Origin of the sequence: Halorubrum salsamenti (assembly GCF_007671685.1) — an archaeon.
GTDB classification, from domain to species: Archaea; Halobacteriota; Halobacteria; order Halobacteriales; family Haloferacaceae; genus Halorubrum; species Halorubrum salsamenti.
Window position 1 is genome coordinate 718,444 of sequence record NZ_VCNL01000002.1, and the last position, 111,477, is coordinate 829,920.

Sequence of the window (111,477 nt, forward strand, 5' to 3'; positions counted from 1 at the left end):
TCGACGAGCTCACCGCGGGCACCGTCGAGAACGCCGACGCCGTGCGCGACCAGCTCGACGGCACGGAGTTCGGCACCTTCGACGTGGTGTTCGCTGCCCTCAACTTCGACTACAGTCCGAAGATCGGACGGGCCGAGCGCATCCTCGACGACCACGGCGACGCGCTCACCGACGACGAGCGCGACCTGCTCGGGGAGCTGAAGGAGTCGCTGTCGCTGTTCGGTCCCGCTCGCGAACACGTCAAGACGCTGTACTTCCAGTGGGCGCTGATCGACCTCTCGCGGCAGATCCTCTACGCCGCGGTGCCCGCGTTGGTCGTTTCGGGCCTCATGCTCGCGGTCGTCGACGCCGGGACGTTCCCGGGACGCACGCTCGGGATCGACCACGTGACGCTCGTCGTCGGGGGCGCGTTCGCGGTCACGCTCCTCCCCTTCTCGCTTTTCGTCTCCTACCTGCTTCGCGTCCTCACCCTCGTGAAGCGGACGCTCGCCATCGGACCGCTGGTGCTGCGTGACTGATCGCAGACGCAACGGTTCCGTTGAAAGCCTCAAGCGGTGATACGGTTCGGCCGGTTCGCTGGAGACGACGCGCGTCTCGCAGCAGGCCTTCTCCCGAGCGGACCCCCTCGGATCGGGTAAGGGGTCCAGACGAAGGCGGGTCCCTTCCTTCCCGTTGACACCGCTGACTGCCGAGTGTTTACAAACCCTCTGAAACAACCTCTGGTAGATGGAGGGGGCCCTGTGGCATCTGCTTGCGAGTTCTCGCGGAGGGCCGACACGAGTCCGTGTTCTCCGAGCACTTGATGAGCGCCCGCGGAATGCGAATGAGCTTGCGACGGAACTGGACATGGATTACACGACAATTCGCCACCATCTCGACGTTCTGATGGACAACAACATCGTCAGACGAACAGACGACGACTACGCCACCACGTATCTGATTACAGATCAGGCCAGAGTCAACTGGGACGTTATCGAGGAGATCTTCGAAACAGTCGATCAGGAGAACCCATGAGTTCGGACGAACTTTGGACAGCGCATTTAGCCGAGTATGACCAACGGAGGAACGATGGCAATCTGGCTTGAGATCACTCGGGGTGTTGCGGTGGTGAACGTCCTCTTACTGCTGGTTCTCAGTTTCATCTGGTTTCGCAACTACCGTCAACACGGTGCCGACCACACGCTTGCGCTCCTCGTATTCGCCGTGTTTCTGCTCGTCGAGAACGGACTGTGGGTCTTCTTCTACCTCGTTCATTCCGGTTTCATCGGTTGGTTCGTTAACGCCGGCACCGACGTTCAGATCGGTATGACGATGCTCTGTGGCCTCGAACTTGGCGCACTCGCTATTTTGACCCGCATCACCGTACGCTAATCGGGACTCTCCGGTGATGTTGGACGAAGTTTGGACTCAGTTCGGAAAATACTCAACAGCAATCACGACTCCAGTTCAGCCATGGGTCTCAAACGACGCACAGTCATCGTCACCGGTGGCATGAGCCTCTGCCTCGCTGGATGCACAGGCGATAACGAGACCACACCGGTCGAAGACGGAGAAACGACGGCTCCCGATGAGACGGACGACCAGGACACAGAGACGGATTCGGACGATCAGGACGCGAACGCGAGTGACTCGACAACGGCGGAATCAGCGGATGCGACCGTACAGGTCCGGTCCCATTCCGAACATGGCGATATCTTGGTCGGTCCCGACGAGATGACTCTCTACATGTTCGATCAAGACACACGGGGCGAAGCCATGAGTAGCTGTTACGACAGTTGTGCTACCAACTGGCCACCGCTCACGGTCGCCGATACACCGGTGGCCGGGGACGGTGTGGCTGCCGACCTGGAAGCCTTCGAACGCGAGACCGGTGAGCGCCAGGTGATGGCTGGCGGGTGGCCACTGTACTACTTTGCCCCGGACGAGGAGCCGGGCGATGCAACGGGCCAGGGAGCCAACGATGTCTGGTGGGTGTTGAACCCCGATGGAACCCCGGTCAAACCGGCTGGTGGCTATTGAGTCCGAGGAGTGACCGCCTCGTTTGAGAGACAGCGACGATAGACCGCCTCGGTCCGGAGGTGACGTATGCGCTCGATGCGGGGGCACTACGTCGGCGGGATCGAGGCGACGCCCGGCCCGAAACACCTCGGACGGTGATCCGCCGGTGGTTCGCGTGACGCGCAGTCCCGGGACACCTCCCGTCCGAACCGGGGGTGAGCGCGACCCAGTCGGAGCGAGCGTCGAACGGCGTGCTGAATACGAGGCCAGAGCGGTGGAGAGCGGATACGTGGGCGGGGAGGTCCCGAGACCGGTCCACCACGCGGAGACGGCGTTCTGATAGCCATAATTTATATCTCGATCGATATTAATCGTGATGTATGGTAACAGTACCCGAGTGGCTTTCGCTCGATGCCGGGGAGGAAGTCGTCTGGACGGGGAAGCCGCGGTTGCGACGAATCGTCTCGAACGTCGCGTCGTTCGCCGTCTGGTCGGTAGCGGCGTTCGTGGTGGCGTTCGTCCTCACATCCGTTCTGAACGTCGAGTTTCCCATCCCGAATCGGGCGGTGTGGGGTGTCGCCGTCCTCTGGACGCTACTCCAAGCCGCCAACCCCGTTCGGGCGTACTTGCGGACGAAAAACACCGACTACCTCCTCACCGACGAGAACGTCTACAAGAAGACCGGCGTCTGGTCGGAGAACGTCACCCGAATCGGCATCGACAACATCCAGAACACGCAGTTGAAGAAGAATCTCTTCGGCAACGTCTTCGACTACGGGACGATCCTCCTCAGCACGGCCGGCGGGAGTGGAGTCGAGATGTCGATCGAGGACTTAGACGACCCCGACGAGCTCCGTACCGAACTCCGGGAGAGGATCGCACAGGCCGGCGATCGAAGTCGAAGTGAACCCGGGAGGGGCCACGGCGGCGTCGATCCCGAAACGATCGAAACCCTCGTCGACGAGGCGACGGCACTGCGCGAAACCGCGGAAACCGTCGAACGTCACCTACAGTAGGCCCATGGCAGCAGCAACTACCGAATCCGACGCCCCCGCATCGACGCCGTCCGACCGCGCGGTGCCCGAGTGGCTCTCGCTCGACGACGACGAGGAAATCCAGTGGATAGGCGAACCCGCTCCGGTCAGTATCGTCGGGACAGCCGTCTGGGGAGTGGTCCTCACGGTCGTCCTCATCGGTTTTCTCATCCTGCTTATGCTCCCGTTCTCGTGGCTCTCGCTGAAGAACACCGACTACGTAGTGACCGACAAGTCCCTGTACGTCAAGAAGGGCGTCCTGGGAACGAACATCGAGAGCGTCGCACTCGATAAGATTCAGAACACAGAGTATAGCCAGTCCTTCTGGGGAAAGCAGTTCGGCTTCGGCAGTATCGACATCAGTACCGCCGGCAGTTCCGGCGCCGAGGTCAGTTTCCGGAACGTCGACAACGCCCGCAGCGTCCGAGAGACGATCACCGGCCTGACCAACGAGTACGCCGCCGAAAACCGACGTTTGAGTCCGCCGGGCGACGAGACGATGGAACCGGCCGTCGACACCGCGACGGCCGAACGGATGGACGAACTGGTAGAAGAGCTCCGTGGCACTCGACGGGCCATGGAACGGATAGAACAGCACGTGAGCGAGGAGGGACCACCGGCCAACGACTCGGCTCCCGCCGAGGAGCGATCGAACTGAGTGTGCTACTCGTTTTCGGCGTGTCGTACGTCTCGAAGCGGACGCCCGCGATCGGACCGCCGGCGCTGCGGGGCTCGGAGCGGAAAGCGGGACGCTCAGAGGTGCGGAAATGTCGCCCGCGACACTAACGACCGGTCTCATCTCCGGCGGCGTGCCGCGTCGACCGGGAAACCCTCGTGGCGGGCGGTCGCCTGCGCGGCGACGGGCGGGTCGCGTCAGCGACCACATGTGACGCGCCTGGGTTCTCCGCGCTGTCATCGCTCCCATCGGGGAGTACTCGGGCGGGGACTGAGGGCGCGCACCCGACGATAGCCCCCGAGCGGTTTTAAAAGGTCCGCTGGGACGCTCAGTCGCTCTGATCCTCGCCGGCGACGACCACGCGCTCGCCGTCGTCGGTCTGCGGCTCCGACACCGACACCGGATCGATCCCGCGGCGGGAGGCGTCGAGCTCGGAGAGGAGGTAGACGAGCCCGGCGAGGAGGACGGCACCGAGCGGGAGCAGCGCGAGCGGCGTCACGCGGGTGACCCCCCACACGACCAACAGGAGGACGACCACGGCGGCGACCGTGACCGCGTAGTAGATCTGGGTGCGGACGTGGTCGATCAGGTCCGCGCCGGTGAACGTCGCCGAGAGGACGGTGGTGTCGGAGATGGGCGAGCTGTGGTCGCCGAAGATGGCGCCCGAGAAGATGACGCCGACCATCGCCGCCACGAGCGTGTGGCCCGCCGCGCCGCCGCCGCTGATCTCCCACGCGATCGGGATCGCGATGGGGGTGACGATCCCCATCGTCCCCCACGAGGTCCCCGTCGAGAAGGCGATGACGCCGGCGACGACGAACACCAGCGCGGGCAGCAGCGCCGGCGAGACGGAGCCCACGGTCGCCGTCGCCACGTAGTCGCCCGTGCCGAGCGCGTCGATCGCCTCGCCGATCCCCCACGCGAGCACGAGGATGGAGGCCGCCGTGAGCATGATCCCGAACCCGTCGATCGTGTACTCGGTCGCGTCGCCGACGCCGAAGACCCCGTACGCCTTCCCGAGGACGAAGCCGCTGGCGACCATCGCGAACGACCCGACCATCAGCGCCACCTCGTAGGAGGCGTTGAGCGCGGCGTCCCACAGCCGCCCGCCGGCCGCCTCGAACTCGGCGGCGAGGAGGTCGCCGCCGAAGCCGGCGGGCGAGAACTCGCCGGACCACAGCGCGGTCGCGACCGTGACCGCGATCAGGACCGCCACGGGGACGAAGAAGTTGACGAGCCGGGGCGTCGACGCCGGCGGCTCGCCCAGCTCGCCGGCCACGTCCTGCATCGGCACGGCCTCGTCGCGAGTCACCTTCCCCGAGGTCCACGACCGGTTCTCGGCCGTCAGCATCTCGCCGTAGTCGCGGCCCGACCCCACGATCAGGAGGACCATCACGATCGCGAGGATCGCGTACATGTTGAACGGGATCGACGAGACGAACACCTCGAAGGTGCCCGGACGGTTCGCCTCGGCGACCCCCGCCGACTCGTATCCGTCCGAAATGAGCGACAGCTGGAACGCGACCCACGAGGAGATCCCCAGCGTCGCCACCGGAGCGGCGGTGGAGTCGACGATGTACGAGAGCTTCTCGCGGGAGATCCGGAGGCGGTCGGAGACGTCTTTCATCGCCGACCCGACGATCGCGGTGTTGGCGTAGTCGTCGAAGAAGAGGACGATCCCGAGCCCCCACGCGACGAGCCCGGCCTTCCGCTGGGAGTCGAGGCGCTCGAGCGCCCAGTCGCGGACCGCGGCGGTGCCGCCGAGGTTCCACACCATGGCGACGCCGGAGCCGAGCAGCAAGGTGAACACGAGGATCGTCGCCTGAAATTCGTCGGAGACGGCCGCGACGATCCACTCGAACGTCTGGACGATCCCGAGCCCGCCCGTGACGATGACGGCCCCCGACCAGATGCCGAGGAACAGCGACAGGACGGCCTTCCGAGTGATCACCGCCAGCACGATCGCGAGCACCGGCGGCGCGATTGACAGCGCTCCGAAGTCGGTCATCGACACGTACTGCCACGGGCAGATATATAAACGTCGCGTGCCGCACCCGCGTCACCGGGGCTCGGTCGCTTCCGCGCGGCGCGGGCGCCGTCACCGACCGGCGTAATCGGCGCGTATCCGAACGCACTTACGTCCCTGTGACCGACCCACGCGCAATGTCAGTACGAGTCGGCATCCTCGGCGCCACCGGCGCCGTGGGACAGCGGTTCATCCAGCTCCTCGACGACCACCCGACCTTCGACCTCGCCGCGGTCACCGCGAGCTCGGAGAGCGCCGGGAAGACCTATCGCGAGGCTGCGAAGTGGCGCGTGAACACCCCGATCCCGGACGACGTCGCCGAGATGGAGGTCGCGGAGACGACGCCTGCGGGGATCGCGGACGACGACGTGGACCTGCTCTTCTCGTCGCTCCCCTCGGGCGTCGCCGCGGAGGTCGAGCCGGCGTTCTTGGAGGAGGGATACGTCGTCTCCTCGAACTCCTCGAACGACCGCATGGCGATGGACGTGCCCCTCACGATCCCCGAGATCAACCCCGGCCACCTCGACCTGATCGAGGTCCAGCGCGACGAGCGCGGCTGGGACGGCGCCCTCGTGAAGAACCCGAACTGCTCGACGATCACGATGGTCCCGACGCTCGCGGCGATCGACCGGTTCGGGTTAGAGAGCGTCCGCGTCTCCACCCTGCAGGCGGTCTCCGGCGCGGGCTACTCCGGCGTCACCTCGATGGAGATCATCGACAACGCCATCCCGCACATCGGCGGCGAGGAGGAGAAGATGGAGACGGAGTCGCGCAAGCTCCTCGGCGAGTTCGACGGCGCGGAGGTCCACCTCCACGGCGCCGACGTGGCCGCCTCCTGTAACCGGATCCCGACGCTCGACGGCCACTTAGAGAACGTCTTCGCCGAGTTCGCCGAGGACCCCTCGCCCGCGGACCTGCGCGAGGCGATGCGCTCGTTCGAGGGAGCCGGCGCGCTCCCCAGCTCGCCCGACCGGCTCATCAAGGTGTTCGGCGAGGACGAGCCGGAGCGCCCCCAGCCCCGCCTCGACCGCACGTACGCGGACGGGATGGGTATCGTCGCCGGCGGCGTACAGGCGACGGACGCCGGCGCGAAGTACAACTGCCTCGCGCACAACACGATCCGCGGCGCGGCGGGCGCCTCGCTGCTCAACGGCGAACTGCTCGTCGAGGAGGGATACGTCTAAACGACGGCGTTGGTTCCAGCGGTCCCGTGCGGTTCCGACCGAACTCTTGAACAGTTTCGGCTCGGTACCCGGATCGCATGGTCGATAAAGAGGCCGTTCGCCGCGGCTACGACGAGTTGGCGGAGGCGTACGCCGCGGACCGGAACGAAGACGGACGCGGCCGCGAGGTCCTCTCGGGGTTTCGCGAGTCGCTCCCGGCGTCGGCGCGAGTCCTCGACGCCGGCTGCGGGCAGGGAACGCCGGTCCTCCGCGACCTGAGCGCGTCGGCGACCGCGGTCGGGACGGACATCTCGCGCACGCAACTGGAGCTGGCCGCGGATCGCGTCCCCGACGCGGACCTCGCGCAGGGGGACATGGCCGCGCTCCCCTTCCGCGACGGCGCCTTCGACGCGGTGACGGCGTACCACTCGCTGATCCACGTCCCGCGCGGGCAACACCAAGTGGTCGTCGACGAGTTCGCCCGCGTCCTCGACGACGGCGGCCGACTGCTCTGCTCCGAGGGACCGGACGAGTGGCGCGGGACGAACCCGGACTGGCTCGACAGCGGCGTCGAGATGCAGTGGCACATCGCGGGTATCGAGGCGACGCGGGATCACCTCCGAAACGCCGGGTTCGCCGTCGAACGGGAGTGGGGAGTCGCTGACTCGCTCGACGACGGCGACGACGCCCGGTGGACGTTCCTCTCGGCGCGGTTGGAGGGGTAGGAGACGGTCCCTACGCGCTCACTTCCCTTCGAACTCGGGCTCGCCGTCGCCGATGTACGCCGTGACGCCCTCGATGAGGTCGTCGGTGTTCATCACGTGGCCGAAGCCCATCGCCTCCACTTCGAGGCCGGCCTCGCCGTCGGTGCGGCCGGCGTGTATCGTGCGTTTCGTGTACTTCTGTGCGATCGGCGGGCCGGCGGCGAGCTGCTCGACTAACTCCCACGCGCGCTCGTCGAGTTCGTCGTCGGGAACCACGTCGTTGAGGAAGCCGTACCCTTCGAGCGTCTCCGCCTCGTAGCGGTCCGCGGTGAAGATGATCTCCTTGGCGCGCCCCTCGCCGACGATCCGGGCGAGTCGCTGGGTGCCGCCCCACCCCGGCATCAGTCCGAGGTCGTGTTCCGGCTGACCGAACTCCGAGCGCTCGGACGCGACCCGGAGGTCCGCCGCGGTAGCGAGTTCCATCCCGCCCCCGAGGCAGTAGCCGTCGATGGCGGCGACCACGGGCTTGTCGGAGTCCTCCAGCTTGCCGAACGTCCGCTGCCCCTGCCGCGAGAGCTCGACCGCGGTGAGCGGTTCGACGCCCCCGGCAGCCATGCTCTGGACGTCGGCGCCCGCGGAGAAGGCGCGGTCGCCCGCACCCGACAGGAGGATGGCCCGTACCTCGTCGTCCGCGTCGAGCCGGTCGATCGCGTCGGGGAGTTCGTCGAGCAGCTCCCCGCTGATCGTGTTCATCCGGTGCGGGCGGTCGATCTCGACGTGCCCCACGCGGTCCTCGACGGTGACGTTGAGGGTGTCGTAGGCGGCGAGCGCGCCGTCGCCGTCCTCGCCGTCGGCCTCTCCGGCACCGCCGTCGTGGAAGCCGCCCGCCTCGGCGGCCTCGCGGAGGTAGTCGGTCGCCTCGTAGCGCGCCTCGCCCGTCTCCTCGTGGAGGTCGTCGAGCACGTCGACGAGCGCGTCGAGCCCCTCGCCGTCGGCGATCTTCGCCGGTCCGTCCGGGAAGCCGGCGCCGAGCATCACCGCGCGGTCGATCGCGGGCGGGTCGGCCACGTCGTTCCCGACGAGCCCGGCGACCTCGTTGGCCATCACGGCGAGCAGTCGCTTGCGGACGTCGGCGTCGATCGCGTCGGACGGGATCTGGGCGCCGCCGTTCTCGTAGTCGTAGAACCCCTTACCGGTCTTCTTCCCGAGCTCGTCTGCGTCGACCTTCTCGACGAGCAGCGGGCAGGGCCGGTACGCCTCGCCGAGCACCTCGTGCATGTACTCCAGCACGTGGTACCCCACGTCGATGCCGACCTGGTCCGCGAGCTCGAACGAGCCCATCGGGAGCCCCACGTCGAACTTCGTCGTGGAGTCGACCGTCTCGATCGTCGCGTCGCCGGACTCGACGATCCACGCCGCCTCGTTTATCAGCGGGACGAGGATCCGGTTGACGATGAACCCGGGGCTGTCCTTCCGGACGCGGACGGGGGTCTTCCCCATCGACTCCGCGAGCCCCTCGATCAGTTCGAGGGTGTCCTCCGAGGTGTGTTTCCCCGAGATGACCTCGACCAGGTCCATCCGCACCGGCGGGTTGAAGAAGTGCATCCCGCAGAAGCGCTCGGGGCGGTCGGTGACCTCGGAGAGTTCCGTGATCGAGAGGCTGGAGGTGTTGGTGACGAAGACGGCCTCGTCGGGCGCGTACTCGACGACCTCGTCGTACACGTCCTTCTTGATCGCCATCTTCTCGGGGACGACCTCGATCACCACGTCGGCGTCGGCGAGGGAGTCCTCGAGGTCCACGAAGGTCTCCACGCGGTCGAGCGCGGCCTCCGCCTCCTCGTCGCCGATCCGGTCCTTCTCGGCGAGCTTGCCGAGCGACCACTCGATCTGGTCGTAGCCGTCCCGTACGAACTCCTCCTCGATGTCCCGCAGCGCCACGTCGTAGCCGGCGAGCGCGGCCACCTCCGCGATGCCGTGCCCCATGTTCCCGGCGCCGAGAACCGTTACGCGCTGGACGTCTTCGAGCTGCATACCGGAACGGTCGGAACCGTCATGGTTCAACGTTTCCATATTCCAAACGGAAAACTCACTGTAAGTTTATCACGTGCGGCTGGCGGGGGAAACCCACTCCCGTCTCCGGAGCCAACCGCCTCTCGATGAACGAGCGAGTCGCGGCGACCCTGCGCGAGGACCCGACGATGGCGCGGCTGATCGACCGACACGGCCCGCTGGCGGTCGAGCCCGCCGGCGACGAGTTCGCGCGCCTCTGTACCTCGATCGTGAACCAGCAGCTCTCGACCGCCTCCGCGGCGGCGATTCACGAGCGCTTCGTGGACACGCTCGGCGGCGATCCGACGCCAGATCGCGTGCTCGCGGCCGACGAGGACGACCTCCGCGAGGCCGGCCTCAGCGGCACGAAAGTCGAGTACCTGCGCGAGGTCGCCGGGGCTTTTCGCGACGGCGACGGCGACCTCACGCGCGAGGGGCTCGCGGACGCGAGCGACGAAGCCGTCGTCGCCGCGCTCACCGAGATCCGCGGCGTCGGCGAGTGGACCGCGCGGATGTACCTCATCTTCGCGTTAGGCCGCGAGGACGTGCTCCCGCTCGGCGACCTCGCGGTGCGGAAGGGGATCGAGCAGGCCTACAACGACGGCGACGAGCTGACCCGCGCGGAGATGCGCGAGATCGGGGAGGCGTGGCGGCCCTACCGGAGCTACGGGACGCGGTACGTCTGGGCCGAGTACGAGTCGTAAGTCGGCCTGCTGCACCGTTGCTGAACGCTACTCGCCGCCCCGCGCCGCGTACGTCTCCAGCGACGTGAGCCGCCCGTCTTCGACTGAAAAAACGTCCACGAACGCGAACACCTCGTCGCCCTCGTCGTCGAGCAGCCGCCCCCGGACGGCGACGCCGGGACCCTCGGGGTACACCGCGTCGACGGCGTGGGCGGTGTCGGTCATCGGGCGCTCGTCGCGCATGAACGCGACGAAGCGGTCGCGGCCCTTAAAAGTGCGATCGGGACGCTTCTGGACGAATTCGGGAGCGAGCAGGTCCGCGAGCCGGTCGTACTCGCCGGCGTCGAGCGCGTCGTAGTACGCCCGGGCGAGCCGGGCGGGGTCGTCCGTTCGGGGCGCCGTCACGACGCGAGCGCCTCGAACTCCCCCGCCGAGGTGCGGGTCCCCTTCGCGATCACGGCGTCGCCGGCGCGGAGCGTGGTATCGATGTCGTGTCCGACGAGCCACCCCTCGTCGGGACGACGGATGGCGATGACGCTCGTCGAGATGTCGGTCGCGGGGATCCCGTCCTCGACTCGGGTGCCGTCGAGGTCGCTTCCCTCGGCGATCACGGTCCGGGTAATGATCTCGTCGGACTCTTGGACCGCCATCTCCACGACCGGGTGAACGCCGATGTCGCGCATGACGCCCTCGGTGATCTCCAGGGCGGCGTCGGAGATCTCCTCGGTCGCGACGCCGAGGTGGATCAGTCCGCGCAGCGAGACGGGGTCCTCTGCCTCGCGGGCGGCCCGGAGCGTCCACGCCTCGAACCGCGACTGGAGCGCGTCGACCTCGATCTCCAGGTTCGACACCTCCTCGGCGAGCGCCTCGTTGTCGAACAGGACGGAGCCGTACGCCAGGTCGACCGCCAGCTCCGAGAGGTCCTTCATCAGCACGATGGAGTCGACCGCGCGCTCCAGGTCGTCGATGGCGGGCTCCGAGGGCTCGCTCGGGTCGAACGGATCGCCGGTCAGCGTCGGATGAACGTCGACGACGCCCGTCTCGGGGCCGCGAAGGAGCGTCACGTCGCCGGCCTCGATTCGGGTCTTCGGGCCGGGGTTGAAGATCCAGTCGTCGTCGCGCCGGATCGCGATGACGCGCACGCCCGTCTTCGACTCCAGGTCGATGTCCTTCAGCGTCCGCCCCGCGTACGCGGAGTCGGACGAGACGGTGGCGCGGACCAGCGTCTCGACGCCCTCGGTGAGCGCGCCGCGCATCGCGTCGGGGAGGCCGATCTCCTCGGTGACGATCTTGGCGATGTCGCCGGCGGCGTCGGAGATCTTGTCGGCCGCGCCGACCACGCCGAGCACCGGCGCGAGCGTCTCGGCCTCGTCCGGGCTCCGCGCCGCGAGCATGAGGCTCATCCGCGCGCGCATCTGGAGCACGTCCATCCGGTGTTCGAGCTCGACGACCTCGTGGGCGATCGTCGGGCTCCCGTGGAGGACCGCGGAGTACGACAGGTCGATCAACAGCTCGGCGGTGTCTTTCATCTCCACGAGCAGGTCCTTCACGCTCGTCGGCTCGTATCGGACCCGCAACGGTCCGTCCCGCCCGTCGAATCGTCCCATGGAAGTACCTCTCCGGCTCCGAGTAAAAGGCTTGTTACGAGTCATCGACCGCACCCACGAACCGTCGTTTCAGGCGGTGTCGCTCGCGACGTAGGCGACTGAACGCTCGTCCGGATCTCCGGTTTCGTCCGCCTCGATCGGCCGGGCGAGGTCGACGAGCGCGAGCCACCGGAGGAGCCGATCGGCGCGCTCGCGCCACGTCGACTCCCAGTTCGGGTCGCGGGCGCGGTCGTGTCGCGGCACCGACTCCCGAGTCGCCGCGAACAGGTCGTCGGACGTGAGCGGGTCCGAAGGCGAGGCCTCCCGCAGGGCGGCGAGCGCCTCGGGAACGAGGAGCACGCCGTCGCGGAGCCCCTCCCGGACGCGCTCCGGGGTCGGCTCCGCGTCGGCTCTCACGAACCCGCGAGGGGTCTCCCGAGCCAGCCCGAGCGCGCGCAGGAACGCCAGCCAGTCGTTCGCGGTCCGGCGGTCGGCGAGCCCCCGACGCTCGCGGAGCCGGGCGCAGCAGTCGTCGGTGCTCCCCGGGACGAGCGGGACCGCCCGCTGGAACGCCCGGAGGTCGTCGATCGAGTCGGGCGGTTCGGGGACCGGTTTGAGCCTCATCGTCGACGGCTCGGGCGGGCCGAGGCGGCGGTCGGCATCAGCGGTAGCCGAACGACTCCGCCAGCAGCTCCTCGTCCGTCTCGCCGACCGTGTAGACGGGGCCGTCGACCACGTCGACGGTGACCTTCGCGGGGGCGAAGACGCGCTCGTCGACCTCGTAGAAGTCCCAGCCGGCGTCCTCGAACACGTCGACGAAGGGCGTCCCGTACTCCTCGCGGGCGGTCGAGACGATCTGGTCGAAGCGGTCGTCGTCGCGCGCGACCTGCAGGTGGACCTCCCCGCCGTAGGCCAAGGCGTCGTTCGTCCGGCCCATCGCCAGGTCCTCGTCGCGGGTGGCCGGGGCCATCGGCGCCGCGCCGGAGGCGTGGAGCACGTCCGTGGGCTCGTAGCCGAGCTCCAGCAGGCGGAAGACGGCGAGCTCGGCGGCGCGGGCCGCGGTCGCGACCGAGCCCGCAGTCGAACCGGTCGCGTACGTCGGCAGGAACACGCCCTCGGCGTCGACCTCGGCGAGGTCGGCGACGTGCTCGGCGACCTCCTCGGTCGGGAGCGTCGTCGACTCGACGGCGAGCGTCGCGAACTCGGAGGAGTCGTAGTAGCCGACGCGCTCGAACTCGGCCTCCTGTCCGACGAGCGCCCGGGCCGGCCCCGAGCCGAGCCCCTCGAAGCCAGAGTCGAAGGCGAGCTCCCAGCCGGCCTTCTGCGAGCAGAGCAGCGCGATGGCGGGGTGGTCGGTCGACAGTTCCACGTACTGGCGCGGCGCGCCCGCGACCTCGCCCATGCGGGTGCGGAGGTTCGCGAGCCCGGCGGTCTGGATCTCGGCGAGCAGCAGTCCCGCCTCGACGCCGCCCGCGGCGTCGACGCCGAAGTCGACGACGGTGGCGCCGTTGTCCAGCTCGTAGCCGACGACGTCGAGCTCGCCGGCGAAGTCGAGCGCCTCGTCGACGAGCTCGATCGCGGTCCGGTTGATGCTTTCCATGCCCGACCGTTCTCGCTCCCGCATTAAGGGGTTTGTCAGTCGTCGGCGTCGGCGCCCTAGGTACCGTCGCCGGCGGCGACCGGCTCGACGTGGAACACGTACCCCTCGTACGCGTCTTCCACGTTCGCCGGGGACTCGTCGGCGGTGTGGTCCGCGCAGAGGAAGGCTGTCGCCTCCACGGCGCCGGCCCCGGTCTCCTCTTGGTACCGCTCGGTGACCGAGAACGCCACGGGTTCGGAACAGCCTCGGCGATGGCACTCCGCCGGCGGATCGGTAGCCGGCTCCGTCTCGTCGCCGCGCTCTCGGGCCTCCGAGATGTCTCGCTGTATCCGTCGGCGCTCCTCGTCGCGCGCCTGTTTGTCTCGCCCCGATTTGGTGTCCGCCATACGTCCCTGTCGCGCCTCAGGGGGATAATGCTACGGTCGATTCCGAGCGATGGATCGTTCGCGACCCTACCAGAAGCCGCCTCCCGAGCCCCCGCCGGACCCGTCTGGTCCCGACGGTCCGCTCGGTCCCCGCGGCCCGCTCGGGCGGGGATCGGGGTCGATCTCCACCAGCTCCGACTCGGCGCGCGGGTCGACCTCGCGTCCCTCCTCGTAGCGCACGAACGAGAGGTAGAAGGGCTCACCGCAGCCGGGATCGCCGCCTCCCGATGGGTCTCCGGTCTCCGACTCCAGTTCCTCCACGTCCGGCCCGCGAACCCCGTCGTGCGGGTCCCAGTCGACGCCGTCGCTCTCGCCGCAGACGAACCTGACGCCGTCGGCGTCGTCGCCCTCGAACGACTCCGTCGGGTCGACGTACGCCCATCCTTCGAGGGGATACGGCGTCACCGACTTGTCCGCGAGGTACCCGTCCCGCTCCAGTTCGACGAGGGTCCCGCAGTGCGGACAGTAGTAGGTGACCGGGTAGCTCATGCGGATCGTACGGTCGTTGTTTATAAAGGACCGTCGGCGGGTGAGGACCTGTTTTCTGACCGCCGGCCACGCCGACGAACTCCTCGGCGGGTGGTACATCTCCCCGGTTCCGGCATTACCGTGTGTGAAATCACCAACCAAAGATACTTAGTCGATCTCGAAGTAGCCGAAACAGTGGAGAGAAACGTATTCACGTATCTGAAAGGAATCGGGTTGGTTCTCGCTCTGTTTTTCGCCCTCTATCCGGCGCTCCTCCTCGTTCAGGTACTAACGAACACGGTTACGGAGTCCACCGGCCAAATAGCGGTTCTCTTGGTCCTGTCCGGTATCGCGTGGGGTTGGATACTTCGTCTCTATCGTGCGTATCGTTCCGTCGGACTGTCGATGAAAGCCTCCGAATAGTCGTCTCGGTACGTACGGTCCGTCAGTGGAAGCCGCGGTCCACGTCGTCCTCGTCGATCAGGTCTTCGAGCTCGGAAGAGAGGAGCTCCTCGGCCTCCTCGAAGGTGCCCGAGAGTTCGTCGAGCTCGTCCGGGCGCCCGTCGAACTCGTAGTCCATCGGGCCGAACGCCGGCGAGTCGATCGCCTCCATCACGTCCTCGAACAGGTGGTCCGGATCCGTGGGCGCCTCCGCGTGGACCTTCAGCGTCTCGCGCAGCCGGGTCGCGACGTCCTCGGCCTGCTCCTCGTCCTCGGGCGGCGACTGCACCGCGAACCGCCCGGCCGACTCCTCGTCCGGGAGCAGGGGGTCGAGTTCGTCGTCGACGCTGCGGGCGATCTTCGCGCCCACGCCGCGGAGGTCTCGGGGGTTCTTCGCGTACGTCTTCAGGTGATAGACGCCGACGCTCGGGTGACCGAAGTAGAGGTCCTCGCCGAGTCCCTCGCGTCTGGAGCCGGCGACCGCACGCCAGCCGTCGGGGTCGGTCGAGTCGCTCGCGACGTCGGCGAGGATGTCGTCCCAGTCTCGCACGCGCATGTCGGCGTATCCTTATAAGTGAGCGCGCTTGAGCGTGTCGGTCTCGGCGGATCGGCTCCGCGTCGATCGCGGCTGGACCGCCCGGTCTAGTCGCTCGCGCGCCGATACCCCATCCGCGCGAGCAGCGCCGTCCCGGCGACGAGGAAGACGACGGAGAAGGGCGTGACGGCGCCGACCGCGACGTCGACGACCCCCCAGAGCACGAGCCCGGCGTACAGCGCGGTCCGGAACCGGTCCGTGTCGAACCCCTCGACGGCGACGCCCCAGACGACCAGCACCGCGATGTAGCCGTTGACGACGACGTCGCCGAGGGCGGCGATCCCCTGCGTCTCCAGTCGGGCGTAGCCGCTGACCGCGGACAGCGCCGCCAGCGAGAGGACGAAGACGACGACCGCGGGGCGTCCGTAGCGGTAGAGGGTCGAGTCGCTCATGTCCGACCGTTCGAGCGTGCGCTTATAAGTTCGAGCGTGCGCTTATAAGTGGCTACGGGCGCGGTTGATCCCCCACCGACAGCGTTTTTCGAGGGCGCCGCCGATGACGGCCGTGAACGTTCGGGGGCCGATCCTCTCCGTCGGGGAGGCGCGGACGGTGTCGACGTCGTACGGCGATCGCGAGCTCCGCGAGCTCCGGATCCGCCCCGACCGCGGCGCGGGCGACGCGGTCGACGTGACGCTGTGGGGGAAGTGGACCGAGACCGCCGAGCACGCCGAGCCGGGCATGGAGCTGCTCGTCACCGACGCCGAGGAGGACGGGTTCGGCGGCGAGACGGGGTACGCCACCACCGGCGACTCGTGGGTCGTACTCGAACCCGACTTCCTCGTCGACGTGACCGGGATCCGCTCGTGGGTGCAGTGCCCGCGGATGTACTATTTAAATAAGCTCTCCGGCATCCCGCTCAACTACCCCGTGGTCAAGGGGACCGTCGTCCACGAGGTGTTCGGCGACCTGCTCCGCGGGATGGAGTTAGAGGAGTCCGTCGCCGACCGCGTCGAGGAGGCCGGGCTCGAACTCGGCCTGCTGGGGTACGAGCCCGAGGAGGTCGCCGACGAGGTGCGCCGCAACGCGGCCGCGATCGAGGGGTGGCTCTCGCAGGGGACCCTGACCGATGAGGACACGTGGCGGTCGGAGTTCACCCTCATCTCCCCGACGTTCGGCCTGAAGGGGCGCGCCGACGCGCTCCGGCGCGGGACCCCCGTCGAGCTGAAGACCGGGAAGAACACCAAGCGGGAGCCGCGCTTCCACGACAAGATCCAGGCGGCCTGCTACGCGCTCATGCTCGACGAGCGCGGCGTCGACCCCGACATCGGAACCCTCCTCTACACGAAGAACACCGCCTTGGACCGCAACGAGGAGTCGGGCGACCTGGCGCCCGCCAAGGAGTTCTCGGTGGGTCGGGGGTTACTGGAGTTCGTCGTCCGCGAGCGCAACGCCCTCGCGGCGATGGAGTGGCGCGCGCTCGACGACCCCGGCGAGCGCCCGACCGTCCCGACGGGGTACGAGGCCGACGCGAAGTGCGAGTACTGCTTCGAACAGGACACCTGCATGGTCGTCTCCGGCCGCCTCGATCAGGAGTCGAAGGCGGGGTCGGTGGGGACGCCGGTCCCCGACGAGGAGCGCGACTACTTCGACCGGTTCTACGTCGCCCTCGAGGAGGAGCGCCGCGAGACCCACGCCGAGTACCGGAAGCTGTGGGAGCAGACCCCCGCGGAGCGCGCTGCCGACGACCGCGCGCTGATCGACCTGGAGCCGGTCTCGCAGACGGAGATCGACGACGCCCGCTGGGAGCTCCGCGCTCGCAAGCCGGACGACGCCGTCTCCAAGCTCCGCGAGGGCGACGTGGCGCTCGCGAGCGACGGCGACCCCGTGAGCGGCCACGGCGAACTCGGTCGCATCACCGCGCTCGACGGCGAGGAGGTCGTCGTCGAGACCGACGAGCCGGTCGAGCTCCGGCGGCTCGACGTGTACCCCTCGGAGATCTCCGTCGACCGCTCGCTCACCGCGCTCCACGACGCGATCTTAAAAGGGAGCGAGGCGCGCAAGGACGTGCTGTTCGGGCGACGCGAGCCCGAGTTTCGTGATTCCTCCGACCGCCCCGCCGACGCCCCCGACGCCTACATCGGCAACAACGCGGCCCAGAACGACGCCGTCGAACTCGCCGTCGACGCCGAGGACTGCGCGCTGATCCACGGGCCGCCGGGCACCGGGAAGACGTACACCATCGCCCGGACGATCCGCGCCTTGGTCGAAGAAGGGAACCGGGTGCTGCTCTCGGCGTTCACCAATCGCGCGGTCGACAACGCCCTCGAAGCGCTCCGCGATCAGGACTTTGAGAACGTGCTCCGCGTCGGGACCGAGACCGGCGTCCGCGGCGACATGCAGGACGTGCGGCTCGTCCAGCGCGGCGACCCCAACGCGAAGGCCGCCGAACTGCGGGACGCGCCGGTCGTCGCCGCCACCACCGCGGCCTGCGGCTCCCGCGTCCTCCGCGAGTGCGAGTTCGACGTGGCCTTGGTCGACGAGGCCTCACAGCTCACGGAGCCGGGCACCCACGCCGCGATCAACCGCGCGGACCGGTTCGTGCTGGTAGGCGACCACGAGCAGCTCCCGCCGGTCGTGCGCGCGGAGAACGACCTCCAGACCTCGCTGTTCCAGCGACTCATCGAGGAGTACCCCGACGCGAGCGTCATGCTCGACCGCCAGTACCGGATGAGCCAGCGCATTCAGGCGTTCGCCTCCGCGGAGTTCTACGACGGCGCGCTCCGCCCGGCGACCCCTGAGGTGGCGGGACAGACCCTCCGCGACCTCGGCGTCGATCCCGCCGACCTCCCCGACGGGCTCGCGGGCGGCGTCGACTTCGTCGATCCGGACGGGAGCCGCGACGGCAACCGGAACGTCCGTGAGGCCGAGCGCGTCGCGGAGGTCGTCGACGCCTACGTCGCGGCCGGCGTCGATCCGGACGACATCGGCGTGATCGCCCCGTTCCGCGCGCAGGTCGCCGAGATCGGCCGGCGGACCGCCGTCACCGTCGACACGGTCGACCGCTTCCAGGGCTCCTCGAAGGAGGTGATCGTCGTCTCGCTGGTCGCGACCGGCGACCTCGACGGGCCGATATTTGAGGACCACCGCCGGATGAACGTCGCGCTCACGCGGGCGAAAAAGCAGCTGACGCTGGTCGGCGACGCCGACGCGCTCGGCTCCGACCCCTTCTACGGGCGGATGCTCGACTGGGCGCGGCGGTGAGGCCCGCGGCGGACGGCGGTGAGGCCCGCGGCGGACGGCGGTGAGGCCCGCGGCGGCTCGCTCGTTCTCGTTCGGGCCTATTCCCCGTCCGCTTCGGGGTCCGCCTCGGTGACGATCCCCGGCTCCTTGCTCGCGATGACGACCATCCGGTCGGTGAGGTCCTCGATCGTGTTCGCGAGCTCGTCCAACAGGATCGCGAGCTCCCGGTAGACGAGCGGCTGGTCGACCGCGTCGTCGGCGAAGGCGGTCGCGATGGCGTCGTTGCGGAGCTCGTCGCACTCGCTTTCGAGGCCGCGGATCGCCTCGATTCCCTCGGTGAGCGTCTCGGTGGTGTCGCTCCGAGCGAGCCCGCGGACGAACCCCTCGACGACGTCCCCGAGAACGGTCACCATCTCGACGATCCGACCGGCCATCTCCCGCATGTCGCGGAAGGAGTCGCCGTCGGCGTCGGGCCGCATCATGACCACCTCCCGGACGATCCGCTCGGTGTGGTTCGCGACCACGTCGAGCTCCTTGTAGAAGTCGAGCAATGCGGACTCGTTGAAGTTGATCCGGGTGTTTAACAGTCCGATGTCGTCCGGGCCGGCGTTGGTGATGGTCCCTGTGATCTCTCGGACCAGCCCGTCGCACTCGCTCTCGATCGCGGCGATTTCGTCGACCGTCTCGCGGTACGGGCCGTCGCTCGCGTACTCGTCGAGGGCACGCGGGAGGAGGGCGACGCAGTCGTCGATCCGATCGAGGTACGCGGCGGTCTGGGACTCGAGCCGTTCGCCGAAGTCGGCGTCGGTGGGCATGTCACGACCCACGAACGTCGGGGCTAAAGAGGTTCCCTCGCGTTTCGTCGATCGTGAGGGTTCCGACCGGCTTCGCCCTACAAGCCGTCGGCCGCGTCGAGCGCCGCCTCGATGTCGGGAACGTCGAACCACTCCCGGTCGGTGTACGCGTTCGTCCCGGCCGCGTACAGCTCGGAGACCGCGTCGACGACCGCCGGGGGGAGCGGCTCGGGGTCGCGCTCGCAGAGCTCGCGCCAGTCGTCGATGTCGCGGCCCTCGACCGCCGCCTTCGCCTCCTTGACGGCCTCGACCCACGCGGGGTCGTTCGCCTTGTACCACTGGCGGACGACCTCCTTCGAGATCCCGCGCCCGCCGTACGAGAAGCGGTTCTCGTCGAAGGTGCCGACCACGTCGGCGACGCGGAGCTCGCCGTCGGCGTACAGGCACTCGATCTTCCCGTCCTCGTGGACGAACCCGGCCGCCTCGGCGCGCTCGGTGACGATCCGATTCACGTCGCGCGCGAGCGATTCGAGGGCGTCGACGTCGGCGACGCCCGCGATCCGGTCGGCCTCGGCGCGGGTCAGATAGCGGTCCTGCTGCTCGTACTTCGTCGAGAACTCCACGACCGGCTCGGGGAGGTCGACCGGCCCGTCGGGCCAGGCGTCGGCGTCGATATCGGGGTCCGCGTCGAGCCCGAAGTCGGCGGGCTCCCGGCGCCGCCGGAGGCTGGACCCCACCGGGACCCGGTTGCGGAAGACGACCTCCAGCGGGACGAGGTAGTTCTCGCCGCCCGCGGCGTGGAAGGCGTCGTAGTCGTAGCCCGCGTCGGGGCCTTTATAAGGGAGATCGGGGACCTGCGTCAGGTCGATCGCCATCTCCGTCGGCGGGGCGGTCGCGTCGGCGAGGGGGACGACCTCCGGCTCTCCCTCCCCGTCCGCGTCGGCGTCTCGGCCGGGGTCCGCGACGCCTCGGTAGTGAGTCGGGACTCCCTCGGCCTCCAGCAGTTCGAAGTTGAACGCGCCCATCGCACAGAGGCTCGCGCCCTTGCGCGGGATCGCGTCCGGCATCTGCCCCCAGTCGAACACCGAGTAGGCGTCCGTGAAGACGAACCGACCGCGGCCGAGCGAGTCGGCGGTGGCGGGCTCGTCGACGCGGAACTCCTTGACGCTCGTCATACCTCACCCGGCGACCGCCTCCCCCATGAATCTTTCACTTACGTGGTCACCTCTCGTCCATGTCTCGGTGAACGATCCATAACCGTGCGGTGTACGCGGCGAACCGCGAACGCCGGTCCCCGGCGAGTCCGCATCGAAAGGACCACGCCGCTCGCGGGCGCACCGCCGGTATGCACGATGCGCGCGAGGTCGTCGTCCTCCGGTACGGTCACCGGCCGGGCCGCGACGACCGCATGACGACGCACGTCGGGCTCACGGCCCGAGCGCTCGGCGCCGACCGGGTGATCTTCCCCGACAACGCCGGGCAGTCGGCCGAGACGGTGCGGGACATCACCGACCGGTTCGGCGGCCCGTTCGCGGTCGAGCTCCGCGACGACCAGAAGGCGATCGTCCGGGACTTCGAGGGGGTCGTCGCGCACCTCACGATGTACGGCGAGCGCGTTCAGGACGTGGAGGAGGACGTTCGCGAGGCGGTCGGACTCGGCGGCTCGGACGCGACCGACGGGGAGTCGACGCCCCGCGATCTCCTCGTCGTGGTCGGCGGCGAGAAGGTGCCGTGGGCGCTGTACGAACGCGCCGACTTCAACGTGGGCGTGACGAACCAGCCGCACTCCGAGGTCGCGGGGCTCGCGGTGTTCCTCGACCGACTGTTCGAGGGCGCGGAACTCGATCGCGAGTGGGAGAACGCCGACCGGCGGGTGATGCCGGAGGCGACCGGCAAGACGGTGATCGACGCCGGCGAGGGGCCCGCGGGCGACGACAATTCCGAGACTGGCGACCGCGGCTGACTCATCCACTCGTCGCAATCACCGCCTCGATCCCCCGCCTCGATCCTCGCTTCGATCACCCGCCTCGATCACCGCTTCGGTTCCCGATCCGGTTCCCGATCGACGACCTCCGGCGTGCCGCTCAGGATACCGCGGAGCTGCGACATCGGCTCGCCGACGGTGATGCCGTGTTCCGTGATCCGAAACTCGCGGATCGTCCGCTCGAAGTCGCTCGTCCGCTTCTTGAGGACGCCGATCGCCTTCCGGAGCTCGCCCTCGACCTCCAGGTGCCGGAGGAAGACGATGTTGTCCGCGAGGTAGCTGATGTTCTCCATCGTCGCCTGGAACTCGCCCGTGACGTTCCGCGTCTCGTCGACGAAGAGCCCCGTCACGCCCTCGTTCTTGAGGTAGCGGCCGAGCGCGTGCATCTGCTGGAGCATCATTCCCTCGTCGCCGCGAAGCGTCAGCCGGTACCCGGAGATCCCGTCGACCATGACGATGTCGGCGTCCCGCTCTTCCACCTCCTCGCGGACCATCCGCGCGAACTCCTGTGGCGACCGCTCTAACGCCTCCACCTCGTTCACTTGCAGGGTCCCTCTCTCCAGCATCTCGTCCACCGGGATGTTGACTGCGCGCGACCGGGTGAGGAACGTCTCCTTGTTCTCCTCGAACAGGTAGATGACGGAGCGTTCCCCTCGGCCCGCGGCCTCCTTCATGAACTGCGTGCTCAGGGTCGTCTTCCCCACCCCGGTCGGCCCGCTCACGACGGTGACGGTCCCGCGTTCGATCCCCCCGTGGAGCAGCTCGTCGAACTCCGGGATCCCCGAGGAGATCTGTTCGAACTCGGCGTCGTCGTCGCGCTGTCCGGGCTGGAGCGCGGGGTACACCTCTATGCCCGAGTCGGTGACCCGGTAGGCGTGATCGCCGCTCTGCGTCGCCGAGCCGCGGAACTTCGGCACGCCGATCGTCTTGCCGTACTCCGCCGCGTCGAGCTGGATCGTCCCGTCCGTGATGAACTCGAGGTCGTCCGTCGGCAGCGACTCGGTGTTCTGGACGGTGAAAAGCACCGTCGTCTCCAGGCCTTTCAGGAAGCGCATGAATCCGACCACCTGCTTCCGGAACTGGTAGTCGTCGGACAACAGGAAGCGGAGCTGGGTCAGGGGATCGACGACGACGCGGTCCGGATCGGCCGCGGTCACGCCCTCGACGATCTGCTCGGTCAGCGATTCCCGCTCGACCTCGGAGGGCTCGAACACCTCGTACGACTCGTCTTCGACGAACACGTCCGCGCTCGGACTCAGGTCGAGGAACTCGATCGCGTCCGTGTCGAAGCCGAGCGCGGCCGCGTTCGCCTTCAGGTCGCGGGCGTCCTCTTCGAGGTTGATGAACAGCGCCGTCTCCCCCTCGTCGACGCCCTGCTGGAGGAAATGGAAGCTCAGGATCGTCTTCCCGCTACCGGCCTGCCCGCGGACCATGTAGCTACGCTTCGGGACGAGTCCCCCCGACAGTATCTCGTCGAGTCCCGCCACGCCGGTCGACATTCGCCCGGGCAGTGGTGTTGACATCTTGTCGGTCCGTTCGGCGACCGATCACATAAATGGACAACTCTTAGTGGCTGTGCGGTCTTCCTCTACGAAATATGGGTACGGGTCCCGGCGAGATCGCCGACGAGTCCGCACCCGACGAGACCGCCGGGTCCGAGACGGCCGACCGGGTCTTGCTGTTCATGCGAGCGGGACGCGACCGCGAGCTGGTGGCGGAGACGCTGAGCGAGCGGTACCGGATCGAGACGGCGACCGACCCGGACGAGCTCGACTCGGGGTTCGACTGCTGCGTGCTCGACGCCCACGCGTTCGGCCGGCTCACTGAGGTGCTCGACCGGCGGCGAGAGCGCGCAGACCCGGTGTTTCTCCCCTTCGTGCTGCTCGTGCAGGATTCCGGGTCGGAGACCACACGGGACCCGTGGGAACACGTCGACGACGTCGTCGAACTCCCGGTGCGGGGGCGACGCTGCGGTCCCGGATCGGCAACCTGATCGAGCGGCGACGCACCTCCCTCCGGCTCGCGGCTCGCGAGCGGCAGCTAGAGACGGCCGTCGAGGAGCTCCGGCAGAAGGAACGGGCGATGGACGAGGCCCCGGTGGGGATCTCACTCTCGGAGCCGGGGACGGAGAACAACCCGCTGACCTACGTCAACGAGGAGTTTCAGCGGCTCACCGGGTACGGTCCAGAGATGCTCGGGAAGGACTGTCGGTTCCTGCAAGGGGAGGACACGGATCCCGAAACGGTGGCGACGATCCGCGAAGCGATCGACGACGAACGGCCGGTATCCACCGACATCCTGAACTACCGCGCGAACGGCCAGAAGTTCTGGAATCGACTCACCGTCGCGCCGATCCGCGACGAGGACGGGACCGTGATACGCTACGTCGGGTTCCAGATGGACATCACGGAGCGGAAGATCCGCGAGCGGCGGCTGGAGGTTATGAGTCGGGTACTCAACCACAACCTCCGGAACAAGATGAACCTCATCGAGGGGTACACGGACCTCTTGCGGCGCGACCTCGACGAGGAACAACGCCGAAAATCGCTCGACGTGATCGCGGAGACGACCGATGACCTAATGGGGATCGCGGAGGCGGTGCGGAAGATCAACCACACGCTCTCGGAGACCGAACCGGACGAGGCCACCGTCGAGCTGCGCGACCGCCTGTCCGAGCTGCTGAGCCGGATGAGCGATCGGTACCCCTCCGCGACGTTCGACCTCTCGCTTCCCGACGACGACCCGCTCAGGATGAGCGTTCTCGGCCTCCAGACGGCGATCGAGGAGGCCGTCGAGAACGCGGTCAAGCACAACCACGCCCCGAACCCGACGGTCTGGATACGGGTCGAGAACGGGGACGAGGAGTGGATCGAGATCGAGATCGAGGACGACGGGCCGGGGATCCCGGAACACGAGACCCACGTGCTCGAACGGGGCGAGACGTCGCTGAAGCACGCGGACCGGCTCGGGATCTGGCTGATGTACTGGGTCGTGAGTAAGGCGGGCGGCGAGTTCTCAGTGGAGTCGTCCGGGACGGGCGGGACGCTCCTCCGGATGGCCGTCCCGGCGCGCCCTTGAGCGACCTCTGATCGCGCACTGCCGCTCGCGCGCCGGAGGTCACGGGGTCCGCTTCGACCGGAGCCGCGCCAGCCGCGTCCGCGCTTCCTGTCGGCTCGTCCCCCGCACCCGGCCCGTCTCGGCGTCCGCCATCGAGACGAGAGAGAGGCGGTCGAGGAGGGGCGGCCAGTCGGCGGCGCCCGCGGCGTCGCTGGCGAACTCGACGGCGCCGCCGAGCCCGTCGCGTTCGGCCGTTCCGACCCGTGCCACCGCCGCGTCTGCGTCCCGGCGCCCGCCGGCGATGTAGAGCCGGTCGCCGACGGCGGCCGGGAGCCACGCCGGGAGGAGCAGGAGCCAGAGCGCGATCCCGGCGGCCGCGTACGCCCACGAGGGGATCCGATTACGGTCCGGCTCGTACCCGTGGATCCGGTTGACGCGGCGGTCGGCTGCCGTCCGCTCGCCGCGGCGCCCGACGAGCAGGGTCGCGAGGAGCGCCACCGTCTCGACCGCCCCGAGCGCCGGGAGCAGCGCGGTCGCGACGAGCGCCTCACGGGTCCGAAGCCGGACGAGCGCGTGCCGGAGCGCCGCGTCGCGGTCGGCCTTCGGCAGCGAGAGCAGCCGGGTGGAGACGACGAGCCGCGAGCCGCGGTGGCCGTCGGCGACGGCGACGTTGGCGGCGTCGGCGCGGACGACCGTTACCTCGGGAGGGTCGACGCCGACCTCGTCCGCGAGGGTCGCGACGCGGTCGGCGACGAAGTCGGCGGGGCGGTCGTCGAGTTCGGCCTCGGGAAGCCGGGCGAGACGGCGGTCGACGACGATCGGACCGAGGAGCGCGGAGCCGCCGAGGCCGACGACGACCGCGGCGAGGAGCCCCCCGACCGCGCCCGGACCGGCGACGTCGAGGCCCGCGGGGCCGAGGATCGCTGCGACGGGGACCAGCGGGACGCCGGCGAGCAGGACGGGGACGGAGAGCAGGGCGAGCGCGCCGACGGCTCGGCGGGCACGCGTTCCGGCCGTCGGGGGGGCGGAGGCGTCCTGATCAGACGCCACCTCTGCCGTGTCGCCGTTCGATGCCATACGACCCTGTCGTGTCACAGGCGAGGTAAAGCTTTGCCGGAGCCCATCTGGAGTGGTATCTCATTGCCCTTCAGGCGGTGATACGGTCAGTACGGGGACGTTCGCGACGCGGACGATTTTCTCGGTGACGCTTCCGAGGAAGTACCGTTCCAGGCCGGTTCGGCCCTGCGTCCCCATCACGATACAGTCGACATCACGTTCTTCCGCGTAGTCCAAGATGGCTCGGGCAGGTGTTCCACTCAGAACCGATGCCTCCACGGACCGCAGATCCGCGTCTTCGGCTCGATCGATGACGTCATCGACGGCCCGTTGGCCCGCCTCCTCTAACGCGGTTAGCACCTCAGTACTACCAAAGTTTCCCGAAAGGGGGGTGAGATCGACGGCGTGGACGACATGCATCGCTGCACCGGTCGCCTCCGCGAACGTTATCCCGTGATCCGCGGCAACGTTCGCCGGGTCGCTCCCGTCCGTCGGCACGAGGACCGTCTCGAAGTCGGGGTCGAGCGGGACGTCCTCGTGGACAGTGAGGACCGGTACCGGCGAGGTGCGGAGCGTCCGCTCGGTTACGCTACCGAGGACGAGGCGGTTCAACCCCGTTCGCCCGTGCGTCCCCATCACGATGAGATCGACGTCGTGGTCTCTCGCGTAGTCGATGATCGTCTGGTGGACCGGGTCAGCGGTTTCTATGACCTGAGTCGCCGTTGAAACTCCGACGTCCGCCGCCCGATCCCTGAGCGTCGCTAGCGTCTTCTCCCGACGGTGGGTAATTTCCTCGGCAACCTCTGATTCGACGTCGGTCGGGGACTCATTGAGTTCGACGACGTTAATCGCGTGGAGCGAGGCGTCGAAGCGTTGTGCAAGGCCGAGCGCTGTTTCAGCTGCTGTTCCCGCAGCGGCGCTCCCGTCTGTCGGAACCAGGATCTTGTCGTACATGCTTCTCTCTTTGAGTTGAGACGTTATCAAGGTAGACCACCGTCTTCACCGGCTCGCGTTCTTCCCGTACTCCCAAGACCGGCATCGGCGCACGTCGAACGACCTCTCGACCGTAGTTCCGATACCGCGTGTCGCGTCGCGCCAAACGGGCGGACCAACTCGACACGTTGGCTCGCCTGCCTCGCCTCCGCGAGGGATCAGCGAACTAACACCACGGGCACCGACGCGCGTTTCGAGACCGTCTCGGCCACGTTCCCGACGAGAAATTGACGCGTCGCGCGGCTCCAATCCGCGCCGTGAGCACCGAGCACAACCGTGTCGTAGTTCTCAGCGCGATCGATGATATTCCGGGCGGGGTGACCGATGTCTACGATCGTGTCGATCTCCCGGTCACGCTCGGTCGCTATCTCGCGGGCACGTTCGAAGACAGGTTCGGCACGTTCGGCGGCGGCCTCCTCGATATCGTCCGCGAGGGCGAGCGCCGCCGCTTCTCCCATCATCGGCGATGGAACGCCGACAACGTGTAACACGGAAACGTCGGCGCCCGGAAAATTGTCGAATGCGTATTCGAGCGCCTGCCCGGCGTGCTCGGAGTCGTCCATCGGAACGAGAATTCTCGAGGCCATATCCCAAAGGGATCGTCCACCCACCTAAGTCTCTTCCTCAGACAACGCCCGGCTGATCCGCCTCCGTGGTCCGTCGTTCTGGCTGGACGGCGCGGTTGGTCCGTATACGAACGAGATCCTCCGCACAATCCTCTCTCCGACGGCAACGAAACGAGCGACAGGGGGCCGCCGCGGCGCCGAAAAGGGGGGATACTTAGCGCGGGCGGACGACCGTACCCGTGGTCAGCGGTGATCGATCCTTCCGGAGCTTTTAACCCGGTTCCTCCACCAGATCCACGTAATGGCTTTTGAGGATCTACTGAACGACCCCGTCATCCAGAAGTACCTCCACGAGCTGGTGGGGCCGACGGGGATGCCGGTCGCGGCCGCGCCGCCCGACGGCGAGGTCACCGACGAGGAGCTTGCGGAGGAGCTCGGACTGGAGCTCAACGACGTCCGACGCGCGCTGTTCATCCTGTACGAGAACGACCTCGCCACCTACCGACGGGTGCGCGACGAGGACTCTGGATGGCTCACGTACCTCTGGACGTTCCACTACGACAACATCCCGGAGAACCTCGAGGAGGAGATGTACCGCCTGCTCGACGCCTTAGAGGACCGCGAGGAGTACGAGCGCACCCACGAGTTCTACCTCTGTGAGGTGTGTTCGATCCGCTTCGAGTTCGGCGAGTCGATGGACTTCGGCTTCGAGTGCCCGGAGTGCGGCTCCCCGCTGGAGTCGATGGACAACGACCGGCTCCGCGAGGCGATGGGGCAGCGCGTCGAGGAGCTCCGTGACGAGCTCAACGCGGATGTGACGGGCTGATGGTCGTCCTCGCAACCAAGTGCTACGTCGAGGGCGACGCCCGCGACCGCGCGCTCGACGGGATGAACTCGCTCGTCGCCAACGACGTCGGCGAGCTCGACGTCGACTGGCACGTCGGCGTCCGCGACGACGACTTCGTGCAGGTCGACGTGAGCGGCGAGGACGCCGAGGTCGCCCGCAACGTCCTCGCGGAGACGTGGGGCGAGATCGTCGCCCACGACGAGGGACTGGCGGCCGGCGAGGAGTACGTCGGCACCCTCGAGTCGTGGGACGACGACGGCTTCGTCCTCGACGCCGGCGTCGACGTGCGGATCCCCGCTGACGAGATCGGTCTCGGCAGGGGTTCGCCCGAGCAGGTCGTCGAGCGGTTCGGGCTGGTTCAGCACCTCTCCGTCCGGTTCGTCTACGGCGGCGACGTCGGCGACCCCGACGCGGAGCCGAGCCGGCTGGCGGACGCGGAGCGCGACCGCCTCTACGACTGGCAGCGCGGTGACGGCCGCCTCAACGTCAACTCGGCGACACGGGGCGAGGTCCGGGCGACCGTGAACCGCGCGGGCCACGCGCAGGACATCGTCACCGTCGAGCGGCTGGGGCTCTTGGAACAGAGCGTCGTCTGTACCGAGGACACCGACCCGCCGGGGCTGTTGGCCGCGATCGGCTCGTACCTCCCGGCGGAGATGCGCTGCGTCGTCTGACCTGTGAACCGACGCTTCGCCCTCGCGGTCGCGGTCGTCGCGGTGCTCGCCGTCAGCGCCGGCTGTCTCACCTACGTCAACGACGGCGGCGAGGTCGCGAACGAGACGCTCGACGCCGAGCCGCCCCACGCGTACGACTTCGCGACCGACCGCGACGCGACGATCAACCTATCGACCGGGACGCAGTACACCGCCGTGTACAACGTCTCCGGCGTCGACGAGGTACGGTTCTATCGACAGACCCCGTACACGGGCGATCAGCCCTTCGAGTTCGAGGCGTTCCGGTACCAGTTCCCCGACGGCGAGGTCGTCAACGGGAGCGAGTTCCGCGCCCGCGGCGGCGAGATCGAGCGCACCCCCGACGAGACGTGGGTCCGGTTCGGCGACGAGATGGAGGGCGGACGGATGGCCATCTCGGCGTCCGGGTCGCCCCGCCGGTTCACCACGCTCACCTACGTCGAGGGGTCGTACGCGGTGACGCTCCCGCCCGGGTTCAGCACCGACGTGCCCATCGTCGGACACGTATCGCCGCGCGGTTACGAGATCGAGACGGTCGACGGCCGCGACCGGATCACGTGGGATTCCGTCACCAGCGGGTCGGTCGTGGTCCAATCGTATCGCGAGACGGACCTACTCGTCTTCGGGGTGATCCTCGTGATCGCCGCGATCGCCGCCGTCATCGGGACGGCCTACTTCCGTCGTCAGCTGGAGGAGCTCCGCGAGCGACGCCGGCAGATGGGGCTCGGCGTGTACGAGGACGACGAGGAGTAACGGTGACTCCCGTCGGGAGTCGCCTCCGGGACTGGAGCCCTTTTTCAGTGCGCGACGCCTTGTGTGTGTATGGACGTCGCAATCGTCACCGTCGGGGACGAGCTCCTCGTCGGTGACACCGAGAACACGAACGCGACGTGGCTCTGCGGCCGGCTCTCCGACCGCGGCGTGACGGTCCGGCGCGTGACGGTCGTCCCGGACGAGGTCGCCGAGATCGCGCGCGTCGTCAACGAGTACCACGCCGAGTACGACGCCGTGATCGTCACCGGCGGGCTCGGACCGACGCACGACGACGTGACGATGGAGGCGGTCGCGGCCGCGTTCGGACGCGACCTCGCCGTCAACGACGAGGCCGCGGCGTGGCTCGCGGAGCGGGGCTACAGCGCGAACGATCTGGCCGCCGAGACGACTCACCTCCCGGTCGGCTGCCGGCCGCTCCCCAACGAGGAGGGGGTCGCGCCCGGCGCCGTCGTCGAGTCGTCGTACGTCCTGCCGGGCGTCCCGGCGGAGATGGAGGCGATGTTCGAGTCGGTCGTCGAGGAGTTCGAGGGGACCCCGACTCACACCGTCGTCGTCGACGTCGACGAGCCGGAAAGCGAGCTGCTGGAGCGGTTCACGGAGCTACGGGAGGCGTTCGACGTGACCGTCGGGTCGTATCCCGGCGAGAGCGTGCGGGTGAAGATCACGGCGGCGACGGCCGACGAGGCGGAACGCGCCGCCGAGTGGGTGCGGGAGCGGTCGGAGCTGGTCGATTCGGAGGCCTAGCGGCTGACCCGGAGACCCGGGCCTAGCGGTACAGGTACGCGAGCCACACTGCGGTGATCACGAGACTTGCGACGAGCACGGCGGTCGCGGTCGCGTCGATCGGAAGCGGCTCGACCGGGGCGGCTTCGAGGATCATGGTTCGCGCTTGTTCTGGGGGCGTCTTAAGTATTGATCTTCCCGCGGCGAGACGGCCCCCCTTAAGGGCTCGCCGCCGAAGGACCGGACATGCACGTCGGATTCGCGGTGAACCCGGTCGCCGGGATGGGCGGTCGCGTCGGGCTCAAAGGCACCGACGGGAAGGTGGCGGAGGCGGTCGCGCGCGGCGCGGAGCCCCGAGCGCCGGACCGCGCGCGGCGGGCGCTGGAGCGACTCGCCGCGATCGCGCCAGAGACGCGCGTCTCGACCGCCGCCGACCCCATGGGCGAGCGGCTGGTCCGCGACGCCGGCTTCGATCCGGGCCGCGTGGTCGACCCGTTCGACGGCGCGGCGCCCGACCCCACGGCGACGACGGCCGAGCACACCGCGCGCGTCGTCGAGGCGTTCGTCGGCGGCGACGACCCGGTGGATCTCGTCCTGTTCGTCGGCGGCGACGGAACGGCGACGGACGTGGCGACGACTTTGGAGGAGACCGGGACCGAGACCCCGATGCTCGGCGTCCCGGCCGGCGTGAAGGTGTACTCGTCCGTGTTCGCCGTCTCGCCCGAGGACGCCGCGGAGGTCGCGGCCGCCTTCTCCCGCACCGAGCGCCGCGAGGTGATGGACATCGACGAGGACGCCTACCGCGAGGGGGAGGTCCACCCGGAGCTTCGCGCGATCGCGCGCGTCCCGGTCGCCGACGACCTCCAGTCGTCGAAACAGACCGCGAGCGGGACCGTCGAGTCGCTGGCGGAGGGGGTCGCAGACGACATCCGCGAGCGCGAGGGGGAAGGGGTCACCTTCGTGCTCGGCCCGGGGTCGACGGTCGGCGCGATCAAGGAGGAACTCGGGTTCGAGCCGTCGCCGATCGGGGTCGACGTGTGGCGCGACGGCGAGGTGGTGCTCCGGGACGGGGCCGAGCGGGAGATCCTCGACGCGCTCGGCGAGGAGAACGTGATCGTCGTCTCGCCGATCGGCGGACAGGGGTTCGTCTTCGGCCGGGGGAACCCGCAGCTGTCGCCGGCGGTGATCCGGCGCTGCGACCTGCGGATCGTCGCCTCGCGGACGAAGCTCGACGACGTGCGGGCGCTCCGGGTCGACACCGACGACCCCGACCTCGACGCGGAGCTCGCCGGGTGGGTACGCGTCCGGGTCGGCAAGTTCGAGACGCGGATGATGAAGATCGCCTGAGGGCCGGAAGAGCGACGAGTGGGACGCTCCGCGGAGACGGCGAAAACCCACCCATGCGACGGCGTTTTAAATACGGGTGCCGTATCGTGCTATATGATGACACAGATCGCCGCACCTCCCGAATCGCACGGGGGAACCGGCGGCGCCGACAGGGGCAACAGGCTTATTCCCGAACCGGGTGCAGTTACGGACAACCCCCGCGAGGAACCATGAACGAAGTCCAACTCGAAGTGGCGAAGGCGTACCCGAACGACTCGGGGCGCGGCATCGCCCGACTCGACCCCGACACGCTGTTGCACCTCAAGCTCTCGCCCGGCGACATCATCGAGATCGAGGGCGCGGAGACCACCGCCGCGAAGGTCTGGCGCGCCGACCGCCAGGACTGGAACACCGACACGGTCCGCGTCGACGGCTTCACCCGCCAGAACGCCGACGTGGGTATCGGCGAGCGCGTGACGATCCGGAAGGCGGAGGCCGAGAAGGCCGACAAGCTCGTCTTGGCCCCGCCGGAGGAGGCGTCGGTCCAGTTCGGCTCCGACGCCGCCGGCATGGTGAAACGTCAGATCCTCAAGCGGCCGGTCGTCGAGCGCGACATCGTCCCCGTGATGTCGTCGACGAACCACCCGTTCATGCGGTCGCCCGGGCAGGCGATCCCGCTGATCGCGGTGGAGACCGAGCCCGACGGCGTCTGTCTGATCACCGAAGACACGGAGGTCGAACTGCGCGAAGAGCCGATCTCCGGCTTCGAGAAGACTGGCGGCGGGATCACCTACGAGGACATCGGCGGGCTCCAGTCGGAGATCCAGCGCGTCCGCGAGATGGTCGAGCTGCCGATGAAACACCCGCAGATCTTCTCGAAGCTCGGGATCGAGCCGCCGCAGGGCGTCCTCCTGCACGGCCCGCCGGGCACGGGGAAGACCCTGCTCGCGAAGGCCGTCGCCAACGAGACCTCGGCGTCGTTCTTCTCGATCGCCGGCCCGGAGATCATCTCGAAGTACTACGGCGAGTCCGAACAGCAGCTCCGGGAGATATTCGAGGACGCGAAAGAGGAGAGCCCGAGCATCATCTTCATCGACGAGCTCGACTCGATCGCGCCGAAACGCGAGGACGTGACCGGCGAGGTCGAGCGCCGCGTCGTCGCCCAGCTGTTGACGATGATGGACGGGCTCGAAACGCGCGGGCAGGTGGTCGTCATCGGGGCGACCAACCGCGTCGACAGCGTGGACCCCGCGCTCCGCCGCCCCGGGCGCTTCGACCGCGAGATCGAGATCGGCGTCCCCGACGAGGTGGGCCGCAAGGAGATCCTCCAGATCCACACCCGCGGGATGCCGCTCTCCGACGACGTGAGCCTCGACCACCTCGCGGACGAGACCCACGGGTTCGTCGGCGCCGACATCGAGAGCCTCACGAAGGAGGCCGCGATGAAGGCGCTCCGGCGCTACCTCCCCGAGATCGACCTCGACGACGAGGAGGTCCCGCCGAGCCTGATCGACCGGATGATCGTCAAGCGCGACGACTTCTCCGGGGCGCTCACGGAGGTGGAGCCCTCCGCGATGCGCGAGGTGCTGGTCGAGCTCCCGAAGATCTCGTGGGACGACGTGGGCGGGCTCTCCAGCGCCAAAGAGCAGGTCCAGGAGTCGGTGGAGTGGCCGCTCACCTCGCCCGAGAAGTTCGACCGGATGGGCGTCGACGCGCCGAAGGGCGTGCTGCTGTACGGCCCGCCCGGCACGGGGAAGACGCTGATGGCGAAGGCGGTCGCCAACGAGACGAACGCGAACTTCATCTCGGTCCGGGGGCCGCAGCTGCTCTCGAAGTGGGTCGGCGAGTCGGAGAAGGCGATCCGGCAGACGTTCCGGAAGGCTCGGCAGGTGAGCCCGACGATCATCTTCTTCGACGAGCTCGACAGCCTCGCGCCCTCGCGCGGACAGGAGATGGGGAACAACGTCTCCGAGCGGGTCGTCAACCAGCTCCTCACCGAGCTCGACGGGTTAGAGGAGATGGGCGACGTGATGGTGATCGGCGCCACCAACCGTCCCGACATGATCGACCCCGCGCTGCTTCGCTCGGGCCGGTTCGACCGGCTCGTGATGATCGGTCAGCCGGACCAGGAGGGGCGCAAGCAGATCCTCGATATTCACACGCAGGACACGCCGCTCGCGCCCGACGTGAGCCTCCGCGAGGTCGCCGAGATCACCGACGGCTACGTCGGCTCCGACCTCGAGGGGATCGCCCGCGAGGCCGCGATCGAGGCGCTGCGCGACGACGACGACGCCGAGGAGGTCGAGATGAAGCACTTCCGGCGCGCGCTGGAGTCGGTGCGTCCCACGATCAACGACGACATCCTCGCGTACTACGAGGAAATCGAAGAGCAGTTCAAGGGCGGCAGCGGCAACGCGATCCGCGACACCGGCGGCCGGATCGGGTTCCAATAGCGCTCTCGGCGTTCCCGCTTCCGTCCCGTTCCGCGCCTTTTAACCCCGACAGCGACGAACGACGGGTATGTCCCAGCCGCGCGTCCCCGGCGGTGACGAGAACACGCTGGAGCTGCCGTGCGGACAGACGATCGCGTCCGGTGAACTGGACCTGGGGATGCGCGAGTTCGAGTGCGACTGCGGCGAGACGCACGCGGTCGTGATGGACGTCCACCCCCCCGAGCGGTTCCTCCCGGACTTCCTAGTCGAGGTGCTCCGCGAGGCGATCGAGACCACGAGCGAGGAGATGCCGGAGTTCGACACGCCGCACCTGCTCGGCGTGGTCTTGGAGGAGTTCCCGGAGGCCGTCGTCGCGTACGACGCCAGCGAGAACGCCGACGTGGGGTACGCGATGGCGTGGGTAACCGACTTCGACTCCCGCCGGCTCCACGAGATCGTCGTCGAACTCGTCGTCGAGCTGATGGAACACGCCGTGAGCCACGCCGACGACGGCGAGGCGCTCTCGGCGTTCGAAGAAGAGATGGTCGCGTTCGACGTGAGCGAGTTCGTCGACCAGTACCGCGCCGAGCGCGACCTCGAAGCCGAGGACCCGTACGCCTGAGCGAGGACCTCACGGCCACTCGGTCTGTTCCGATCGGCGCCTCAAACGGCCGAGGACGACCGCGTCAGCCCTCGTGTCAGACGAATGTCCGACTCTTGTCTCACTGAATCCTATATATTCGGGGACCGTACGTAAGACGTATGAGCGCCGGTGAATACGACCGGTACGACCGGATCCGCGGCGTGCTCGCCGAGGCCGACGAGCCGCTGACGGCGCGGGAGATCCTCGCGCTCGCGGGGGAGTGCGAGGAACTCGACAGCCCCCACCGCGTCGCCACCGTGTTGGGTCGCTGGGCCGAGCGCGGCGAGGTCGAGGTCATCGCCGATCGCCCCTACCGATACCGACTGGAGACCTGATCGCAGCGGGCTTGTCGGTGTGAGAAGCGCTCGGTCAGTCCGCTCCGAACCGGAGCGAGCCGTCGGCCGGATCGAGCGTCGCGACCGCACCGAGCGGGAGCGGGAACGACGGGTCGGTGTGACCGAAGTCGTAGCCGAAGCCGGCGACGGTCTCGGGGGCGTACCGTTCGAGTTCCCGAGTGACGACGCGCTCCAACTCGGCGGGATACTCGTCGGGGTCCGGGTCCCACTCTAGCGGCGGCGCGTTGGTCCGCGGGCGACCGACGAGCGCGGCGTCGAACCGCTCCAACAGCCCGCGCTCGCCCATCGCACGGAGCGTGTAACCGACCTCGCGCGGCGGCGGCACGTCTTCCGAGGTCTCCAGCGCGAGCACCGCGCCGTCGAGCCGCTCGGCGTCCGGGAGGTGCCGGTCCGCCTGGAGGTGCCACTTCACGATCGCGAAGGAGCCGCCCCACACCCGGCCGCGAACCGGTTCGTCGGGGTCTCCGTCCGGCCCCACCCACGTCGTCGGACCCGGGTTCTCGCGCCATGTGCGCGCGTCGCGCGTCTCGAAGTCGAACCAGTCGTCGGTCCACTCCGGGGCGGGCTCGACCCGACCGAGCGACTCCTCGAACAGCGCGCGCCGGAGGTACCGCTCGGTGTACGGGCGGAGGTCGTCGTCGCAGACGAGGTCGGGATGAATACCGAGCCCGTAGCTGACGATCCCGCGGTTCCAGAGGAACAGCCGGAGGTTGTCGTTGTCGCTGTAGCCGAAAAAGCGGGTCGGGTTCGCCGCGAGGGCGTCGCCGTCGAGGTGTTTCAAGATCCGAATCTGGTCGTCGCCGCCGGTGTACGCCATCACGGCACCGATCTCGGGATCGGCGAAGGCGTCCTCGATGTCGGCCGCGCGCGCCGCGGGCGGCGCCGGCTCGTCGCGGTCGGGGTCCGCGGTCGGGAACACCCGCGTCTCGACGCCGAGCGCGGCGAGCCGTTCGCGTCCGATCCGGAGCTTCGTCGCGTCGGGGGGCCGAGAGGGAGCCACGACGGCGAGCGTCTGGTCGTCGCCGAGCGACGGGGGCGTAGTGAACGCCATAGTGACGGGTTGCGTCAGGAATCCTCATAAACCGTCGGCGTGCTTGGTACAGTGACTCGTTCGTTATGAGACGACATGCCTTGCGAAAATCGCAAAGTCGCTGCGAGATTCGTATTCTATCGCCGACCTTATTACGATGAGCGTACTCCGTCGCGATAATGAGCGAGGACCGGACCATACTACTCATCGGTAGCGGACCGATCCAGATCGGACAGGCGGCCGAGTTCGACTACTCCGGCGCACAGGCGTGTCGCGCCCTGCAGGAGGAGGGCGCCCGCGTCGTCCTGGTGAACTCGAACCCGGCGACGATCATGACCGACCCGGAGACCGCGGACCGGGTGTACATCGAGCCGATCACGCCCGAGGCGATCTCGGAGGTCATCCGGATCGAGGAGCCCGACGGCGTCATCGCGGGGCTCGGCGGCCAGACCGGGCTCAACGTCACCGCAGAGCTCGCCGAGGAGGGGATCTTAGAGGAGTACGACGTCGAGGTGATGGGGACGCCCCTCGACACCATCTACGCGACGGAGGACCGCGACCTGTTCCGCCAGCGGATGGAGGATCTGGGCCAGCCGGTGCCGAGGTCGACGACCATCTCGCTGGACGAGGACGAGTCGGTCACCGACTTCGACGAGGCGGCCTTCCGCGAACACGTGCAGGAGGCGGTCGACGCGGTCGGCGGGCTCCCCGTTATCTCCCGGACGACGTACACCCTCGGCGGCTCCGGCTCGGGGGTCGTCGACGACTTCGAGGAGCTCGTCGAGCGCGTCCGCAAGGGGCTCCGCCTCTCGCGGAACAGCGAGGTGCTCGTCACCGAGTCCATCTCGGGCTGGGTCGAGTTGGAGTACGAGGTGATGCGGGACGCCGACGACTCCTGTATCATCATCTGCAACATGGAGAACATCGACCCGATGGGGATCCACACCGGGGAGTCGACGGTCGTCACCCCCTCGCAGGTGATCCCCGACGACGGCCACCAGGAGATGCGCGACGCCGCGCTCGAAGTGATTCGAGACCTCGGTATCCAGGGCGGCTGTAACATCCAGTTCGCGTGGCACGACGACGGTACTCCCGGCGGCGAGTACCGCGTAGTGGAAGTGAACCCGCGCGTGTCGCGCTCCTCCGCGCTCGCGTCGAAGGCGACCGGGTACCCGATCGCCCGCGTCACCGCGAAGGTCGCGCTCGGCAAGCGGCTCCACGAGATCGACAACGAGATCACCGGCGAGACGACCGCCGCCTTCGAGCCCGCGATCGACTACGTGGTGACGAAGGTGCCGCGGTGGCCCATCGACAAGTTCGACGACGTGGACTTCGAGCTCGGTACGGCGATGAAGTCCACCGGCGAGGCGATGTCGATCGGCCGGAACTTCGAGGAGAGCCTGCTGAAGTCGCTCCGCTCCGCGGAGTACGACCCGGCGGTCGACTGGGAGGCGGTCGACGACGACACCCTCGAGACCGAGTACCTCGAACGCCCCACACCGGACCGCCCGTACGCCATCTTCGAGGCGTTCGACCGGGGTTACACCGTCGCGGACATCGAGGAACTGACCGGGATCAAGCCGTGGTACCTCGAACGGTTCAAACGCGTCAGCGACTCCGCGCAGGCCGCCCAGAACGGCGAGTTCGCGCAGGCGGCCACCGCGGGCCACACGAACGCCGAGATCGCGGCGCTCGCCGGCGGCGGGACCGACGTCGACGCCGTGGAGGCGGACGTCCCCGGCCGAACGTACAAGCAGGTCGACACCTGCGCCGGAGAGTTCGCCGCCGAGACTCCGTACTACTACTCCGCGCGCCAGTCGGAGTTCGAGCGTGGACCGCTGAAAGGGGACGCCGCGGCCGGCGAACTGGTCGTCGACAAGGACGTCGACAGCGTGGTCGTCGTCGGCGGCGGCCCGATCCGGATCGGACAGGGCGTCGAGTTCGACTACTGCTCGGTCCACGCGATCCAGGCGCTCCGCGAACTCGGCATCGAGGCGCACGTCGTCAACAACAACCCAGAGACCGTCTCGACCGATTACGACACCTCCGACGGGCTGTTCTTCGACCCGATCACCGCCGAGGAGGTCGCCGACGTCGCCGAGGCGACCGGCGCCGACGGTGTGATGGTGCAGTTCGGCGGGCAGACGTCGGTGAATATCGGCGAACCGCTCGAGACGGAGCTCGAGCGCCGCGGGCTCGACTGCGAGATCATGGGGACGAGCGTCGAGGCGATGGACTTAGCGGAAGACCGCGACCGGTTCAACGTCCTGATGGACGAGATGGGCGTCGCCCAGCCCGAGGGCGGCACCGCGACGAGCGAGAGCGAGGCGCTCGAACTCGCCCACGAGATCGGCTACCCCGTCCTCGTTCGCCCCTCCTACGTCCTCGGTGGGCGCGCGATGCGCGTCGTCGAGAGCGACGCGGAGCTGGAGGAGTACATCGAGGAGGCGGTCCGGGTCTCCCCGGACAAGCCGATCTTAGTCGATCAGTTCCTCGACGACGCGGTCGAACTGGACGTCGACGCCGTGGCCGACGGCGAGGACGTGCTGCTCGGCGGCGTGATGGAACACGTCGAGAGCGCGGGCGTCCACTCGGGCGACTCCGCCTGTATGATTCCGCCGCGCTCGCTCGACGACGAGACGCTCGGCCGGGTCCGCGAGGTCACCGAGGACATCGCCCACGCGCTCGACACGGTCGGGCTGCTCAACGTCCAGCTCGCGGTGACCGGCGTCGGCGACGACGACGCCGAAAGCGAGGTGTACGTGCTGGAGGCGAACCCGCGCTCCTCGCGGACGGTCCCGTTCGTCTCGAAGGCGACGGGCGTGCCCATCGCGAAGCTCGCGGCGAAGGTGATGACCGACGACCTGACGCTCGACGACCTCGACGTCGACGAGCAGGTGCCGGAGCACCGCAGCGTGAAGGAGGTCGTCCTCCCGTTCGACCGCCTGCCGGGCTCGGACCCGCGGCTCGGCCCGGAGATGAAGTCGACCGGCGAAGTGATGGGGACGGCCCGCTCGTTCGGCAAGGCGTACGACAAGGCGCAAGACGCGACGAGCAAGCCGATCCCCGAGTCCGGCACCGCCGTCGTCGACCTCTCGGCCGACGAGTTCCCGGACCCGGACACCGAGGCCGGCGAGGCCCTCGTCGACGGGTACGCCGAGCACTTCGAGCTGAGCGAGGCGACGGACCTGATCGAGGCCGCGAAGCGCGGCGAACTCGACCTCATCGTCTCGCGCCAGCGCGACCTGCTAGAGATCGCCGTCGAGGAGGAGATCACCTACTTCTCGACGCACGCCTCGGCGAAGGCCGCGCTCGAAGCCATCGAGCACAAGGCCGACGACCTCGACGTGATGGCCGTCTCCGACCGGCCGAAGCGCGTCGAGAAGTGGGGCTCCGCGGAGTAGACGGCGGAACCGCCGCCGTTTCTTTGCACCGACAGCGTATTTACGTCCCGCATGCAACCCTCCAGACATGACTCTCGTCGTGGTCCCGGTCCGGTTCCCGCCGTCGTCCCACTCCGAGGCGACGCTGCGGGAGGCCGTCCGCGTCGCCGATGAGCGCGACGCCGACCTCACGATCCTCCACGTTGACCTGTATCAGAACTCGGGCGGCGTCTCCCGCAGCGACCTGAAACGCGCCGTCGAAGAGCGGATCGGCCGGCTGGACCGCGCGCGGTACGTCGTCCGTCGGGGGTTCCTCGTCGAGGAGACCATCCTCGAAGAGATCGTCGCCGAAGGCGCCGACGTGGTCGTTATCGGCTCGAAGCAGGCCGGGCGCTGGCGGCGCATGGTCCAGAAGCTCCTCTCCGACCCCGACATCGACACGTACCTCCGCAACGAACTCGACTGCACCGTGATCACTGTCGACGCCGACGGCGACACCACGACCAACGAGGCCGGCGACGGCGCCGACGACGCCGCGCCGCTACCCGAAGACGGGGCTGACGACTGAGCAGTCTCGGCCGATACGGCTCCGCACCCCTCTCGGTTCTCTCACTCCACTCCGGCGACCGCGTCCCGACGCTCGTACTCGATGACGGTCGCGACGCGGTCGGCGATCGCTTCGCCGAACTCCCGCTCGACGAGGTACAGCGCGAGGTCGATTCCGGAAGTCACCCCGCCCGCGGTGAGCAGGTCGCCGTCGTCGACGACGCGGGCGTCCACGACCGCGGCGCCCGACTCCCGGAGCTCGCCGATCGCGGAGGCGTGGGTGACCGCGCGCCGCCCGTCGGTGACGCCGGCCTCCGCGAGCAGCATCGCGCCGGTACAGACCGCGGCGGTCCGGACGCCGGCGGCGTGGTACTCGCCGAGCGCGCGCGGCACGTCGCCCTTCTGCGCCTCCGCCCACGCGCTCGCCTCCCCGTCGCGCGCGGTCCAGCCGCCGCCGGGGACGACGAGCAGGTCGGGCGCCTCGTCGCCGTCCGGCTCCGAGAGAACGCCGTCGACGCCGACGCGCGTCCCGTGGCTCGCGGTCACCCGCTCGCGCTCGTCGAGGGTGACGTACCGGACGCGACCCGGTCGCTCGGCGGCGGTCGGATCGTCGGCCGACCCGTCGCCCGCTCCCGCGCTCGCCTCCTCTGCGGCGTAGCCGAGCGCGTAGTCGAACACCTCGTACGGGCCGATCGCGTCGAGCTCGTCGAACCCGTCGTACAGCAGGATATCGACGTTCACTGTCGGGGACCTACGCGTCCGGTCGTGATGTGTGTTCCCCCGGCGACTGCGCGCGCTCTCGGCGACTCCCGGGTGGTTCACTCCCGACTCACTCCCGGCTCACTCCCGACTCACCCCTCGACTCACCCGTCGGCGAACGCCTCGACGACCGCCTCGATGTCGCCGGCGACCCGGTCGCGGTCGATCCTCTCGCCTCGGTAGGCGCGTTCGACGACGCCGTCGGGGTTGACGAGCAGGGTGACGACGATGTGCGTGAAGTCGTACCCCTGCAGCCGGTCGCTCTCGGTCGTGCGCTCGAACCCGATACCGAGCCGGTCTTCCACGACCGTTTTCGCTCGCTCCGGGGTCTCCGGGCGGAGGTAGTGCCAGTTACCTGCATCGCGATTCACGCCGATCGACTCGGCGTTGTCGCGTAGCGCCGCCTCGTCGTCGCGCTCGGGATCGAACGTGATCGGGAGGAACAGCGTCTCGTCGGTCAGTCCCGCGTCGGCGACGCGTCGCTGCACCCCGACGAGTCGCCGGAGGAGGATTCCGCACTCCGCCGGACAGAAGGTGAACACCGCGGTCACTATCGCGGTCCGGTCGACGGCCTCGCTATCGATGGTGATCCCGGCGATCGGGTCCCGCAGCTCGAACGCCGGGAGCGGTTCTCCGTACGCGGGGTACGAGAGGTCCTCGCTGTCGGCGATCTGGTCCTCCTGTGGGTCGAGCGCGACGTCCTCAGGCTCGCCGTCGATGACCGACGTACACCCGGCGGTCGCGCCGATCGTTGCCGCGCCGACCGTCGCCTTGCCGATCCCTCCGAGCAGCGCTCGGCGTCTCATGTCGAAACCGACGGCCGGGCGGCGCATAACCGGTCTGGTGCGGGCGTCGAACGCGAGAATTCGGGCCGCGAGCGACGGCAACGCGACGGGATTCGCCGCGGACGGCTCACTCGAACAGGCTGTCGACGGTCCGGACGAACCGGTCGACGATCCGGTCCGGGAGCGACGGCGACACCTCGTCGAGGAGCGCCGCGGTCCGCTCGGGGCGCGCGAGCGAGAGGCGCATGGGACGGTCGTCGGACTTCTCGACGATCCCGCTCTCGACGAGATTCGAGGCGTGCCACGAGACCGTGCTCCGCGCGAGATCGAGCCCGTCAGCCAGCGCCGCCGGCCGGGTCGGGCCGTCGACGTGGAGCCGAACGAGGATGCCGCGGGGGGTCTCCCGCCGGAGGTAGGCGATCGCCCGTCGCTCCCACGAGTCGAACCTCGGGTCGAAGTAGTGGGCGCGGCCGCCGATCCGCTCGACCGCGATTTCGCCGTCGCGGACGAGCCGGCGGAGGTGGTACTGCGCCTGTCCGGTAGCGATGTCGAGGTCGCGGCCCACCCGGTTGAAGTGGACGCCCGGCGTCTCGCGGACGTGTCGACGGACCCGAGATCTGGTGTCCGGCATGGGTGCTCGGTGTTGGCTACCGGAGCGGTGTTTAAAACCACCGCGCGCGTTCCCCCCGAGCGGGAGCGGTCCGGGAGTGTATTCTTGTCGCTCGCCGTAGTACGACTCGACAGCGTGATTCCGACTCCCGCGAGCGCGACCGTCGGCGGGTGGGGCGTAGAGGGGTCGCTGCCGCTTTTGGCCGTCGTGTTCGTCGCCGGCGCCGGCACCGGGCTCCTCTTTCTCGTGAGCCTCGTCGCGTACCGCCGCCGCCGGAGCGCGCAGTACGCGCTTATCAGCGTCGCCGTCGGCGCCCTCCTCGCCCGCTCGATCGTGGGCGCGGGCACCGTCCTCGGCGTCGTGCCGATGCCGGTTCACCACTTCGTCGAACACAGCCTCGACTTCCTGATCGCCGCGGTCGTCCTCTACGCGGTGTATGCGCACGCTCCGGGGTCCGTGGACGGCGACGCGGCGTCGGACTGACCGGAGAGCGGAGCGGTCACCGTCTCACCCGCCGAATCCGCTTCGGAGCTCCTCAATGGCCGCATCGACGCGACGGCCGTACGCCAGCGCCGCACCCGAGACGACGGCGCCGAGGAGGGGCCAGACAACCAGCGAACCGACCGCGCGGCCCGTCGCGACGAACTCCCCCTCCGGCGCGAACGCGACGCCGATCACGTGCTCGAAGACGAGCCCGCGGAACGCTCCGTTCGGCGTGAGCGCGAGCGACCCCGGGATCGTCGCCGGCGACGTTCCGGCATCGAGCGAGCGGAGCAGGAGGAGGTCGCCGCCGAGCACGCCCGCGACCAGCGCGAGAACCCCGAGCGCGATCGCGCTGCGGCGGCTCGCGGCGAGCGCGGAGACGGCCGCCGCGAGCGACACGTACGCCGCGCCCAAGAGGAGGACGAACGCGAGGAACCGGACGAACAGCACCGGCGAGTCGACGCCGGCGTGGGTCGCGAATATCCCCGTGTCCGGCGCGGCGGTCAGCCAGACGACGCCGCCGACCAGCGCGTACGGGACGCCCACCACGGCGACCAGCGCGACCGTCCGCGCCAGCAACACCCCGACGACGTACTCGCCGACGCGCACCGGGTACGTCCGGATCACCGCCAGCTCACCGCTTTCGGCGTCGGAAAGCAGCGCGCGGTAGCCTAACACCACCGCGACGAGCGGGACGAGCACCTCCGTCGGGAGGAGCAGATCGACGACCGCCGGCACGAACCCGGTCGCGCCGCCGCCGCCCGCCGCGAGGAGGCCGACGACGACGAGGAACAGTCCCACCGCGAGCACGCCGTAGCCGGGCGTCCGGACCACCGTCGCGAGCTCGCGTCGAAACACGGTCGCGACCCCGATGAGCGGACCGGTCATCGGTCCGACACCCCCGTGACGTGGACCGCCGGCTCCGTTTCGTCGCCGTCGCTCTCGTCCTCGCCCTCGGCACCGCCCTCGGAGCCCTCACCGCCCGCCTGCCCCGCCGCCTCCCCCGTCACGGCGAGATACAGCGCCCTCGCGTCGGCGGCGTCGTGCTCGTCGAGCAGTCGGTCCAGCGGGCCCGCGGCGGCGATCTCCCCGCGGCGGAGGAGCACGACGCGGTCGGCGTGCTCGTCGACGAGGTCGAGCGCGTGGGAACAGACGACGACCGCCGTGTCGGCGTCGGCTCGCTCGGCGGCCGCGCGGAACGCACGCTCGCGCATCCCCGGGTCGAGACCGCTCGCCGGCTCGTCTAAGGCGACGAGCGAGGGGTCGCCGAGGACCGACTGCGCGATCCCGAGCAGGCGCCGCATGCCGCCCGAGAGCGCCTCGACTCGCCTGTCGCCCGCGTCGCCGAGACCGACCCGTTCGAGGGCCGCGTCCGGGTCGTCACCGACGAGCCGCGCGTAGAACGCGAGCGTCTCGCGGGCGGTGAACCCCTCGCGGAACGGCACCCGCTGCGGGAGGTACCCGATCGGCCTCGGGCCGGTCGCGCCGGGGAGAGTCACCTCGCCCGCGGTCGGCTCCGTCGCGCCGACGAGGACCCTGAGCAGGGTCGACTTCCCGGAGCCGTTCGGGCCGACGACGGCGGTGACGCCCGGCACGAACCCGAGTGACACCGATTCGAGCACCGGCACGCCGCCGTACGTCCGGGCGACCTCCGAGAGGACCGCGACGGGCTCGTCAGGCATCCGTGACACCTCTCGCCGCCGGCGCGGTCGTCGGACCGGCCGGTCGCGCTCCCGGATCGATACTCCCTCCCGTCGCGTTCGGATCGCGTGTGTCCATCGTCGTAGTCCCGGTATCCCCGTTCAGTTCGGCGCGCCAGTCGGCGCTGACCGGCCCGACCTCCGGACCGAGCGCGGCGTCAACCCGGTCCGGCGAATACGGCTCCGCCGCCGGCGCCGGGTCGATGATGCTCCCCGAGCGCGCCCCGGGAACCGTCCCGCGGAGGCGGTCGAGGAGCGTGACCACGGGCGACTCGCGCACGGCGACCGCGGCGACTTCGCGGTGGAGCGCGGCGTCGACCGGTGAGGTCGGGCGGTAGGCGCGCTCGCCGGGGTCGTGGATCCCCACGTTCGCTCCCTCCCAGTAGTTCCCGCGGTCGCCGTCGGCCCAGATCCGGAGCGCGCCCGCCCCGGCGCCCGCGTGGTCCTCGTTGCCGACGAAGTCGTTCGCGACGACTCGACTCGACGGGACGACCGTGGTCGCGCGCGCGCCTTCATCGTTTTCCGCGGCCACGTTGCGCTCGTACAGCGATCCCCGCGAGCTGGTCGAGAAGCCGAGTTCGTTGCCGACGAGGGTGTTGTACCCGATGTACGTCCGGGTGCCCGAGGCCTGAATTCCCGCGCTGGAGTTCCGCACGTCGTTACCGACGATCGCGTTGCCCGAGGGACGCGTCATCACGGTGACTCCGCCGAACAGCTCGTTTCGGAACGCGTTGTCGGCGATCAGCGCGTCGCTCGTGTACATGAGGTGCGTCCCGTACCGGTTGTCCGCGAACGTCGAGTTCCGGACGACCGAGCCGTCGGCGCGGTGGAGGTAAATCCCGTCGCGACCGCCCTGGAAGACGCTGTCCGTCACCGTCACGCGCGACTGCATGCCCGTGACCCCCATGAACCCGTCCTGCCACTCGTCTGACCCGTCGACGCGGAGGTCTCGGATCGTCGCGTGGGAGCCCTCGCGGAGGAGCAGGCCGCTCGCGTTCGCCTCGACCGTCACGTCGTCGACGACGAGCCCCGGCGCGTCGATCGCGCGGATCCCCGCGTCGCCGTGGCCGTAGCCGAGCTGGATGTTGGTGTCCCACACCTCGTCGTCGCCCTCGCGCCCCTCGCGCGCCGCCTCCGGATCGCGCGTTTGGCCCCCGCTCCCGTCGACCGAGAGCCCGGTGATCGCCACGTCCGGCGCCCGCACCGTGATCACCGACCCGTTGCCGTCGCCGCGAATCCGCGCGTCCTCGCCGGCGACCGTGACCGACTCGTTCACCGTCAGAGTCTCCTCGTAGGTCCCCGGCGGGACGACGACGGTCGTGTTCGCCGGCGCGGCCGCGACCGCCGCCTGAACCGTCGGCGCGTCCTCGCCGACGACGACCGAGACCGGTCTGTCGGCGCGGCGCTCGGCGGCCGCGATCCGGTCGTCGGCCGCGGTCCACCGCTCGGGGGCCATCGCGCGCACCGCCGCCGCGGAGTCCGTGTCGAAGGACATGCCTCGGACCGTCTCCCAGTCGACTGTCCGCCCGCCGTGGTCGGCGGCGAACGCCTCGGCGGCGTCCCGCTCGCGGAACGGGACGACCGTCTCGCCGGCCGGGCTCCGAGCGTCGCTACCGACCACGTAGACCGCCTCTTCCGCCGGCGTCCACTCGCCGGCGAATTCCGACTCGAACAGCCCGGTCTCGGTCGTCCCCGGCCGGGCGTCGTCGAACGTCTCGACGTAGACGACGATCGGGTAGCCGAACTGGCGTTCGGTCCGGCCGTCGCCGAGCGTCGCCGCGAACGACTCGACGCCGTTGTACCCGACGACGTACTGGAGCTGCGAGTAGAAGACCTGCGTCCGCGGGACCCGCGCCGCTCCGGCCATCAGCGCGTCCGTCTCGGAGGAGAGCCCCAGTTCGACCACGTCGTCGTAGTCGACGGGCGAGGGCGCGGCCGACTCCGGGTCGGTAACGAACGCTCCCGCCGTCGCGGCCGCTGCGACGAGGAGGAGCGTCGCGAGCGCGAGCCGAACCGGGAGCGCCGGACCGGCGTATGGGTCGAAACGCGTCACGGTGACGTTTCGATCGCCTGGGGTTTATCCGATCTGGTTCGTTCCTCGAACGACCGTCTGAATCGCTCCCGAGAGCCTAAGGCGGTCGTTTCACAACTATCACCCATGACCGAACATCCGCGTCCGTCGACGTCGCGTCGAGGTCTGCTCGCCGGGGTCGGCGCGGGCCTCTCGCTCGCGGCCGCCGGCTGTCTGGGCGACGAGAGCGCGTCGATCACCCCGGTCTCGCTCGACGGCGAACGCGCGTGCGACGAGTGCGGCATGATAATCGAGGACCACCCCGGCCCGGTCGGACAGATTCACTTCGAGGACGACGAGCCCGAGGGCGGACGACCGGGCCAGTTCTGCAGCAGCATCTGCACCTACACCTACCGGTTCGACGCGGAAGACGCGGGACGGACCCCGCTGGCGACGTTCCTCACCGACTACTCGCTCGTCGATCAGGAGGTGTTCGAGGAGGGCACCGACACGATGTTCTCCTCGCACGTCGAGAGCGAGGCGTTCTCGCGGACGACCGACCTCACGGTCGTCGCACGCAGCGAGGTCGTCGGCGCCATGGGACCCGAGCTGATCCCGTTCAGCGAGGCGGACGACGTCGACGCGTTCGTCGAGGAGTACGGTGGCGATCCGATGCCCGCCGAGGACGTCGAGCGGTCGACCCTGGAGGCCTTATAAATAGCCGACGTAGGCCGCGCACCGTTCAAAAACGGACGCTCTTTGACGGGAGGACGCGAGAAGGCATTATAGGCGAATTGAGGGTTGACGGGCGATTCGGGCTCGCCGCCGGGGTTCGACGCTGGATTCTTCTATTCGGTCGGCGTACTACGAGACGTATGTACCGCACGACCTTGATCCCGACCGGGGGTAGCGAGGCATCGTTCGGTGCTGTCGCGGACGCGATCGAAGTTACCGCACCCGACGGGACGATCCACGTGCTGGGAATCGTCGAGGATCTGCCGACACACAGACGGTCGGGGAAGCCCCAGAAGTTCGACGGCGGGGACGACGAGCGAGTCCGACTAGAGGCGGCCGTCGACCGCATCGCGGCGTCGGTCGAGGAGGCGGGGATCGACTCCGTGACCGTCGTCGAGGAGGGCGTGCCGTCACACGAGATCGTCGAGTACGCGGCGGACGCCGACGTCGACGCGATCGTGATGGGGAAACGGGGGCCGAGCGATGCGGCCGCCGACCTGCTCGGGAGCACGACGGAACGCGTCCTCCGCGACGCGCCGACCACGGTCGTGTCCGTCCCGGCACTCGACTAGGGGCGGTTACGAATCGACCGGTGAGAAAGTCCGCCCTCCCCGAATTGAACGGGGGACAAGTCGATCTACAGTCGACTGCTCTACCAGGCTGAGCTAAGGGCGGTTACCGTATTCTACCCGCCGGATTCGACTTAAGGGTTCCCTTTCAAACCGGGTGTGATCCGCGGTACCGCGGACGCCTCGACGGCCCTCACCGCAGCCGCCGCGCGCGATTTTTAAGTCGCTCGCGGCGAGAGCGAGGATATGGCCGACGGCGACGATCGACAGGCGACGTTCGGGTCGGACGGGAGCTTGGAGACCGACACGACGCCGGACGCGACCGGCGAGAACGACTTCGGCGAGGAGAAGGACGCCAACGAGACGGACGGCGGGTACAGCCGGTACGTCGTCTCCAGCCTCCTCCAGAAGGCGGTGCGCCGATCCGACGAGGAGGTCGCCGCGTGGGCCGCGTGGGAGCTGTCCCGCTCCGGCTACGCGTGGAACCTCTGGGACCGCCTCAACCTCTACGTCGTCGAGGACCTCCGCGCGGGCAGCGACGTGGCGCTCACGATCGAGCGCTACGAGGAGCTCGCCACCGAGCGCTGGGAGGCCGCCGAGTGGAAGGGCCGGCTCTGCGCGGTCCACGCCGCGCTTGCGGCCGCCCGCGCGCGCTCGACCCGCGAGGCCTCGAACGCCGACGCCTACTTCTCCGCCGTCGCCGAGGTGCGCGCCGAGGCCCGCGAGCGCGGCGAGGAGCCCGCACACGACTTCCCCGTCGGCGACCTCGAACCGGACGGCGAGTTCGACGCGATCTTCGACGGCCACACCGGCGAGGGCGCGAGACGCGACCGCGGGACGCACTTCTTCAAGACCCACGGCGCCCGAGTCGGCCCGGAGGGCGAAGACGACCAGAGCGCCCGCTGGCAGCGCCTCGCGATGCTCCTCGACGACGAGACCGACTACTCCGCCGACGATCTCGACCGCGCCGTCGAGCCGGTCGATCTCGAAAACCCGTGGGGCGAACCGGCGACGGGGGCCGGACGCGCCGACGCAGCCGGGGCCGGAGACACTGTCGACATCGACGACACTGCCGACACCGGCGAGAACGGTCCCGACCGGACCGGCTCGCTCGACGAGTTCTCGGAGTAGCCTCGGGCCGCTCGTCAGGCACCGTCCCGTCGATGACCGCTTTCGCCAGCCCTTATGAGCGTGCGCCCGTTACGAGATGTATGGCAGATGTAGCAATCGTCGGCGGCGGACCGGCCGGGCTCAGCGCGGGACTGTTCGCGGGCAAGAACGGGCTCGACGCGGTCCTGTTCGACACCGACGGCACGTGGATGCATAAGGCGCACCTGTTCAACTACCCCGGAATCGGCTCGGTCGGCGGCAGCGAGTTCCTCGCGACCGCCCGCCAGCAGGCCGACGACTTCGGCGTCGACCGGAAGCAGGGCGAGGAGGTCACCGCTGTCGAGGAGGCCGGCGACGGCTTCGTCGTGACCACCGAGGCGGACGAGTACGAGGCCGACTACGTGGTGCTGGCGACGGGCGCGAGCCGCGACCTCGCCGAGTCGCTCGGCTGCGAGTTCGACGGCGATCTCGTCGACGTCGGCGTCTCGATGGAGACGAGCGTCGAGGGCGCGTACGCGACCGGCGCGATGGTCCGCGCCGAGGAGTGGCAGGCGGTCATCTCGGCCGGCGACGGCGCCGCCGCGGCCCTCAACATCCTCTCGAACGAGAAGGGCGAGCACTACCACGACTTCGACGTGCCCGACACCGCGACCTCGGTGTTCGGCGGCCTGATCGACGACGAATAAGCGCCCGGCTACGGTTTTCGATCGCTTCTTGATCGATAGCGGGAGTACGTCTCTCAGTGTGGTGGTGTGATCATTTATAAGTCGGATCGGGGTGTGGCTGTTGGTGGTTTATAAGTGATCGACGCTGTGGTGACGACCTCCAAAGCCCCGGCCGCGAGGACTCGCGCGGCTCGCTGCGGTCCTCGTCACTCGCGTTGCTCGTTCCTGCGGTCCTTGCGTCGCCGTGCTTCGTCCTCGCGGCCGCCCCTTTGAGTCCCACCCTGCCGCACCGCACAGCACCTCACACCTCCCCAACCTCGCCGCTCGCTTCGTCGCCGGCGCGCAGCGCCGGCTGCATGAGGGGCCTCCGTTCCCTCTCTGCTCGCGGCGTCCCTCGCGGGCTAGCTCGCGGCCGCCGATGGCGGCCGCTCGCAGGCGCGCCACCGCACTCGTCAGTTATAAGCGATCGTCGCCGTCGCTCACGCCTATTTAAATACTGAACCGCGGCCGGTGATCTGCAACACCCACCCCCGCCATCGACCTCGCCGGTCTACGGTGACTCCGGGCCGAAACACCGTACCTGTCGAAGGGGTTCAGCGGCTCCGCTCGGTTCAGTCGTCGCCGTCCATGTCGAGCGAGCGCTTTTCGCCGAGTTCCTCCTCCAAACTTCCGCGCTCCCAGCTCCGGACGGCGTCCCCTTCGACCTCGGCGCGGAGCTTCTCCTCGAGGAGGTTCACGGCGACGCTGTTGGCGCCCTCGGGGATGATCACGTCCGCGTGTTTCTTCGAGGGCTCGATGAACTGCTCGTGCATCGGCTTCACCGTCGAGAGGTACTGGTCGATGACGCCCTCTAGGTCGCGGCCGCGGTCGATCACGTCTCGCCGGATCCGGCGTAAGATTCGGACATCGGCGTCGGTCTCGACGAACAGCCGGAGGTCCATCATGTCGTTTATCTCCTCGTCATACAGCGCGAGGATCCCTTCGAGCACGATGACGTCGGTCGGATCGACGTCGATACGCTCCTCCTTCCGGTTGTGGACCTCGAAATCGTACTGCGGCATCCGAACCGATTGCCCCTCGAGCAGGGCTTCGAGGTGTTCTCTGAGCAGTTCCCACTCGAACGCCGACGGGTGGTCGTAGTTGACGGACTGCCGCTCCTCGAAGTCGAGGTGAGAGAGGTCCTCGTAGTAGTTGTCCAACGGGATGCGGGTGACGCTGTCGCCGAGGTCGCGGGTGACGAGCCGTGAGACGGTCGTCTTCCCCGCGCCGGTCCCCCCCGCGATCCCGATCACGAACGAGGGAATGGTCATACTCCCCGCTCGGGCACCGGAGGGTTTGAAGCCTCCTTTTCGTCGCCGTCGTCAGCGCGGCCGCGATCACCGAAGAAGGCCGTCTCTCAGGAGGCGGGTTCCGTTCCGCCTGCAGATCTCGTCGCTCGCTCATCTCTCGCCGCCGATCGGAAGTCTAGGCCGGGAATACGTATAACGATACCGGGGGCACCTTTTAGCCGTTCGCTGCGGAATCACGACTCATGCGAACAGACACCACGGTTCGCGACGTGATGCACCGCGAGTTCCTCGGCGTGAGCGAGTCGGACCCGTTGCGCGATGCGGCGGCGCTTTTAGTCGACGAGGGAACGAACTGCCTCGTCGTCCTCCGAGGCGGAGAGGCCGTCGGTCGATTGGACTGTCGAGACGCCCTCGATTCACTCCTCGACGCGACGGCCGACGACGAACGCGGCCTTACGGTCGGTTCGGTCATGGGCCCGCCGCTCCCGACGGTCGCTCCCGACGACGCGCTGGCCGTCGTCGAGGAGCGGCTCGTCGCGGAGGGAGTCGACCGCGTCGTCGCCGTCGAGGACGGCGAGGCCGTCGGCGTCGTCACCGCGGGCGACGCGCTCGCCGCGGGTGCGCCCCGAACTGGGAACGGCGCCCGCGACCCCCTCAGCGACGAGGGAGCGACCGGAGAGCCCCGGCGGGGCGACGCGGCAACGCTGGGGGCGGACGGCGGCGTCGACCCCGCCGTAGAGGCGTCCTCCACCGACGCGTCCGGCTCGCCGACGCAGGGCGTCTGCGAGAGCTGCGGGGCGCTGGTGCCCGACCTCGTGACCGCGAACGGACAGGCCGTCTGTCCGGAGTGTCGCGAGGTGTGACACGGAACCGCACGTCCATTCATCGCTCGGATCCTCAGTTCTCCCTCTCCGTCGACGCCGGTAGGCTCAAACGTCCGGCGCGCCGAACATCGATCGAATGGTCGACAGCGACCGCGTGCGCGTCACGCCCGCCACCGTCGACGACGTCGACCCGGTCACCGACCTGTGGATCGCGCTCGCCGAGGACCAGCAGGCACACGGGTCGACGCTGCTCGCCGAGGGGAACCGCACCGCGGTCCGCGAGTGGGTCGCGCGCTCGGTGGTCACCGGCGAACTCCTCGTCGCGTGCGACGGCGACGGCGACACGATCGGGTTCGTCGGGTTCGCGCTCGATCGCGGCGGCTACGAACGCGACCGCACCCGCGGAGTCGTGAGTAATCTGTTCGTCGTCCCCGAGTGGCGCGGTGAGGGTATCGGCGCCGACCTGCTGGACGCGGCCGAGCGAGCCCTCCGCCAAGAGGGCGCCGAGACCGTCGCCTTAGAGGCGCTCGCGGCGAACGACCGCGCCCGCGAGTTCTACGCGGAGCGGGGGTACGAGCCGCACCGGGTGGAGCTGACGAAGTCGCTGGCGGCGGGTAACGAAGCGGGCGGAGACGGAGACGGTAACGGAGCGGGCAGAGGCGGGGACGACGACCGGAACGCCTGATCGCGACACGGCGTCGCCGCCGACATCGGGTGACCTTCGCGGAAAGCGACACGCACTCATAGGAGGACCGAGTACGCCAGCCTGCGCCAGGGGAGCATGGGCGGTTCATGCACTCGACTTGTAATCGAGACTTCCGGGGTTCAAATCCCTGCCCTGGCTTCGTACGATTTGTTCAATTTCCGTTCGTTGACCCCCGCTTCCTGAGTAACTGCACCGGCTCCCGCACCGTTCGAACTTCGAGGTGGGGTACACTACAGATCCGGTTCCGCTGTATGATTAAAAAAAGCGACGAGTAGACGAGTTATTCGTCGTCGTCCTCCTGCGGGATGGAGACGGTTAGCTCTCCGGTATCGCCGCCTTCGTACGTCGCACTGGTGACCTCGAACAGCTCCTGCTGATCGATTTCATCCATCTCGAACGGACCGGGAAGAACGAACACCGCTAGGTGTAAGTCGCGAGCCTCACCGTCCTCGTCGATTTCGAATTCGACCGTGACTTCCGTCGGTTTCCCTTCATCATCGAATTTGAACTTCCTGTCGACGATGGTGACGTCTCCGAGTTGGCCGTCGGTCCCCTGTCTGCGTGGCGAGGGGTTCTGGGTGACGCCGTCGTCCGAATTGCCGAGCGCCGACATCAGATCGTTCGGGTAGTACCTCGGAGGCATCGGGGGAGACTCGCCCTCGCCGAAGTCGACTTGCCAGTACACCGTTTCCTCGTCGTCTCTCTCCTCCTCGCCGATCGTTATCGTCGCGGTCGCGGAGTCGTCGTCGGTGACGACGCCGTGGGTGTAATCGCCGGGCTCGAGACCGCTCGTGTCGAGTCCCTCGAACGTGACCGTCTGGGTCTCGTCGCCGTCCAGCGTCACTTCCTGTGACGCCAGTGCTTCGTCCCCTGCGAGGGTGCCGTCGCCGTCGCCGTCCAGCCGGAACTCCACCGTCTGCGTGGCTTCCTCGTCGCCGTCGTTGGTGACGTCGGCGGAGACGTCGATCGCGTCACCCTGCGTCGCGGTGTCCGGCGCGTCGAGGTTCGAGACTCGGAAGGTCGCCGGCTCCGGTTCGGGCTCCGGCTCCGCGTCGTCGTCCTCGATGGTGATCGTCGCGGTCGCGGAGTCGTCGTCGGTGAAGACCCCGTGGGCGTAATCGCCGGGCTCGAGACCGCTCGTGTCGATATCGCTGAAGGTGACCGTCTGGGTCTCGTCGCCGTCCAGCGTCACTTCCTGTGACGCCAGCGCCTCGTCGTCGGGAGTGCCGTCGCCGTCGACGTCCAGCCGGAATTCGACCGACTGCGTGGCCTCTTCGTCGCCGTCGTTGGTGACGTCGGCGGAGACGTCGATCGCGTCGCCCTGCGTGGCACTGTCGGGCGCGTCGAGGTTCGAGACCTGGAAGTCCGCCGGCTCCGGTTCGGGTTCCGGCTCCGTGTCGTCGGCCTCGACGGTGATCGAGGCGCCCGTCGCCTCGGTCACGGTGTACGATTCGCCGGCTTCGGTACCCAGTGCCTCGACCGCGAGCGACACGTCGCTCGTCCCGGTCGCGTCCCCGGCGACGGTGACCGTCGCGATGGTGACGCTCCCCGTGTCACTGGTGTTCGCGAGTGCGGCCACGGCCGACACCGACGAACCGTCGTCGGCGAACGTCACGTTGCTGGTTTCCTCGGACGGGTTTCCGTCCAGTTCGAGATCCGTGGCGGAAGCCACCGACGGGTCGTCGAGAGTGACCGTGAACTCGTATGCGCCGACACCGCCGTCGGCGGTTTCAACGACCACGTCGTACGTCGTCGACTCGCCGACGGTAACCGTCGAATCCGACGGCTGAAGGCTCACGGCAGTCTCGCGAACTGTCTCGTCGCCGTCACCGTCGTCACCGTCGTCACCGTCGTCACCGTCATCACCGTCGTCACCGTCGTCACCGTCGTCATCGTCGGCGGCCTCGATGGCGATCGTCGCGGTCGCGGAGTCGTCATCGGTGACGACGCCGTGGGTGTAGTTGCCGACGTCGAGTCCGCTGGCGTCGATGTCTTCGAACGTGACCGTCTGCGTCTCGTCGGCCCCCAGCGTTACGTTCTGCGAGGCCAGCGTCTCATTCTCTCCGAGCGTGCCGTCGCCATCGAGATCCAGACGGAACGCCACCGTCTGGGTACCCTCCTCGTCGCCGTCGTTGGTGACGTCGGCGGAGACGTCGAAGATCGACCCGTCGACTGCGTCACCCTGCGTCGCGGTGTCCGGCGCGTCGAGGTTCGAGACCTGGAAGCTCGCCGGCTCCGGTTCGGGTTCCGGCTCCGTGTCGTCGGCCTCGACGGTGATCGAGGCGCCCGTCGCCTCGGTCACGGTGTACGATTCGCCGGCTTCGGTACCCAGTGCCTCGACCGCGAGCGACACGTCGCTCGTCCCGGTCGCGTCCCCGGCGACGGTGACCGTCGCGATGGTGACGGTGCCGCTATCGGACGTGTTGGCGAGCGCCGCCGTCACGTCGGCCGAGGAGCCGTCCTCCGCGATCGAGACGTCGGTCGTCTGCTCGCTCGGGTTCCCGTTGACGGCGACGTCCGATATCGAAGCGATACTCGAATCGCCGATACTGACGGTGAAGTCGTACGCGCCGACGCCGCCGTCAGCCGTGTCGACGACCACGTCGTACGTCGTCGTCTCACCGCTCGTGACGGTCGCGCTGCTCGGATCGAGGCTCACCCCCGTCTCGAGCGGATTCTCCTGCTGTGCTACCGCCGTTTCCTGGCCGCCGAGTGGTCCGACGCCCAGTGCGGCGCCGCCGACGCCGGCCGTCGTAACCAGCACTACCGTCGCGATGGCCATGATACTCTTCAGCTCAAGGGTCGTTGTGATGTTACGTACACTCATTATTGTAAGACCTCGTTGTACAGCTTCTGCACGTCGACGACGTCGACGCCACCGTCCTGGTTGAAGTCGAACGCATCGGGATTGTTCTGAACCGTCCCGTCATCCAGGTTGGCGAACAGTGCCTGCACGTCGACGATGTCGAACTGTCCATCGCCGTTGATATCCTCGTAGAAGCCGTCACCGTCCGGGTCCGCCGGCGAGTTCTCGAAGTCGTCGACCGGCGGCAGGGGCGCTTTCTCCACCGAGAGGATCGCGGTCTCGGAGTCGTCGTCGGTGAAGACGCCGTGCTCGTACTCTCTGGCGTCGAGACCGCTCGTGTCGATATCGCTGAAGGTGACCGTTTGCGTCTCGTCGGCTCCCAGCGTCACGTTCTGCGAGGCCAGCGCCTCGTCTCCTTCGAGCGTGCCGTTGCCGTCGGCGTCGAGCCGGAACGCCACCGACTGAGTGGCTTCCTCGTCGCCGTCGTTGGTGACGTCGGCGGTGACGTCGATCGCCTCACCCTGCGTCGCGTTGTCCGGCGCGTTCAGGTTCGACACCTGGAAGGTCGCCGGAGCAGGCGCGTTGATGGTGATCTCCGCAGTCGCGCTGTCATCCTCCGTGACGATACCGTGGGTGAACGTGTCGACCGGGAGGTCGCTCGTGTCGAGGTCGCCGAAGGTGACCGTCTGCGACTCGCCGCCGTCCAGCGTCACGTTCTGCGAGGCCAGCGTCTCGTCTCCTTCGAGCGTGCCGTTGCCGTCGGCGTCGAGCCGGAACGCCACCGTCTGGGTGGCCTCCTCGTCGCCGTCGTTGGTGATCTCGGCTGAGACGGAGATGTTGTCACCCTGCGTCGCGTTGTCCGGCGCGTTCAGGTTCGACACCTGGAAGGTCGCCGGATCGGGCGCCTCGCTGACAGAGACCGTCTGCGTGGCGGTGTCGTTCGCGCCGTCGTCGTCGGTGACCGTCAGGGTCACGTCGTAGTCGCCGGGCGAGTCGTACGTATGGTCGGCCTTCGCAGCTGAGGCGGTCGTGCCGTCATCGAAGTCCCACTCGTAGCTCTCGATGAAGCCGTCCGCGTCGCTGGAGCCGGACGCGTCGAAGCTCACCTGCTCGCCGACCTGCGCGCTCGATGGGCCGCTGATCGACGCGGTGGGCTCCTGGTTCGGCACCTCGCTGACAGAGACCGTCTGCGTGGCGGTGTCGTTCGCGCCGTCGTCGTCGGTGACCGTCAGGGTCACGTCGTAGTCGCCGGGCGAGTCGTACGTGTGGGTGGGCGTCGCGCCCGTCGCCGTCTCGCCGTCGCCGAAGTCCCACTCGTAGCTCGCGATGGAGCCGTCCGCGTCGCTGGAGCCGGACGCGTCGAAGGAGACCGTCTCACCCGCTTCGGGTGCGGACGGACTCGCGGTGAAGGACGCCGACGGGTCCTCGTTCTGGTCGGGAACCTCGACGGTGATCGTCGTCGAGTCGGAGTCCGCCGTCTTGGCGGAGTCGTCCGGCCCTAGCGCCGATCCCTCGACCGAGATCGTGTAATCTGCTGGTGAGGCGTCCTCGGGGACGCTGACATTGTACTCGACCGTGTAGCTCGCGTTGATTCCGTCCTTGTCGCCCGCGATCCAGGTCCACGTGCCGTCATTGTACGATACTGCTCCTTCGGCCGTCTGTTCGGTGATCTCCCAGCCGTCCGGGGTGGTGGCGCTCAACTGTGGCGCGTTCAGCTCCTCGACGTCGAACTGCGTCGTCAGCGTCACCGTCTCTCCGGGTGCCACCGTTGTGCTGTCGGCCGTTTGCTCGACCGAGACGCTCGGAGCCGCCGCTACCGTCCCCACCGGTCCGAAGACCGAGAGGACGAGCGCGACGGCGAGGAGCGCCGTGATCGCTTTTCTGAAATATCCGTGTCTTGTGTCGTTCATCGTTTATTTTGGTGTCGTTGGGGTCGGGGTCGCGATGGGCTCGTTCGTCGCTCGGTTCGCCGGTTGTACGGGTCTCGCCAGATCACGACCGGGGTACCTCTGGTCTCGAGTCGGTTCGGCCGGCGCCGTTCGGCTCTCGTGGTCGTTACCCCCGACCGGCGCCGGTCCGTGCCGCGTGGCGACACACCGGAGCGCTCGCCTACCGTCATCGGTCCGCACGCGACCGTCCCTGTCGGGATCAACCTCGCTGGTCGACCGCGGGCGGACAGCGACGGCGCGTGCGGTGGTTCCGGTCATCGGTCTGGACGAAACGTCGTCACTGCGAGTTGCTCTCCTCCGATTCGACTATCTCGATGGCGTTGACCTGCGGATTGTCCGCTGCACCTTCCTCGAAGTCGATATCGAGGGTGCCGTCGCTCGTCACGGTGAAGCTCTTCATCGTCCCGTTGGCGTGACCGACATCGGCTACCGGGTCGTAGTTCGTCAGCACCTGATCGCCCTCCACCGAAACATTGTACGTCCGGTTTCCGGGCTCGTCCGTGTCCGGATACTGGTTGCCGAGGTAGAGGCGAACCTCGACCTCCTCACCGTCGGACACGTCGAATTCCCACTGCATCTCCCCGTAACGCTCCCAGTCAAACACCGCGTCTGGCGTGCTGTCGGGGACCGAACCGGTCGGCGTCACATCGTCGCCGGTGCCGTACGTGCCGGCGTTCGAGTCGGCCACGGAGACGAGGTACTGCGAACTCGCGTCCGCGACGCCGGTCCAGTTAGGACCGTCGTCCGTGGCCTCTAGCGTCTCAGTCTCACCGGCGTTCACGCGGTGCAGGACCTGCGGACTCGACGCCGCCTCCTCGACGGTCACCTGGAACGACTCGGTCGCCGTCCCGCCGTTACCGTCGTCGGCCGTCACGTCGACCGTGTAGGTCCCCGCGTCACCCGGCTCAGGAGCGATCGTCAGATCACCGTTCGAGAGGGTGACGAAGTCGGGACCGCTCACCGACAGCGACACGTTGTCGCCGTCGGGGTCGTCTGCGGTGACCGAGACGGTCGTCGAGTTACCTTCGGTGACCGTCTGGTTCGCGACGGCGTCGATGGTCGGTGCGGTGTTCGAGTCACCGCCGCCGGAGCTGTCAGTCTCAGAGACCGTGAACGCGCTGAGCTTCCCGTTGTCTACGGACGCGTCCAGTTCGACGTTCAGTTCGCCGTCGGTGACCTCGACGGTGAACGTCTTCTCGGTCGCGTTCAGCGCACCGACGTCCGCGTAGATGTCGTAGTCGGTCAGGACCTGCTCGCCCTCGATGGACGCGTTAAATACGCGGTCACCGACTTCTCCGTCTCCGCCGCCGTCATCGTCTCCGTTGCCACCGAGTCCTTCGCCGTGCCAGATCTCCGCGAACTGGAGCGTCACCTCGTAGGTGCCGTCTTCGACCGGCATGCTGTACGAGAGCGGGTCACTGTACCGCTCGGTCTGGTACAGCGGGTCATCCTGCGTGTTCTCGATGGTCAAGCTGGTGTCGACGGTCGTCCCCGCCGAATCGCTGAAGGAGCCGTCGAATTTCGTGTCGTTGACGTAGTCGGTACCGTCCGCTGCGGTGTAGTTAGAGCCACCCGCGTTCACCGCGTAGACGAGTCCGTCGCCGGCCGACGGCGACTCGACGGTGAGCTGGAAGCTCTCTGTCGTCGTGGCCGTGCCGTCGTCAGCGGTCACGTTCACGGTGTACGTGTCCGCGTCGCCGGACTGCGGGGCGATGTCGATCGTTCCGTTGCCGTCACCCTCGTCGGTGAGACTGACGAAGTCCGGACCATCGACCGACAGCGTCAGCGAGTCGTCGTCGTCATCGGACGCCGACACGTTCACCGTGGCGGTGTCGCCCTCGGTGACCGTCCGGTTCTCGATGGCCTCGATGGTCGGTGCGGTGTTGGCAGGCTCGGTGTCCTGCACCGTGACGTTCACCGTGTCGGTGTCGAAGGCACTTCCGTCGGAGACGTTCACCTCGAAGGTGAGCGTCTCGTTGGCGTCGACCTCGGGTGCGGTGAACGTCGGCGTGACCGAGGCCGTATCGTTGAGCGTCACGTCGGGACCAGCCGGCTGCATCCAGTCGTAACTCAGCGAGTCATCGTCCGGGTCGCTGGAGTTGGAGGCGTCGAGGGTGACCTCGTCGCCCTCCTCGACGGTCTGGTCGGCACCCGCGTCGGCCGTCGGTGGCTGATTCTCGTCGTCTTCGACCGGTTCGACCTCGATGGCCGACACCTTCGCGTTGTTTTCGACGGTAGTGAACTCGACGTTCAGTTCGCCATCGGTGACTTCGGCGGTGAACGTCTCGTTTATCGCCGCGTGCTCGCCACCGGCTTCCGCGTAGATGTCGTAGCTGTCGAGGACCTGCTGACCTTCGATCGAGACGTCGAACAGACGGTCGCCCTCGCCGCCGTCGTTCGCCACGCCCTGGTAGAGCTCGGCGAAGTGCAGGGTGACCTCGTACTCGCCGTCCTCGAGGGCCACGTCGTAGCTGAAGTTACCGTACCGTTCGGTCCAGAACAGCTCGTCGTCGTCGGTGTTCGCTATCTCCGGCTCCGCGGGCGTTCCGGAGCCGCCGGAGGTGAACGCCGTGCCGCCGTCGAAGTTGGTGTCGGCCTGGAACTCCGTGCCGTCCGCGGCGGTGTAGGCGTCGCCGCCGGCGTTCACGGTGAAGTTGGTGGCGTCGCCGTCGTCACCACCGCCGTCAGTGCTCGCCTCGTACTTCAGGACGACCGCGTTCGAGTCGAGGCCGGTGTCGGACCCGGGCTCGCCGTGGGTCGCCACGAAGTGGTTGTAGCCGCCGACGTCGGTCGTGTTGAGCAGCGTGACGGGCACCTCGGCCTCGCCGTTCGAGTCGAGCGTGACCGTCTGGTAGTCGGCGTTCTCGATCTTGTTCGCCTCGTAGGCCTCGATGTCGTAGCCGGGCGTCCCGTCGTACTCGGGGACGTTGTCGAGTTCGAGTTCGGCCTCGAAGTGTAGCAGCGTGACGGTCTCACCGGGTTCGCCCGTGACGGTCACGGTCTGGCCGGCCTCGCTCACGGTGGCCGCGCTGTGGTGAGCGCGAAGTGCGCTCGCATCGAGCGAGACGTTCTGCACGTCGATGCTCGGTGCCGGTGCGACCGACTCGTCGAGCGTCGCCTGCGCGCCGCCCGCGCTGCCGTCGCCGAACAGCTGCGTCTCTTGGGCGCTCCCGTCCGCGTACGCAACGCTCACGTTGGAACGGGCGAGTTCGAGGCCGGAGACCGGTCCCGCCTCCTGCGAGGCGAGACTCGCGTTCTTGATGCTCGTCGGGTCGTTGTCGGCCGAGAACGACACCGACTCACCGGGGTCGAAGTCGGTGAATTCGATGGTCAACACGTCGTAACCGTCGGAGCCGTTCACGCCGTTGTGGGGCTGACTGAAGACGTCGCCGTCGGCAGTGCTGACGACGCCGACGCCGTCACTCGACTGCGAGTCGATGTTGAGCCCCTTGGCCGCCTGATCGCCGGCGGTCCCGTCGGGGTCGAACACCATGTCGGGCATCGCCGACGACGAGAGGTCGAATGTCACCGACGAGATCTGCTGGCCGCCGGTGTTCTCGACCGTGAACGAGCCGCCGCCGTAGGTGGACGCCTCGGTGCCACTGTCCGGCGTGACGCTCACCGACGCTGCGCCGGGGTCCGCCGTTGACTCGTTGACGGTGACGGTCTCGGTCGTGCTTTCTGTGGCGTCGTCGTCATCGGTGACGGTGAGGGCGACGTCGTAGTCGCCTGCTGCGTCGAAGGTGTTCGTCACCTGCTCGCCGGTGGCGTCGACGGTCCCGTCGCCGTCGAAGTCCCACTCGTAGCTCGCGATCGAGCCGTCCGCGTCGCTGGAGCCGGACGCGTCGAAGCTCACCTGCTGGCCCGCCTCGGGAGCGTCGGGAGTGACGGTGAACGACGCCGTCGGCTGTTCGTTACCGTCGCCGACGGCGGTGTCCGTCGCCCAGTAGTTGATGAGCTGTTGGATCTGAGAGTCGCTGATGGTCTCGCCGCCGGTGTCGGGGACCTCGCTGTCGGTCGCCCAGTAGTTGATCGCCTGCTGGATCTCCGAGTCCTCGATCAGCGAGTCGTCCTCGCCGCCCATCGCGATCGCCTCCGCGACGGTCATCTCTTCGGGCTGTTCCTCGGCGGCGACGACCTTGATCGCCGATATCTTCGCGTTGTCGTAGTTGTCCGAGTCCCACGGGAACGCGACGTTCAGTTCACCGTCTGTGACGTCGACGGTGTACGTCTCGTCGGTCGCGTTCAGCGGGCCGACCTCCGCGTAGAGGTCCTTGTTCTCGATGACCTCCTGGTCTTCGACGGTTACGTCGAACACGCGGTCGTTCTCGTTCGTGCCGTCTTCCGGCCCGGACGAGTCCGGCGAGTCCGAGGGCGCGACGCCCTGGTAAATCTCGGCGAACTTCAGGGTGACCTCGTAGGTGCCGTTCTCCAGCGGAACGTCGTAGCTGAAGTTCTGTCCGTAGCGTTCGGTCCGGTACAGCGGGTCGTCGTCGGTGTCGTTGATCTCGGGCGGCGAAGACGCCCAGCTCGACGTGCTGTAGGCGTTGCCGCCGTCGAAGTTCGTGTCGGCTTGGTAGACGGTGCCGTCGGTGGCCGTGTACTGGGATCCGCCCGAGTTCACGGCGAAGGCGACCTCGCCAGCAGCGACGTCGGTGTCTTGGACCGTGACGGTCACCTCGTCGGTGTCGGTCGCATTGCCGTCGGAGACCTCGACCTCAAAGGTGAGCGCCGTCTCGCTGTCCACGTCGGGCGCGGTGAACGTCGGCGTGGCCGAGGACGCGTCGTCGAGGGTCGCGTCGGGACCGGCCGTCTGCGTCCACTCGTACGACAGGCCGTCTCCGGTCGAGCCGGTGGCGTCGAGGGTGACGGAGTCACCCTCATCGACCGTTTGGTCGGCGCCAGCGTCGGCGGTCACGGACGGGCTGTCGTCCTGGAGCGGTTCGACGTCGAGGTACTGCCACGTCGCGTCGAACGTGGAGCTGGCCCCGTTGGACGTGGAGATAACGCCCACCGCGGTGCCGTTGCCGTCGGCGGTGTCGAACCATTCCGTCGGCACGGTCGTCTCGTCGACGAACTGCTCCTCGCCGTCGCCCACGGCGTAGTACGCCTCGACGGTGCCGTTGCTCGGGTACACCGTCATGGAGAGTGTGGTCTCGTTGCCGGCGGTCGGCGCCGACGGGTTCGCCACGTCGGTGAAGCTCCCGCCGTCTTCCGTCGCCAACTGGACGCCGGATCCGCTACCGTCACTGAACCCGGCGGCGGTCAGTTTCACGTAGTTCTCCTGGTCGCCGGTGCCGACGAAGACGCCCTGCGACTGGAACGATTCCGCGTCGATCGGGAGGCCGTTCACCGTCGACTCGACGGTGAAGGGTTCGTCGGCGTTCACGCCGACCTGGTAGCCGTGTTCCTGGGTGTTCGTGCCCTCGACGGCGTCTCCCTGTCCGACGTCCTCGACTGTCAGGACATTCGCCGCGCCGCCCGCGGTGACCTCGCTCGGGTCGTAGAGGTCCTGATAGTTCGAGCCGTTCATCATGACGCCCGTGAACCCGAGGTCGAGGATGGTGCCGGATTCGCTGTTGGGCGCGAAGCTGTACGTCGCCGGCAGCTCGTTGTCGACGCCGTTGTTCGGGTCGACCGCGAACAGGTCCTCGGTGTCGTCGATACCGTCGTTGTCGTCGTCCGGGTCGTTCAGGTTCGACTCGCCGTCGTCGTCGAAGTCAGCCGGCGTCGAACTCGACGAGCACGGGTCCGTGCCCGCGTCGATCTCGTCGGCGTTGTCGTACCCGTCACCGTCCTCGTCGAGCGAGGGATCGTCCGCGCCGGTGCACTGCTCGCCGTCGCCGGCGTCGCCGTAGTCGTTCGGCTCGAAGACGGTGATGTCGTTACCGCCGTGGTTGGCGGTCCAGACGGTGCCGTTGAACGCCTCGTCGTCGTCCTGCGCGGTGATGCCGAGCGGACCGCCGGTGTTGAAGATGGTCTCGACGTTCGTGGCCGTCTGGCCGTCGGCGCTCAGTTCGACGCGCTCGACGTCGCCGCCGAGCTCGACTTGGAGGATGTCGCCCTCCATCGCGCCGCCGAAGTTCGAGGCGGTGTACTCCACCGTGCCGCCCGTCGGTCCGAAGAGGACGGGATTACCATTCCCGTCTACCATCGAGTTAGCGCTTCCCGCGGGTGCCCCCGGGTCAGGCGACTGGCTCGTCGGCGGGATGTAGTCGGCCTCGACCGGGTTCACCATGCTCGACGGGACCGGGGAGTTCGACTCGTTGATGTCGAATATCACGTTCCCGTCCGCGTCGTAGATGTCCGCCTGCGTGGGGTTCGCACGGATCGGGGCCGCGTGCCCGCCGTACTCGCCCTCGTCAGCGGCGATGAGCTGGTCGTTGGTACCCTGGCTCCCGTCCTCGTTCGGGTGGTTGGTTACGTTCGCCGCGTCCGCGACGATGTCCCCGTTCGCGTCGGCCGGCTGGCCGCCCCAGCCGCCGTTCGGACCGTGGTCGCTGACGTAGAGCTGGCCGCTCTCCGCGAGGACCAGGTCGTAGGGGTTCCGGTAGCCGGGCGAGTAGATCTGCACCGGGCTGCCCTCGATCAGCTTCGCCTGGTTGATCCCGTCGTTCCCGCCGAAGGGCAGATCGTCTCCGTCCGTACCATCGTCGTTCTGGATGGTCGGGATCCCGTAGTAGAAGTCGAGGTTCGGGTAGGTACCGTCGTAGTTCGTGAGGTTCTTCGCCTGGTGGTCGGTCTCGATCTGTGCCAGGTCGATCTCGAGGACCGCCGCCGACAGCGCGTACTCGGGCGTGTGCCCGAAGTTGTCGCCCGGCGCGCCCTTGTTGGTGTGGCCGCCCTGCGCGACGTAGAGCGTGTCGCCGTCGGGGGTCAGGTCGAGACCGTTCGTCGCGTGGTTCTCCTCGGAGCGCGGCAGCCCGAGGACCATCACGTCGTGGTCGACCTCGCTCGCCTGGAGAGTTCCGTCGCTTCCCGGGTTGATCGTCAGCCGCGAGATCGCTCCCGAGTTCGTGTCCGTGTCGTCGTCGTCCGTCCCGACGTCGATCTCGGGGTCGCTGGAGCCGACGTAGACCACGGGCTGGTCGGCGGTGCCGCCGACGGTCAGCCCCGTGATCTGCCGGGTGTTCTCACCGGTGTCGATGTTGCCGAGGTCGTCGTGGTTCGGAATGTCCTTGATCGCGTCGATCTGGACCTCATTGACGACTTGGTAGCTGTCCTCGCCGGTGCGCTCGACGTCGAGCGCGTAGACGGTGCCGCCCTGCGTCGAGACGTAGGCGCGGCCGTCCGGCCCGAAGTCGATGGCCGTCGGGCTGCTCGCGCTGAAGCCGTCGAGCTTGGACTTGCTGAACCCGACCGGGACGTCGCTGGCGCCCTCGCCGGCCAGGTCGACGGCGACCGGGGAGTTCGTGCCGCTGTGGTTGACCTCCATGGTCGCCGCGTGGGCCTGCGCCTCGCTCGGCGAGTACGTCACGTCGACCGTCGCCGAATCGTCGGGGGCGAGCGTGACGCTTCCGGAGAAGTCATCGTCGAACTGGCCCGAGTCCGTTCCCGAGATGCTCACGTCGTTCACCGTGATGTCGGGATGCGAGTCGTTGCTCGCGTTCCCGAGGTTCGTCAGCGTCACCGTCTCGGTCTGGCTGTCGCCGGTGACAACCGTCCCGAAGTCGACGCTGGACGTCGACGCGCCGAGTTCGTCGGGCGACGCCTCCGTCGAGGCGATCTCGATGGCGTTGATCTGCGGATTCTCGGTGACGTGCGCGAAGTCGACGTCGATCGTCCCGTCGCTCGTGACGGTGAACGACTCCATCGCGCCCGTGTCGTCCCCGTACTTCTCGATGATGTCGAAGTCGTCGAGGACGGTCTGTCCCTCGACCGAGACGTCGAAGACGCGGTCGCCGACCGAACTGGTGCCCGAGTAGCCGTCGTAGAAGTACAGGCGCACTTCGACCTGCTGGCCGTCTGGGACGTCGAACTCGTACTGCATTTCCTCGCCTCCATCCTGGTCCCAGCGTTCGGTTTCCCAGATCTGCGTCGGTGTCCCCGACGGAACCGAGCCGTCGATCGAGGACGGCTGGCCGTGACTCGAGGTCTGGTCCCCGCCGGCGACTTTATAATCAGTCAGCGGGCTCCAACTTTCGCCGTCGGCGCTGAAGCCCTCACCGGCATTCGCCTGATGGATGACGTCGCCGCTCGCCGTCTGCGCCTGTGCGACGCCGACACCTCCCATCACCCCGGCTCCCCCAACCGAGGTCACCATCAGTACCGAAAAAGCGATCGCGAAGAAGCGCGTGGTTACGGGTGCGCTCAATGTGATCTCGTCTCCGACCCCCGTAGCGTAGTTCCTCCACTACCCGGTCGTGTGAACGTGCGCGCTTGCGGACAGGCGCATGCCCCACCGGTATGGATGAAATGCTGTGATTCTGTGGGCATCAAATCTGTTGAATATCTAACCTCAATTTGTTATGAGCATGACAACACGCATTGGGATATGCTTAAAAACCATACTGTATTTGATACGACTGCGTGCGGATTCCGATCCGAGGTCGCCGGAACGTTACTATATACTTTACAATATAATACTGAAATAAACTACATTATTAGTGTAGAAGTCACAGGGTCAGTACATTAAGCGTATGATAATTCGGGCGCCTGCTTGCTGACAGTGTGGCTCGCGTCATGTACAGAGAGTCAAGGAAAAAGCTCCACCCGAAGGGCGGGGAGGATGTCAATCCGAAGTCGGATCAGAGGGTCACAACACTTCGATTCGACGAAGGAACAGGCTGAGGCAATGTACCGGCTCGCCGATACCACTGACATCTCGTCGATATGGGACAGGTGTCACACGAGTGACTCTATCGAGGCTGACCGGGAGATACTCCATAAAGAGGGATCGGTCACGGGGACCGAGGGAATTGGTCGGGGTAGACAAAGGGTACTCTGCCGGCAAAAACAACAGATGAGGGGAATTGCGGTTGATCTACCGGACGACATCTTCCGCCGCGTCCCTGACTGTTAACGGTATTTATACCTCCTGCCCACCACAGCGACGTCGTTCGGTATCGGTCTTCCCAGCGGACCGCCGGAGTCGCCGGAGTTATGCCCCATCCACGCGTCGACTTGGCGATATGGAGACCGCTTTCGCGGACTACCTCGACGACTTCACGCGCCGGGACTGGGAGCGCCTCGATCCGGGAGCCGTGACGGACCCCGTTCGGATCGCGGTCGTGGGACTCGGGTGGTTCGCCCGCGAGTGGGCGCTCCCGGGGATCGCGCGCTCGGCGTTCACCGAGGCGACCGTCGTCACCGACGTCGATACTGACGCGGTCGAAGCGGTCGCCGCCGAACACGACGTGACGGGCGTGGCGCCGGGGGAACTCCGCTCTGGCGCCGTCGCAGACGAGTACGACGCGGTGTACGTTGCGACGCCGAACGCGACCCACTTGGAGTACGTGACGGCCGCGGCCGAGCAGGGAAAGGCGGTCCTGTGCGAGAAGCCGCTGGAGGCGACGCTGGATCGGTCCCAGCGGCTCGTGGCCGCGTGTCGGGACGCCGGCGTGCCGCTGATGGTCGGGTACCGCATGCAGACCGATCCCGCGGTCAGGCGCCTCCGCGACCTCGTTGAGGCGGGCGTCGCCGGCGACGTGACCCACATCCACGCGACGATGTCACAGACGATGCTCGGCGAACTCGGGAGCGACCACGACCAGTGGCGGCTCGACCCGGAGCTGTCCGGCGGCTGTGCGCTCATGGACCTGGGCGTCTACCCGCTCAACACGATTCGATTCGTGCTCGACGCCGACCCCGTGCGCGTGTCGGGACGGACCCGCACGGACCACGAGCCGTTCGCCGAGGTCGACGAACACGCCACGTACCGGTTAGCGTTCCCCGGCGGCGTCGACGCGATGTGTTCGGTGAGCCAGAACGCCCAGCACGCGAGCCGGCTCGAAGTCACCGGAACGGACGCCAGACTGATCCTCGATCCGGCGTTCTACGAGCGGGAGGATCGGGGGTTCGCGGTCGTCCGCGACGGAACCCGGGTCGACGTCGACTTCGACCAAGTCCACCAGATCGAAGAGGAGTTCGCGTACTTCGGCCATCAGCTGCTCGCGGACGAGCCGTTCCATCCGGATGGCGAACACGCGTTGGCGGACGTGCGGGCGCTCGATGCCATCTACGAGTCGGCCGAGACCGGCCGATCGGTCGCCCTCACCGACGACGCGGAGTGAGGGCTCGCCTCACTGCTCGATCCCGTACACCGGGTCCGTCCAGTCACGGGCCGGGGTGTCGTACACCGGCCGATCGCGGTCGCGCTCGTCGAGCCGCTGGCGGTCGGCCGCGTCGAGCTCCCAGTCGAGGTCGGCGTTAGCCCGGATGTGTTCCGGCGTCGACGAGCGCGGCAGCGCGACCACGCCGCGGTCAAGTGCCCATCGGAGAATAACCTGGGCGGGGCTTTTGTCGTAGCTCTCGGCGAGTTCGGCGACGACGTCGTCGCCGAACACCTCCGTCCGCGCGAGCGGCGCCGCCGCCTCGATCACGGTGTCGGACTCGTGGCAGTAGTCGACGAGGTCCGGGCGCTGGAACCACGGATGGAACTCGATCTGGTTGACCGCGATCGGAACGTCGGAGACGTGGTGAGCACAGCTCAGCTGATAGGCGCTGAAGTTCGAGACGCCGACGTTGCGAACGAGCCCGCGGTCGCGGAGTTCCGCCATCGCCTGGAGCGACTCCCGCAGCGAGATCGCGGGGTTAGGCCAGTGGATGAGGTACAGGTCGAGATAGTCGGTGCCGAGTCGTTCGAGAGACGCTTCACAGGAGCGGATCAGCGACTCGTAGCCGAGATTCTTCGCGAGCACTTTCGAGGTGAGGAACACGTCGTCGCGGTCGTACTCCGCGAGCGCCTCGCCGATAGCCTCCTCGTTGTGGTATCCCTCTGCGGTGTCGATGTGTGTGTATCCGGACGAAAGCGCCGCGCGGACGCTGTCGGCGGTTTGGTCGTCGTCGAGCGCGTACGTGCCCAGTCCGAGCGCCGGTAGGGAATCACCGCTCGGGAGCGTCTGTGTTGGAACGGTCACACGAGGTGGGTTCAACGGTTCGCCGATTGAAACTACCGCTTCCGACAATCGGCATCGCCGCGGATCGAGGCCCGGCTACAGTCGCTGATCGAGGCCCGGCCGCAGTCGATAATCGACGGCCGCCCCTCTGTACGCGTTGACGAAGAGACCGCAAGGCGGAGATCTATTTATATACTCTCCCCGCGGATCCGGGGTATGGACCGGACCGACTCCGTGCTCCTCGGTATCTCCGGCGTCGTCGCCGCGCTCGTGCTCGCGGGCGCGCTGTCGGCGGGAGCGTTGTTCGGCTTCGACGAGTCCGCGGCTCGGCCGATCCGGCTGCTCGCCGCCGAGCCGCTGGCGTGGATCGTCCTGGCCGCGCTGCTCGTTGCGGTCGTCGGGCACGCGTACATCGAGTGAGAGGACACCGCGGTCGGCCGGGCGGTGCGGTCGCCTGGGCGGCGCAGTCGCCTCACTCCCGGGCGTCGACCTCGCGGATCGTCCCGACGAGCGCCTCCAGCGCGGCGTCGACCGCCTTCCGTTTCACGGTCCCGCGATCGCCGTCGAGGACGATCCGCTCCGTCCGAACGAACGACTCCTCGGTCCCCCACGGCGCGGCGTAGGCCACCCCCACGTACACGAGTCCCACCGGCTTCTCATCGGTGCCGCCGTCCGGCCCAGCGATTCCGGTCGTGGCGACCGCCCACGTCGTGTCGGCGCGGTCGCGGGCGCCCGCCGCCATCTGCTCGGCGACCGGCGCGCTCACGGCGCCCTCGGCGTCGAGCGACTCGCGGGACACCCCGAGCAGCTCGCGTTTGGCGTCGTACGCGTAGGTCACGAACCCGCGGTCGAAGTAGGCGCTCGCGCCCGGCACGTCGGTCACCCGCGACCCGACCAGCCCGCCCGTCAGCGATTCCGCGGTCGCGAGGGTCTCCTCGCGTTCGGTCAGCAGGTCGCCGACCGTCGCCTCGATCGGCTTCGACCCATCGGTCTCGTCCGTCCCGCCGGTCTCCTCCCCGTTCCCGCGCTCGTCCATGCCTTCCCTGTGCCCCCCACGCCCGTGGGGTTTACGCTCGCCGCGGCGCAAGCGCCGCCATGACCGACTGGGACGACCGCTTCGCGTCCGGAGAGTACCCCCGGGCGCCGGAGCCGTCCGCCGTGTTGCGCTCGTACGAGCCCGCGATCCCCGACGGCCGCGCGCTCGACGTGGCCGCCGGTACCGGCCGAAACGCTATCTACCTCGCGGAGGCGGGCTACGCGGTCGACGCCCTCGACGCCTCCCGCGAGGGGCTCTCCATCGTCCGCGAGCGCGCCGCCGAACGGGGCGTCGACGACCGCGTCGAGACGGTTCAGGCCGACGCCTCGACGTACGCCTTTCCGGCCGAGACGTACGAGGTGATCGCGATGAGCTTCTTCCACGCGCTCGACCGCTTCGCCGACCTGACCGAGTCGCTCGTCCCCGGCGGGTACCTGTTCGTCGAGGGGCACCTGCGGTCGGCCGACGCGACCCCGTCCGGCCCGAGCGACGACCGCTACCGGTTCGCCGCCAACGAGCTGCTCCGGGCCGGGCTCGGTCTGACCGTGCTGTACTACGACGAGACGACCGAGGAGCGTCCCGGCGACCACCGCCGCGCGACCGCCCGGCTGCTCGCGCGGCGGTCGAGCGGCGGGCGGCAGACGTACCCGCCCCGCCCGAGCGAGCGGAACGAGGAGGACGAGGGGGTCGCGGGGCGGACGGATGGGTGACGGCGGGCCGCCGGGCGCCGTCCTCAGGAAACTGGTCGCCGAGGCGGTCGGGGTCGACGGCGCCGCTCTCCTCGACGCCGTCGACCTCGTCGAGCGAGGGGACGACCCGGGACCGGCAGCCCGGCTCCCCGCGCTCGTCGACTCGGGTGACGCCGTCGTCGGGGTCGTGCCCCGCGCCGATACCGGCCTCGCGCGACGACTGCTGGGGAGCGGCGACGGAGGCGACGCCGGCGGAGACGACGGAGGCGACGACGACCGCGGGGACGGCGGAGACGGCGGAACGGTCAGACTCGTCTTCACCGGGCGGGCCGCGAACCGGTTCACCGGCCCCTCGGGAGCCGTACTCCGGTCGGTCCTCGCCGAACACGGGGTCGAGGCGTACCGCCACGACGGCGACTCCCCGATCGGCGTGCTCCTCGTCGACGACCGGGCCGTCGTCGGCCTGTTTGACGAGAGCGGACTCGCCGCGCTGCTGTGGGCAGACGCGCCAACGGTCCGTGAGTGGGCGGCCGCGACCTGTCGGCGCTACCTCTCGGCGGCCGAGCCGGCGTGACGCGTTCTGGGCGCGAGGCCAGGCGGGTGTGATCGCGCGCCGCATCGTTTTTGCACGCACCCCGCGAAGGGGAAGTATGAAAGCGCTGCTGCTGTTGGTCGCCGGGATCGGCGGACTGATCGAGGCGCTCGTCCCGCGAGCGGCCGTGCGCGCGTGGACGAAGGCGCTGTACCGGAACGCGGGCGACGCTGAGCCCCGCGAGTGGGTGTACTCCGCCGCGCGCGCCGAAGGGGCGGTCATCGTGCTCGCCGCGCTCGTCGGGCTGTACCGCGTCGCGACCGCCGGGGACGACGAATCGGTCGACGACGACGACGAGGTCCCGGCCGCGACCGGCTCGCGAGACGCCGTCTGACTGAGGGGACGGGAGAGAGCGAAACCACCCGAACGTATTTCCACGGCGTCGTGGTAGTGTCTCGCAATGTCGGATCCGGCCCTTCGTCCGCACGGGGAGCGCGACTCGCTCGTCCGAGTGTTACACGTCGACGACGAGTCGGCCTTTCTCGACCTCGTGGCGACCTACCTCGAACGGCTCGACGACGCGTTCGAGGTTCGGTCGGAGACCGACGTGGACGCCGCGCTCGCCGCCGTCGAGTCCGAGCCGATCGACTGCGTCGTCAGCGACTACGAGATGCCCGGAACAGACGGGTTAGCGTTTCTCGAGCGCGTTCGGGAGCGCGACCCGACGGTGCCGTTCGTCCTCTTTACCGGAAAGGGAAGCGAGGAGATCGCCAGCGAGGCCATCTCCGCGGGCGTCACCGACTACATCCAGAAGCGCTCGGGGACCGACCAGTACACGGTGCTCGCGAATCGGATCCGGAACGCGGTCGATCAGGCCCGCTCGCGGGCGGCGCTGGCGGCGAGCCAGGAGCGGCTCTCGCGGTTCATCGAGCAGTCGCCGCTCGGGACGATCGAGTACGACGAGACGTTCCGGATCGTCCGGGTGAACCCGGCCGCCGAGGAGATCCTCGGCTACTCGGAGTCGGAACTGCTCGACGGAACGTGGGCGCGCTTCGTCCCCGAGGAGCTCCACCGCCACGTCGCGGAGGTCGAACGCCGGCTCCTCTCGGACAAGGGCGGCTACCGGAGCGTCAACGAGAACGTGCGCGCAGACGGCGAGCGGATCCGCTGCGCGTGGCACAACCAGGTGGTGACCGACGGCGACGACGAGGTGATCCGGGTCTTCTCGCAGTTCGAGGACGTGAGCGAACAGACGAACCGCAAGCGGGAGGTGGAACGGACGAACGCCGTGCTGTCGACGGTGCTCGACGGACTGCCGGTCGGCGTGCTCGTCGAGGACGCCGACAGGCGGATCCTCCGCGTCAACCGGTACCTGTACGACCTCTTCGATCTCGACGGAGATCCGGCTGCGGCGATCGGTCGCGACTGCGCGCGGTTCGCCGTCGAGATGAGCGACCTGTTCGGCGACCCCGAGTCGTTCGTCGACCGGATCGACGCGATCGTCGACGCGCGACGGCCCGTCGACGACGAGCGGATCGCCCTCGCCGACGGTCGTGTCTTCCTTCGGACGTACCGTCCGGTCGACCTGCCGGACGGGTACGGACACCTGTGGGCCTACCGCGACGCGAGCAGCGAGCGGTAGGAACCGCTCGGCGCCCACGCCGTCAGTTCTCGGTCAAGTACGGCCGATCGGCCTCGGAGCGCTCGCCGGTCCGCAGCACGTGGCAGTCCCGGCACCGCGCCTCGTAGGACTCCTCGGCGCCGACGAGGATGGTCGGGTCGTCGACGTGGGCCGGCTCTCCCTCGATGAGCCGCTGGTTCCGTGAGGCCGGCTCGCCGCACTGCGAGCAGATCGCCTGCAGCTTGTCGACGTACTCGGCGGTCGCCATCAGCTTCGGGAGGGGCTCGAACGGCTCGCCGCGGAACGTCTGGTCGGTGCCGGAGACGATCACGCGGGTCCCGTTGTCCGCCAGGGAGTTACACACCTCCACGAGCGCGTCGGAGAAGAAGTTCGCCTCGTCGACCGCGACGACCTCGGGGTACGGGTCGTCGTCGAGGATCGCGAGCGGGCCGTCGCCCTCGTTGTCGACGACGGTCGCGTCCCACTGCCGGCCGTTGTGGCTCCCGATCGTCGTCTCCCCGTAGCGGTCGTCGACGGCCGGCTTGTACACCGCGACGGACTGGCCGGCGATCTCCGAGCGCCGGAGCCGCCGGAGCAGCTCCTCCGTTTTCCCAGAGAACATCGACCCCGAAATGACCTCGATCCACCCGGATCGAGTGATCGCGTGCATGTCCTGACGGGCACGAGCCAGCGACTAAACCGTTTCTCTCCCGGCCGGCTCGCCGCCGATCACGACGCGGGACACGTCGGCCGCGCCGGCGCGCCTGACGATCGCGCGGACGAGGTCGTGCGCGCCCGCGAGGTTGTCGGAGTCGCCGTCGAGCGCCAGCAGGTCGGCGTCCGCGCCGGGCTCGATCACGCCGCGGTTCATCCCCGCGATCGCCGCGCCGTTCACCGTCGCCATCCGCAGGATCTCCCGGGCCGGGAGATCGGAGAGCTTCGCGGCGAACTCCATCTCGCGGAACATCGACGGCGAGTCGAGCATGACGTTGTCGGTGCCGAGCGCGACCGTCGTCCGCTCGGCGAGGTCCCGGATCGGCGGCACGCCGACGTTCGTCACGAGGTTCGACCGCGGGCAGACGACCACGGGGGTGCCGCGGTCGTCGAGCCGTTCGAGGTGGATCTCCTCGGCGTGGACCATGTGGACGAGGAAGTCGGGGTCGAGGTCCATCGCGGCGTTGATGTCGTCGGCGTCGCGCTCGCCGGCGTGGATCCCGAACAGCTTCCCGGCCTCTCGGGTCTCCGAGCGCACCGCGTCGAAGTCGGCGTCGCGGGCGCCGGAGGCGCCGTACCCGTCCGCGACCGAGAGCACGTCCGGGTCGTCGCGGCCGAACGCGACCGGCTCGATCGCGCGCTCGCCGAAGTCGACGCCCTCGCCCGCGACCGCGTCCCGGAGCGCGGCGACGCCCTCGACGCCGCCCTCGCGGAACTCCAGGAACGTGCCGGTCCCGGTCGACTCCATGTACCGGAGGCTCCGCGCCATCGCGGCGACCTTCTCCTCGCGGCTCGCCTCGCGCAGGAGCCGGTGTTTGAGTCCGTCCGGCGGCGCGACCAGATCGTCGAGAGAGAGCCCCTCGCCGGCCTCCTTGGCGATCGAGTCGCCGATGTGGGTGTGGGCGTTGACGAACGCCGGGAGGATCACGTCGTCGCTCTCGACCGACTCCTCCTCGATCCGAGCGATCTCCCCGTCGTCGACGACGACCCGCCCCTCGACCGGCTCGAACTCCGGACCGACCAGAACGGTCCCTTCGAGGTTCATACTCGGGGGTCGCCGGCGCCCGAGTAAAAGGTCACGACAGGGGCGCGGATCGCGGGGTCACGCCTCGCCATGACTCGTTCGGTCACGTCCCGTCACGTCACCCTGTCACGCCCCGTCCCGGAACTCGTCGAGCGTCGTCGGCATCGCGCCGCGCACCTCCGCGACGAGCCCGTCGGGGTCGAGGCCGAGCACGTCGGCGGCGGCCCGCCCGACGCGGTCGGTCGCGGGCCGGGGGGCGTAGACGCCGAGGCGCCACTGGTTGCGCTGGGCGGTCCGGAGCGCGGAGACCAGCGGGGACTGCCGCTCTAACCGGCGGATATCGCCGTTAACGGTGACGCGCGCGGTCGACTCGCGCATCGACGGCTCCGGGGGCACGTCGAGGATCACGTGTTGGCGGGCGACGCCGGCCTCCTCCGCGATCTCGCGTTCCAGCGCGGTCTCGGCGTCGTGGTCGGCCTCGTGGACGCGCTCGGGCACGTCGTCGTACTCGGCCCACACCGCGAGCTTGTAGAGGTCGCGCTCGTCGTAGCGCCGGGAGAGCTCGGCCGTCTCCGGGCGGCTCCGGATCGCCGCGAGGAAGTCGTGGTCGTCCATCCGACGGAGCTCGGCCGCGGTCGCCGGCGTCGCGTCGAGCAGGTCGGTCGCGGCCCGGCGTAACATCGCCTTCGAGATGCGCGCGACGTGGTGAGTGTACACGACCGGGTTCATCAGCGCGCGCGCCAAGAGGAGGCTCTCGGCCGTCTGGACGTTCCCCTCGTCCAGCACGAGCGCGTCGTCTCCCGTCCCGTCGTCGACGAACGTCAGCTCCCGGACGAACCGCTCGGTGTCGATAGTGCCGTACGGCACCCCGGTGTGGTAGGCGTCGCGCACGAGGTAGTCCATCCGGTCCACGTCGAGTTCGCCCGAGACGAGCCCGCCGTACGGCCCCTCGCCGGCGACGAGCCCGGCGATCCGCTCGGGGTTGAGGCCGTGATCGCGGAGCACGTCCCCCACCGCGCCTGTCGCGAGCAACTCGTCGACGTCGTCGTGGTACTTCCCCGTGCGGCGGTGCGTGAGCGACTCCAAGTTGTGGCTGAAGGGGCCGTGTCCCACGTCGTGGAGCATGGCCGCCGCCTCGATCCGGTCCGCGCGCTTCCCCTCGATTCCGAGGTGGTCGAGCGCCCGGCTGGCGAGGTGATAGACGCCGAGCGAGTGCTCGAAGCGCGTGTGGTTCGCGGAGGGGTAGACGAGCTGGACCGTGCCGAGCTGTTTGACGTGTCGGAGGCGCTGGACGGCGGGGGTGTCGAGCAGGTCGACGGCGACACCGTCGATCTCGATGTGGTCGTGGACGGTGTCCTTGACCGTGATCATGCGTCGACGTTCGACGGCATGGGATAAAAGCGGCGTGCGTCGCCGAAGACGCCACGACTCACCGGAATCCGATCGTTGCCGAAAGTTGGAACGGCCGGCACGATTTATACGTGCAGTGCCCGAACAGTCGGCCATGTACGACGTACTCATGGGGATCGACAACGCGGAGGACCGCCGTGCGGTCGCACAGGCGGAAGCGATCGCGGATCTCCCGACGGAGGAAGGCGCGGTGACCGCTCACCTGTGTCACGTGTTTCAGGAGAACCCCGAGGGCGCCTCGGTCCACCAGATCTCGGCGGTGCGGCGCGCCCGTGAGATCCTCGAAGAGGCCGAGGTCAACTGCGTTCACTACGAGGCGAGCGGCGAGCCCTCCGACGAGCTGCTCGCGGCGGCCGCCGACGTCGACGCGGACGCGATCTGCGTCTCCGGTCGGAAGCGACGCCCGACCGGGAAGGCCGTCTTCGGGAGCGTGACGCAGGACGTGATCTTGGGGACCGACCGGCCGGTGCTCACGGTCCCGGCGCCGCAAGGCGACTGAACGACCGCGCGCGACGACGGACCCGCTACGTCCGCGAGCCGCCGCCGCGGAACCGGTCGTTTCGGCTCGCGGTCGGGGCGTGGTTGCGGTTCGACGGCTCTCGTCGAACGGGTCAGTACCGCGACGCCGCGACGACGACCGCGCCACGCATCCCGTCGTCGCGGTGGCGCTCGCAGGCGTACTCGTGGGTTCCCGGCTCCTCGAACGTGTGTTCGAAGACGTGTTCGTCCTCCTGCTGTTCGGGGGAGGCGGCGGCCTCGACGGCGACGAGGTCGCTCTCGAACGACCCGTCCTCGGCGACGACGCTGTGTTCGCCCGCGCCGGGGACCCAGCGCCACCTGACGCTCGTCCCGGGCGTCACCCGGAGCGCGGGGGTGTCGTAGACGGGCGCCGTGTCCCACTCGCCGGCCTCCGAGTCGTACCCGCCGGGGCCGCCGACGCGGACGGTGACCGCGTCCTGCCGGAGGGGGCTCTCCGTCTCCGCGACGCCCGGCGCTCCCGACGCGGCCGGCGTCTCGGCGAACCAGTCGCCGTAGTCGACGGGGGTCGTGTCGTACTCCGTGACGTACGACTCGATCTCCGGGCCGACGACGAGCGCGCCGCGCTCGCCGATCGCCTGATGGGGGCGACAGGAGTACCGCGTGATCCCCTCGTCCGCCTCGGTCACGGTGATCGCGTACTCGCGGCTCGCCTCGTCGGTGAGTTCCGACTCGATCGCTGCGGGGCCGTCGTACGTCACCACGTCGTGGAGGCCGGTGTCGCCGGTCCACCCCCAGCGGACCGTCGTGTCGTAGTCGACCCACACCGCCGCCGGATCGAGTCGAAAGCCGTCGCCGGCGCCGACCGCGATCGCGACCTCGTCCTCGCCGCGCCGGTCGACCGTCCCGGCGTAGCCGACCTCGCCGTCGAACCAGTGGCCGTACTCCGGCTCCGGGGCGTCGGTCGTGTCGACGGGCTCGTCGTCCGAGCCGGTCCCGCCGCTCTCGTCGTCACCGATCCGGTCGAACGAGCCGAGACAGCCGGCGAGCGTTCCGAGGGTTCCCCCGGCCGCCAACGCCAGCGCGCGGCGACGGGAGGTGGAGGGCGTTCGCGACATCGCTCGGGGTCACTCGTCGACGATGTCGACCCCGAGCCGCTCCTCGAGCGCGCGGACGACGGAGCCGCCGACGCCGGCGGTCGCGGCCCGGCCGTCCTCGACCGCGAACAGGTCGTCCTCGTCGACCTCGAGCTCCTCGGCCAGCTCCTCGACGGTGAGTCCGGCGTCCCGCCGCGCCGCCGCCACGTCGTCGCCGTAGCCGGAGACGAGGTACGGGAGCCGGTCGGACTCGTAGTTGGTTCCGCCCTCCTCCCAGTGCTTGGAGTCGCCCGTCGCGGAGTCGTACATCTTCGCCTGCTTCCGGGCGAGCTCCTTCTTCCGGCTCTCCGGGCCGCTCGAGTCGGCGCTGGCGCCGCCGGAACTGCCGCCAGAGCTTCCGCCGCGGCTTCCGCTCGACCCCGATCCGCCGTGTCCGCTGGGCGCGTTGCCGGCGTCGTCGTGGGGACGGCAGTCTGAACAGACGAGGAGCTCCGCCCCGGCGACCGTGGCCCGCTGGAGGTCTGTGGTCTCGCGCCCGCAGAGCTCGCAGGCATCGCCGTCGTCGCCGCCGCCGCCGCCGCCCGTCGAGTACTTCGCCATACCGCGAGTAGTGGACCCCGATCGTTAAAAGGTCGTGGAGGGCCGCACGTCGATCGGGACCCGGCGGCCGGCGTCGCTCACCCCACCGTTCCGTCATTTGGTGGCGCGATCGACGGCTGGAGTAGATGAATCGGTGCGACGGAGGCTGGTGTTTATAAATGATCGTCGCAGCCGCTTGCGGGTTTTTAAAAATCACCTTGCAGCCACCGAACCGCAACACCCGCTCCCGTATCGATCGGGGAGCCGTCTTCGTCGACCGGCCGTTTCTGACGAAGCGAGTCGGCGAGAAGCGAGCCCGCTACTCGCCGTCCAGCGCCTGCCACGAGAGTTGCGGGTCCCGCGCGGCGGCGACCTGGTCGATCCGGCTCGCGGCCGTGCGGTTCGGGGCCGCGTCGAGCGCCTCGTCAGAGTCGGCGTAGGCGAGGTTAAAGGCCTCAGAGAGGTCGTCGAGCGACGACTGCCCCTCGATCTCGGTCGGCTCCGTCAGCATGGCCTCGGGCACCATCTCCGGCCACTTCGTCGTCGGCGGGTGGACGCCGAAATCGAGCATCCGCTTGGCGACGTCGGCGGCGTCGCGGTCGCCCGCGGTCGCCGCGAACTCGTGGTGGAAGGGGCCGTACGGCACGTCGAGGTCGAGCCGCTCGGCGAGGTAGTTCGCGTTGAGAACCGCCTTCGCGGCCGCGTCCGCGAGTCCCTCGTCGCCGAGGCGGGCGATATACGCGTACGTCTTGACGAGGACGAGCCAGTTGCCCCCGAACCCGTGGACCTTCCCGATCGTGTTGTCCGGCTCGAAGGGCTCGTAGCCGCTCCCCTCCTCCGCTTCCCGAACCCGCGGGGCGGGGAGGAACTCGGCGAGTTCGTCGACGACGCCGACGGGGCCAGCGCCGGGTCCGCCCCCGCCGTGCGGGGTCGCGAACGTCTTGTGGACGTTGTAGTGCATCACGTCGAACCCCATGTCGCCGGGGCGGCCGCGACCGAGCAGGGCGTTGAGGTTCGCGCCGTCGTAGTAGAGCAGCCCGCCCGCGTCGTGGACGATCTCGGCGATCTCGGTGATGTCGCGCTCGAAGAGCCCGACGGTGTTCGGGTTGGTCAACATGAGCGCGGCGGTGTCGTCGCCGACGGCCGCCTCCAGCGCCTCGACGTCGACGCGCCCGTCGTCGCCGGAGGGGAGCTCGACCACGTCGTAGCCCGCCATCGCGGCGGTCGCGAAGTTGGTGCCGTGCGCGGAGGCGGGGATCACGACCTCGGACCGGTCGTTGCCGTGGTGCTCGTGGTACGCCTTCGCGACCGCGATGCCGGTGAACTCGCCGGCGGCGCCCGCGGGCGGCTGGAGCGTGACCGCGTCCATCCCGCCGATCTCACCGAGGAACTCCTGTAGCCGGTACTGCAGTTCGAGGTTCCCCTGCGCGGACCGCGCCGAGCGGTCCGGGTGGATCGCCGCGTTCGGGTCGGCCGCGACGTCCTCGGTGAACTTCGGGTTGTACTTCATCGTACAGCTGCCGAGGGGATAGGGCCCCGAGTCGATCGCCCAGGTCATCTGCGAGAGCCGGGTGTAGTGGCGGGCGATCTCCGGCTCGGAGGGCGCCGGGAGCGTGAGCTCCTCGCGCGTCAGGTCGTCGGGCAGCGGCGACGCCTCGCGCACGTCGACGGTCGTCTCGTCCTTCTCCGAGAGCAGCGGCTCGTGAACGTCATCGTCCTCGCGGGCGTAGTCGGCTTGATCGTGAATCACTCAGATCACCTCCTCGAAGGCGGCGACGAGGTCGTCTGTCCGTCCCGCGTTCAGGTCCGTGACGCACACCTGCAGGAGGTGTTCGTCGATCGCGTGGACCGCGAACCCCTCGGCCTCCAGGTCCTCGGCGATGGCCGCCGCGGGCTGGTCGACGCGCACGGCGAACTCCCGGACGTGGTGTCGGTCGTGGACCGGCGCGGTCGCGCCGCTGGACTCGTCGATCCGGTCGGCGAGCGCGGCCGCCTCCCTCACGCAGTCGTTCGCGAGGTCGACGAGCCCGTCGGGTCCGAGCGTCGCCGCGTGGATCGCAGCGCGGAGCGCGACCCACGCCTGATTCGTGCAGATGTTCGAGGTCGCGCGCTCCTTTCGGATGTGCTGTTCGCGCGTCTGGAGCGTGAGCGTGAACGCGCGGTCGCCCGCGGCGTCCTCGCCGACGCCGACGAGCCGTCCCGGCACCTGTCGGAGGAACTCGTCGCTACAGGCGAATATCCCGAGCCCCATCCCGTAGGCGGTGGGGAGCCCGAGCGCGCCCGCCTCGCCGACGACCACGTCTGCACCGACGCTCGCGGGCTCTTCGAGCACCGAGAGCGACACCGGGTCCGATCCGAGCGCGAACAGCGCGTCGGCGTCGGCCGCGAGGTCGCCGATCGCGGCGAGTCGCTCCTCGATACAGCCGCGGACGGTGGGGTTCTCGGCGTACACCATGACCACGTCGTCGCCGGCGCGGTCGGCGAGGGCGTCGACGTCGGCGTTCCCGTCGACCATCGGATACGACTCGACGGTCAGGTCGGCGCCCGCACAGTAGTTCGACAGGACCGCTCGCTTCGCCTCGCGGAGGTGGTCGGGGACGAGGACCACGTCGCCGGAGGTCGAGCGGACCCGATCGGCCAGCGTCGCCGCCTCCCCGAGCGCGGTCGCGGCGTCGTACATCGAGCAGTTCGCGACCGGGAGCCCCGTCAGCTCCACGAGCATCGACTGGTACTCGAACAGCGCCTGCAGGAACCCCTGCGACACCTCCGGCTGGTACTGGGTGTAGCTCGTGAGGAACTCCGCGCGGTCCGCGAGGTGGTCGACGACGCTCGGCACGTAGTGGCCGTAGTGGCCCCGGCCGAGGAACTCGGTCAGGTCGTCGTTGCGCGCGAAGATCCGCGAACACTCCGCGCGGATCTCCCGCTCCGAGCGCGGCTCGATCCCGAACTCGCCGTCGAACGCGACGGCGTCGGGAATGTCGAACAGCGCCTCCTCGTCGTCGACGCCGATCGCCGAGAGCATCGCCGCGGTCTCGCCGTCGGTGTGGGGCGCGTACGGCGTGCCGCCGGTCCCGCTCATCGGATCGCTCCCGCGCGTTCGTCGTCGCTCTGTCGTCCGGTACCCGGTCGTCCGTCGAAGGGTGGCGTGAGGTCGAAAGGTGGTGTGGTCATGGTCGTGTATACGCTAGTGGGTCCCGCTCTTCGGTTCAATTCGGTTGGGTTCGCTACGCGATCTGGTCGTCGTACTCGTCGGCGCCGAGCAGCCCTTCGGCGTCGCTACCCTCGACGGGAGCGACTTCGAGCATCCACCCGTCTCCGTACGGGTCCTCGTTGACGAGTTCCGGACGGTCGAACAGCTCCTCGTTGACGGCGACGACCTCTCCGGAGACCGGCGCGTACAGGTCCGAGACGGCCTTGATCGATTCGACGACGCCGAACGTCTCGCCGGCCGTAATCTCGTCGCCGGCCTCGGGCAGCTCGACGAACACCACGTCGCCCAGCTCGTCCTGTGCGAAGTCGGAAACGCCGATCCGAACGGTGTCGCCGCCGGTCGTCTTCCACTCGTGCGATTCTAGGTATCGTCTGTCGTCGGGTACTTCGAAGCTCATTGGTCAGGAGTCGCCGCGGTCCGCCTCTGGGTCCGACGCGCGAGCGCGCCGCCAGAGTGGGATCCGTCCCGTCGGCCGGTTGCAGCCGGAATCCGAGGTCGGAACGCGGTCCGCGACACGTGTACGTCACCCTTCTGACGACGAGGAAATAAAAGGTGTGTTCGCGGCGGTCTTCCGACAGATTCACGTCCACCGGTCGAGCCCGGTCTGGACCTGCGACTCCGCGATGCGCTCGAACCCGCGCTCTACCTCGTCAGCGGCAACCCCCCACTCGTCGACGACGTACTCGCGGGCGGCGTCCACGTCGGGGTTCACCGCGGTGTCCACGTCGGCGTCCGTCGCCGGCGGGTCCATGAACAGCTCGCGGATCGCTTCGGCGTTCGGGATCTCGGCGTCGCGCGCGTCGAGGACGCCCCACAGGTCGCCGTGCTCCCGCACCGCTTTCACCGCCGTCTTGGGGCCGATCCCGCGGACGCCCTCGTTGAAGTCGGTCCCGCAGAGCATCGCGGCGTCGACGAGCCCCTGCCGGTCGAAGCCGAGGTCGTCGAGCGTCGCCGCGAGGTCCATCAGCTCCGGATCGCCCTTGCTCGTGAGCTGGCGGAGGGTCGTCGGCGCGCCGAACAGCAGCGTGTCGTAGTCCTCGCTACCGGCGTGGTCGACGGTCCCGGTCGCCGCCATGTGCGCGCACTGCGCTTCGCCCTCCGCCGGCGCCTCGACGATCGGCACGTCGAGTAGCTCGAGGAGTTCCCGGGTCGTCTCCTGAATCGCGTCGGTGAGCCGCTGCGTGCGGGCCTCCAGCCGCGCGGCCTCGACCGCGTCGCCGCGCTCCTCGGCGGCCGCCCGGCGCTCCTCGGCCGCCTCGCGCTTCTCGCGGCGGTCGGCGACCTCGTCGGCCTTCAGCTCTGTCACCGCCCCGTCGAACACCATCACGGGGATCAGGTCGTGCTCGAAGAACTTCGGGAGCCCCTGTACCACCCCGATCAGGTTGGCGACCTCGACGCCGTCGGCGGTGGTGTACGCCTCGTCGCTCGTCCACTTCACCGTCGTCGTGAGGTACCGGTACAGCCAGTTGTGCGCGTCGACGGCGACGACGCTCCCCTCGATCTCGTCGAAGGCGACGTCGCGGATCGCCGCGAGATCGCGCAGGTCCGCGTTTCCCATCACCGATCCGTCGTCGCCGCGGCTCTTAAAGGATCGATTCCGCCGCCTGCCGGCTTGTGGGGCGTTTATGTGTCTGAGCCGACTACGTTCGGTAACCGAATGGTCTCGCCGTTCGATGTGTTGAACGTCGACGAGGACGCCGACGACGACGCCATCGAGCGGGCCTACCGCGACCGCGTGAAGGAGGCCCACCCGGACCAGGGCGGGACCGTCGAGGAGTTCCAGCTCGTCAGGCGCGCCTACCGCGAGCTCGACGAGCGCGACCGGAACGGCGGGACCGAAGAGGGGGTCGATCCCGCCGACATCGACCTCACCGACGACGAGGGCGAGGCCGACGCGGTGCAGCCGGTCCGCGTCGAGTTCCTCGACTACGAGGCGATCGACGACTACGGGTGGTCGCTCGACGACGACGACCTGTTCCGGAAGGCGTCGCACGCCGACCTCGACGAGTCGGCGCACGGACGACTGCTGGTCCAGCCCGACGAGAGCCTACTGGAGGCGGCCGAGAACCGCGGATTCGCGTGGCCGTTCTCCTGTCGCGGCGGCGCGTGCGCCAACTGCGCCGTCTACCTCGTGGAGGGAGAACTGTCGCAGCCGACCGACCACATCATGCCCGAGGAGCTGGCGGAGCGGGGGTTCCGGCTCTCCTGTAACGGCTACCCCGTGAGCGACGAGCTGAAAGTCGTGTTCAACGTCAAACACCTCGCGGAACTCGACGACCTCATCCTCCCGCCGGGGCCGTTCACCCGGCGGTGACACCGGGGCGACCCCGCCGACACCGGGTCTCGCCGGCGCCTGAGACGCCTTTAGAACGACTCGGCGACGGCCGCGACGACCGCGTCCTCGACCGCGTCGCGCTCGCCGGAGAGGAACTCGATCTTGCCCTCGCGGAGGCCCGCGGTGGCGACGTCGGCGTTGGGCGCCAGTTCGGCCGCGCGCTCGGCCACGTCGCGGACGGAGACGTCCGCCGTCGTCCGGACGTACAGCTCGTCGGTGCCGATACCGACCGTCGCGTACGCCTCGCCGTTGGCGTTCCGGCGGTGGAGGTCGTCGAGCAGGAGCGGCGTCGGCGGGAAGTCGTAGCGGTGGGTGTAGCCGTCGGTGTCGAGGACGGCGAACTCGACGCCGTCGACCGCCTCGGTGACGACGTTCTCCGTCGCGGTCTGAATCTCCGTCTCCAGCTTCTCGCGGAACTGCTCGGAGACGTGGGCCGCCAGGTTGCCGCCGTCCTCGAAGAGGAGGTCGGCGACGAGTTCGCGCTTGTCCTGGTACGACTGGTAGTACGCCTCCAGGGCGATCGCCTCGCGGAGTTCCGCGACGCGCTCGGCGTCGTAGCCCGCGTCGCGGGCGAGTTCGACGTAGCGGTCGGGCGTCTCCGCCCAGTAGCTCACCGCCGGCAGGTGCCGGAGGTCCGCGCGGACCTCGTCGTTGACCGCGGAGGCCAGCGAGGCGACGAGCGCGCCGGTCGAGAGGTCGGCGTCGACGCCGTCGATCTGCGGCGAGACGAGGGTGTCGACGGCCTCGCGCGTCTCGGGGTCGGCGACCTCGGCGTCGACCACGACCGCGTCGACGCCGTAGACGGACAGCAGGTCGATCCCGTCGGCGGACTCGACCGTTGAACCGGTTCCGACGAGCAGGAACAGGGGGAGCTGCTCGTCGTGCCGGTCGCGGTCCTGCAGCATGCGAGTCGCGTCGTTCGTCGCCGCGTCCATCCCGTAGACGGGGTCGTCGAGCGGCCGGCGGGTGAAGTAGTGGTACTCGGCGTCGCTTTTCGCGTGCTCGTCGCGGATCAGCGGGAGCACGGCGCGCTCGACCGCGGCGCCGGCGACGTAGCCGTCGGCGGTGGCCGGGTGGCGCACGACGATCGGGCGCGATTCGAGGACGGCTCGGCGGATCGCCTCCGCGGCGTCGAGCAGCCCGTCGGCGAGCTCCGCCACGGCTTCGTCGCCCGCGAGCGGCTGGAGCCCCTCCGGACGGGCCTCGGCGGTGAGCGCCTCGGCGAGCCGGCGGCGGACGGCCTCGGACTCCTCGCCCTCTAAGAGGACGAGCGCCTCGGACTCGACCTGCACGTCGCCGCGGTGGCTCTCGACCTCGCCGTCGATCCGCACCGCGTCGCCGACTTCGACGTCGGGGTACGCGCGGACGCCCGGCTCGACGAACGCGGCCACGTCGACGACGCCCGTCTCGTCGCGGACCTCGAAGACGGTCGGGCCGCCGGTCTGTCGGACGCTGACGACCTCGCCGTCGATCCGCACCGCGTCGCCGACGGCGTCCGCGAGGGTGCCGATCCCGACGCGCTCTCGGTCGTCGTCGAGATCGTCTTCGTCGTCTTCGACGGTCTCGTCGGCGTCGACTTCTCCTTCGTCAGGCCCGTTACCGTCGTCGGCCTCATCGGCCTCGGCGTCCGCCTCCTCGGTGACCTCGTCGGGCTCGGTGACCTCGTCGGGCTCGGTCGGTTCGTCGGGCTCGGTGGCCTCGGCCACCTCGTCGACGGCGACCGACTCGTCGTCGCTCTCCTCCGCCGGTTCGTCGTCGCTCGCGTCGGATTCGCCCGGCGCCGCGTCAGTTCCGGCGTCCGACTCCTCGTCGTCTTCTTCGGGGAGGTGTTCGGTATCGCCGTCCTGCACGAGCACGCCGCGGAACTCGCGGTCGGCCTGCCGGATCGACCACGCGAGATCGATGTTCCCGTTGTCGCGAACGCCTTTCACCTGCACGAACACCTCGTCGCCCGGCTCCCAGTCGAGGCTGTCGAGCCGTCGATCGAGTTCCGACCGGTGGAGGAGTCCGGTCACGCCCGGTGCGAGGTCGATGAACACGCCGAACTCGGCGTAGCCGTCGACGACGCCGCGGTAGAACCGGTTCGATACGAGCTGATCCGGGGAGTCGCCTCGGAAGTCGAACACGACATCTTCTTGGTGTGGATCGCAGATGCGACCGCCACCGTCGACGTCAACGCCACAAATGATACAGGATCCCATTTGAATACACCGAGAGTCTCGGGCTTAAAACGGTTGTCGAAAGCCTCGCGGGAGCGAACGGCCGAATACGGTGTCTCGGCGGGCACCTCCGGTGACCCCCCAGAACGTCCCCCCTCAGAGCGTCACCCGATCAGGGACCGGACCGCGGCGACGACGCGGTAGCCGACGCCGTACCCGAGAAGGGCGGGCGGAACTCCCGCGACGAGCGTGCGAAGCGGGGTCATCCCGTGGACGGCGCGGAACCCGATCAGCAGCAGCACCGCCGCGTAGGCGCCGCAGACGGCTCGCAGTTCCGGGATCGGCGGACCGGCCAGCGCCATCGGCGAGCTGGCGTACGCGACCGCCTGCACCGTCTCGCTCACGCCGCCCCGGTCGCGCAGCGCGAACCCCCCGTCGTACTCGACGCTGGCGAGGATCACCGACAGCGTCGCGACCGCCGCGGTCAGGTGGAGACCCACCGGCGCGACCAACACGACCACGAGGAGAAACAGGATCGCCGCGGAGACGGGCACGGACACGACGATTCCGGGGACTACACCCGGATCCGCGACGAGCCAACCGAGCGTGTAGGCGGCGGCGACGGCGACGGCGAACGTCAGCGCCGGAGCCTGATCGCCGGGCGCCACGCCGTTCGTGAACAGCCGGCGCGGCCGGACGAGGGCCTCGACCCACGCCCGAGCGAGCGCGCGCCCCCCGCGGGCCCTCCCACCCTTCGGATCCTCGATCCACGATGTCACGGGCGCGCTTCGGGCGGGTGGAATAACGGGGTTCCGGTTCGCGCCGGCCCGGTCGGAACGACCCCGGAGTGCTCCGTCGTTATCTCGTCTGATAGCCGGCGCGCAAAGTCTTATACCGACCCTTGCGGAGGGTAGCCCGAATGCGCGCGTTCCGGAACGACGAACGGGGATTCACCCCGATAGCCGGCTCGGGGATGCTCGTCGGCATCGTCGTGGTGCTGTTGGCGCTCGTCGGCGCCGCGGTGTTCGGGCTGATCGACGGCGTCGCGCCGCCGGACGCGGAGTTCGAGGTCGAGCCGGACGGCACCGACCTCGTGGTCGTCGCGGCCGGTCCCGAGCCGGTTCCGGCCGAGGAGCTGTACGTCCGCGGCGAGGACCCCGACGAGGAGGTCCAGTTCGGCGCCTGGCCCGGCGACGGCGTCGTGCGGCCGGGGGATCGGGTGACCGTGCCCAACGCCACCGGAAACGAGGACTTCGAGGTCGTCTGGGAGCCGGTCGCCTTCGACACGCACGAGACGCTCGGCACCTACGAGGGCGAGGACTCGGCGATCGAGGGCAGCGCCGGGCGGGATCCGCTCGGCGCGACCGGCGTCTGACTCGGCGCGACCGGCGTGTAACGATCTCTTCGGGCTACTCCACCGACACCCACTCGCCGCGCTCGTCGGCGCGTTCGATCGCGTCGAGGAGCGACTGTACCGCGTACCCCTGTTCGAACGACGGCTCGAACTCGCCGCCCTCGGCGACCGCGGAGAGGAACTCGTAGCTCTCGTGGACGAAGGTGTGCTCCCACCCGATGACGTGGCCCGGCGGCCACCAGTGGTCGACGTACGGGTCGGTCTCGTCGGTGACGAGCACAGTCTGGTACCCGCGGTCGCCCTCGCGGAGCACCGCCAGTTCGTTGAGTCGCTCCAGGGAGAACTTCAGGCTCCCCTTCGAGCCGTGCACCTCGATCGCGTGGTCGTTCTTGTGGCCGTCCGCGAAGCGGGTCGCCTCGAAGCTCCCCATCGCGCCCGACTCGTAAGCGATCTGGGCGGTGTAGGCGTCGTCGACGGTCACGTCGCGGTACGCCTCGATGTCGCCCGCCTCGTCGTAGACGGGGCGCTCGTCGACGAACGTCTGCAGGTGGCCCGAGACGCGGTCGATCCCGCCGACCGCGTCGCCGACGAGGAAGTCCGCGAGGTCGAGCGTGTGCGCGCCGAGGTCGCCGAGCGCGCCGGATCCCGCCATGTCGGCGTCCAGCCGCCACGCCCACGGCGCCTCGGGGTCGACGAGCCAGTCCTGCAGGTACCGTCCGCGGACCTGTCGGATCTCGCCGAGTTCGCCGTCCTCGATCAGCCCCTTCGCGTACCGGATCGCGGGGACGAACCGGTAGTTGAACGCGGTGCCCGCGGGCACGTCGGCGTCGGCCGCGGCGTCGCGCATCGCCGCCGCCTCGTCGAGGGTCGGCGCGAGCGGCTTCTCACAGAGGACGGGGACGCCGGCTTCGAGGGCCGCGATCGACGGCTCCGCGTGGACGTGGTTCGGCCCGAGGTTGTAGAAGGCGTCCACCTCGTCGACGGCCGCCTCCCAGTCGGTCGCGGTGTGCGAGAACCCGAACCGCTCCGCGGCGTCCGCGAGGGCCTCCTCGTCGCGCCCCACGAGGGTGTGCCGCTCGACGTCGGGCGCGTCCGGGAAGAACATCGACAGCCGCGCGAGCGCGTTCGCGTGCGCCTTGCCCATGAACCGATACCCCAACACGCCGATCTGCAGTGGTTCCTGTGTCATTGGATTGCCCTCCGTCTCACTCCGCCCAGTAGGCGTCGCCCGGCCGCGTCTCGAAGACGGCGCGGTCGAGCACGTCGACCGCCTTCTCTAACCCCTCTCGCGAGGAGGTGAGCGAGTCCTCGTGTTCGATCGACAGCGCGCCCTCGTAGCCGACCATCCGGAGCGTCGAGACCACGTCCTTCCAGTGGCTCTCGTCGTGCCCGTACCCGATCGAGCGGAACAGCCACGAGCGGTCGGACTCCTCGGTGTATCCCGTCGTGTCGAGCACGCCCTTCACGCGCGCGTTCGCGTCGTAGACCTTCGTGTCCTTGGCGTGGACGTGGTGGATCGCGTCGCGTGCGCCCAGAAATCGGACGGCCTCGGTCACGTCGATCCCCTGCCAGTAGAGGTGCGAGGGGTCGAAGTTGGCGCCGATCCGCTCGTTGGTCGCCTCCCGGAGCGCGAGCATCCCGGTCGGCTCGTAGACGAGCATGTTCGGGTGCATCTCGATGGCGACGTCGACGCCGTGATGCTCGGCGTGTTTCGCCAGGTCCTCCCAGTACGGAATCGCGACCTCGTCCCACTGGTAGTCGAGCGCGTCGGCGTGCTCGGTCGGCCACGGCGCCGTGATCCAGTTCGGCGTCGAGTCGCCCGGCGCGCCGCCGGGAAGCCCGGAGAAGCAGGTGACCGTGCCGACGTCCAACTGATCGGCCAGCTCGATCGCCTCGCGGAGCTCTCGGTCGGCCCCCGCGGCACGCTCCTCGTCCGGATGCAGGGGGTTGTTGTGGGTCGCGAGCGCGGAGATCCGGAGGCCGTGTTCGTCGATCAGCTCCGCGAGTTCCGCCCGCGCCGCGTCGTCGTCGAGGAGCGCCTCGCGGTCGACGTGGTCCTCTCCGGGCCACCCGCCGACGCCGAGTTCGACGGCGTCGACGCCGATCTCATCGAGGTACGCGACCGCGTCGTCGATCGATTCGCCGCCCAAGGGAACGGTGAGCACGCCGATGTCCATGTGGAAGAATAGTACAACACACCGAATAAATCTTCAGGAAGCGGCGCCCGGGTCGTCGGGGTTCGGATTTTCGGTAGCCGCGCGACGGCCGGACGACGGCTTCTCTCCCCGTTTTGCCCCGAGAAGGGCCGCGAACCACATGAGGTTTTAACGGGTGGAGCGCGTATGACGGATATGGGAATCCTCTCGCGCGCCTCCTACGTCATCCGCTCGAAGGTGAACGCCCTCCTCAACCGGGCGGAGGATCCGACGGAGTCGCTCGACTACTCGTACGAACAGATGCGCGACGAGCTACAGGACGTGAAACAGGGAATCGCCGACCTGACGACCCAGAAGAAGCGGCTGGAGATCCAGAAGCGAAAGCTGGAGGAGAACGTCGAGAAGCACAACCGGCAGGCCCGCGAGGCGGTCCAGCAGGACCGCGACGACCTCGCGCGGAAGGCCCTCGAAAAGAAGAAATCGAAGATGGCCCAGATCGAGGAGCTGGAGGGCCAGATAGCCGACTTGAACGACACGCAGGAACAGCTCGTCGAGAAGAAGAACAAGCTCCAGAACCGCATCGAGGAGTTCCGCACGAAGAAGGAGACGATGAAGGCCCGCTACGAGGCCGCGGAGGCGTCCTCGCGCGTCTCGGAGGCGATGACGGGCGTCGGCGACGAGATGGAGGACGTGAGCCGCTCCATCGAGCGCGCCGAGGAGCGCACCGAGGAGATGGAGGCGCGCTCGGAGGCGATGGACGAGCTGGAGGACTCGGGCGCCTTCGAGGACGCGCTCTCGGATAAGGACAGCATCGACCGCGAGCTGGAGAGCCTCTCGACGAACAGCGAGGTCGACGCCGAGCTGGAGACGCTGAAAGGCGAACTCGGGAAGGGCGAGCCCGCGAACGCCGACGCCGAGGCGAGCACCGACGAGGAGATCGACGACGAGCTCGCGGACATCGAATCGGAGATCGACGCGGACGACCTCGAGTCAGATCTCGACGGCGACGCCGACGAGGAGGTCGACGTGGAGCTAGAGGAGTCCGAGGTCGACGCCGACGAGCAGCGGAACTGACGGCGCGAGACGGCGGTCGGTCCCTGCCACGGTCCCGTTCCCGCTCTTGTACTCGCCTTACTCCGACCGCAACCGCGCCCCGGTCCCCGCGCGGTCGCGGTCGCCGAGCCGGATCTCGCCGCCCGCCAGGTCCACGCCGTCGTACGGGTCCTCGGCGAGCAGCAGCGACCCGTCGAGGTCGGCGTAGTCGAGCAGGGGCGCGAGCTGCGCGGCCGCGGCGATCGACGCGTTCGACTCGATCATGCAGCCGCACATCACTTCCAGCCCGTGAGCGCGCGCGGCGGCGATCATCCGCCTCGCCTCCAGCAGGCCGCCGGTCTTCATCAGCTTCAGGTTCGCGATGTCGCAGCGGTCAGCGATCGCGGGGACGTCCGAGAACGTGACGCAGGACTCGTCGGCGGCGATCGGGAGCGCGGACCGCTCGTAGACGAACCGGAGTCCCTCCGGGTCCTCGGCGGGCACCGGCTGCTCGACGAACTCCACGTCGCGGTCGGCGAGCCACTCGCTCTTGTCGACCGCCTCGCGGGGCGTCCACGCCTCGTTGGCGTCGACCCGGAGCCGGGCGTCGGGGGCGGCCTCGCGGACCGCGTCGATCAGCTCGCGGTCACGGTCGGTGCCGAGCTTGATCTTGAGGACCGGGTAGCCCGCCTCGACCGCTTCCTCGGCCTTCTCCCGGACGCGCTCCGTCTCGTCGAGCCCGATCGTGTAGGAGGTCGCGGGCGCGGCCGACGGGTCGAGCCCCCAGAGGCGGTGGAGGGGGACGCCGAGCCGCTTCGCGGCGAGGTCGTGGACCGCGATCGAGACGGCGGCGCGGGCGGCGGGGTTGTCGTTGACGACGGCCGCCAACTCGGCCTCGATCTCGTGGAGCGCGTGGGGGTCGCCGACGCGCTCGACGGCGTCGAGCAGGGACGGGAGCACGGCCTCGACGGTGTCGGCGGTCTCGCCGTAGTGGGCGGAGGGGGCCGCGCCGCCGACGCCGGTCATCCCGGCCTCGTCCGTAATCTCCACGATCACGTTCTCGGCGGCCGTCTGGGTCCCTCTGGCGATCGTGAACGGGTTCTCCAAGGGGAGCGACGCCCGCTCGAAGGTCGCGTCGAGGCTCATTCGCCGGCGGCCCCTCCGTCGGCGGTCGAGGCCCCCTCGCCTAACCCCGCCTCGACGATCCCGTCCACGATCCGGTCGGCGCCGTCCCGGACCGGGTCGGCGGCCGGGACGCCGACCTCGTCGCCGAAGTCGTCGACCGCGTCCGCGGCGGCCGCGTCGTCGTCGACGTCCTTCGTGTTGAGCGCGCCGGCGACGACGCTCGCCTCGTTGACGGGCGCCGCGAGCCCCTCGTAGAGGTCGACGTACTCGGCCAGCGGCGGGAGCGAGAACGACTCGTATCCGTGGACGGCCTCGCGGCCCGCGGCGTGACAGAGCACGAGCCCGTCCGCCATCGACCCGTGGAGGATGCCGCAGGTGACCGCCGAGTAAGCGGGGTGGATAATGCTCCCCTGTCCCTCGACGACGAGGAGGTCGTGGTCGTCGCCGACCTCGACGAGCATGTCCTCGACCGCGCCCGCAGTGAAGTCGGAGACGACGCGGTCGATCGGGTTCCCCCACCCGGCGATCATGATCCCGGTCTGGCCGGTCGGGACGAACGCGGCGTCGATCCCGCGCTCGCGGGCGGCCGCGACGATCTCCAGCGAGGCGGTCATCTTCCCGACCGAGCAGTCGGTGCCGACCGTGCACACCACGTCCGCGTCCACGTCGCCGGAGGCGCCGGTCGCGACCGTGAGACCGTCGTCGGGTTCGCGCACGTCGACGAGTTCGACGCCGTGTTCGGCTGCCAGCGCGGCGAGCTCCTCGTCCTCGTTCAAGAAGTAGTGGAGCCCGCTCACCACGTCGCAGCCGGCCTCGATCGCGGCCTCCACGTCCGACCGCCACGACTCGTCGAAGCCGCCGCCGATCGGCGAGATCCCGATATATAAGGCGTCCACGTCGCCGTCGGCGGCCGCGTACGCCTCGTCGAACGACTCGACGATCGGCGCGTCCGAGATGTCGGGCACGTGGTCGGTGACGCGGTCGCCGGCGCTGTCGCGGTCGAGCACGGCGCGCACGTCCTGGTCGCCGTAGCGCATCACGCCGAGGGCGGTCTTCGCGCGGTCAGGGAACTTCTCGTGGGCGAGGATCACGATTCGGTCGTCGCTCATGGTGAGTCGCTCGCTCCGGGCGGGCTTAAAAGAGTCGAGCCGCGGGCGGGTCGGCGAACCGCGACGGCCCGATCGACGGCTCTGGGACGAGGGAACGCCGGTCCGTCTCAGTCGAGGTCGACCGACACGTCCGACTGCAGTCCGGCCGCCTTCACCGTATTATAAAGGAGCATCGCGCGCGTCATCGGACCGACGCCGCCGGGGACGGGCGTGATCGCGCCCGCGGCCTCCTTCGCAGACTCGTACGCCACGTCGCCGACGAGCTCGTACCCCTTCTCGGTGTCCGCGTCGACGCGGTTGATCCCCACGTCGATCACGGTCGCTCCCTCCTTCAGCGTCGAGCCGTCGATGAACTCCGGAACGCCGACCGCGGCGATCACGATGTCCGCGGTCGACAGTTTGCCTTCCAAGTCCTCAGTCCGCGAGTGACAGACGGTCGTGGTCGCGTTGCCGACCGGCCCCTTCTGGATCAGGAGGTTCGCCATCGGCTTCCCGACGATGTCCGACCGGCCGACGACGACGGCGTCGGCGCCCTCGGTCTCCACGTCGTACGCCGCCAGCAGCTTCTGGACGCCGTGGGGCGTGCAGGGTTTAAACCGGGCGTCGCCGGCGACGAGCCGTCCGACGTTCTCCGGATGGAAGCCGTCAACGTCCTTCTCGGGGGCGATCCGTCGGAGCACGCGCCGCCTGTCGACGTGGTCTGGGACCGGGAGCTGGACCAGAATCCCGTGGACGTCCTCGCGCTCGTTGAGGTCGTCGATGGTCTCGTACAGCTCCTCGGCCGGGGCGTCGGCGTCGATCTCGACGTGGACGCTCTCGATGCCGACCTCCTCGCAGTCGCGCTGTTTCATCGAGACGTACGTCTCGCTCGCGGGGTCGTCGCTCATCAGCACGGTGGCGAGTCCCGGCGTCACGCCCCCCTCTTCAAGCGTCTCGACGTGGGCGGTCACGTCGTCGCGCACGTCGGCGGCGACCGCCTCCCCGTCGATGATCTCGGTCATGTCCGACCGTCGTCGTCGCTGACGTAAAAGTGACGCGGGATCGTGGTCATCGAGGGGTCCTCAGACCGACTTCGATCCTCGTCCGTGGATCGATCGCGGCGGAAACGCTACTCAGGGAACAGCTCCTCCTCGCGATCGACGGCGTCGATGGCGGCGGTCTCCTCGGGCGTCAGGTCGAGGTCAGCGGCCGCCAGGTTCGCCCGGAGGTGCCCCTCGCTCGACGCCTTCGGGATCGCCACGACCGGCTCCTTCGCGGTCGCCCACGCGATGGCGACCGCCTCGGGCGTCGCGTCGTGTGCCTCGGCGACGTCGACCACGGGATCGATCTCGCTCACTCGCCCGCCCGCCAGCGGCGCGTAGGCGACCACGGTGTACCCGTGCTCGCGGGCGTGATCGAGGAGTTTCGGCCGGTAGAACAGGGGATGTAGCTCCGTCTGATGAGCCGCGAGCGGCGCGTCGAGAACGTCGATCGCGCGGTCGAGCTGGTCGGGTTCGAAGTTCGAAACGCCGACGCCCTCAACGAGCCCGTCGTCAACCAGCCGGTCGAGCGCGGGGAGGGTCTCCGCCGGGTCGTACGCGCCGCGCGGGCGGTGGACGTAGAGGAGGTCGATCGTCTCCACGCCGAGCAGGTCGGCGCTCTCGCGGGCGGTCGGGCCCACGTCCGCGGCGCCGAGGTCGTCGATCCACAGCTTCGTGGCGAGCGTGACCGCCTCGCGGTCCGCGTCGCTCGCGGCGAGCCCGTCGCCGACGACGGCCTCGTTGCCGTAGATCCGGGCGGTGTCGAGGTGGCGGTAGCCGAGAGAGAGCGCGGTCGCGATCGTGTCGGGGTCGTCGATCCCCATCGTTCCGAGACCGACCGGCGGAAGGTGCATGCTCGCGTTCGGGACGACCGACGCAAAAACCGATCGGTGAGCCGAGCGACCGTCCGGCGGCCGCGTCGCACCGGGACCGCGTTTTAAATCGAACGCCTGCGAACCGTGAGCGTATCCCTCCATGTCGCCGCCAACCCCCCCGCGGTCGAGCCACGGATCCCCGCCGACGAACCGATGACGAGATCGACGAGCGTCCGCGGAACGTGGTCGTTCGCCACGGCCCGTGGGTCGGTCCGCGTCGCCCCCGCCGAGCTCCGTATCCGCCGCGGCGTCGTCAGAACCGTCGCCGAGGCCGGGAGCGCCCTCGCCGCCGGGCGACTGCCGTCGGCGCTCCGTGACGTTAGCTGGACCGGGGTCGCGGCCGTCACGGCGGTCCTCCCCTCGCTGATAGAGTGGCTCCTCGAGGGCGGCGGCGGGGTGCAGACGACGCTCGGCGCGCTCGGCCTCCTCGCCGCTGTCGGCGGTGTCGCCGCGTCCGTCGCGCGCGGGCGAACGACTGCCGTTCCCCACCGCGACATCGAGCACGTCGCCTTCGACGACGGCGATATCGTGATCGTCCACCGGGAGGGGAGAGGAGCGGATGACGACGAGAGCGAGACGGAGACCGTGCGTCCCCTCGACGACGCGGCGCGCGCCGACGCGGCGCTCGCGCTCCGACTCCGGGGCGTGGAACTCCGCGGTGGGGAGGGCGACGAGGCGGTCTCCCGCACGGTCGTCGACGCCCCGAAGACGGCACTTCCCGCCGAGTCAGAACGGAGCGACGGATAACCGACCTACCGCGAGAACGATGTGAATTTCGGTCGCGTGGGGTTCGGCCGACCTCTCCGTCTGGCGCGCTCGGACCGGTGCCGCGCTCGGACCGGTGCCGCGCTCGGACCGGTGCCGCGCTCGGACCGGTGCCGCGGCAGGAGCGCCGAAAGGACTACGCGCCGCGCGTGAGACGTGGCCGCCGATGCGTTTGCCCTCCGCGCGGACGCTTCTCGCCGGCTTCGCCGGCGGGGTCGTTCACCTGACCGTCGTCGAGGTGCTGTTCCGTCAGACGGCTCACGTCCCCGAAACGCTGTGGCCCCTCGCGTCCCCCGGGAGCGCCCTCGCGCTTTTCGTCGCGGGATCTCTCGTCGCCGCCACGGCCGCCCACACGGGACTGGCGTCGCCGCCGACCGGACTCGCCGCGCTGCTGGGGTGGGCGACGTACCGCGACCTGACGACCCCGGACCCGGCGTGGTCGGAGCTCGGTGAGCGGCTCGTCGTCGACGGCGACGTGTTCCTCACGAGCTACGTCGGCGCGTGGCACGTCTGGCTCGGGCTCCTCGCCGTCGCCGCCGCCGTCGAGTTCGGGCTGCGGCGGGAGTTCGGGGTCGCCGACGGCCGGCTCCGGAACCTCCCGTCACCGAATGAAACCGGTCGCGACGGCGGGGGCGTCACCGGTGGCACCGCCGGCACCGCCGCCGTCGCGGTCGGCGGCGTCTTCGGAGTCGCCGTCGCCGCGCAGGCCGCCGGCGTCGGCGTTAGCCCGGCTGCGGTCCTCCCGGTGGTGGTCGTCACGACGGGCGCGGCCGGCGGGGTTCCGGTCGCGTGCGCGCTCCGCGGGCTCGCGGCGCCCGCGCTGGGGTTCGCCGTGGTCGTCGTGCCGCCGCTCCTCCGGACGACCCTCACCGGCGGCGAGGGAGGGCCGGTCTTCCTGCTGCTTCTGGGGCCGCTCGCGGTCGGGCTCGCGCTCGTCGGGCTGGCGGAGGAGGCGCTCCGGCGGCGGCTTCGAGACCGCGAGTGACCGGCGTGCGGACCGCAGATCCGGTCGCCGGTTCAGATCTCCCCGTCGGCGTCGACCGGGGTTCGCCCGCAGATGCTCACGAGGTCGTGGAGGTCGTCGATCTCGTAGGTGGGCTGACAGGACAGTTCCGTCGACCGTCGGTGCGGGCGCCGGACGAACGCGGAGTCGATCCCGGCGTTGTCAGCGGCGTGGATGTCCGACTCGTTGTCGCCGACGAAGATCGCGGTCTCGGCACCGAGGTCCTCGAGGGCGCGTTCGAGGTAGTACGGCGACGGCTTCTTCCGCGAGAGGCTGGCGATCGAGGGCTCGCGGCCGTACGCGACCTCGAACCGCCCGGAGAGCCCGAAGTGATCGAGGACCGCGTCGACGGTCGCTTGCTGGTTCGAGGAGACGACCCCGAGCGAGGCGTCGAGGTGGCGAAGCGCTTCGACGTCGTCGTAGGGGGTCTTGCGCCCGCTCCGCGCCGCGTCGACCTGCGCGGTTGCAGCGGTCTCGTCGCGGACCCGCCAGAACTCGACCGGGTCGAGCTCGTAGCGCTCGCAGATGTCCGTCAGGGTGGCGGGGTCGACGCCGACGGCGATGTCGTCGACGTGAGCGAGGTCCGGGTCCTCGACGCCGAGGCTCACGAAGGCGTCCCAAGCGGCCTCCCGAAGGGTGTCGAACGGGGTCCGACCGACGAGGACCCCGTCCTTATCGAGGACGACGGCGTCGTACACGACCCCCTCTCCGTCGGTAACCGGCAAAAAGCTTTCACCGGCCCGACGGGCCTCACGCGCCCAGCAGCCTGAGCACGAGACCGACGATCAGGACGACCGTGCCGACGAACAGGCCGATAAACGGGATCGGAACCGGTAGCGGGACTACGATGAGCAGGAGCCCGATCGCGATCAGCGCGGTAGATAGTCTCATGCATATCTTTCGCCGCCCGAACGGAAAGGTATTGAGGTGCTTGTCCCGTGAGGTCGATCCCATTGGCGGGCACACCTCCCGCACTTTCAATACCCGGCGCGTCCAACCCTCGAATTGGACCATGAATATTGTTGATATCGCGGTGCCGGAGTACGTCGAGGTCGACGTCAGCGAACGACTCGCCAAGGTCCGGTCCATCTTCGAGCGCGAAAATCCGAAGGGGATCGTCGTCACCGAGGACGGCGAGTACGCGGGCGTCGTGGGCGAGAAACAGCTCATGCGCTCCCGGATGGAGGACGACACCAAGGTGTCGGCCGTGATGAAGTCGGCGCCGTCGGTCGACCGCCACGAGGACCTCCGCGAGACCGCCCGCCTGCTCGTCGAGGGCGACGTGAAGATCGCCCCGGTGTACGAGGGCGAGAAGCTCTACGGGATCGTCACCGTCGACCAGATCCTCGAGGCCGTCCTCGACAGCCTCGACGCGATCACCGTCGGTCAGATCGCGACCGAGGACGTGATCGGGATCAACGAGAAGGACAGCGTCGGGAGCGCGATCAACCGCCTCCGCGAGAACGGGATCTCTCGACTCCCCGCGCTCGACGAGGACGGCCAGCTCGTCGGCGTCGTGACCACCAACGACATCGTCGAGTTCGTCGTCCGCGACCAGGAGCGACAGGGCAGCGGCGACCGCGCGGGCGACATCGACCGGATGCTCGACATCCCGGTCTACGACATCATGTCGAGCCCCGTGGTCACCGCGACCGCCGACGAGACCGCGGAGGCCGTCGTTCAGCGCATGTTCGACAACAACATCTCCGGGCTGGTCGTCACGCCCAAGGGCGCCGACACCGTCGCCGGCATGGTGACGAAGACCGACGTGTTGCGCGCGCTCACGTTCACCGAGGAGGACTCGATGGACGTGCAGATCACCAACGTCGAACTGCTGGACACGACCTCCCGCGAACACATCGTCGAGTCCATCGAGCAGGTCGCGAACAAGTACGCGGACATGCACGTCATCCACGCGCACGTCCGGCTCCACGCCCACAAGGAGAAGCTCCGCGGCACTCCCCTGATCCAGTGTCAGATCCGCCTCCGCACCAACGAGGGACAGGTCGGCGGCTCCGGCGAGGGGTACGGCGCCGAGCACGCCTTCCACGTCGCGCTCGACAAGTTGGAGCGCAACGTCTTAGAGATCAAAGGCGTCAACGCCGACGAGGAGTACCGCGGACAGCTCCTCCGCAAGCTCGGCCAGCTGTAAGGCGATAGCGCCCGACGCGACGGCATCGGTTCCGTCGCCGTCGACCGGCTCCGACCGTTTCGTCGCGGCGGCTCCCGCTTCCGCCTCCGTCTTCGCCCTCATTTTCGCCGCTATTTCCTCTCCGCGTCGTCCGCATCCGGTTCGCCACGCGCGACGCTTACGCGTCCGTGCCTTCGGCGAGTCCGTCGGCGACGATCCGGAAGGTGGCGGTGTCGCCCGCGGGCTTCGAGCGGTGCTTTTCGAGGGTCGCACGCCGGTTCCCGCCGCGAAATCGGTCGACGCGGAGGATTGCACCGGTCCAGTGGTTGAGGGTGTTGCCGCCGAGCGCGCGGTCGCGGTCACTGTCGGGATCGGTGAACACCTGGTTCGTGATGACGACGGCGATCTCGTGTCGCCGAGCCAGAGACAGGAGGTGCGTCACCTGCTTTGCGACCTTGCGGAGCGACTGGCCGCCCTCGGTGTCGCCGGCGCGCTCCAGTCGGTAAAAGCCCGTCGCGGAGTCCAACACGATCAGCTCGACCTCCTCGGCGAGCTCCTCGGCGTCGCGGACGGCCTCGCGCTGGTCGTCGAAGTCGTACGCCTCCGAGATCACCAGCCGCGAGGCGATCTCCTCGACCGTCTCGTCGGCGTCGGGACGGTCGGCTCGCCCCGCGGCCATCTGCTCGAACCGATCGATGGAGAGCCCCTCGGTGTCGACGTAGAGGGCGCGGTCGCCGCCGGCCGCGACTTCGACGGCCGCGGCGAGCGCGAGGTTCGTCTTACCGGCCGCGGGCGGGCCGTACACCTGCGTGACGACCCCGCGCTCGAACCCCCCGCCCAACAGGTCGTCGACCGGCTGACAGCCGGTCGGGATCGGATCGCTCACTGACGAGGGGTTCGCTCGCGCTCGTATTTAAATGGTCGATCGCGGAGAGGACGGGACGATACGCGTCGCCCGTCAGAGGAAGCGCCGTCGCTCGTCGAGAGTTTATAAGTGTGAAAGAAACGGAGATGGCGTCGATCACGTCGAGCGACAGCCGAGATCCGGTGGTGCGTGCGGACGCGGTGTCCGCGACAGAATCGTTAGTTGCGCGTCAGGTTCGTCGCTCGGGGTCCCTTGGGGGACGACTCGATGTCGAATTCCACTTCCTGACCCTCCTCGAGGTCCGGGCCGCCGACGTCTTCCATGTGGAAGAACACGTCTTCGTCGTCGTCGAGGTCGCCGTCGTCAGTCGAGATGAAACCGTAGCCGCCAGTGTCGTTGAAGAAGTCAACCTTACCGTTTGCCATTGCAAACAAACGTACTGCCCGTTCGGGGATAACCCTTGCGAGGGTCACGGTACCACGACCGTCTCGAGACGGGGTCACACCCGCCCGGAGACGCGATCGCGCGCCTGTGTTCAGCGCGTGCCATCAGCCGCGGGGTTCATTTACGAGCGACCACGTAAGTCGGACAACGACATGGAACGCCGCCACTTCCTCCGCTCGCTCGCCGCCACCGGCGTCGTCGCCGGCACGACCGCTACGGCCGGCTGTACCGGAGTCCTCGGCGGCTCCGGCGCCGAGGGAACGGTTCTCGGTCCGCCGGAACAGACCCGGGGCGACCCGGTCCACCCGATTCACGGCGACGAGATGCCCGAGTTCAGCGTCCCCGATCCGATCACGGGCGAAGAGATATCGACGGCGCAGTTCGAGGACGAACGCGCGTTCCTGTGGACCTCCTTCTACACGAACTGCCCCGACGGCGTCTGTCCGGCGCTGATCCTCCGACTCCGGCGGGTTCAGGAGGTCGCCGCCGAGGAGGGATTCGGCGACGAGGCCGCGTTCCTGCCGCTCACGTTCGATCCCGAGCGCGATACCGAGGAAGTCCTCCGCGAGTACGCCAGCGAACGCGGAGTCGACCTCGACGCCGGCAACTGGCACTTCCTCCGACCCGAGAGCTACGAGGCGGGCGTGGAGCTGATGGACGAGAACTTCGGACTCAAGATCGAGAAGACGAACGGGTCAGAGTACGAGAACTTGGAGTACGCGTTCCCGCACTACGGGCTGATCCTCCTCGTCAACAAACGGGGGATCGTCGAGCGGGCGTACCCGCGCGGCCCGGCAACCGACGTCGAACGGATCGTCGACGACTTCCGGCGGGTGGTCACGGCGTGAGGCGACGGCACCTGCTGGCCGGGCTCGCGAGCGTCGGGGTTCTCGGCGGAGCGGGCGCCGTCGCGACCGGCGGGGTACCAGACGCGATCGGCGGCGACCCCGCCGGGAGTCAAACCAGCGGTGACGAACCGGAGCCGATCGAGCCGGTGACGCTCGACACCATCGAGGCACCGGGTAGCCGCGACGGCGAGGTAACGCTACCCGCCCCCGACCGGCCGACGTTCGTCGACTTCTTCGGGACGTGGTGTCCCCCCTGCGCCGAGCAGATGCCGGCCCTCGCGGAGGCCCACGATCGGATCGGCGACGAGGTGTTATTCGTCTCAGTGACGACACAGGATGTCGGTGATGCGGTCAGTGAGGAGACGATCGTCGACTGGTGGTCGGAACACGACGGGGACTGGCTCGTCGCGGCCGACGTGACGGCTGAACTCGCGTCGCGGTTTCCGATCGGCAGCTACCCGAGCGCGCGGGCCATGGACGCCTCGGGACGCGTCCGCTGGGCCACCTCCGGGACGCACACCACGGAGGAGTTCGTCGCCGGCATCGAGAAGGCACTCGACCGATGAAGCGGCAGGTCGACAGATGACCGACGTCTCGCTCGCGACCAACGTCCCGTTCGCCGTGACCGCGGGGGTCGCGACGTTCTTCTCCCCGTGCGCGTACCCGCTGTTGCCGGGGTACGTCGGATTCTACGTGAACTCCGTCGACGCCGATTCCGCGTCGGTCCTCGGGGCGGGCGTTCGCGGCGTCGCCGCCGCGGTCGGCGTGTTGGCGACGTTCGCGCTGCTGGCCGGCGCCACCGTCCGGGTGGGCTACTCGACGCTGTCGAACATCACCGTCTTCGAGACGCTCGTCGGCGCGTTGCTCATCGTCTTCGGGCTGCTCGTGGTGTCCGGGCGTGCCCCGTCGATCTCGGTGCCGCTGCCGAAGCGACGGACCGGCGTGTTCGGGTTCGGCCTGTTCGGCTCGGGGTACGCGCTGGCCGGTGCCGGCTGCGTGGCGCCGGTGTTCCTCGGCGTCGTGGCCCGTGCGATCTCGCTCCCGTCAGAGGCGGCGCTCCTCGTCCTCTCGGTGTACGCCGGCACCGTCGCCGTCCTCATGGCCGCGACGACCGTCGCGACGGGCGTAGGGCTCATCAGCAACGCCAATCGGGTGATGACCCACGCCGACACGCTGAAGCGGTTCGCGGGCGCGGTGATGGTCGCCGCGGGCGTCGGACAGCTGTACCTCTCGCTCGTCGTGTACTGACCGACGGCGGCGCCGTCCGACCCGTGGGGAGATCCCCCACGCCTCCCGTACATTCTTAAACTACACCGCGGAATTTCCCCACAGCCGAACCGAACGGTTCGGTCCCCGCAACATGAATCTCGATCAGTTCACCGCCGAGAACGCACCGACAGCGAGCGACGAGCCGTTCCAGCGCGAGAACAGCTACACCTTAGACGTCGACGTCGACGGCACCGTGATGGCGAAGGCCGGGTCCATGGTCGCGTACACGGGCGACGTCTCGTTCACCGGGAAGGCATCGGCCGAAGGGGGGATCAAGGGATTCCTCAAAGAGGCGACGACGGGCGAGGGAACCCCCATCATGGCCGTCGAGGGCGAGGGTCACGTCTACTTCGCGGACGACGGCAAGAAGGTACAGGTCGTCGAGCTCGGTGCCGGCGAGTCGATCACGGTCAACGGCGAGGACGTGCTCGCGTTCGAGGAGTCGCTCTCGTACGAGATCAGCACCATCGACAGCCTCGCGGGAGCGCTCGCGGGCGGCTTCAGCAACGTCTACCTCGAGGGGCCGGGCTACGTGGCGCTCACCACCCACGGCGACCCGATCGTCTTGGAACCGCCTGTCGCGACCGATCCGAGCGCGACCGTCGCGTGGGGCGGTACCTCCCCGAACGTGGAGGTCAACCGGAGCCTCTCGGACATGATCGGACAGGAATCCGGCGAGCGCTACCAGATGCGGTTCGACGGACCGGACGGGTTCGTCGTGGTCCAGCCGCGCGAGGAACACGTCTGACCGGCTCGCTCCGCGTTCCCCGTCTTCCTCGCGCCCCGTCTCCATGCGCTTCGTCCTGCGCTCTCCCGTCTCCCCGCGCCGACGGCTATCTTTTTGTCTCAGGCCTCCAAGCCGCCGATCGATGGACGAGCGCGCCGAGCCCGACGACTCCCCGGACGAGCCGGATCCGACTCGGAATGAGGAGACGGAGAGCGACTCCGCCGCGAACGGCGACGGTACCGAGGACTCGTCCGGCGCGCTCGCACGGGCCAGAACGGTCGGCGCCGAAGCAGTCGGTGCCGTCGTCGATGCCGTGCTCGACGCGCTATGACCCGGATCACAGACGGCGAACCGCTCTTATTCGCCCACCGCGGATTCGCCGGGGAGAACCCCGAGAACACCGTCGCGGCGGTCGAAGCGGCCGCGGGCGTCGACGGGACCGACGGGGTCGAGATCGACGTGGTCCCAACCGCCGACGGCGACCCGGTCGTCTTCCACGACGCGCTCCTGTCCGGTCGCGGCGGCCCTCCCGGCGCGTCCGACGACCGCGGGCTCACCGACGCTACTGGGGTCGTCTGGGAGACCGACACCGCGACCGTCACCGCGGCCGAGGTGCTTGACAGCGGGGAGACCGTGCCGCTTCTCGGCGACCTCCTCGACGCGATCCCCTCTCGGGTCGGCGTGAACGTAGAGCTCAAGAACCCCGGACGGGACCGCTCTGCGCTCCGACCCGACGAGGCGCTGGCTCCGGACGCGCTGGCGGAGCAACGAGCGGTCTGGCGTCCGTTTGTCGAACGAGTGTTGACAATTGTCGAGGGACGGAAAAACGACCTGCTGATCTCGTCGTTCCACGAGGCCGCGCTCGCCGCGACGCGGGAGCTGTCCGAAATTGCTGTCGCGCCGCTGTTTTCGGAGTCGGTCGAGGACGCGCTAGCGATCGCCCGGCGGTACGACGCGGCCGCCGTGCATCCCCCGATCGATGCGATTCGGGGAACGCCGTTCTTCGACCCGTCCCGGTTCGGCGACCGTCTCCTCGTCGACGCCGCGCACGACGCGGGGCGCGCGGTGAACGTCTGGACGGTCGAGACGTGGTTCGAGGCCGACCGGCTCGCGGCGGCCGGCGTCGACGGGGTGATCGCCGACTACTCGACCCTCGAAAAGCGCTGAAAACGAGAGCCGATCGTCGCTCGTTTCCGCCTACCGCGCCGCCAGCCAGTCCGCGAAGCTTCCGGTGAGGAAGTCGGCGTAGTCGACGATCCCGAGGTACAGCGAGACGACGACGACGATCACGATCGGGATCCGGACCGCCCAGATCCACGCGTCGCCGAGGCCGCCGATGTCGGCGATGCCCTTCCGGAGTTCCTCGCGGGCGATGTCCGGGATCACCCACCCGACGAACAGCGAGAGCAGTAGCGAGCCGAGGACGAGCAGTATTCCGTCCGCGAGCAGGTCGTACAGGTCGAGGAAGATCAGGTCGATCGTCACCGGCACGCCGAGCAGGAAGACGGCGACGCCCAGCGCGACCGACGCCGGAATCCGAGCGACGCCGACCTCGTCGATCAGGTAGGAGACGAGCACTTCGAGGATGCTGATCGCAGACGAGAGCGCGGCGATGCCGACCATGCCGAAGAACACGACGCCGATGGCTCGGCCGCCGGGGATCCCAGCGAACGCCGAGGTGAGACTCACGAAGATCGCGCCCGGGCCACCCGTGCCCGGCTCGATCCCGACGGTGAAGAGGACGGGGAAGACGACGAAGCCGACGAGGACGGCGACGAGCGTATCGAGAGCGGCGATAATGCCGGCGTCTGACGCCAGATTCCGGTCCTCACCGAGGTAGGAGGCGTAGGTGATCATCACGCCCATCCCGAGCGAGAGGGTGAAGAAGGCCTGTCCGGCGGCGGCGGGCAGGATCTCGGTCCAGTTCGCCGCGATCGTCCCGAAATCCGGCGAGAGGTAGTAACTGTACGCCGCACTCGCGCCGTCGAGGGTGAATCCGTAGACGGCCAGCCCCAGGAGCAACAGGAGGATGGCGGGGACCATCACCTTCACGCTCAGCTCGATGCCGCGCCTGACGCCGGCGGCGATGATGCCGATGACGAGCGTCATGAACACGGCGTGGAAGAGGAGCGTGTCGAGGCCGGTCGAGACCGTCCCGAACAGCGCGCTCGCCTCGGCCGGATCGGTGATCGTGAACCCTTCGGTGAGGCCGATGAGGGTGTATCGGAGGAACCACCCGGCGACGACGCTGTAGTACGAGAGGATTATGAAGCCGGTGACGACGAACAGCCAGCCGACGTACGACCACGCGCCGCTACCGAGTTCCCGGAGCGCGCCGACGGGGTTCCGGTCGGTCCGACGGCCGATCACGAACTCGACGAGGATCGCCGGGAACCCGATCAGCGCGACGAACGCCAGATAGGTGATCAGAAACGACGATCCGCCGTACTGGCCGGTGATGAAGGGGAACCGCCAGATGTTCCCCAGCCCGACCGCGCTGCCGACCGCGGCGAGAATGAATCCCGCCCGCGTTGCCCATGTCTCGCGTGCCATTTGTGTGCAAGATTGAAACCTCGGACCCCGTAAAAACGTGTCTCTCCGCCGCCCTAACCAGTAATCATCAAACATGATCAATCGGTCACCGGGGCAGCAGCGAGGGCGTTTCGGTGTCTCGCGTCAGCGCCGACGCCGGTGTCGCGACGTCCCGTCGGGGACCGTGAATTTAATAGCCGGACAGCAACCTCACGGGGTATGGAACGCGTAGACGTCGCGATCGTGGGTGGCGGTCCGGCCGGGTCCGCCGCAGCGCACGCGGCCGCGACCGGCGGCGCCGACGCGCTCGTGCTCGAAAAGGGGGTTCCCCGCGCCGACCGCGGCCGGCTCGGTCCCGACTCGACCGACGCCGCGGGCATCCTCGACTACTGGGTCGACATCATGGGGATCCACCCCGACGAGTTCGACGAAGGCGTCGTCCAGCGCGAGCTGAATCGCGCGGAGTTCCGCGGACCGGACGAGTCGGCGACGCTCACGAGCACCGGGATCGACTCCTCGTACGACAAGTTCGGCTACACCTTCCACCGCGCCCGGTTCGACGACTGGCTCCGCGACCGCGCCGAGGACGCCGGCGCCGAGTACCGCGCCGGCGTGTCGGTCCGCGGCGTCGACACCGATCCCGCCGTTTCGCCCGGAAGCGACGAGCCCCGACACGCCGTCGAACTCGCGTCCGGGGACACGGTGGGCGCCGACTTCGTCGTGCTCGCCGACGGGCCCCAGCGCACGGTGACGAACCGGGTGCTCGACGAGTACCTCCCAGCGGACGCGGCCGCCTCCGACCGACTCGCCTCCCGGACGGCGAACCACATCGCGTATCAGGAGTACCGCCGCGTCCCCGAGGAAGTGTACGAGGCGGTGAACGACGCCATCGTCTTCTGGTGGGGCGTGATGCCCGGCGAGACCGCGTACCCGTGGATCTTCCCGAACGCCGACCGGGTCTGCCGGATCGGGCTCACGATGCCGATCGGCCTCGACATCGACGAGTTCGACCGAGGCGCGTACGCCCTGCTCGACGCCGACGACGAGTCGGTCCCGCAGGGCGGCGAGTACGTCCGTCGCCTCCTCGAGTGGCAGTACGGCGACGAGTACGACGTCGAGGAGGACTTCCCGCTCGTCGAGGACGCCGGCAAGCGGAACGGCACCGAGACGTACCCGATCTCCTCGACGCGCCCCATCGACTCGCCGACCGAGGTCGGGATCGCGGTCGCCGGCGGCGCGATGGGTACCACCTCCGCCTTCCACGAGGGCGGCGACCACGTCGCGGTCCGCACCGGCGCGATCGCGGGCGAGCTCGCCGCCGCGGGCGACATGGCCCCCTACAACCGGCGGTGGAAGGAGGCGATCGGCGACGAGATCGTCCGGAACGTGACGATGGCTGACATGGTCGCCGACTACGAGCCCGACGACTGGAACCGGGTCATCGGCGCGGCCGACGCGATGCTCGCGGCGGAGACCGGCGACGGGCTCCTCTCGCAGCCGTACCGCTCCGGCTGGGAGTCGGTGAAGCTCATGGTCGGCTACAAGTGGAACAAGCGCCGCGTGAAGAAGGACTACGTCGGGATCGACGAGAGCGAGTACGTCTACTGACGCGGCGCGATCATTTTCCGCGGTCGCCGGCGGCGGCTAGCGGATGACCGGCGCGGACAGCTCCCGCGGTTCGGTCGCGATCCCGTCGACGTCGACCGGTTCCACCTCGTGGGTCGGCCACTGGCCCGTCTTCGTCAGCGTCTCGGTCCGGTCGGGCGCCACGAGGTGGGTGTCCTCGCTTTTCGCTCCCTGTACGGTCGGGTTCCACGCGTAGCCCATCGGCCACCGGACCGTCTCGTCGCTCTCGGGGGTCGCGATCCACTCGCGGCCCGCGAAGCCCGCCGCGCCGCCCTGGTGGTGTTCGCGCCACTCCCCAGAGAAGCCGACCGCGTCGTACGCCTCCCGGATCGCGTCGAACACGTCGCCGGCGGTGTCCGGATCGGCGGAGTCGGTGAGATCGCCGGCCGCGGCGGCTTCGGTCGCCGCGAGCGCGGTCGCCTCGACGCGGGCGGCCGCGCGGTGGCGCTCCTCCAGCCAGTCGGGGGCGTCGAACGCGACGGTGCGGGTCAGGGAGGCGTACAGCCCCGCGCGCTCGGCGGTGACGGACACGAGCGCGTAGTCGCCGAGCGTCGCGTCGCTCGGGGTGTAGTGGCGGTACCGCTGGGCGCGTTCCGCGCCGCCGACGAGCACGACCGGGGTGTCCACGTCGCGGGATGCAAGCGAGATATCGATCCCGGCGGCGACCTCGTACTCCGGGTCCTCCGGTTCGAGGTTGCGGCAGACCGTTTCGAGGGCGGCGGCGGCCTCCCGGCCGAGCTCGCGGTAGCGCTCGACGTCGTCGTCGGTGAGCGGCTGGCGGAGCCGGCTCCCGTCGACGCGCTCGAAGCCCGGCACGTCGAAGTCGGCGGCCGCGGGTGCGGGAGAGCGCTCCCCGACGGCCTCGGCCAGCGAGTTCGCGTGCCACGGGAACGACTCGACGGCGACGGCGTCGGGGAGCTCCTCGTCGGCGAGCCGGTTCGCCTCGATGTCGTCGGTGATCACTCGGAGATCGCCGTCGTAGCCGGCGGCGGCGATCCCGAAGTCGGCGTCGGCGTCGACGACGTTGTCGCCGCCGGTGAGCCACGCGAACCCGTTGGGCTTGGCGAACCACACCGCTTCGAGCCCGCGATCGTCGAGGTACGCGTCGAGCCTCTCGGTGCGGGCGGCGAGATCGACCATATCCGATGACTCTCCCGGAGCCAGTAAAACCGGTCGGAACCGCTCCGCTCCGCGGAAAATCGGAGACCGGGACCGGAAAATCAGCCGACCGCACCCTCACACCGGCGGCCGAAACGAAAGGTTCAATTACGTCCCCCGGAAACGAGGAGATGCGTCAGTAAGCCCCTGCGGGTTGGTAGTCTAGTCCGGTTATGACACCTCCTTGACATGGAGGAGGCCGGCAGTTCAAATCTGCCCCAACCCACTCCCTTATAAGCGAAAACCGCACGACGGCGAGAGACACTTATATCGTTAGGGGATCTTTATAAAGTCCTCCCGCGGAATCCGACGGAGAGGCCGATGTCGTCTGCGATTTCTGCGGCTTCCCGATCGACGGCGAGATCGACAGCTGTCCGGCTCGCGATATTGAAAGTCAAAACGCGGGATTTCCTCTGACATGGTACCCCCGAAGTACCATTAATATGTTCGTTCAAAACTGCGAAATAAGTTGTGATATTAACGGCGATGGAGGCGGTCGAGGTCCCGCTCGGGACAGTACAGAATTTGCTCGATCGCCGTGACTGGTACGTTGAGCGCGAAAAGATGGCCGAAAAGGGTTCTTCTAGTAAGTGATACGCTCTCGCGGCCGTGCCGAATACAAAGCGTGCAGCTATCAAACGAGGTGCACGAGAGTGCACTCGGTTTTCAGGTGCCGGGAGTGTGTGTCTCCGGTGTTGATTCAAGGAGTCTGCTGAGGAGTTCATCACCGGAGTATCGGATCGTCTCGGAGCGAGAGTCGTAATCAAACGCATCGATCGTGGCGAGCTTTGGAAGGTGGCTGTGGTGGAGGTTGATTGCGATTGTATCAGGCTCGTCTGACGTCGGGTCCTGCTTCCGAAGGTGGCTCACCACATCACTGACCGGCACGTGGTCTGTCTCGCTTTCTTGCAGGAACTGAATGAGACACCGACGCTCGTACCGGGTTAACAGTGCGAATCGTTGGTCGATTTCTTCGGTGGTATACTCCTCTTTCATCTCATCCATTACATTTCTCATGAACATGTTAGTATAAAGTATTGTTCTGATTGATGCTTCTAGGGAACGGCTAGAACTCGGCGTCGGCGCTCGACGCGGAGCGGACTCGCGAGCTGACGGTGAGTGAGCGGCTCGTCGAGAACGACGACGGCGAGAGGTATTCATCCCATCACCCGAGGTTGTTGTGGCCGCTTGCTGAGTTCGACAGACGTCCGTTCCCGCCGAACCGATCCGCGGAAGGTACAAGCCGTTCGTCGCCCAAGAGTGTGATATGTCATCACCGCTCGCTGACGAGCCGGTCGAGCCGGCCGACGAGGGAACCGAGCCGTTAACCGACGACGAGTACGCCGAGTACCTCGCCGAGATCGGTTCGGCGTGGGAAGTCGTCGACGACCACCACCTCGAAGCGACCTACGAGTTCGACGACTTCGCGGAGGCGCTGGCGTTCACGAACGAGATCGGCGAGCTCGCCGAGGAGGAGTGGCACCACCCCGACATCCACCTCTCGTGGGGCGAGGTGGCCGTCGAGATGTGGAGCCACGAGGTCGGCGGGCTCCACGAGTCCGACTTCGTGATGGCCGCGCGGATGGACCGGATCTACGACGGGTACGACGACGACTGAGCCGCGATCGGGAGACGGTCGTCGAAGGGCCGCCGAAGCAACGAACGGCTTTAAACCCCTCCCGACGGAAATAGGGGTAATGAGCGCGAACGTCTTCCTGGTCCCGATCGACCCGGAGAACTTCGATCGAACGGTCCGGTCCGCGGTCGACCTCACCGAGTACGACGACCGCCCGGACGCCCTCGCCGACCTCGACGAGGCCCGCCTGTGGGCCGTCGACGACGACAGCGGCAACGGCTCGACGTTCGAGCGGATGGAAGAAGGCGACCTCCTCCTCTTCTACCACGACGACGAGTACCTCGCCACCGGTCGGATCGGGACGGCCTTCGAGGACGAGGACCGCTGGGTCTCCAGCACGTTCTGGACCGCGTTCCCGACGACACGCGTGTACACGGTCACCGACTTCACGGCCGTCTCCGCCCCGAAGCGCGCGGTCAACGCCATCTTCGACTACTCCAAGTCGTACACCCCCGGCTTCATGCGCGTCGCCGACAGTCGGGTGAACGCCGATCTCTCCTCGATCGAGTCCGCGATCGACCACTACTCGAAGCGGAACGCCTGAGTACACCGTTAGCGTTTTCTTCCGAGTTACTGTCCGATCTCTCGCTAGACGGCGTCGAACAGCGTCTCGTAGGCCGAACCGTAGCGTTCCGCGACGCGGTTCGGATCCCCTCGTTCGTCACCGGACAGCGCCGGCAGGTCGACGGTCGCCAGCGGCTCGATCATCTCCGTCACGGTCCCGGTGTGCTCCTCCATCGCTCCCTCGCGCGGGCCGCCGGACGCGACCCGGCGCGCCTTCGCGTACCGGTCGCCGGCGTAGATCCGCGCGCGGCCCGGGTCGACGATCGCGACCGCGTCGGGCTCGACCGGTCCCTCCCGCGGGAGCGGCCCGGCGATGTCCGCGTACGACTCGACGACCACGGGGACCGCCGCCGCCGAGACACGGGCCGCGAGGCGGTCGAACGCCGGGAGGTAGTCGGCCGCCATCACGTCGTTGAACGCCGCCACGTCGTCGACGCGGGTCGCCTCCGCCAGCGGGAGTCGGTCGGCGAGCCCGTCGGGGAGCAGCCCCGCGGCCTCGGCCGCCCCGTTGACGACGAACCGGGAGCCGTCCTCGGTCGTCACCCGATCGCAGAGGAACGTCCGATCCGTGTCGCCCAGCATGCCGGTTCGGCCGGGCGTCGGCCGCCAGAGTCGGTGGACGGGGTTGATAGACTCCGGAGTGATCGCCTCGGGAGGGCTCCGATCGCCGACGGTCGGGAGCGGTCGCGTGCTCGCGGCCGCGAGGCGCCGCGCGTCCTTCCCGTAGAGCCGGCCCGAATCGGTCGCGATCCGGTAGTCGTCGTGGTCGTACCAGTAGTCGTTGCCGGCGCGGGGTTTGATCCCGACCGCGTCGCCGGCGCGGGCGGCGAGGCTCGCGGCCAGCCCGGTCGAAAACGTCGTTTTGCCGGCGTCGACGCGGGCGCCACCGGCGACGAGGACCACCGGGGCGTCGTGTCGCTCCCGGCTCACGCTCCGTCTTGCGGGTCGACGTTTTCGCTCTCCCCCTCTCCCTCGTCCCCGTCGACCGCGTGCGGCGCGACCCCGTAGTAGCCGGGGCCGTCCTCCGCCAGCGGCTCCGCGATCACGAGGTCCTCGGCGTGAGTCATCACCCACGGGATCGCCCAGTCGATCAGCACGGCCTCGGTGTCGGGGTCGACCTCGGCGTCAGGCTCCAACTCCTGCAGCAGTCGGGCGATCTCGGGGATCGTGTACATCTGATCGGGCTCGAACAGCTCCGCGGGCTCGTAGAAGTCACACGGATAGGTCGCGTCGAACGTCGACTTCGGCTCGGGCATGGGCGCCGCTACGGCGTCGTCTCCGTAAACGCTGCCGATACGGACGGCACCGAACGGCTCCTCACTCCGAGAGACGACGCTATCGCTCAGCGGTCGGGGTTCGAAAATATTCGGGGTTTCGACGCGCGTCGCGGCGCGTTCGGGCGGAGAGCGTTACTCGAAGAGCTCGACGGCCTGCTCGTAGCGGGTCGCGGGCTCGTCCCAGTCGACGACCTCGAAGAAGTTGTCGACGAACTCGCCGCGGGCCGGGCCGTAGTCGTGGTAGTAGGAGTGCTCCCACACGTCCAGCGCCAGGATCGGGTGGCCGCCCCAGATCGCGCCCTGGTCGTGCTTGTCCACCACGACGTTCCGAAGCTGGTTCGAGAACGTGTCGTACACGAGCAGCGCCCAGCCGGACGCGCCCGAGGCCGCCGCCTCGAACTCGCCCTTCCACGCCTCGTACGAGCCGAAGTCCTCCTCGATCCGGTCGGCCAGCGCGCCCTCGGGCTCGTCGCCGCCCTCGGGGCTCATGTTCTGCCAGAACAGGTCGTGCAGAATGTGTCCCGAGGAGTTGTGCGTCACGTTCCGAATAGCGCCCGCAGACGACGAGAAGTCGTGCTCCTCGCGGTTCGCTTCGAGCGTCTCCTCCGCCGAGTTCCATCCGTTCACGTACCCTTGGTGGTGGGTGTCGTGATGCCATTCCAGCACCTGCTCGGAAATGTGCGGCTCCAGCGCGTCGTAATCGTACGGCAGCGGATCGAGTTCGTAGCTCATCGTTGAATCACCTGTCAGTTACATGGCTCGGAAACCTGTTAAAGATAATGCGGCACACGATACCACGCGTCACCGGACGAGACGGATCTCGAATGTGGCGGACCGAGAGCGCTGGGCTCGCGGTTCAGGCCGTGCGGGATCGCGGAAGCGAGTCGATCGGCCTCGACGCCGATCCGAGACGTAACTGAAAGAGGTTTCTTTTTGTCGTGCGAGACGCGCGCGACGCGGTGGGCGCCGCGCGCTGACGGTGGGACTGGGATTCGAACCACGGTCGCTCCCTATCGATCGCTCTCTGATTCGAATCGCCGCACGAAACGCACGCGGCGCGGGGTGCGCCGCGCGCTGACGGTGGGACTGGGATTCGAACCCAGGAAGCCGTGAGGCTACCGGTTTTCAAGACCGGCGCAATGGGCCACTCTGCCATCCCACCGCACTCGGACCGTCGGGGGCGTCCGACT

107 protein-coding genes, 4 tRNA genes and 1 pseudogene (2 of these 112 cut by a window edge) are annotated in these 111,477 nt (G+C 68.7%); 53 read left to right on the top strand and 59 right to left on the bottom strand.

Annotation, left to right across the window (positions count from 1 at the left end):
* From FGL94_RS08210 to FGL94_RS08235, 6 genes are all read left to right on the top strand, one after another.
* Window positions 1–518, top strand: partial view of a hypothetical protein gene (locus FGL94_RS08210; protein WP_144923237.1) — the final stretch only. Its footprint begins 556 nt before the window's first position; only the last 518 of its 1,074 coding nucleotides appear in the window; its start codon lies beyond the left edge, outside the window; the stop codon is at window positions 516–518.
* A 208-nt stretch (window positions 519–726) separates the two neighbouring features.
* Entirely contained in the window at window positions 727–1,014 is a 288-nt protein-coding gene (locus FGL94_RS08215) for a winged helix-turn-helix domain-containing protein (RefSeq protein WP_144923240.1), read from the top strand.
* Window positions 1,015–1,068: 54 nt separating this feature from the next.
* Window positions 1,069–1,371 (top strand): hypothetical protein, encoded by a 303-nt coding sequence (locus FGL94_RS08220; protein WP_144923243.1) that lies wholly within the window; start codon window positions 1,069–1,071, stop codon window positions 1,369–1,371.
* An 81-nt stretch (window positions 1,372–1,452) separates the two neighbouring features.
* Complete coding sequence (locus tag FGL94_RS08225) at window positions 1,453–2,019, top strand: hypothetical protein (protein ID WP_144923245.1); 567 nt, start codon at window positions 1,453–1,455, stop codon at window positions 2,017–2,019.
* A gap of 359 nt (window positions 2,020–2,378) precedes the next feature.
* Entirely contained in the window at window positions 2,379–3,014 is a 636-nt protein-coding gene (locus tag FGL94_RS08230; RefSeq protein ID WP_144923248.1) for a PH domain-containing protein, read from the top strand.
* Window positions 3,015–3,018: 4 nt separating this feature from the next.
* Entirely contained in the window at window positions 3,019–3,690 is a 672-nt protein-coding gene (locus tag FGL94_RS08235; protein WP_144923250.1) for a PH domain-containing protein, read from the top strand.
* Between the two features lie 346 nt (window positions 3,691–4,036).
* Here the strand turns inward: FGL94_RS08235 and FGL94_RS08240 are convergent, their stop codons facing one another.
* Entirely contained in the window at window positions 4,037–5,716 is a 1,680-nt protein-coding gene (locus FGL94_RS08240; protein WP_144923253.1) for a Na+/H+ antiporter NhaC family protein, read from the bottom strand.
* A gap of 155 nt (window positions 5,717–5,871) precedes the next feature.
* On the opposite strand from FGL94_RS08240, the gene asd reads away from it, so the two are divergent.
* Both asd and FGL94_RS08250 read left to right on the top strand, forming a co-directional pair.
* The gene (gene asd / locus FGL94_RS08245; protein WP_144923256.1) at window positions 5,872–6,918 is read left to right on the top strand and encodes an aspartate-semialdehyde dehydrogenase; all 1,047 of its coding nucleotides are present in this window, start codon (window positions 5,872–5,874) and stop codon (window positions 6,916–6,918) included.
* A gap of 77 nt (window positions 6,919–6,995) precedes the next feature.
* Window positions 6,996–7,622, top strand: a complete 627-nt coding sequence (locus FGL94_RS08250; protein WP_144923259.1) for a class I SAM-dependent methyltransferase — start codon at window positions 6,996–6,998, stop codon at window positions 7,620–7,622.
* Window positions 7,623–7,640: 18 nt separating this feature from the next.
* Here FGL94_RS08250 and FGL94_RS08255 read toward each other — a convergent pair whose 3' ends face one another.
* Window positions 7,641–9,632: a 3-hydroxyacyl-CoA dehydrogenase/enoyl-CoA hydratase family protein gene (locus tag FGL94_RS08255; RefSeq protein ID WP_144923262.1), complete on the bottom strand. Its 1,992-nt coding sequence runs from the start codon at window positions 9,630–9,632 to the stop codon at window positions 7,641–7,643.
* Between the two features lie 125 nt (window positions 9,633–9,757).
* On the opposite strand from FGL94_RS08255, the gene FGL94_RS08260 reads away from it, so the two are divergent.
* A complete protein-coding gene (locus FGL94_RS08260) occupies window positions 9,758–10,354 on the top strand; it encodes a DNA-3-methyladenine glycosylase family protein (RefSeq protein ID WP_144923265.1) in 597 nt (198 codons plus the stop codon).
* A 27-nt stretch (window positions 10,355–10,381) separates the two neighbouring features.
* Here FGL94_RS08260 and FGL94_RS08265 read toward each other — a convergent pair whose 3' ends face one another.
* The 8 genes from FGL94_RS08265 to FGL94_RS08300 form a co-directional block, all read right to left on the bottom strand.
* Window positions 10,382–10,738 (bottom strand): nuclear transport factor 2 family protein, encoded by a 357-nt coding sequence (locus FGL94_RS08265; protein ID WP_144923268.1) that lies wholly within the window; start codon window positions 10,736–10,738, stop codon window positions 10,382–10,384.
* Window positions 10,735–11,940, bottom strand: coding sequence for a potassium channel family protein (locus FGL94_RS08270; RefSeq protein ID WP_144923271.1), 1,206 nt, complete (start codon window positions 11,938–11,940; stop codon window positions 10,735–10,737). The genes FGL94_RS08265 and FGL94_RS08270 overlap by 4 nt, the downstream gene beginning before the upstream one ends.
* 69 nt (window positions 11,941–12,009) lie before the next feature.
* Entirely contained in the window at window positions 12,010–12,543 is a 534-nt protein-coding gene (locus FGL94_RS08275; protein WP_144923274.1) for a hypothetical protein, read from the bottom strand.
* A gap of 37 nt (window positions 12,544–12,580) precedes the next feature.
* Entirely contained in the window at window positions 12,581–13,519 is a 939-nt protein-coding gene (gene mch, locus FGL94_RS08280) for a methenyltetrahydromethanopterin cyclohydrolase (RefSeq protein WP_144923277.1), read from the bottom strand.
* A 56-nt stretch (window positions 13,520–13,575) separates the two neighbouring features.
* Complete coding sequence (locus tag FGL94_RS08285) at window positions 13,576–13,905, bottom strand: hypothetical protein (RefSeq protein ID WP_144923280.1); 330 nt, start codon at window positions 13,903–13,905, stop codon at window positions 13,576–13,578.
* 66 nt (window positions 13,906–13,971) lie between these two features.
* Entirely contained in the window at window positions 13,972–14,433 is a 462-nt protein-coding gene (locus FGL94_RS08290; RefSeq protein WP_144923282.1) for a hypothetical protein, read from the bottom strand.
* Window positions 14,434–14,857: 424 nt separating this feature from the next.
* Window positions 14,858–15,409, bottom strand: a complete 552-nt coding sequence (locus FGL94_RS08295; RefSeq protein WP_144923285.1) for a hypothetical protein — start codon at window positions 15,407–15,409, stop codon at window positions 14,858–14,860.
* An 86-nt stretch (window positions 15,410–15,495) separates the two neighbouring features.
* Window positions 15,496–15,840, bottom strand: coding sequence for a hypothetical protein (locus tag FGL94_RS08300; protein WP_144923288.1), 345 nt, complete (start codon window positions 15,838–15,840; stop codon window positions 15,496–15,498).
* A 112-nt stretch (window positions 15,841–15,952) separates the two neighbouring features.
* On the opposite strand from FGL94_RS08300, the gene FGL94_RS08305 reads away from it, so the two are divergent.
* Entirely contained in the window at window positions 15,953–18,649 is a 2,697-nt protein-coding gene (locus FGL94_RS08305; RefSeq protein WP_144923766.1) for an AAA domain-containing protein, read from the top strand.
* Window positions 18,650–18,726: 77 nt separating this feature from the next.
* On the opposite strand, the gene FGL94_RS08310 is transcribed toward FGL94_RS08305, so the two are convergent.
* Both FGL94_RS08310 and FGL94_RS08315 read right to left on the bottom strand, forming a co-directional pair.
* Window positions 18,727–19,443, bottom strand: coding sequence for a DUF47 domain-containing protein (locus FGL94_RS08310; RefSeq protein WP_144923291.1), 717 nt, complete (start codon window positions 19,441–19,443; stop codon window positions 18,727–18,729).
* 77 nt (window positions 19,444–19,520) lie between these two features.
* The gene (locus FGL94_RS08315; RefSeq protein WP_144923294.1) at window positions 19,521–20,597 is read right to left on the bottom strand and encodes a phosphoribosylaminoimidazolesuccinocarboxamide synthase; all 1,077 of its coding nucleotides are present in this window, start codon (window positions 20,595–20,597) and stop codon (window positions 19,521–19,523) included.
* A gap of 170 nt (window positions 20,598–20,767) precedes the next feature.
* On the opposite strand from FGL94_RS08315, the gene FGL94_RS08320 reads away from it, so the two are divergent.
* Entirely contained in the window at window positions 20,768–21,385 is a 618-nt protein-coding gene (locus FGL94_RS08320; RefSeq protein ID WP_144923297.1) for a tRNA (cytidine(56)-2'-O)-methyltransferase, read from the top strand.
* A 68-nt stretch (window positions 21,386–21,453) separates the two neighbouring features.
* Here FGL94_RS08320 and FGL94_RS08325 read toward each other — a convergent pair whose 3' ends face one another.
* Window positions 21,454–22,929, bottom strand: a complete 1,476-nt coding sequence (locus FGL94_RS08325) for an ATPase domain-containing protein (RefSeq protein ID WP_144923300.1) — start codon at window positions 22,927–22,929, stop codon at window positions 21,454–21,456.
* A 74-nt stretch (window positions 22,930–23,003) separates the two neighbouring features.
* Here FGL94_RS08325 and FGL94_RS08330 point away from each other — a divergent pair.
* Window positions 23,004–24,484: pseudogene (locus FGL94_RS08330) on the top strand (PAS domain-containing protein).
* 39 nt (window positions 24,485–24,523) lie between these two features.
* Here the strand turns inward: FGL94_RS08330 and FGL94_RS08335 are convergent.
* The 3 genes from FGL94_RS08335 to FGL94_RS08345 form a co-directional block, all read right to left on the bottom strand.
* A complete protein-coding gene (locus FGL94_RS08335) occupies window positions 24,524–25,540 on the bottom strand; it encodes a hypothetical protein (RefSeq protein ID WP_241659147.1) in 1,017 nt (338 codons plus the stop codon).
* A gap of 60 nt (window positions 25,541–25,600) precedes the next feature.
* Window positions 25,601–26,473, bottom strand: a complete 873-nt coding sequence (locus tag FGL94_RS08340; RefSeq protein ID WP_144923303.1) for a universal stress protein — start codon at window positions 26,471–26,473, stop codon at window positions 25,601–25,603.
* Window positions 26,474–26,670: 197 nt separating this feature from the next.
* Complete coding sequence (locus FGL94_RS08345) at window positions 26,671–27,099, bottom strand: universal stress protein (RefSeq protein WP_144923306.1); 429 nt, start codon at window positions 27,097–27,099, stop codon at window positions 26,671–26,673.
* A gap of 280 nt (window positions 27,100–27,379) precedes the next feature.
* Between FGL94_RS08345 and FGL94_RS08350 the strand changes: the two genes are divergently transcribed.
* From FGL94_RS08350 to FGL94_RS08385, 8 genes are all read left to right on the top strand, one after another.
* The gene (locus FGL94_RS08350) at window positions 27,380–27,904 is read left to right on the top strand and encodes a transcription factor (protein WP_144923309.1); all 525 of its coding nucleotides are present in this window, start codon (window positions 27,380–27,382) and stop codon (window positions 27,902–27,904) included.
* On the top strand, window positions 27,904–28,599 hold the full coding sequence (locus FGL94_RS08355) for a DUF2110 family protein (RefSeq protein WP_144923312.1): 696 nt from the start codon (window positions 27,904–27,906) through the stop codon (window positions 28,597–28,599). The genes FGL94_RS08350 and FGL94_RS08355 overlap by 1 nt, the downstream gene beginning before the upstream one ends.
* Before the next feature lie 3 nt (window positions 28,600–28,602).
* Window positions 28,603–29,370, top strand: a complete 768-nt coding sequence (locus tag FGL94_RS08360; protein WP_144923316.1) for a DUF5803 family protein — start codon at window positions 28,603–28,605, stop codon at window positions 29,368–29,370.
* Window positions 29,371–29,439: 69 nt separating this feature from the next.
* Window positions 29,440–30,135: a competence/damage-inducible protein A gene (locus FGL94_RS08365; RefSeq protein WP_144923319.1), complete on the top strand. Its 696-nt coding sequence runs from the start codon at window positions 29,440–29,442 to the stop codon at window positions 30,133–30,135.
* A 225-nt stretch (window positions 30,136–30,360) separates the two neighbouring features.
* On the top strand, window positions 30,361–31,461 hold the full coding sequence (locus FGL94_RS08370; protein WP_144923322.1) for an ATP-NAD kinase family protein: 1,101 nt from the start codon (window positions 30,361–30,363) through the stop codon (window positions 31,459–31,461).
* Window positions 31,462–31,670: 209 nt separating this feature from the next.
* Entirely contained in the window at window positions 31,671–33,893 is a 2,223-nt protein-coding gene (locus FGL94_RS08375; RefSeq protein ID WP_144923325.1) for a CDC48 family AAA ATPase, read from the top strand.
* Window positions 33,894–33,960: 67 nt separating this feature from the next.
* On the top strand, window positions 33,961–34,494 hold the full coding sequence (locus FGL94_RS08380) for a DUF5815 family protein (protein ID WP_144923328.1): 534 nt from the start codon (window positions 33,961–33,963) through the stop codon (window positions 34,492–34,494).
* A 140-nt stretch (window positions 34,495–34,634) separates the two neighbouring features.
* Window positions 34,635–34,850 carry a hypothetical protein gene (locus FGL94_RS08385; RefSeq protein ID WP_144923331.1) on the top strand — a complete coding sequence of 72 codons (216 nt, stop codon included), beginning with the start codon at window positions 34,635–34,637 and terminating at the stop codon, window positions 34,848–34,850.
* Window positions 34,851–34,884: 34 nt separating this feature from the next.
* Here the strand turns inward: FGL94_RS08385 and FGL94_RS08390 are convergent, their stop codons facing one another.
* Window positions 34,885–35,922 carry a S66 family peptidase gene (locus FGL94_RS08390; protein WP_144923334.1) on the bottom strand — a complete coding sequence of 346 codons (1,038 nt, stop codon included), beginning with the start codon at window positions 35,920–35,922 and terminating at the stop codon, window positions 34,885–34,887.
* 158 nt (window positions 35,923–36,080) lie between these two features.
* On the opposite strand from FGL94_RS08390, the gene carB reads away from it, so the two are divergent.
* Together carB and FGL94_RS08400 are read left to right on the top strand one after the other, a co-directional pair.
* Entirely contained in the window at window positions 36,081–39,305 is a 3,225-nt protein-coding gene (carB, locus tag FGL94_RS08395) for a carbamoyl-phosphate synthase large subunit (protein WP_144923337.1), read from the top strand.
* Between the two features lie 67 nt (window positions 39,306–39,372).
* Window positions 39,373–39,852 (top strand): universal stress protein, encoded by a 480-nt coding sequence (locus FGL94_RS08400; RefSeq protein WP_144923340.1) that lies wholly within the window; start codon window positions 39,373–39,375, stop codon window positions 39,850–39,852.
* A 41-nt stretch (window positions 39,853–39,893) separates the two neighbouring features.
* Here FGL94_RS08400 and FGL94_RS08405 read toward each other — a convergent pair whose 3' ends face one another.
* From FGL94_RS08405 to FGL94_RS08415, 3 genes are all read right to left on the bottom strand, one after another.
* Entirely contained in the window at window positions 39,894–40,571 is a 678-nt protein-coding gene (locus FGL94_RS08405) for a DJ-1/PfpI family protein (RefSeq protein ID WP_144923343.1), read from the bottom strand.
* A gap of 122 nt (window positions 40,572–40,693) precedes the next feature.
* A complete protein-coding gene (locus FGL94_RS08410; RefSeq protein ID WP_144923346.1) occupies window positions 40,694–41,395 on the bottom strand; it encodes an SCO family protein in 702 nt (233 codons plus the stop codon).
* A 106-nt stretch (window positions 41,396–41,501) separates the two neighbouring features.
* On the bottom strand, window positions 41,502–42,005 hold the full coding sequence (locus FGL94_RS08415) for a winged helix-turn-helix transcriptional regulator (protein ID WP_144923349.1): 504 nt from the start codon (window positions 42,003–42,005) through the stop codon (window positions 41,502–41,504).
* 114 nt (window positions 42,006–42,119) lie between these two features.
* Between FGL94_RS08415 and FGL94_RS08420 the strand changes: the two genes are divergently transcribed.
* Window positions 42,120–42,467, top strand: coding sequence for a DUF7471 family protein (locus tag FGL94_RS08420; RefSeq protein ID WP_144923351.1), 348 nt, complete (start codon window positions 42,120–42,122; stop codon window positions 42,465–42,467).
* Between the two features lie 24 nt (window positions 42,468–42,491).
* Here FGL94_RS08420 and FGL94_RS08425 read toward each other — a convergent pair whose 3' ends face one another.
* The 3 genes from FGL94_RS08425 to FGL94_RS08435 are packed head-to-tail and all read right to left on the bottom strand — an operon-like array spanning window position 42,492 to window position 46,220.
* Complete coding sequence (locus tag FGL94_RS08425; protein ID WP_144923354.1) at window positions 42,492–43,355, bottom strand: ABC transporter permease subunit; 864 nt, start codon at window positions 43,353–43,355, stop codon at window positions 42,492–42,494.
* Window positions 43,352–44,149 (bottom strand): ABC transporter ATP-binding protein, encoded by a 798-nt coding sequence (locus FGL94_RS08430; RefSeq protein WP_144923357.1) that lies wholly within the window; start codon window positions 44,147–44,149, stop codon window positions 43,352–43,354. The genes FGL94_RS08425 and FGL94_RS08430 overlap by 4 nt, the downstream gene beginning before the upstream one ends.
* A complete protein-coding gene (locus FGL94_RS08435; protein WP_144923360.1) occupies window positions 44,142–46,220 on the bottom strand; it encodes a NosD domain-containing protein in 2,079 nt (692 codons plus the stop codon). The genes FGL94_RS08430 and FGL94_RS08435 overlap by 8 nt, the downstream gene beginning before the upstream one ends.
* A gap of 105 nt (window positions 46,221–46,325) precedes the next feature.
* Between FGL94_RS08435 and FGL94_RS08440 the strand changes: the two genes are divergently transcribed.
* Complete coding sequence (locus FGL94_RS08440) at window positions 46,326–46,895, top strand: nitrous oxide reductase accessory protein NosL (RefSeq protein WP_144923362.1); 570 nt, start codon at window positions 46,326–46,328, stop codon at window positions 46,893–46,895.
* Between the two features lie 158 nt (window positions 46,896–47,053).
* Window positions 47,054–47,485 (top strand): universal stress protein, encoded by a 432-nt coding sequence (locus tag FGL94_RS08445; RefSeq protein ID WP_144923367.1) that lies wholly within the window; start codon window positions 47,054–47,056, stop codon window positions 47,483–47,485.
* Between the two features lie 29 nt (window positions 47,486–47,514).
* On the opposite strand, the gene FGL94_RS08450 is transcribed toward FGL94_RS08445, so the two are convergent.
* Window positions 47,515–47,588 (bottom strand) — tRNA-Tyr (locus FGL94_RS08450).
* Between the two features lie 140 nt (window positions 47,589–47,728).
* Here FGL94_RS08450 and FGL94_RS08455 point away from each other — a divergent pair.
* Entirely contained in the window at window positions 47,729–48,613 is an 885-nt protein-coding gene (locus FGL94_RS08455; protein ID WP_144923370.1) for a hypothetical protein, read from the top strand.
* A gap of 80 nt (window positions 48,614–48,693) precedes the next feature.
* A complete protein-coding gene (locus tag FGL94_RS08460) occupies window positions 48,694–49,278 on the top strand; it encodes an NAD(P)/FAD-dependent oxidoreductase (RefSeq protein ID WP_144923373.1) in 585 nt (194 codons plus the stop codon).
* Between the two features lie 590 nt (window positions 49,279–49,868).
* On the opposite strand, the gene udk is transcribed toward FGL94_RS08460, so the two are convergent.
* Entirely contained in the window at window positions 49,869–50,567 is a 699-nt protein-coding gene (gene udk, locus FGL94_RS08470; protein ID WP_144923379.1) for a uridine kinase, read from the bottom strand.
* Window positions 50,568–50,788: 221 nt separating this feature from the next.
* Between udk and FGL94_RS08475 the strand changes: the two genes are divergently transcribed.
* The 3 genes from FGL94_RS08475 to FGL94_RS08485 all read left to right on the top strand — a co-directional run bounded on the left by FGL94_RS08475 (window position 50,789) and on the right by FGL94_RS08485 (window position 52,214).
* The gene (locus FGL94_RS08475; RefSeq protein ID WP_144923382.1) at window positions 50,789–51,409 is read left to right on the top strand and encodes a CBS domain-containing protein; all 621 of its coding nucleotides are present in this window, start codon (window positions 50,789–50,791) and stop codon (window positions 51,407–51,409) included.
* Between the two features lie 97 nt (window positions 51,410–51,506).
* Window positions 51,507–52,055, top strand: a complete 549-nt coding sequence (locus FGL94_RS08480; RefSeq protein WP_144923385.1) for a GNAT family N-acetyltransferase — start codon at window positions 51,507–51,509, stop codon at window positions 52,053–52,055.
* A gap of 85 nt (window positions 52,056–52,140) precedes the next feature.
* Window positions 52,141–52,214, top strand: a tRNA-Thr gene (locus FGL94_RS08485).
* Between the two features lie 142 nt (window positions 52,215–52,356).
* Here FGL94_RS08485 and FGL94_RS08490 read toward each other — a convergent pair.
* From FGL94_RS08490 to FGL94_RS08500, 3 genes are all read right to left on the bottom strand, one after another.
* Entirely contained in the window at window positions 52,357–54,903 is a 2,547-nt protein-coding gene (locus FGL94_RS08490) for a CARDB domain-containing protein (RefSeq protein WP_144923388.1), read from the bottom strand.
* Entirely contained in the window at window positions 54,903–56,792 is a 1,890-nt protein-coding gene (locus FGL94_RS08495) for a PKD domain-containing protein (protein WP_144923391.1), read from the bottom strand. The genes FGL94_RS08490 and FGL94_RS08495 overlap by 1 nt, the downstream gene beginning before the upstream one ends.
* 316 nt (window positions 56,793–57,108) lie before the next feature.
* Window positions 57,109–65,094, bottom strand: a complete 7,986-nt coding sequence (locus tag FGL94_RS08500; protein WP_144923394.1) for a malectin domain-containing carbohydrate-binding protein — start codon at window positions 65,092–65,094, stop codon at window positions 57,109–57,111.
* 868 nt (window positions 65,095–65,962) lie between these two features.
* On the opposite strand from FGL94_RS08500, the gene gfo6 reads away from it, so the two are divergent.
* Entirely contained in the window at window positions 65,963–67,063 is a 1,101-nt protein-coding gene (gene gfo6, locus FGL94_RS08505) for a D-xylose 1-dehydrogenase Gfo6 (protein ID WP_144923397.1), read from the top strand.
* Window positions 67,064–67,072: 9 nt separating this feature from the next.
* On the opposite strand, the gene FGL94_RS08510 is transcribed toward gfo6, so the two are convergent.
* Window positions 67,073–67,909: an aldo/keto reductase gene (locus tag FGL94_RS08510; RefSeq protein ID WP_144923400.1), complete on the bottom strand. Its 837-nt coding sequence runs from the start codon at window positions 67,907–67,909 to the stop codon at window positions 67,073–67,075.
* Window positions 67,910–68,104: 195 nt separating this feature from the next.
* On the opposite strand from FGL94_RS08510, the gene FGL94_RS08515 reads away from it, so the two are divergent.
* Window positions 68,105–68,308 (top strand): hypothetical protein, encoded by a 204-nt coding sequence (locus tag FGL94_RS08515; RefSeq protein WP_144923403.1) that lies wholly within the window; start codon window positions 68,105–68,107, stop codon window positions 68,306–68,308.
* Between the two features lie 52 nt (window positions 68,309–68,360).
* Here the strand turns inward: FGL94_RS08515 and FGL94_RS08520 are convergent, their stop codons facing one another.
* Complete coding sequence (locus FGL94_RS08520; RefSeq protein WP_144923406.1) at window positions 68,361–68,924, bottom strand: CinA family protein; 564 nt, start codon at window positions 68,922–68,924, stop codon at window positions 68,361–68,363.
* A gap of 59 nt (window positions 68,925–68,983) precedes the next feature.
* On the opposite strand from FGL94_RS08520, the gene FGL94_RS08525 reads away from it, so the two are divergent.
* The 4 genes from FGL94_RS08525 to FGL94_RS08540 all read left to right on the top strand — a co-directional run bounded on the left by FGL94_RS08525 (window position 68,984) and on the right by FGL94_RS08540 (window position 71,787).
* Complete coding sequence (locus FGL94_RS08525; RefSeq protein WP_144923409.1) at window positions 68,984–69,634, top strand: class I SAM-dependent methyltransferase; 651 nt, start codon at window positions 68,984–68,986, stop codon at window positions 69,632–69,634.
* Window positions 69,627–70,187 (top strand): transcriptional regulator FilR1 domain-containing protein, encoded by a 561-nt coding sequence (locus FGL94_RS08530; RefSeq protein ID WP_144923412.1) that lies wholly within the window; start codon window positions 69,627–69,629, stop codon window positions 70,185–70,187. Before FGL94_RS08525 ends, FGL94_RS08530 begins: the two co-directional genes overlap by 8 nt.
* Window positions 70,188–70,263: 76 nt before the next feature.
* The gene (locus FGL94_RS08535; RefSeq protein WP_144923415.1) at window positions 70,264–70,539 is read left to right on the top strand and encodes a hypothetical protein; all 276 of its coding nucleotides are present in this window, start codon (window positions 70,264–70,266) and stop codon (window positions 70,537–70,539) included.
* A 66-nt stretch (window positions 70,540–70,605) separates the two neighbouring features.
* Window positions 70,606–71,787 (top strand): PAS domain-containing response regulator, encoded by a 1,182-nt coding sequence (locus FGL94_RS08540; RefSeq protein WP_144923418.1) that lies wholly within the window; start codon window positions 70,606–70,608, stop codon window positions 71,785–71,787.
* A gap of 22 nt (window positions 71,788–71,809) precedes the next feature.
* Here the strand turns inward: FGL94_RS08540 and FGL94_RS08545 are convergent, their stop codons facing one another.
* The 3 genes from FGL94_RS08545 to FGL94_RS08555 all read right to left on the bottom strand — a co-directional run bounded on the left by FGL94_RS08545 (window position 71,810) and on the right by FGL94_RS08555 (window position 74,875).
* On the bottom strand, window positions 71,810–72,436 hold the full coding sequence (locus FGL94_RS08545) for a thymidine kinase (protein ID WP_144923421.1): 627 nt from the start codon (window positions 72,434–72,436) through the stop codon (window positions 71,810–71,812).
* Window positions 72,437–72,460: 24 nt separating this feature from the next.
* The gene (locus FGL94_RS08550; protein ID WP_144923424.1) at window positions 72,461–73,525 is read right to left on the bottom strand and encodes an amidohydrolase family protein; all 1,065 of its coding nucleotides are present in this window, start codon (window positions 73,523–73,525) and stop codon (window positions 72,461–72,463) included.
* Between the two features lie 105 nt (window positions 73,526–73,630).
* Window positions 73,631–74,875 (bottom strand): HD domain-containing protein, encoded by a 1,245-nt coding sequence (locus tag FGL94_RS08555; RefSeq protein WP_144923427.1) that lies wholly within the window; start codon window positions 74,873–74,875, stop codon window positions 73,631–73,633.
* A 133-nt stretch (window positions 74,876–75,008) separates the two neighbouring features.
* Here FGL94_RS08555 and FGL94_RS08560 point away from each other — a divergent pair, with 133 nt between their 5' ends.
* Window positions 75,009–75,413, top strand: a complete 405-nt coding sequence (locus tag FGL94_RS08560; RefSeq protein WP_144923430.1) for a universal stress protein — start codon at window positions 75,009–75,011, stop codon at window positions 75,411–75,413.
* Window positions 75,414–75,525: 112 nt separating this feature from the next.
* On the opposite strand, the gene FGL94_RS08565 is transcribed toward FGL94_RS08560, so the two are convergent.
* From FGL94_RS08565 to fen, 6 genes are all read right to left on the bottom strand, one after another.
* Window positions 75,526–76,509: a plastocyanin/azurin family copper-binding protein gene (locus FGL94_RS08565; protein ID WP_144923433.1), complete on the bottom strand. Its 984-nt coding sequence runs from the start codon at window positions 76,507–76,509 to the stop codon at window positions 75,526–75,528.
* Window positions 76,510–76,518: 9 nt separating this feature from the next.
* Entirely contained in the window at window positions 76,519–77,088 is a 570-nt protein-coding gene (locus tag FGL94_RS08570; RefSeq protein WP_144923437.1) for a transcriptional regulator, read from the bottom strand.
* Between the two features lie 298 nt (window positions 77,089–77,386).
* Entirely contained in the window at window positions 77,387–78,817 is a 1,431-nt protein-coding gene (gcvPB, locus tag FGL94_RS08575) for an aminomethyl-transferring glycine dehydrogenase subunit GcvPB (protein ID WP_144923439.1), read from the bottom strand.
* Window positions 78,818–80,146 carry an aminomethyl-transferring glycine dehydrogenase subunit GcvPA gene (gcvPA, locus tag FGL94_RS08580; protein WP_144923442.1) on the bottom strand — a complete coding sequence of 443 codons (1,329 nt, stop codon included), beginning with the start codon at window positions 80,144–80,146 and terminating at the stop codon, window positions 78,818–78,820.
* A gap of 145 nt (window positions 80,147–80,291) precedes the next feature.
* Window positions 80,292–80,675, bottom strand: a complete 384-nt coding sequence (gene gcvH, locus FGL94_RS08585; protein ID WP_144923445.1) for a glycine cleavage system protein GcvH — start codon at window positions 80,673–80,675, stop codon at window positions 80,292–80,294.
* 183 nt (window positions 80,676–80,858) lie between these two features.
* Complete coding sequence (gene fen, locus FGL94_RS08590; RefSeq protein ID WP_144923448.1) at window positions 80,859–81,836, bottom strand: flap endonuclease-1; 978 nt, start codon at window positions 81,834–81,836, stop codon at window positions 80,859–80,861.
* Between the two features lie 99 nt (window positions 81,837–81,935).
* Between fen and fer the strand changes: the two genes are divergently transcribed.
* On the top strand, window positions 81,936–82,592 hold the full coding sequence (gene fer, locus FGL94_RS08595) for a ferredoxin Fer (RefSeq protein ID WP_144923451.1): 657 nt from the start codon (window positions 81,936–81,938) through the stop codon (window positions 82,590–82,592).
* A gap of 50 nt (window positions 82,593–82,642) precedes the next feature.
* Here fer and FGL94_RS08600 read toward each other — a convergent pair whose 3' ends face one another.
* Both FGL94_RS08600 and FGL94_RS08605 read right to left on the bottom strand, forming a co-directional pair.
* The gene (locus FGL94_RS08600; protein WP_144923454.1) at window positions 82,643–84,814 is read right to left on the bottom strand and encodes an OB-fold nucleic acid binding domain-containing protein; all 2,172 of its coding nucleotides are present in this window, start codon (window positions 84,812–84,814) and stop codon (window positions 82,643–82,645) included.
* 122 nt (window positions 84,815–84,936) lie between these two features.
* On the bottom strand, window positions 84,937–85,551 hold the full coding sequence (locus FGL94_RS08605) for a YIP1 family protein (protein ID WP_144923458.1): 615 nt from the start codon (window positions 85,549–85,551) through the stop codon (window positions 84,937–84,939).
* Between the two features lie 140 nt (window positions 85,552–85,691).
* Here FGL94_RS08605 and FGL94_RS08610 point away from each other — a divergent pair, with 140 nt between their 5' ends.
* On the top strand, window positions 85,692–86,147 hold the full coding sequence (locus FGL94_RS08610) for a type IV pilin (RefSeq protein WP_144923462.1): 456 nt from the start codon (window positions 85,692–85,694) through the stop codon (window positions 86,145–86,147).
* A gap of 34 nt (window positions 86,148–86,181) precedes the next feature.
* Here FGL94_RS08610 and FGL94_RS08615 read toward each other — a convergent pair whose 3' ends face one another.
* Both FGL94_RS08615 and FGL94_RS08620 read right to left on the bottom strand, forming a co-directional pair.
* Complete coding sequence (locus FGL94_RS08615; protein ID WP_144923465.1) at window positions 86,182–87,315, bottom strand: Gfo/Idh/MocA family protein; 1,134 nt, start codon at window positions 87,313–87,315, stop codon at window positions 86,182–86,184.
* A gap of 16 nt (window positions 87,316–87,331) precedes the next feature.
* Window positions 87,332–88,303 carry a sugar phosphate isomerase/epimerase family protein gene (locus tag FGL94_RS08620; RefSeq protein ID WP_144923468.1) on the bottom strand — a complete coding sequence of 324 codons (972 nt, stop codon included), beginning with the start codon at window positions 88,301–88,303 and terminating at the stop codon, window positions 87,332–87,334.
* A 174-nt stretch (window positions 88,304–88,477) separates the two neighbouring features.
* Between FGL94_RS08620 and FGL94_RS08625 the strand changes: the two genes are divergently transcribed.
* A complete protein-coding gene (locus FGL94_RS08625) occupies window positions 88,478–89,356 on the top strand; it encodes a PspA/IM30 family protein (protein ID WP_144923772.1) in 879 nt (292 codons plus the stop codon).
* A gap of 57 nt (window positions 89,357–89,413) precedes the next feature.
* Here FGL94_RS08625 and FGL94_RS08630 read toward each other — a convergent pair whose 3' ends face one another.
* The 4 genes from FGL94_RS08630 to FGL94_RS08645 form a co-directional block, all read right to left on the bottom strand.
* The gene (locus FGL94_RS08630) at window positions 89,414–90,460 is read right to left on the bottom strand and encodes a dipeptide epimerase (RefSeq protein WP_144923470.1); all 1,047 of its coding nucleotides are present in this window, start codon (window positions 90,458–90,460) and stop codon (window positions 89,414–89,416) included.
* Window positions 90,457–91,548 (bottom strand): DUF1611 domain-containing protein, encoded by a 1,092-nt coding sequence (locus FGL94_RS08635; protein ID WP_144923473.1) that lies wholly within the window; start codon window positions 91,546–91,548, stop codon window positions 90,457–90,459. Before FGL94_RS08635 ends, FGL94_RS08630 begins: the two co-directional genes overlap by 4 nt.
* Before the next feature lie 107 nt (window positions 91,549–91,655).
* Window positions 91,656–92,549 carry a bifunctional methylenetetrahydrofolate dehydrogenase/methenyltetrahydrofolate cyclohydrolase gene (locus FGL94_RS08640; RefSeq protein ID WP_144923476.1) on the bottom strand — a complete coding sequence of 298 codons (894 nt, stop codon included), beginning with the start codon at window positions 92,547–92,549 and terminating at the stop codon, window positions 91,656–91,658.
* A gap of 107 nt (window positions 92,550–92,656) precedes the next feature.
* Window positions 92,657–93,421, bottom strand: coding sequence for an aldo/keto reductase (locus FGL94_RS08645; protein ID WP_144923479.1), 765 nt, complete (start codon window positions 93,419–93,421; stop codon window positions 92,657–92,659).
* A 174-nt stretch (window positions 93,422–93,595) separates the two neighbouring features.
* On the opposite strand from FGL94_RS08645, the gene FGL94_RS08650 reads away from it, so the two are divergent.
* On the top strand, window positions 93,596–94,189 hold the full coding sequence (locus tag FGL94_RS08650; RefSeq protein WP_144923483.1) for a hypothetical protein: 594 nt from the start codon (window positions 93,596–93,598) through the stop codon (window positions 94,187–94,189).
* 184 nt (window positions 94,190–94,373) lie between these two features.
* Window positions 94,374–95,192, top strand: a complete 819-nt coding sequence (locus FGL94_RS08655; RefSeq protein WP_144923486.1) for a hypothetical protein — start codon at window positions 94,374–94,376, stop codon at window positions 95,190–95,192.
* A 32-nt stretch (window positions 95,193–95,224) separates the two neighbouring features.
* Here the strand turns inward: FGL94_RS08655 and FGL94_RS08660 are convergent, their stop codons facing one another.
* Complete coding sequence (locus FGL94_RS08660) at window positions 95,225–95,908, bottom strand: HAD family hydrolase (protein ID WP_144923489.1); 684 nt, start codon at window positions 95,906–95,908, stop codon at window positions 95,225–95,227.
* Window positions 95,909–95,960: 52 nt separating this feature from the next.
* Complete coding sequence (locus tag FGL94_RS18260) at window positions 95,961–96,101, bottom strand: hypothetical protein (protein WP_186313362.1); 141 nt, start codon at window positions 96,099–96,101, stop codon at window positions 95,961–95,963.
* Window positions 96,102–96,222: 121 nt separating this feature from the next.
* Here FGL94_RS18260 and FGL94_RS08665 point away from each other — a divergent pair, with 121 nt between their 5' ends.
* On the top strand, window positions 96,223–97,362 hold the full coding sequence (locus tag FGL94_RS08665) for a CBS domain-containing protein (protein WP_144923491.1): 1,140 nt from the start codon (window positions 96,223–96,225) through the stop codon (window positions 97,360–97,362).
* A 157-nt stretch (window positions 97,363–97,519) separates the two neighbouring features.
* Here FGL94_RS08665 and radB read toward each other — a convergent pair whose 3' ends face one another.
* Window positions 97,520–98,227: a DNA repair and recombination protein RadB gene (radB, locus tag FGL94_RS08670; protein ID WP_144923493.1), complete on the bottom strand. Its 708-nt coding sequence runs from the start codon at window positions 98,225–98,227 to the stop codon at window positions 97,520–97,522.
* Window positions 98,228–98,424: 197 nt separating this feature from the next.
* A complete protein-coding gene (locus FGL94_RS08675; protein WP_004046191.1) occupies window positions 98,425–98,631 on the bottom strand; it encodes a cold-shock protein in 207 nt (68 codons plus the stop codon).
* 171 nt (window positions 98,632–98,802) lie between these two features.
* Between FGL94_RS08675 and FGL94_RS08680 the strand changes: the two genes are divergently transcribed.
* The 6 genes from FGL94_RS08680 to FGL94_RS08705 all read left to right on the top strand — a co-directional run bounded on the left by FGL94_RS08680 (window position 98,803) and on the right by FGL94_RS08705 (window position 102,661).
* Complete coding sequence (locus FGL94_RS08680) at window positions 98,803–99,498, top strand: SCO family protein (RefSeq protein ID WP_144923495.1); 696 nt, start codon at window positions 98,803–98,805, stop codon at window positions 99,496–99,498.
* Window positions 99,495–100,064, top strand: a complete 570-nt coding sequence (locus FGL94_RS08685; RefSeq protein ID WP_144923499.1) for a TlpA family protein disulfide reductase — start codon at window positions 99,495–99,497, stop codon at window positions 100,062–100,064. Before FGL94_RS08680 ends, FGL94_RS08685 begins: the two co-directional genes overlap by 4 nt.
* Window positions 100,065–100,080: 16 nt before the next feature.
* Complete coding sequence (locus FGL94_RS08690) at window positions 100,081–100,746, top strand: cytochrome c biogenesis CcdA family protein (protein ID WP_144923502.1); 666 nt, start codon at window positions 100,081–100,083, stop codon at window positions 100,744–100,746.
* 112 nt (window positions 100,747–100,858) lie between these two features.
* Entirely contained in the window at window positions 100,859–101,515 is a 657-nt protein-coding gene (locus FGL94_RS08695) for an AIM24 family protein (RefSeq protein ID WP_144923505.1), read from the top strand.
* A 121-nt stretch (window positions 101,516–101,636) separates the two neighbouring features.
* A complete protein-coding gene (locus tag FGL94_RS08700; protein WP_144923508.1) occupies window positions 101,637–101,825 on the top strand; it encodes a hypothetical protein in 189 nt (62 codons plus the stop codon).
* Complete coding sequence (locus tag FGL94_RS08705; protein ID WP_144923511.1) at window positions 101,822–102,661, top strand: glycerophosphodiester phosphodiesterase; 840 nt, start codon at window positions 101,822–101,824, stop codon at window positions 102,659–102,661. Before FGL94_RS08700 ends, FGL94_RS08705 begins: the two co-directional genes overlap by 4 nt.
* A gap of 30 nt (window positions 102,662–102,691) precedes the next feature.
* Here FGL94_RS08705 and FGL94_RS08710 read toward each other — a convergent pair whose 3' ends face one another.
* Window positions 102,692–104,047, bottom strand: coding sequence for a sodium-dependent transporter (locus FGL94_RS08710; RefSeq protein ID WP_144923514.1), 1,356 nt, complete (start codon window positions 104,045–104,047; stop codon window positions 102,692–102,694).
* A 198-nt stretch (window positions 104,048–104,245) separates the two neighbouring features.
* Between FGL94_RS08710 and FGL94_RS08715 the strand changes: the two genes are divergently transcribed.
* The gene (locus FGL94_RS08715) at window positions 104,246–105,634 is read left to right on the top strand and encodes an NAD(P)/FAD-dependent oxidoreductase (protein WP_144923517.1); all 1,389 of its coding nucleotides are present in this window, start codon (window positions 104,246–104,248) and stop codon (window positions 105,632–105,634) included.
* Window positions 105,635–105,670: 36 nt separating this feature from the next.
* Here FGL94_RS08715 and FGL94_RS08720 read toward each other — a convergent pair whose 3' ends face one another.
* Complete coding sequence (locus FGL94_RS08720; protein ID WP_144923520.1) at window positions 105,671–106,792, bottom strand: M24 family metallopeptidase; 1,122 nt, start codon at window positions 106,790–106,792, stop codon at window positions 105,671–105,673.
* Between the two features lie 169 nt (window positions 106,793–106,961).
* Here FGL94_RS08720 and FGL94_RS08725 point away from each other — a divergent pair.
* Window positions 106,962–107,036: transfer RNA gene (locus FGL94_RS08725), tRNA-Val, on the top strand.
* A 440-nt stretch (window positions 107,037–107,476) separates the two neighbouring features.
* Here FGL94_RS08725 and FGL94_RS08735 read toward each other — a convergent pair.
* A complete protein-coding gene (locus FGL94_RS08735; RefSeq protein WP_144923523.1) occupies window positions 107,477–107,815 on the bottom strand; it encodes a DUF7344 domain-containing protein in 339 nt (112 codons plus the stop codon).
* Between the two features lie 262 nt (window positions 107,816–108,077).
* Here FGL94_RS08735 and FGL94_RS08740 point away from each other — a divergent pair, with 262 nt between their 5' ends.
* Complete coding sequence (locus FGL94_RS08740) at window positions 108,078–108,428, top strand: 4a-hydroxytetrahydrobiopterin dehydratase (RefSeq protein ID WP_144923525.1); 351 nt, start codon at window positions 108,078–108,080, stop codon at window positions 108,426–108,428.
* A gap of 79 nt (window positions 108,429–108,507) precedes the next feature.
* The gene (locus tag FGL94_RS08745) at window positions 108,508–108,990 is read left to right on the top strand and encodes a hypothetical protein (RefSeq protein ID WP_144923528.1); all 483 of its coding nucleotides are present in this window, start codon (window positions 108,508–108,510) and stop codon (window positions 108,988–108,990) included.
* A 44-nt stretch (window positions 108,991–109,034) separates the two neighbouring features.
* Here the strand turns inward: FGL94_RS08745 and FGL94_RS08750 are convergent, their stop codons facing one another.
* The 5 genes from FGL94_RS08750 to FGL94_RS08770 form a co-directional block, all read right to left on the bottom strand.
* Window positions 109,035–109,940: an ATPase gene (locus FGL94_RS08750; RefSeq protein ID WP_144923531.1), complete on the bottom strand. Its 906-nt coding sequence runs from the start codon at window positions 109,938–109,940 to the stop codon at window positions 109,035–109,037.
* On the bottom strand, window positions 109,937–110,266 hold the full coding sequence (locus FGL94_RS08755; RefSeq protein WP_144923534.1) for a DUF5827 family protein: 330 nt from the start codon (window positions 110,264–110,266) through the stop codon (window positions 109,937–109,939). Before FGL94_RS08755 ends, FGL94_RS08750 begins: the two co-directional genes overlap by 4 nt.
* A gap of 153 nt (window positions 110,267–110,419) precedes the next feature.
* Window positions 110,420–111,019, bottom strand: coding sequence for a superoxide dismutase (sod, locus tag FGL94_RS08760; RefSeq protein WP_144923537.1), 600 nt, complete (start codon window positions 111,017–111,019; stop codon window positions 110,420–110,422).
* 346 nt (window positions 111,020–111,365) lie between these two features.
* Window positions 111,366–111,449, bottom strand: a tRNA-Ser gene (locus tag FGL94_RS08765).
* A 26-nt stretch (window positions 111,450–111,475) separates the two neighbouring features.
* A protein-coding gene (locus tag FGL94_RS08770; RefSeq protein WP_144923539.1) for a hypothetical protein crosses the window boundary here: on the bottom strand, window positions 111,476–111,477 show a 2-nt sliver of it. Its footprint extends 565 nt past the window's final position; just 2 of its 567 coding nucleotides fall inside the window; its start codon lies beyond the right edge, outside the window; the stop codon is cut by the window's right edge — 2 of its three bases fall inside, at window positions 111,476–111,477.

Excerpts from the sequence above, each read along its gene's own strand:
- FGL94_RS08215 (WP_144923240.1), top strand. The coding sequence starts at position 727 with ATGGAGGGGGCCCTGTGGCATCTGCTTGCGAGTTCTCGCGGAGGGCCG.
- FGL94_RS08220 (WP_144923243.1), top strand. The coding sequence starts at position 1,069 with ATGGCAATCTGGCTTGAGATCACTCGGGGTGTTGCGGTGGTGAACGTC.
- FGL94_RS08225 (WP_144923245.1), top strand. The coding sequence starts at position 1,453 with ATGGGTCTCAAACGACGCACAGTCATCGTCACCGGTGGCATGAGCCTC.
- FGL94_RS08230 (WP_144923248.1), top strand. The coding sequence starts at position 2,379 with ATGGTAACAGTACCCGAGTGGCTTTCGCTCGATGCCGGGGAGGAAGTC.
- FGL94_RS08235 (WP_144923250.1), top strand. The coding sequence starts at position 3,019 with ATGGCAGCAGCAACTACCGAATCCGACGCCCCCGCATCGACGCCGTCC.
- FGL94_RS08240 (WP_144923253.1), bottom strand. The coding sequence starts at position 5,716 with ATGACCGACTTCGGAGCGCTGTCAATCGCGCCGCCGGTGCTCGCGATC.
- asd (WP_144923256.1), top strand. The coding sequence starts at position 5,872 with ATGTCAGTACGAGTCGGCATCCTCGGCGCCACCGGCGCCGTGGGACAG.
- FGL94_RS08250 (WP_144923259.1), top strand. The coding sequence starts at position 6,996 with ATGGTCGATAAAGAGGCCGTTCGCCGCGGCTACGACGAGTTGGCGGAG.
- FGL94_RS08255 (WP_144923262.1), bottom strand. The coding sequence starts at position 9,632 with ATGCAGCTCGAAGACGTCCAGCGCGTAACGGTTCTCGGCGCCGGGAAC.
- FGL94_RS08260 (WP_144923265.1), top strand. The coding sequence starts at position 9,758 with ATGAACGAGCGAGTCGCGGCGACCCTGCGCGAGGACCCGACGATGGCG.
- FGL94_RS08270 (WP_144923271.1), bottom strand. The coding sequence starts at position 11,940 with ATGGGACGATTCGACGGGCGGGACGGACCGTTGCGGGTCCGATACGAG.
- FGL94_RS08275 (WP_144923274.1), bottom strand. The coding sequence starts at position 12,543 with ATGAGGCTCAAACCGGTCCCCGAACCGCCCGACTCGATCGACGACCTC.
- mch (WP_144923277.1), bottom strand. The coding sequence starts at position 13,519 with ATGGAAAGCATCAACCGGACCGCGATCGAGCTCGTCGACGAGGCGCTC.
- FGL94_RS08285 (WP_144923280.1), bottom strand. The coding sequence starts at position 13,905 with ATGGCGGACACCAAATCGGGGCGAGACAAACAGGCGCGCGACGAGGAG.
- FGL94_RS08290 (WP_144923282.1), bottom strand. The coding sequence starts at position 14,433 with ATGAGCTACCCGGTCACCTACTACTGTCCGCACTGCGGGACCCTCGTC.
- FGL94_RS08295 (WP_144923285.1), bottom strand. The coding sequence starts at position 15,409 with ATGCGCGTGCGAGACTGGGACGACATCCTCGCCGACGTCGCGAGCGAC.
- FGL94_RS08300 (WP_144923288.1), bottom strand. The coding sequence starts at position 15,840 with ATGAGCGACTCGACCCTCTACCGCTACGGACGCCCCGCGGTCGTCGTC.
- FGL94_RS08310 (WP_144923291.1), bottom strand. The coding sequence starts at position 19,443 with ATGCCCACCGACGCCGACTTCGGCGAACGGCTCGAGTCCCAGACCGCC.
- FGL94_RS08315 (WP_144923294.1), bottom strand. The coding sequence starts at position 20,597 with ATGACGAGCGTCAAGGAGTTCCGCGTCGACGAGCCCGCCACCGCCGAC.
- FGL94_RS08320 (WP_144923297.1), top strand. The coding sequence starts at position 20,768 with ATGCACGATGCGCGCGAGGTCGTCGTCCTCCGGTACGGTCACCGGCCG.
- FGL94_RS08325 (WP_144923300.1), bottom strand. The coding sequence starts at position 22,929 with ATGTCAACACCACTGCCCGGGCGAATGTCGACCGGCGTGGCGGGACTC.
- FGL94_RS08335 (WP_241659147.1), bottom strand. The coding sequence starts at position 25,540 with ATGGCATCGAACGGCGACACGGCAGAGGTGGCGTCTGATCAGGACGCC.
- FGL94_RS08340 (WP_144923303.1), bottom strand. The coding sequence starts at position 26,473 with ATGTACGACAAGATCCTGGTTCCGACAGACGGGAGCGCCGCTGCGGGA.
- FGL94_RS08345 (WP_144923306.1), bottom strand. The coding sequence starts at position 27,099 with ATGGCCTCGAGAATTCTCGTTCCGATGGACGACTCCGAGCACGCCGGG.
- FGL94_RS08350 (WP_144923309.1), top strand. The coding sequence starts at position 27,380 with ATGGCTTTTGAGGATCTACTGAACGACCCCGTCATCCAGAAGTACCTC.
- FGL94_RS08355 (WP_144923312.1), top strand. The coding sequence starts at position 27,904 with ATGGTCGTCCTCGCAACCAAGTGCTACGTCGAGGGCGACGCCCGCGAC.
- FGL94_RS08365 (WP_144923319.1), top strand. The coding sequence starts at position 29,440 with ATGGACGTCGCAATCGTCACCGTCGGGGACGAGCTCCTCGTCGGTGAC.
- FGL94_RS08370 (WP_144923322.1), top strand. The coding sequence starts at position 30,361 with ATGCACGTCGGATTCGCGGTGAACCCGGTCGCCGGGATGGGCGGTCGC.
- FGL94_RS08375 (WP_144923325.1), top strand. The coding sequence starts at position 31,671 with ATGAACGAAGTCCAACTCGAAGTGGCGAAGGCGTACCCGAACGACTCG.
- FGL94_RS08380 (WP_144923328.1), top strand. The coding sequence starts at position 33,961 with ATGTCCCAGCCGCGCGTCCCCGGCGGTGACGAGAACACGCTGGAGCTG.
- FGL94_RS08385 (WP_144923331.1), top strand. The coding sequence starts at position 34,635 with ATGAGCGCCGGTGAATACGACCGGTACGACCGGATCCGCGGCGTGCTC.
- FGL94_RS08390 (WP_144923334.1), bottom strand. The coding sequence starts at position 35,922 with ATGGCGTTCACTACGCCCCCGTCGCTCGGCGACGACCAGACGCTCGCC.
- carB (WP_144923337.1), top strand. The coding sequence starts at position 36,081 with ATGAGCGAGGACCGGACCATACTACTCATCGGTAGCGGACCGATCCAG.
- FGL94_RS08400 (WP_144923340.1), top strand. The coding sequence starts at position 39,373 with ATGACTCTCGTCGTGGTCCCGGTCCGGTTCCCGCCGTCGTCCCACTCC.
- FGL94_RS08410 (WP_144923346.1), bottom strand. The coding sequence starts at position 41,395 with ATGAGACGCCGAGCGCTGCTCGGAGGGATCGGCAAGGCGACGGTCGGC.
- FGL94_RS08415 (WP_144923349.1), bottom strand. The coding sequence starts at position 42,005 with ATGCCGGACACCAGATCTCGGGTCCGTCGACACGTCCGCGAGACGCCG.
- FGL94_RS08425 (WP_144923354.1), bottom strand. The coding sequence starts at position 43,355 with ATGACCGGTCCGCTCATCGGGGTCGCGACCGTGTTTCGACGCGAGCTC.
- FGL94_RS08430 (WP_144923357.1), bottom strand. The coding sequence starts at position 44,149 with ATGCCTGACGAGCCCGTCGCGGTCCTCTCGGAGGTCGCCCGGACGTAC.
- FGL94_RS08440 (WP_144923362.1), top strand. The coding sequence starts at position 46,326 with ATGACCGAACATCCGCGTCCGTCGACGTCGCGTCGAGGTCTGCTCGCC.
- FGL94_RS08445 (WP_144923367.1), top strand. The coding sequence starts at position 47,054 with ATGTACCGCACGACCTTGATCCCGACCGGGGGTAGCGAGGCATCGTTC.
- FGL94_RS08455 (WP_144923370.1), top strand. The coding sequence starts at position 47,729 with ATGGCCGACGGCGACGATCGACAGGCGACGTTCGGGTCGGACGGGAGC.
- FGL94_RS08460 (WP_144923373.1), top strand. The coding sequence starts at position 48,694 with ATGGCAGATGTAGCAATCGTCGGCGGCGGACCGGCCGGGCTCAGCGCG.
- udk (WP_144923379.1), bottom strand. The coding sequence starts at position 50,567 with ATGACCATTCCCTCGTTCGTGATCGGGATCGCGGGGGGGACCGGCGCG.
- FGL94_RS08475 (WP_144923382.1), top strand. The coding sequence starts at position 50,789 with ATGCGAACAGACACCACGGTTCGCGACGTGATGCACCGCGAGTTCCTC.
- FGL94_RS08480 (WP_144923385.1), top strand. The coding sequence starts at position 51,507 with ATGGTCGACAGCGACCGCGTGCGCGTCACGCCCGCCACCGTCGACGAC.
- FGL94_RS08490 (WP_144923388.1), bottom strand. The coding sequence starts at position 54,903 with ATGAGTGTACGTAACATCACAACGACCCTTGAGCTGAAGAGTATCATG.
- FGL94_RS08495 (WP_144923391.1), bottom strand. The coding sequence starts at position 56,792 with ATGAACGACACAAGACACGGATATTTCAGAAAAGCGATCACGGCGCTC.
- FGL94_RS08500 (WP_144923394.1), bottom strand. The coding sequence starts at position 65,094 with ATGGTGACCTCGGTTGGGGGAGCCGGGGTGATGGGAGGTGTCGGCGTC.
- gfo6 (WP_144923397.1), top strand. The coding sequence starts at position 65,963 with ATGGAGACCGCTTTCGCGGACTACCTCGACGACTTCACGCGCCGGGAC.
- FGL94_RS08515 (WP_144923403.1), top strand. The coding sequence starts at position 68,105 with ATGGACCGGACCGACTCCGTGCTCCTCGGTATCTCCGGCGTCGTCGCC.
- FGL94_RS08520 (WP_144923406.1), bottom strand. The coding sequence starts at position 68,924 with ATGGACGAGCGCGGGAACGGGGAGGAGACCGGCGGGACGGACGAGACC.
- FGL94_RS08525 (WP_144923409.1), top strand. The coding sequence starts at position 68,984 with ATGACCGACTGGGACGACCGCTTCGCGTCCGGAGAGTACCCCCGGGCG.
- FGL94_RS08530 (WP_144923412.1), top strand. The coding sequence starts at position 69,627 with ATGGGTGACGGCGGGCCGCCGGGCGCCGTCCTCAGGAAACTGGTCGCC.
- FGL94_RS08535 (WP_144923415.1), top strand. The coding sequence starts at position 70,264 with ATGAAAGCGCTGCTGCTGTTGGTCGCCGGGATCGGCGGACTGATCGAG.
- FGL94_RS08540 (WP_144923418.1), top strand. The coding sequence starts at position 70,606 with ATGTCGGATCCGGCCCTTCGTCCGCACGGGGAGCGCGACTCGCTCGTC.
- FGL94_RS08545 (WP_144923421.1), bottom strand. The coding sequence starts at position 72,436 with ATGCACGCGATCACTCGATCCGGGTGGATCGAGGTCATTTCGGGGTCG.
- FGL94_RS08550 (WP_144923424.1), bottom strand. The coding sequence starts at position 73,525 with ATGAACCTCGAAGGGACCGTTCTGGTCGGTCCGGAGTTCGAGCCGGTC.
- FGL94_RS08555 (WP_144923427.1), bottom strand. The coding sequence starts at position 74,875 with ATGATCACGGTCAAGGACACCGTCCACGACCACATCGAGATCGACGGT.
- FGL94_RS08560 (WP_144923430.1), top strand. The coding sequence starts at position 75,009 with ATGTACGACGTACTCATGGGGATCGACAACGCGGAGGACCGCCGTGCG.
- FGL94_RS08565 (WP_144923433.1), bottom strand. The coding sequence starts at position 76,509 with ATGTCGCGAACGCCCTCCACCTCCCGTCGCCGCGCGCTGGCGTTGGCG.
- FGL94_RS08570 (WP_144923437.1), bottom strand. The coding sequence starts at position 77,088 with ATGGCGAAGTACTCGACGGGCGGCGGCGGCGGCGGCGACGACGGCGAT.
- gcvPA (WP_144923442.1), bottom strand. The coding sequence starts at position 80,146 with ATGAGCGGGACCGGCGGCACGCCGTACGCGCCCCACACCGACGGCGAG.
- gcvH (WP_144923445.1), bottom strand. The coding sequence starts at position 80,675 with ATGAGCTTCGAAGTACCCGACGACAGACGATACCTAGAATCGCACGAG.
- fen (WP_144923448.1), bottom strand. The coding sequence starts at position 81,836 with ATGGGAAACGCGGACCTGCGCGATCTCGCGGCGATCCGCGACGTCGCC.
- fer (WP_144923451.1), top strand. The coding sequence starts at position 81,936 with ATGGTCTCGCCGTTCGATGTGTTGAACGTCGACGAGGACGCCGACGAC.
- FGL94_RS08600 (WP_144923454.1), bottom strand. The coding sequence starts at position 84,814 with ATGGGATCCTGTATCATTTGTGGCGTTGACGTCGACGGTGGCGGTCGC.
- FGL94_RS08610 (WP_144923462.1), top strand. The coding sequence starts at position 85,692 with ATGCGCGCGTTCCGGAACGACGAACGGGGATTCACCCCGATAGCCGGC.
- FGL94_RS08615 (WP_144923465.1), bottom strand. The coding sequence starts at position 87,315 with ATGACACAGGAACCACTGCAGATCGGCGTGTTGGGGTATCGGTTCATG.
- FGL94_RS08620 (WP_144923468.1), bottom strand. The coding sequence starts at position 88,303 with ATGGACATCGGCGTGCTCACCGTTCCCTTGGGCGGCGAATCGATCGAC.
- FGL94_RS08625 (WP_144923772.1), top strand. The coding sequence starts at position 88,478 with ATGGGAATCCTCTCGCGCGCCTCCTACGTCATCCGCTCGAAGGTGAAC.
- FGL94_RS08630 (WP_144923470.1), bottom strand. The coding sequence starts at position 90,460 with ATGAGCCTCGACGCGACCTTCGAGCGGGCGTCGCTCCCCTTGGAGAAC.
- FGL94_RS08635 (WP_144923473.1), bottom strand. The coding sequence starts at position 91,548 with ATGAGCGACGACCGAATCGTGATCCTCGCCCACGAGAAGTTCCCTGAC.
- FGL94_RS08640 (WP_144923476.1), bottom strand. The coding sequence starts at position 92,549 with ATGACCGAGATCATCGACGGGGAGGCGGTCGCCGCCGACGTGCGCGAC.
- FGL94_RS08645 (WP_144923479.1), bottom strand. The coding sequence starts at position 93,421 with ATGCACCTTCCGCCGGTCGGTCTCGGAACGATGGGGATCGACGACCCC.
- FGL94_RS08650 (WP_144923483.1), top strand. The coding sequence starts at position 93,596 with ATGACGAGATCGACGAGCGTCCGCGGAACGTGGTCGTTCGCCACGGCC.
- FGL94_RS08655 (WP_144923486.1), top strand. The coding sequence starts at position 94,374 with ATGCGTTTGCCCTCCGCGCGGACGCTTCTCGCCGGCTTCGCCGGCGGG.
- FGL94_RS18260 (WP_186313362.1), bottom strand. The coding sequence starts at position 96,101 with ATGAGACTATCTACCGCGCTGATCGCGATCGGGCTCCTGCTCATCGTA.
- FGL94_RS08665 (WP_144923491.1), top strand. The coding sequence starts at position 96,223 with ATGAATATTGTTGATATCGCGGTGCCGGAGTACGTCGAGGTCGACGTC.
- FGL94_RS08675 (WP_004046191.1), bottom strand. The coding sequence starts at position 98,631 with ATGGCAAACGGTAAGGTTGACTTCTTCAACGACACTGGCGGCTACGGT.
- FGL94_RS08680 (WP_144923495.1), top strand. The coding sequence starts at position 98,803 with ATGGAACGCCGCCACTTCCTCCGCTCGCTCGCCGCCACCGGCGTCGTC.
- FGL94_RS08690 (WP_144923502.1), top strand. The coding sequence starts at position 100,081 with ATGACCGACGTCTCGCTCGCGACCAACGTCCCGTTCGCCGTGACCGCG.
- FGL94_RS08695 (WP_144923505.1), top strand. The coding sequence starts at position 100,859 with ATGAATCTCGATCAGTTCACCGCCGAGAACGCACCGACAGCGAGCGAC.
- FGL94_RS08700 (WP_144923508.1), top strand. The coding sequence starts at position 101,637 with ATGGACGAGCGCGCCGAGCCCGACGACTCCCCGGACGAGCCGGATCCG.
- FGL94_RS08705 (WP_144923511.1), top strand. The coding sequence starts at position 101,822 with ATGACCCGGATCACAGACGGCGAACCGCTCTTATTCGCCCACCGCGGA.
- FGL94_RS08710 (WP_144923514.1), bottom strand. The coding sequence starts at position 104,047 with ATGGCACGCGAGACATGGGCAACGCGGGCGGGATTCATTCTCGCCGCG.
- FGL94_RS08715 (WP_144923517.1), top strand. The coding sequence starts at position 104,246 with ATGGAACGCGTAGACGTCGCGATCGTGGGTGGCGGTCCGGCCGGGTCC.
- FGL94_RS08720 (WP_144923520.1), bottom strand. The coding sequence starts at position 106,792 with ATGGTCGATCTCGCCGCCCGCACCGAGAGGCTCGACGCGTACCTCGAC.
- FGL94_RS08735 (WP_144923523.1), bottom strand. The coding sequence starts at position 107,815 with ATGGATGAGATGAAAGAGGAGTATACCACCGAAGAAATCGACCAACGA.
- FGL94_RS08740 (WP_144923525.1), top strand. The coding sequence starts at position 108,078 with ATGTCATCACCGCTCGCTGACGAGCCGGTCGAGCCGGCCGACGAGGGA.
- FGL94_RS08745 (WP_144923528.1), top strand. The coding sequence starts at position 108,508 with ATGAGCGCGAACGTCTTCCTGGTCCCGATCGACCCGGAGAACTTCGAT.
- FGL94_RS08755 (WP_144923534.1), bottom strand. The coding sequence starts at position 110,266 with ATGCCCGAGCCGAAGTCGACGTTCGACGCGACCTATCCGTGTGACTTC.
- sod (WP_144923537.1), bottom strand. The coding sequence starts at position 111,019 with ATGAGCTACGAACTCGATCCGCTGCCGTACGATTACGACGCGCTGGAG.